Source organism: Shinella sp. S4-D37, from assembly GCF_040812195.1.
GTDB lineage: Bacteria > Pseudomonadota > Alphaproteobacteria > Rhizobiales > Rhizobiaceae > Shinella.
In genome coordinates this window covers 168,777-281,385 of record NZ_JBFNXL010000002.1, presented here as the reverse complement: position 1 = coordinate 281,385, position 112,609 = coordinate 168,777, and the positions used below count along the sequence as shown (strand labels likewise).

At 61.6% G+C, this 112,609-nt stretch carries 105 protein-coding genes, 12 pseudogenes and 1 other annotated feature (2 of these 118 only partly in view); of the genes and pseudogenes, 47 read left to right on the top strand and 70 right to left on the bottom strand.

Annotated elements, in window-relative coordinates; all coding sequences use genetic code 11:
* The 4 genes in view from nqrF to AB3G45_RS03295 are tightly spaced (at most 10 nt apart) and all read left to right on the top strand, a layout consistent with a single transcriptional unit that may run on beyond the window.
* Positions 1-981, top strand: partial view of an NADH:ubiquinone reductase (Na(+)-transporting) subunit F gene (gene nqrF / locus AB3G45_RS03310; RefSeq protein WP_367829214.1) — the 3' portion only. It extends 240 nt beyond the left edge of the window; the window shows 981 of its 1,221 coding nt (coding positions 241-1,221); the start codon falls outside the window, past its left edge; its stop codon occupies positions 979-981.
* Between the two features lie 4 nt (positions 982-985).
* Positions 986-1,978, top strand: coding sequence for an FAD:protein FMN transferase (locus AB3G45_RS03305; RefSeq protein ID WP_367829213.1), 993 nt, complete (start codon positions 986-988; stop codon positions 1,976-1,978).
* Between the two features lie 10 nt (positions 1,979-1,988).
* Positions 1,989-2,156: a (Na+)-NQR maturation NqrM gene (gene nqrM / locus AB3G45_RS03300; RefSeq protein WP_367829212.1), complete on the top strand. Its 168-nt coding sequence runs from the start codon at positions 1,989-1,991 to the stop codon at positions 2,154-2,156.
* On the top strand, positions 2,153-2,590 hold the full coding sequence (locus tag AB3G45_RS03295; RefSeq protein ID WP_367829211.1) for a CBS domain-containing protein: 438 nt from the start codon (positions 2,153-2,155) through the stop codon (positions 2,588-2,590). Before nqrM ends, AB3G45_RS03295 begins: the two co-directional genes overlap by 4 nt.
* A 10-nt stretch (positions 2,591-2,600) precedes the next feature.
* Here AB3G45_RS03295 and AB3G45_RS03290 read toward each other — a convergent pair whose 3' ends face one another.
* The 12 genes and pseudogenes from AB3G45_RS03290 to arcD form a co-directional block, all read right to left on the bottom strand.
* On the bottom strand, positions 2,601-3,713 hold the full coding sequence (locus tag AB3G45_RS03290; protein ID WP_367829210.1) for an ABC transporter permease: 1,113 nt from the start codon (positions 3,711-3,713) through the stop codon (positions 2,601-2,603).
* Between the two features lie 7 nt (positions 3,714-3,720).
* A complete protein-coding gene (gene rbbA / locus AB3G45_RS03285) occupies positions 3,721-6,459 on the bottom strand; it encodes a ribosome-associated ATPase/putative transporter RbbA (protein WP_367829209.1) in 2,739 nt (912 codons plus the stop codon).
* Positions 6,456-7,523: an HlyD family secretion protein gene (locus AB3G45_RS03280; RefSeq protein ID WP_367829346.1), complete on the bottom strand. Its 1,068-nt coding sequence runs from the start codon at positions 7,521-7,523 to the stop codon at positions 6,456-6,458. The genes rbbA and AB3G45_RS03280 overlap by 4 nt, the downstream gene beginning before the upstream one ends.
* A 130-nt stretch (positions 7,524-7,653) precedes the next feature.
* On the bottom strand, positions 7,654-7,893 hold the full coding sequence (locus AB3G45_RS03275; protein WP_367829208.1) for a YdcH family protein: 240 nt from the start codon (positions 7,891-7,893) through the stop codon (positions 7,654-7,656).
* 94 nt (positions 7,894-7,987) lie between these two features.
* On the bottom strand, positions 7,988-9,241 hold the full coding sequence (locus tag AB3G45_RS03270; protein ID WP_367829207.1) for an MgtC/SapB family protein: 1,254 nt from the start codon (positions 9,239-9,241) through the stop codon (positions 7,988-7,990).
* Positions 9,242-9,445: 204 nt separating this feature from the next.
* A pseudogene (locus tag AB3G45_RS03265) lies at positions 9,446-9,891 on the bottom strand (universal stress protein).
* Between the two features lie 184 nt (positions 9,892-10,075).
* The gene (locus AB3G45_RS03260) at positions 10,076-10,669 is read right to left on the bottom strand and encodes an NAD(P)H-dependent oxidoreductase (protein WP_367829206.1); all 594 of its coding nucleotides are present in this window, start codon (positions 10,667-10,669) and stop codon (positions 10,076-10,078) included.
* A gap of 240 nt (positions 10,670-10,909) precedes the next feature.
* Positions 10,910-11,731, bottom strand: a complete 822-nt coding sequence (locus AB3G45_RS03255; RefSeq protein ID WP_367829205.1) for a universal stress protein — start codon at positions 11,729-11,731, stop codon at positions 10,910-10,912.
* Positions 11,732-11,827: 96 nt separating this feature from the next.
* The gene (gene arcC / locus AB3G45_RS03250; RefSeq protein WP_367829203.1) at positions 11,828-12,739 is read right to left on the bottom strand and encodes a carbamate kinase; all 912 of its coding nucleotides are present in this window, start codon (positions 12,737-12,739) and stop codon (positions 11,828-11,830) included.
* A gap of 1 nt (position 12,740) precedes the next feature.
* Positions 12,741-13,742: an ornithine carbamoyltransferase gene (gene argF / locus AB3G45_RS03245; RefSeq protein WP_367829202.1), complete on the bottom strand. Its 1,002-nt coding sequence runs from the start codon at positions 13,740-13,742 to the stop codon at positions 12,741-12,743.
* A 25-nt stretch (positions 13,743-13,767) separates the two neighbouring features.
* Entirely contained in the window at positions 13,768-14,985 is a 1,218-nt protein-coding gene (locus AB3G45_RS03240) for an arginine deiminase (protein ID WP_367829201.1), read from the bottom strand.
* Between the two features lie 23 nt (positions 14,986-15,008).
* Positions 15,009-16,478, bottom strand: coding sequence for an arginine-ornithine antiporter (arcD, locus tag AB3G45_RS03235; RefSeq protein WP_367829200.1), 1,470 nt, complete (start codon positions 16,476-16,478; stop codon positions 15,009-15,011).
* Between the two features lie 201 nt (positions 16,479-16,679).
* Here arcD and AB3G45_RS03230 point away from each other — a divergent pair.
* Together AB3G45_RS03230 and AB3G45_RS03225 are read left to right on the top strand one after the other, a co-directional pair.
* Positions 16,680-17,711: pseudogene (locus AB3G45_RS03230) on the top strand (zinc-dependent alcohol dehydrogenase family protein); the annotation flags it as partial.
* A gap of 33 nt (positions 17,712-17,744) precedes the next feature.
* Positions 17,745-18,266 (top strand): N-acetyltransferase family protein, encoded by a 522-nt coding sequence (locus AB3G45_RS03225; RefSeq protein WP_367829345.1) that lies wholly within the window; start codon positions 17,745-17,747, stop codon positions 18,264-18,266.
* A 15-nt stretch (positions 18,267-18,281) separates the two neighbouring features.
* Here the strand turns inward: AB3G45_RS03225 and AB3G45_RS03220 are convergent, their stop codons facing one another.
* The 5 genes and pseudogenes from AB3G45_RS03220 to AB3G45_RS03200 form a co-directional block, all read right to left on the bottom strand.
* Positions 18,282-18,386 (bottom strand): hypothetical protein, encoded by a 105-nt coding sequence (locus AB3G45_RS03220; protein WP_367829344.1) that lies wholly within the window; start codon positions 18,384-18,386, stop codon positions 18,282-18,284.
* A gap of 85 nt (positions 18,387-18,471) precedes the next feature.
* Positions 18,472-18,939: pseudogene (locus AB3G45_RS03215) on the bottom strand (MBL fold metallo-hydrolase); the annotation flags it as partial.
* A gap of 384 nt (positions 18,940-19,323) precedes the next feature.
* Complete coding sequence (locus AB3G45_RS03210) at positions 19,324-19,800, bottom strand: NUDIX domain-containing protein (protein WP_367829199.1); 477 nt, start codon at positions 19,798-19,800, stop codon at positions 19,324-19,326.
* Between the two features lie 182 nt (positions 19,801-19,982).
* On the bottom strand, positions 19,983-21,602 hold the full coding sequence (groL, locus tag AB3G45_RS03205) for a chaperonin GroEL (protein ID WP_367829343.1): 1,620 nt from the start codon (positions 21,600-21,602) through the stop codon (positions 19,983-19,985).
* A 23-nt stretch (positions 21,603-21,625) separates the two neighbouring features.
* Positions 21,626-21,766, bottom strand: coding sequence for a hypothetical protein (locus AB3G45_RS03200; RefSeq protein ID WP_367829198.1), 141 nt, complete (start codon positions 21,764-21,766; stop codon positions 21,626-21,628).
* Between the two features lie 110 nt (positions 21,767-21,876).
* On the opposite strand from AB3G45_RS03200, the gene AB3G45_RS03195 reads away from it, so the two are divergent.
* Positions 21,877-22,701, top strand: a complete 825-nt coding sequence (locus tag AB3G45_RS03195) for a universal stress protein (RefSeq protein WP_367829197.1) — start codon at positions 21,877-21,879, stop codon at positions 22,699-22,701.
* A gap of 133 nt (positions 22,702-22,834) precedes the next feature.
* Positions 22,835-24,391: an AAA family ATPase gene (locus AB3G45_RS03190; RefSeq protein ID WP_367829342.1), complete on the top strand. Its 1,557-nt coding sequence runs from the start codon at positions 22,835-22,837 to the stop codon at positions 24,389-24,391.
* Positions 24,392-24,425: 34 nt separating this feature from the next.
* On the opposite strand, the gene AB3G45_RS03185 is transcribed toward AB3G45_RS03190, so the two are convergent.
* A complete protein-coding gene (locus AB3G45_RS03185) occupies positions 24,426-24,713 on the bottom strand; it encodes a host attachment protein (protein WP_367829341.1) in 288 nt (95 codons plus the stop codon).
* Between AB3G45_RS03185 and AB3G45_RS03180 the strand changes: the two genes are divergently transcribed.
* Positions 24,597-25,541 carry a tRNA-dihydrouridine synthase gene (locus AB3G45_RS03180; RefSeq protein ID WP_367829340.1) on the top strand — a complete coding sequence of 315 codons (945 nt, stop codon included), beginning with the start codon at positions 24,597-24,599 and terminating at the stop codon, positions 25,539-25,541. The two genes, AB3G45_RS03185 and AB3G45_RS03180, sit on opposite strands and share 117 nt — an antisense overlap.
* A 545-nt stretch (positions 25,542-26,086) precedes the next feature.
* On the opposite strand, the gene AB3G45_RS03175 is transcribed toward AB3G45_RS03180, so the two are convergent.
* A complete protein-coding gene (locus AB3G45_RS03175; protein ID WP_367829196.1) occupies positions 26,087-26,383 on the bottom strand; it encodes a hypothetical protein in 297 nt (98 codons plus the stop codon).
* A gap of 37 nt (positions 26,384-26,420) precedes the next feature.
* Here AB3G45_RS03175 and AB3G45_RS03170 point away from each other — a divergent pair.
* The 3 genes and pseudogenes from AB3G45_RS03170 to AB3G45_RS03160 all read left to right on the top strand — a co-directional run.
* Positions 26,421-26,579 (top strand): annotated as a pseudogene (locus AB3G45_RS03170) (IS6 family transposase); the annotation flags it as partial.
* A gap of 399 nt (positions 26,580-26,978) precedes the next feature.
* Positions 26,979-28,049: a GSU2403 family nucleotidyltransferase fold protein gene (locus tag AB3G45_RS03165; RefSeq protein ID WP_367829339.1), complete on the top strand. Its 1,071-nt coding sequence runs from the start codon at positions 26,979-26,981 to the stop codon at positions 28,047-28,049.
* Between the two features lie 193 nt (positions 28,050-28,242).
* A complete protein-coding gene (locus AB3G45_RS03160; RefSeq protein WP_367829195.1) occupies positions 28,243-29,013 on the top strand; it encodes a hypothetical protein in 771 nt (256 codons plus the stop codon).
* Positions 29,014-29,326: 313 nt separating this feature from the next.
* On the opposite strand, the pseudogene AB3G45_RS03155 reads toward AB3G45_RS03160, so the two are convergent.
* Positions 29,327-29,815, bottom strand: a pseudogene (locus AB3G45_RS03155) (IS110 family transposase); the annotation flags it as partial.
* Between the two features lie 169 nt (positions 29,816-29,984).
* On the opposite strand from AB3G45_RS03155, the pseudogene AB3G45_RS03150 reads away from it, so the two are divergent.
* A pseudogene (locus AB3G45_RS03150) lies at positions 29,985-30,299 on the top strand (transposase); the annotation flags it as partial.
* A gap of 302 nt (positions 30,300-30,601) precedes the next feature.
* On the opposite strand, the gene AB3G45_RS03145 reads toward AB3G45_RS03150, so the two are convergent.
* Positions 30,602-32,158, bottom strand: coding sequence for a glycosyl transferase family protein (locus AB3G45_RS03145; RefSeq protein WP_367829194.1), 1,557 nt, complete (start codon positions 32,156-32,158; stop codon positions 30,602-30,604).
* 118 nt (positions 32,159-32,276) lie between these two features.
* Here AB3G45_RS03145 and AB3G45_RS03140 point away from each other — a divergent pair, with 118 nt between their 5' ends.
* The 5 genes from AB3G45_RS03140 (at position 32,277) to AB3G45_RS03120 (ending at position 38,089) form a co-directional block, all read left to right on the top strand.
* The gene (locus tag AB3G45_RS03140; protein WP_367829338.1) at positions 32,277-34,364 is read left to right on the top strand and encodes a TonB-dependent receptor; all 2,088 of its coding nucleotides are present in this window, start codon (positions 32,277-32,279) and stop codon (positions 34,362-34,364) included.
* Between the two features lie 73 nt (positions 34,365-34,437).
* Positions 34,438-35,361 (top strand): siderophore ABC transporter substrate-binding protein, encoded by a 924-nt coding sequence (locus AB3G45_RS03135; protein ID WP_367829193.1) that lies wholly within the window; start codon positions 34,438-34,440, stop codon positions 35,359-35,361.
* 46 nt (positions 35,362-35,407) lie between these two features.
* Positions 35,408-36,373: an ABC transporter permease gene (locus tag AB3G45_RS03130; protein ID WP_367829192.1), complete on the top strand. Its 966-nt coding sequence runs from the start codon at positions 35,408-35,410 to the stop codon at positions 36,371-36,373.
* Positions 36,374-36,449: 76 nt separating this feature from the next.
* Positions 36,450-37,334 (top strand): iron chelate uptake ABC transporter family permease subunit, encoded by an 885-nt coding sequence (locus AB3G45_RS03125; protein WP_367829337.1) that lies wholly within the window; start codon positions 36,450-36,452, stop codon positions 37,332-37,334.
* Entirely contained in the window at positions 37,331-38,089 is a 759-nt protein-coding gene (locus tag AB3G45_RS03120; protein WP_367829191.1) for an ABC transporter ATP-binding protein, read from the top strand. The genes AB3G45_RS03125 and AB3G45_RS03120 overlap by 4 nt, the downstream gene beginning before the upstream one ends.
* 226 nt (positions 38,090-38,315) lie before the next feature.
* On the opposite strand, the gene AB3G45_RS03115 is transcribed toward AB3G45_RS03120, so the two are convergent.
* From AB3G45_RS03115 to AB3G45_RS03040, 16 genes are all read right to left on the bottom strand, one after another.
* On the bottom strand, positions 38,316-39,569 hold the full coding sequence (locus AB3G45_RS03115; RefSeq protein ID WP_367829190.1) for a type II toxin-antitoxin system HipA family toxin: 1,254 nt from the start codon (positions 39,567-39,569) through the stop codon (positions 38,316-38,318).
* Positions 39,562-39,876, bottom strand: coding sequence for a helix-turn-helix domain-containing protein (locus AB3G45_RS03110; RefSeq protein WP_184140528.1), 315 nt, complete (start codon positions 39,874-39,876; stop codon positions 39,562-39,564). The genes AB3G45_RS03115 and AB3G45_RS03110 overlap by 8 nt, the downstream gene beginning before the upstream one ends.
* Before the next feature lie 150 nt (positions 39,877-40,026).
* Positions 40,027-41,784 carry an ABC transporter ATP-binding protein gene (locus tag AB3G45_RS03105; RefSeq protein ID WP_367829189.1) on the bottom strand — a complete coding sequence of 586 codons (1,758 nt, stop codon included), beginning with the start codon at positions 41,782-41,784 and terminating at the stop codon, positions 40,027-40,029.
* Positions 41,777-42,664 carry an ABC transporter ATP-binding protein gene (locus tag AB3G45_RS03100; protein WP_367829188.1) on the bottom strand — a complete coding sequence of 296 codons (888 nt, stop codon included), beginning with the start codon at positions 42,662-42,664 and terminating at the stop codon, positions 41,777-41,779. The genes AB3G45_RS03105 and AB3G45_RS03100 overlap by 8 nt, the downstream gene beginning before the upstream one ends.
* Complete coding sequence (locus AB3G45_RS03095) at positions 42,661-43,722, bottom strand: FecCD family ABC transporter permease (RefSeq protein WP_367829187.1); 1,062 nt, start codon at positions 43,720-43,722, stop codon at positions 42,661-42,663. Before AB3G45_RS03095 ends, AB3G45_RS03100 begins: the two co-directional genes overlap by 4 nt.
* Positions 43,719-44,759 carry a FecCD family ABC transporter permease gene (locus AB3G45_RS03090; RefSeq protein WP_367829186.1) on the bottom strand — a complete coding sequence of 347 codons (1,041 nt, stop codon included), beginning with the start codon at positions 44,757-44,759 and terminating at the stop codon, positions 43,719-43,721. The genes AB3G45_RS03095 and AB3G45_RS03090 overlap by 4 nt, the downstream gene beginning before the upstream one ends.
* A gap of 5 nt (positions 44,760-44,764) precedes the next feature.
* Positions 44,765-45,595, bottom strand: a complete 831-nt coding sequence (locus AB3G45_RS03085; protein WP_367829185.1) for a siderophore-interacting protein — start codon at positions 45,593-45,595, stop codon at positions 44,765-44,767.
* Between the two features lies 1 nt (position 45,596).
* Complete coding sequence (locus tag AB3G45_RS03080) at positions 45,597-46,571, bottom strand: iron-siderophore ABC transporter substrate-binding protein (protein ID WP_367829184.1); 975 nt, start codon at positions 46,569-46,571, stop codon at positions 45,597-45,599.
* A 5-nt stretch (positions 46,572-46,576) separates the two neighbouring features.
* Positions 46,577-48,979 carry a TonB-dependent siderophore receptor gene (locus tag AB3G45_RS03075; RefSeq protein ID WP_367829183.1) on the bottom strand — a complete coding sequence of 801 codons (2,403 nt, stop codon included), beginning with the start codon at positions 48,977-48,979 and terminating at the stop codon, positions 46,577-46,579.
* 135 nt (positions 48,980-49,114) lie between these two features.
* On the bottom strand, positions 49,115-50,089 hold the full coding sequence (locus tag AB3G45_RS03070; RefSeq protein WP_367829182.1) for a FecR domain-containing protein: 975 nt from the start codon (positions 50,087-50,089) through the stop codon (positions 49,115-49,117).
* Between the two features lie 193 nt (positions 50,090-50,282).
* Positions 50,283-50,897 carry a dimethylsulfonioproprionate lyase family protein gene (locus AB3G45_RS03065; protein WP_367829181.1) on the bottom strand — a complete coding sequence of 205 codons (615 nt, stop codon included), beginning with the start codon at positions 50,895-50,897 and terminating at the stop codon, positions 50,283-50,285.
* 52 nt (positions 50,898-50,949) lie between these two features.
* The gene (locus AB3G45_RS03060; RefSeq protein WP_367829180.1) at positions 50,950-52,245 is read right to left on the bottom strand and encodes an NAD(P)/FAD-dependent oxidoreductase; all 1,296 of its coding nucleotides are present in this window, start codon (positions 52,243-52,245) and stop codon (positions 50,950-50,952) included.
* A 241-nt stretch (positions 52,246-52,486) separates the two neighbouring features.
* Positions 52,487-53,266 carry a transporter substrate-binding domain-containing protein gene (locus AB3G45_RS03055; RefSeq protein WP_367829179.1) on the bottom strand — a complete coding sequence of 260 codons (780 nt, stop codon included), beginning with the start codon at positions 53,264-53,266 and terminating at the stop codon, positions 52,487-52,489.
* Positions 53,267-53,312: 46 nt separating this feature from the next.
* Complete coding sequence (locus tag AB3G45_RS03050; RefSeq protein ID WP_367829178.1) at positions 53,313-54,047, bottom strand: ABC transporter permease; 735 nt, start codon at positions 54,045-54,047, stop codon at positions 53,313-53,315.
* A complete protein-coding gene (locus AB3G45_RS03045; RefSeq protein ID WP_367829177.1) occupies positions 54,044-54,760 on the bottom strand; it encodes an ABC transporter permease in 717 nt (238 codons plus the stop codon). Before AB3G45_RS03045 ends, AB3G45_RS03050 begins: the two co-directional genes overlap by 4 nt.
* Positions 54,757-55,563 carry an ATP-binding cassette domain-containing protein gene (locus AB3G45_RS03040; protein ID WP_367829336.1) on the bottom strand — a complete coding sequence of 269 codons (807 nt, stop codon included), beginning with the start codon at positions 55,561-55,563 and terminating at the stop codon, positions 54,757-54,759. Before AB3G45_RS03040 ends, AB3G45_RS03045 begins: the two co-directional genes overlap by 4 nt.
* Before the next feature lie 265 nt (positions 55,564-55,828).
* On the opposite strand from AB3G45_RS03040, the gene AB3G45_RS03035 reads away from it, so the two are divergent.
* Complete coding sequence (locus AB3G45_RS03035; protein WP_367829176.1) at positions 55,829-56,026, top strand: hypothetical protein; 198 nt, start codon at positions 55,829-55,831, stop codon at positions 56,024-56,026.
* Positions 56,027-56,050: 24 nt separating this feature from the next.
* Here AB3G45_RS03035 and AB3G45_RS03030 read toward each other — a convergent pair whose 3' ends face one another.
* Positions 56,051-56,809, bottom strand: a complete 759-nt coding sequence (locus AB3G45_RS03030; protein ID WP_367829175.1) for a TetR family transcriptional regulator C-terminal domain-containing protein — start codon at positions 56,807-56,809, stop codon at positions 56,051-56,053.
* A 775-nt stretch (positions 56,810-57,584) separates the two neighbouring features.
* On the opposite strand from AB3G45_RS03030, the gene AB3G45_RS03025 reads away from it, so the two are divergent.
* On the top strand, positions 57,585-57,926 hold the full coding sequence (locus tag AB3G45_RS03025; protein WP_367829174.1) for a hypothetical protein: 342 nt from the start codon (positions 57,585-57,587) through the stop codon (positions 57,924-57,926).
* A gap of 332 nt (positions 57,927-58,258) precedes the next feature.
* Here the strand turns inward: AB3G45_RS03025 and AB3G45_RS03020 are convergent, their stop codons facing one another.
* The 3 genes from AB3G45_RS03020 to AB3G45_RS03010 are packed head-to-tail and all read right to left on the bottom strand — an operon-like array spanning position 58,259 to position 62,702.
* Positions 58,259-59,410, bottom strand: a complete 1,152-nt coding sequence (locus tag AB3G45_RS03020) for an FAD-dependent monooxygenase (protein ID WP_367829173.1) — start codon at positions 59,408-59,410, stop codon at positions 58,259-58,261.
* 14 nt (positions 59,411-59,424) lie between these two features.
* A complete protein-coding gene (locus AB3G45_RS03015; RefSeq protein ID WP_367829172.1) occupies positions 59,425-60,648 on the bottom strand; it encodes an MFS transporter in 1,224 nt (407 codons plus the stop codon).
* Between the two features lie 5 nt (positions 60,649-60,653).
* Positions 60,654-62,702 (bottom strand): TonB-dependent receptor, encoded by a 2,049-nt coding sequence (locus AB3G45_RS03010; RefSeq protein ID WP_367829171.1) that lies wholly within the window; start codon positions 62,700-62,702, stop codon positions 60,654-60,656.
* Between the two features lie 271 nt (positions 62,703-62,973).
* Between AB3G45_RS03010 and AB3G45_RS03005 the strand changes: the two genes are divergently transcribed.
* From AB3G45_RS03005 to AB3G45_RS02980, 6 genes and pseudogenes are all read left to right on the top strand, one after another.
* Entirely contained in the window at positions 62,974-63,801 is an 828-nt protein-coding gene (locus AB3G45_RS03005; protein ID WP_367829170.1) for a helix-turn-helix transcriptional regulator, read from the top strand.
* 206 nt (positions 63,802-64,007) lie between these two features.
* Positions 64,008-64,298 (top strand): annotated as a pseudogene (locus AB3G45_RS03000) (Ku protein); the annotation flags it as partial.
* A 249-nt stretch (positions 64,299-64,547) separates the two neighbouring features.
* Positions 64,548-65,075: a DUF4142 domain-containing protein gene (locus AB3G45_RS02995; RefSeq protein ID WP_367829169.1), complete on the top strand. Its 528-nt coding sequence runs from the start codon at positions 64,548-64,550 to the stop codon at positions 65,073-65,075.
* 38 nt (positions 65,076-65,113) lie between these two features.
* A complete protein-coding gene (locus AB3G45_RS02990) occupies positions 65,114-65,338 on the top strand; it encodes a hypothetical protein (RefSeq protein ID WP_367829168.1) in 225 nt (74 codons plus the stop codon).
* 12 nt (positions 65,339-65,350) lie between these two features.
* Positions 65,351-65,536, top strand: a complete 186-nt coding sequence (locus AB3G45_RS02985) for a hypothetical protein (protein ID WP_367829167.1) — start codon at positions 65,351-65,353, stop codon at positions 65,534-65,536.
* Positions 65,533-65,907, top strand: coding sequence for a GFA family protein (locus tag AB3G45_RS02980; protein ID WP_367829166.1), 375 nt, complete (start codon positions 65,533-65,535; stop codon positions 65,905-65,907). Before AB3G45_RS02985 ends, AB3G45_RS02980 begins: the two co-directional genes overlap by 4 nt.
* Before the next feature lie 58 nt (positions 65,908-65,965).
* Here the strand turns inward: AB3G45_RS02980 and AB3G45_RS02975 are convergent, their stop codons facing one another.
* Positions 65,966-66,307 carry a divalent metal cation transporter gene (locus tag AB3G45_RS02975; protein ID WP_367829165.1) on the bottom strand — a complete coding sequence of 114 codons (342 nt, stop codon included), beginning with the start codon at positions 66,305-66,307 and terminating at the stop codon, positions 65,966-65,968.
* Positions 66,211-67,068: pseudogene (locus AB3G45_RS02970) on the bottom strand (divalent metal cation transporter). Before AB3G45_RS02970 ends, AB3G45_RS02975 begins: the two are co-directional and overlap by 97 nt.
* 82 nt (positions 67,069-67,150) lie before the next feature.
* Between AB3G45_RS02970 and AB3G45_RS02965 the strand changes: the two are divergent.
* From AB3G45_RS02965 to AB3G45_RS02955, 3 genes and pseudogenes are all read left to right on the top strand, one after another.
* Positions 67,151-67,657: a hypothetical protein gene (locus AB3G45_RS02965; protein ID WP_367829164.1), complete on the top strand. Its 507-nt coding sequence runs from the start codon at positions 67,151-67,153 to the stop codon at positions 67,655-67,657.
* A 113-nt stretch (positions 67,658-67,770) separates the two neighbouring features.
* Positions 67,771-68,244 (top strand): annotated as a pseudogene (locus AB3G45_RS02960) (ferritin-like domain-containing protein); the annotation flags it as partial.
* Between the two features lie 101 nt (positions 68,245-68,345).
* Complete coding sequence (locus AB3G45_RS02955; protein WP_367829163.1) at positions 68,346-68,933, top strand: cysteine hydrolase family protein; 588 nt, start codon at positions 68,346-68,348, stop codon at positions 68,931-68,933.
* Positions 68,934-68,953: 20 nt separating this feature from the next.
* Here AB3G45_RS02955 and AB3G45_RS02950 read toward each other — a convergent pair whose 3' ends face one another.
* The 5 genes from AB3G45_RS02950 to AB3G45_RS02930 are packed head-to-tail and all read right to left on the bottom strand — an operon-like array spanning position 68,954 to position 73,554.
* Positions 68,954-69,361 carry an HD domain-containing protein gene (locus AB3G45_RS02950; protein WP_367829162.1) on the bottom strand — a complete coding sequence of 136 codons (408 nt, stop codon included), beginning with the start codon at positions 69,359-69,361 and terminating at the stop codon, positions 68,954-68,956.
* Between the two features lie 4 nt (positions 69,362-69,365).
* Positions 69,366-69,599 carry a DUF2934 domain-containing protein gene (locus AB3G45_RS02945; RefSeq protein ID WP_367829161.1) on the bottom strand — a complete coding sequence of 78 codons (234 nt, stop codon included), beginning with the start codon at positions 69,597-69,599 and terminating at the stop codon, positions 69,366-69,368.
* 47 nt (positions 69,600-69,646) lie between these two features.
* On the bottom strand, positions 69,647-70,816 hold the full coding sequence (locus AB3G45_RS02940; protein ID WP_367829160.1) for a zinc-dependent alcohol dehydrogenase: 1,170 nt from the start codon (positions 70,814-70,816) through the stop codon (positions 69,647-69,649).
* Between the two features lie 13 nt (positions 70,817-70,829).
* Positions 70,830-72,632 (bottom strand): YbhB/YbcL family Raf kinase inhibitor-like protein, encoded by a 1,803-nt coding sequence (locus AB3G45_RS02935; protein WP_367829159.1) that lies wholly within the window; start codon positions 72,630-72,632, stop codon positions 70,830-70,832.
* A gap of 55 nt (positions 72,633-72,687) precedes the next feature.
* Positions 72,688-73,554, bottom strand: a complete 867-nt coding sequence (locus AB3G45_RS02930; RefSeq protein ID WP_367829335.1) for an SDR family oxidoreductase — start codon at positions 73,552-73,554, stop codon at positions 72,688-72,690.
* A gap of 469 nt (positions 73,555-74,023) precedes the next feature.
* Here AB3G45_RS02930 and AB3G45_RS02925 point away from each other — a divergent pair, with 469 nt between their 5' ends.
* The gene (locus AB3G45_RS02925; protein ID WP_367829158.1) at positions 74,024-74,683 is read left to right on the top strand and encodes a DUF6766 family protein; all 660 of its coding nucleotides are present in this window, start codon (positions 74,024-74,026) and stop codon (positions 74,681-74,683) included.
* A gap of 132 nt (positions 74,684-74,815) precedes the next feature.
* Here AB3G45_RS02925 and ligD read toward each other — a convergent pair.
* Positions 74,816-77,454 (bottom strand): annotated as a pseudogene (gene ligD, locus AB3G45_RS02920) (DNA ligase D).
* A 436-nt stretch (positions 77,455-77,890) separates the two neighbouring features.
* Positions 77,891-78,691 carry an alpha/beta hydrolase gene (locus AB3G45_RS02915; RefSeq protein WP_367829157.1) on the bottom strand — a complete coding sequence of 267 codons (801 nt, stop codon included), beginning with the start codon at positions 78,689-78,691 and terminating at the stop codon, positions 77,891-77,893.
* Between the two features lie 154 nt (positions 78,692-78,845).
* On the opposite strand from AB3G45_RS02915, the gene AB3G45_RS02910 reads away from it, so the two are divergent.
* Positions 78,846-79,049 (top strand): cold-shock protein, encoded by a 204-nt coding sequence (locus AB3G45_RS02910; protein WP_367829156.1) that lies wholly within the window; start codon positions 78,846-78,848, stop codon positions 79,047-79,049.
* 21 nt (positions 79,050-79,070) lie between these two features.
* Here the strand turns inward: AB3G45_RS02910 and AB3G45_RS02905 are convergent, their stop codons facing one another.
* The 4 genes from AB3G45_RS02905 to AB3G45_RS02890 form a co-directional block, all read right to left on the bottom strand.
* Positions 79,071-79,448 carry a hypothetical protein gene (locus AB3G45_RS02905; protein ID WP_367829155.1) on the bottom strand — a complete coding sequence of 126 codons (378 nt, stop codon included), beginning with the start codon at positions 79,446-79,448 and terminating at the stop codon, positions 79,071-79,073.
* A gap of 8 nt (positions 79,449-79,456) precedes the next feature.
* On the bottom strand, positions 79,457-80,437 hold the full coding sequence (locus AB3G45_RS02900) for an HWE histidine kinase domain-containing protein (protein ID WP_367829154.1): 981 nt from the start codon (positions 80,435-80,437) through the stop codon (positions 79,457-79,459).
* 69 nt (positions 80,438-80,506) lie between these two features.
* On the bottom strand, positions 80,507-80,719 hold the full coding sequence (locus tag AB3G45_RS02895; protein WP_367829153.1) for a hypothetical protein: 213 nt from the start codon (positions 80,717-80,719) through the stop codon (positions 80,507-80,509).
* A gap of 387 nt (positions 80,720-81,106) precedes the next feature.
* A complete protein-coding gene (locus tag AB3G45_RS02890; RefSeq protein WP_367829152.1) occupies positions 81,107-81,394 on the bottom strand; it encodes an HU family DNA-binding protein in 288 nt (95 codons plus the stop codon).
* Between the two features lie 268 nt (positions 81,395-81,662).
* Between AB3G45_RS02890 and AB3G45_RS02885 the strand changes: the two genes are divergently transcribed.
* The 3 genes from AB3G45_RS02885 to AB3G45_RS02875 all read left to right on the top strand — a co-directional run bounded on the left by AB3G45_RS02885 (position 81,663) and on the right by AB3G45_RS02875 (position 84,052).
* A complete protein-coding gene (locus AB3G45_RS02885; RefSeq protein ID WP_367829151.1) occupies positions 81,663-81,962 on the top strand; it encodes a hypothetical protein in 300 nt (99 codons plus the stop codon).
* Between the two features lie 242 nt (positions 81,963-82,204).
* Positions 82,205-83,767 carry a diguanylate cyclase gene (locus AB3G45_RS02880; RefSeq protein ID WP_367829150.1) on the top strand — a complete coding sequence of 521 codons (1,563 nt, stop codon included), beginning with the start codon at positions 82,205-82,207 and terminating at the stop codon, positions 83,765-83,767.
* 156 nt (positions 83,768-83,923) lie between these two features.
* Entirely contained in the window at positions 83,924-84,052 is a 129-nt protein-coding gene (locus AB3G45_RS02875) for a hypothetical protein (RefSeq protein WP_367829149.1), read from the top strand.
* Positions 84,053-84,082: 30 nt separating this feature from the next.
* On the opposite strand, the gene AB3G45_RS02870 is transcribed toward AB3G45_RS02875, so the two are convergent.
* The 3 genes and pseudogenes from AB3G45_RS02870 to AB3G45_RS02860 all read right to left on the bottom strand — a co-directional run bounded on the left by AB3G45_RS02870 (position 84,083) and on the right by AB3G45_RS02860 (position 86,510).
* Complete coding sequence (locus AB3G45_RS02870; RefSeq protein ID WP_367829148.1) at positions 84,083-84,961, bottom strand: SDR family NAD(P)-dependent oxidoreductase; 879 nt, start codon at positions 84,959-84,961, stop codon at positions 84,083-84,085.
* A 78-nt stretch (positions 84,962-85,039) separates the two neighbouring features.
* On the bottom strand, positions 85,040-86,005 hold the full coding sequence (locus tag AB3G45_RS02865; protein WP_367829147.1) for a YihY/virulence factor BrkB family protein: 966 nt from the start codon (positions 86,003-86,005) through the stop codon (positions 85,040-85,042).
* 128 nt (positions 86,006-86,133) lie between these two features.
* A pseudogene (locus AB3G45_RS02860) lies at positions 86,134-86,510 on the bottom strand (GFA family protein).
* A gap of 185 nt (positions 86,511-86,695) precedes the next feature.
* Here AB3G45_RS02860 and AB3G45_RS02855 point away from each other — a divergent pair.
* The 11 genes and pseudogenes from AB3G45_RS02855 to AB3G45_RS02805 form a co-directional block, all read left to right on the top strand.
* Positions 86,696-87,772 carry a sensor histidine kinase gene (locus AB3G45_RS02855; RefSeq protein WP_367829146.1) on the top strand — a complete coding sequence of 359 codons (1,077 nt, stop codon included), beginning with the start codon at positions 86,696-86,698 and terminating at the stop codon, positions 87,770-87,772.
* 350 nt (positions 87,773-88,122) lie between these two features.
* Positions 88,123-88,362: a response regulator transcription factor gene (locus AB3G45_RS02850; protein ID WP_367829145.1), complete on the top strand. Its 240-nt coding sequence runs from the start codon at positions 88,123-88,125 to the stop codon at positions 88,360-88,362.
* A 528-nt stretch (positions 88,363-88,890) separates the two neighbouring features.
* Entirely contained in the window at positions 88,891-90,549 is a 1,659-nt protein-coding gene (ccoN, locus tag AB3G45_RS02845) for a cytochrome-c oxidase, cbb3-type subunit I (RefSeq protein ID WP_367829144.1), read from the top strand.
* Between the two features lie 3 nt (positions 90,550-90,552).
* Positions 90,553-91,305, top strand: coding sequence for a cytochrome-c oxidase, cbb3-type subunit II (ccoO, locus tag AB3G45_RS02840; protein ID WP_312414977.1), 753 nt, complete (start codon positions 90,553-90,555; stop codon positions 91,303-91,305).
* 9 nt (positions 91,306-91,314) lie between these two features.
* Positions 91,315-91,485 carry a cbb3-type cytochrome c oxidase subunit 3 gene (locus AB3G45_RS02835; RefSeq protein WP_312414975.1) on the top strand — a complete coding sequence of 57 codons (171 nt, stop codon included), beginning with the start codon at positions 91,315-91,317 and terminating at the stop codon, positions 91,483-91,485.
* Positions 91,476-92,357, top strand: coding sequence for a cytochrome-c oxidase, cbb3-type subunit III (gene ccoP / locus AB3G45_RS02830; protein WP_367829143.1), 882 nt, complete (start codon positions 91,476-91,478; stop codon positions 92,355-92,357). Before AB3G45_RS02835 ends, ccoP begins: the two co-directional genes overlap by 10 nt.
* Positions 92,358-92,555: a hypothetical protein gene (locus AB3G45_RS02825; RefSeq protein ID WP_367829142.1), complete on the top strand. Its 198-nt coding sequence runs from the start codon at positions 92,358-92,360 to the stop codon at positions 92,553-92,555. It abuts the gene before it with no gap.
* A gap of 13 nt (positions 92,556-92,568) precedes the next feature.
* Complete coding sequence (locus AB3G45_RS02820; protein WP_367829141.1) at positions 92,569-93,375, top strand: DUF2189 domain-containing protein; 807 nt, start codon at positions 92,569-92,571, stop codon at positions 93,373-93,375.
* A 130-nt stretch (positions 93,376-93,505) separates the two neighbouring features.
* On the top strand, positions 93,506-93,700 hold the full coding sequence (gene ccoS, locus AB3G45_RS02815) for a cbb3-type cytochrome oxidase assembly protein CcoS (protein ID WP_367829140.1): 195 nt from the start codon (positions 93,506-93,508) through the stop codon (positions 93,698-93,700).
* A 1-nt stretch (position 93,701) separates the two neighbouring features.
* Positions 93,702-93,968: a hypothetical protein gene (locus AB3G45_RS02810; protein ID WP_367829139.1), complete on the top strand. Its 267-nt coding sequence runs from the start codon at positions 93,702-93,704 to the stop codon at positions 93,966-93,968.
* 157 nt (positions 93,969-94,125) lie between these two features.
* Positions 94,126-94,181, top strand: a sequence feature (sul1 is cis-regulatory element that is thought to sense ions involved in sulfur or methionine metabolism; They are found in Alphaproteobacteria).
* A gap of 45 nt (positions 94,182-94,226) precedes the next feature.
* Positions 94,227-95,036: pseudogene (locus tag AB3G45_RS02805) on the top strand (SulP family inorganic anion transporter); the annotation flags it as partial.
* Positions 95,037-95,099: 63 nt separating this feature from the next.
* Here the strand turns inward: AB3G45_RS02805 and AB3G45_RS02800 are convergent.
* Entirely contained in the window at positions 95,100-95,801 is a 702-nt protein-coding gene (locus AB3G45_RS02800; protein WP_367829138.1) for an IS6 family transposase, read from the bottom strand.
* A 503-nt stretch (positions 95,802-96,304) separates the two neighbouring features.
* Here AB3G45_RS02800 and AB3G45_RS02795 point away from each other — a divergent pair.
* Positions 96,305-96,577, top strand: a complete 273-nt coding sequence (locus AB3G45_RS02795) for a hypothetical protein (protein ID WP_367829137.1) — start codon at positions 96,305-96,307, stop codon at positions 96,575-96,577.
* A 421-nt stretch (positions 96,578-96,998) separates the two neighbouring features.
* Here AB3G45_RS02795 and AB3G45_RS02790 read toward each other — a convergent pair whose 3' ends face one another.
* The 9 genes from AB3G45_RS02790 to AB3G45_RS02750 form a co-directional block, all read right to left on the bottom strand.
* The gene (locus tag AB3G45_RS02790) at positions 96,999-97,253 is read right to left on the bottom strand and encodes a MurR/RpiR family transcriptional regulator (RefSeq protein ID WP_367829136.1); all 255 of its coding nucleotides are present in this window, start codon (positions 97,251-97,253) and stop codon (positions 96,999-97,001) included.
* Positions 97,254-97,365: 112 nt separating this feature from the next.
* Entirely contained in the window at positions 97,366-98,388 is a 1,023-nt protein-coding gene (locus tag AB3G45_RS02785; protein WP_367829135.1) for an ABC transporter permease, read from the bottom strand.
* Between the two features lie 29 nt (positions 98,389-98,417).
* Complete coding sequence (locus AB3G45_RS02780; RefSeq protein WP_367829134.1) at positions 98,418-99,959, bottom strand: sugar ABC transporter ATP-binding protein; 1,542 nt, start codon at positions 99,957-99,959, stop codon at positions 98,418-98,420.
* Positions 99,960-100,021: 62 nt separating this feature from the next.
* Positions 100,022-100,954, bottom strand: a complete 933-nt coding sequence (locus tag AB3G45_RS02775; protein ID WP_367829133.1) for a sugar ABC transporter substrate-binding protein — start codon at positions 100,952-100,954, stop codon at positions 100,022-100,024.
* Positions 100,955-101,123: 169 nt separating this feature from the next.
* A complete protein-coding gene (locus AB3G45_RS02770; RefSeq protein ID WP_367829334.1) occupies positions 101,124-102,257 on the bottom strand; it encodes a Gfo/Idh/MocA family protein in 1,134 nt (377 codons plus the stop codon).
* 54 nt (positions 102,258-102,311) lie between these two features.
* Complete coding sequence (locus AB3G45_RS02765) at positions 102,312-103,364, bottom strand: sugar phosphate isomerase/epimerase family protein (RefSeq protein WP_367829132.1); 1,053 nt, start codon at positions 103,362-103,364, stop codon at positions 102,312-102,314.
* Positions 103,365-103,383: 19 nt separating this feature from the next.
* Positions 103,384-104,193 (bottom strand): SDR family oxidoreductase, encoded by an 810-nt coding sequence (locus AB3G45_RS02760; RefSeq protein WP_367829131.1) that lies wholly within the window; start codon positions 104,191-104,193, stop codon positions 103,384-103,386.
* A gap of 14 nt (positions 104,194-104,207) precedes the next feature.
* Positions 104,208-106,049 carry a 3D-(3,5/4)-trihydroxycyclohexane-1,2-dione acylhydrolase (decyclizing) gene (iolD, locus tag AB3G45_RS02755; RefSeq protein ID WP_367829130.1) on the bottom strand — a complete coding sequence of 614 codons (1,842 nt, stop codon included), beginning with the start codon at positions 106,047-106,049 and terminating at the stop codon, positions 104,208-104,210.
* Positions 106,050-106,144: 95 nt separating this feature from the next.
* Complete coding sequence (locus AB3G45_RS02750) at positions 106,145-107,335, bottom strand: Gfo/Idh/MocA family protein (protein ID WP_367829129.1); 1,191 nt, start codon at positions 107,333-107,335, stop codon at positions 106,145-106,147.
* 115 nt (positions 107,336-107,450) lie between these two features.
* Between AB3G45_RS02750 and iolG the strand changes: the two genes are divergently transcribed.
* The gene (gene iolG, locus AB3G45_RS02745; RefSeq protein WP_367829128.1) at positions 107,451-108,452 is read left to right on the top strand and encodes an inositol 2-dehydrogenase; all 1,002 of its coding nucleotides are present in this window, start codon (positions 107,451-107,453) and stop codon (positions 108,450-108,452) included.
* Between the two features lie 43 nt (positions 108,453-108,495).
* Here the strand turns inward: iolG and AB3G45_RS02740 are convergent, their stop codons facing one another.
* From AB3G45_RS02740 to AB3G45_RS02730, 3 genes are all read right to left on the bottom strand, one after another.
* Positions 108,496-109,407 carry a MurR/RpiR family transcriptional regulator gene (locus tag AB3G45_RS02740; protein ID WP_367829127.1) on the bottom strand — a complete coding sequence of 304 codons (912 nt, stop codon included), beginning with the start codon at positions 109,405-109,407 and terminating at the stop codon, positions 108,496-108,498.
* A 157-nt stretch (positions 109,408-109,564) separates the two neighbouring features.
* Complete coding sequence (locus AB3G45_RS02735) at positions 109,565-112,090, bottom strand: methyl-accepting chemotaxis protein (RefSeq protein WP_367829126.1); 2,526 nt, start codon at positions 112,088-112,090, stop codon at positions 109,565-109,567.
* 111 nt (positions 112,091-112,201) lie between these two features.
* Positions 112,202-112,609: the 3' portion of a substrate-binding domain-containing protein gene (locus AB3G45_RS02730; RefSeq protein ID WP_367829125.1), read on the bottom strand. 540 nt of this gene lie beyond the right edge of the window; the window shows 408 of its 948 coding nt (coding positions 541-948); its start codon lies off the right edge, out of view; it ends in the stop codon at positions 112,202-112,204.

Here is a 112,609-nt window from a genome sequence, read left to right as displayed (position 1 = left end):
GTCGAGGGGGAAGGTGCCGGCGAACTGCAGGCGACCGAGCGCGGTATCCTCTCGCCCGCCGAGCGCCGCCAGCATGTCCGCCTCGCCTGCCAGGCGCGGTTGCGCGGCCCGGTCGAGGTGACGGTGGCGGCGGAGGTGCTGGCGGCGGAATCCTTCCCCTGCCGGGTCCTTTCCAACCGCATGCTGGCGCCGCTGATCCGCGAGCTGGTGCTGGAGCTTCCGCAAGGCCGCGACTTCCCGTTCCGCGCCGGCGGCTTCGCGCAGCTCACCGCCCCCGCCTACAGCCTCGATTTCGCATCGCTCGACATCGACCCCGCCCATGCGCGCGCATGGGAGATCGCCGGCTGGCCGGCGCTGAAATCCATGTCGGCCGGACCGGTGGTGCGTGCCTACTCCATCGCGAGCCGGCCGGAGGATGCCGGGCGCATCGTCTTTAACATCCGGCTTGCCGTGCCGCCCGCCGGCCACGAGCATAACATCCCGCCCGGCATCGTCTCGTCCTACCTGTTCTCGCTGAAGCCGGGCGATACGGTCGAGGCCGGTGGCCCCTTCGGCGAGTTCCACGTGCAGCCGACCGAGCGGGAAATGGTCTTCATCGGCGGCGGTGTCGGAATGGCCCCGCTCAGGGCCATGATCCACGAACAGATCGGGCTCGGCACCAAGCGCCGTATGTCCTACTTCTACGGTGCACGCACGGCGGCCGACCTGTTCTACGTGGAGGAGTTCCGGGAGATCGCGGAGAAACATCGAAACTTCACATGGACGCCAGCGCTTTCCGATCCCGCGCCGGGCGACCGGTGGACGGGCGCCACCGGCTTCATCCACGAGACGGTTCGCGCCGCGCTCGCCGCGCATCCCGCACCCGACGAATGCGAATACTATCTCTGCGGTCCGCCCGTCATGATCTCCGCCGTGCTCGCCATGCTCGATCGGCTGGGCGTCGAGCCGCATTCCATCCATAACGACGACTTCGGAGGCTGATCCCATGCATGTCAAATCGGAGCCGCTCGGCCGGCGCAGGTTCCTCGCCCTTGGCGGCGCAGCACTTCTCCTCGGAACGGCGCCGGCCCAGGCCCGCGAAGCCGCACCGGTGAAGGTGCTTTCCGGCGCCGCGTTCGCCACGGGGTGGCGCGTCGCGCTCCGGGACGATGCCAACATATCTGGCTTGCAGGCGCGGTTGGCCAATACGCTTCATACCATCGATCTCGCCTTCTCGCCCTGGCGCAGCGACAGCATGATCGGCCGCTTCAACCGGAGCCACGCCGACGAGGCGGTGGTGTCCGACGCGGTCGTCGGCGTTGCCCGCTCGGCATTGGGCATCGCCGAGGCGAGCGGCGGACGTTTCGATCCGACCGTCGGGCCGATGGTCGCGCGCTGGGGGTTCGGCCCGATCGAGAAGGGCGAAACGCTTCCCGACGGCTGGCGGAAGATCCGGGCCGGAAACGGCCATGTGGCGCGGACGGCGCGTGGCCTCACGCTTGACTTCTGCGGCATCGCGAAGGGATACGCGCTCGACAGGATGGCGGCGGACCTGCTCGACGCCGGCCATGAGGATTTCCTCGTCGATCTCGGCGGCGAGCTGGCCGCGCGCGGGCGGCATCCTTCGGGCCGCGCCTGGCATGTCGGCATAGAGAACCCGCTGCCGGACGCAGAAGGCCTGAACGGCGTGTTGCAGCTTGACGGCATGGCCGTGGCAACGTCCGGCGACCGCAGGAACGGATACGATGTCGGAGGCCGCCGCTACAGCCACATCATCGACCCTTCGACCCTTGAACCCGTCGCGGGCGCCCCCGCCTCTGTCTCCGTCCTCATGCCGGCCGCGCTCGACGCCGACGGCTGGGCAACCGCGCTGATGGCCGCAGGTAGCGCGGGACCGGACCTTGCCCGGGCCAGGGATATCGCCGCACTTTTCCTGTTCCGCCACCGTGACGCGCTCAGAAGCGTCGCGACAGGCGCATTCACCCGATATCTCGTCTAAGGGAAGCCTGATGGAAGCGCTCTTCGCAATCGTCATCGTCTGCCTTTCCACGGGAGGGCTTGCCGTCGGCCTTCTGCTGGGTCGCAAGCCGCTCGCCAGAAGCTGCGACGGGCTCGCCTGTATCGGAGGCACGCGCTGCGACGGCTGCCCGTATGATCCGTGTGAGGAAAAACGATGAACCACAACACCGTCGTCGCGCATATCATGCAGGCCGACTTCCCGCGGCTTTTGCCGACCATGCCGATCCGCGAGGCGGTCGCCACGCTGGCGCGCCGCCTGGTGCCCGCCGCGCCGGTGATCGACGACAGGGCCGGCCTCGTCGGCATCCTCACGGAAAAGGACTGCTTCCGCCCGATGCTCAATGCGAGCTACTACCAGCAGTGGAGCGGCAGCGTTGCCGACTACATGAGCCGTGAGGTGCAAACCCTGCCGCACGACCTCGATTTCGTCTCGGCGGCCGAGGCGTTCCTCGCCCGCTCGCATCGCGTCTACCCGGTCATGCGCGACAGCGAGGTCGTCGGCCTGCTCAACCGCTCCGACCTGCTGGTGGCTATCCTGTCGATGTCCGAACACGTGTCGGCCATGCCGCGATCCGGCAGGCCCGATAGGTGAGTGTCGTCGTCTACCGCAGGAACCGGCGGAAGCGCTGAAGCGCGAACCAGAACAGCATCGAGCCGATCGCCAGCAGGGCCAGCAGTTGCGGCCAGATGATCGCGAAGCCCGCGCCGCGGAAGAGGATCGCCTGGGACAGGATCACGAAATGCGTGTTCGGGGCCGCCAGCATAATGGTCTGGATGATCTCCGGCATGGATTCGCGCGGGGTCATCGCGCCGGACAGAACCTGCAGGGGAAGCAGGACGAGCATCAGCAGAAGCCCGAACTGCGGCATCGTTCCGGCCATCGTGGCAAGGAAGATGCCGAGCGATGTCGTCGCAAAGAGCATCAGCGCCGTCGCCATCATGAACAGAGCGACTGAACCATGGACAGGCACGCCGAGTATCATCTGCACCACGACCGTGAGCGCGAAACCGGAGGCAAGGAGAACCACCAGCCCCATCGACCAGATCTTGGAGATCATGATTTCAGAGGCGGTCACGGGCATGACGAGCAAGTGCTCGACCGTGCCATGCTCCTTCTCCCGGATCAGGGCGGCGCCCGTGAGCACGATCGAAAGCATGGTGATGATCTGGGTCACCTCGGTCAAGGCCCCGAACCACCCGGAATCGAGATCGGGATTGTATCTTGCCCGAAGCGCCAGTTCCGCCTGGGGGCGGCTTTGCGAGCGGTACCCCTCGATATATTCGGACACCTCGCTGTTGACGATCTGCTGCACGTAACCGGTGCCCGTGAAGGCCTGCGTCATGCGGGTGGCATCGACATTGAGCTGGATCGCCGGCGACCGGCCCGCCAGCACGTCGTGCTCGAAATCAGGCGGAATATTCAGAGCGAATGTATCTAGGCCCTCGTCCATGCGCCGATCCATCTCGGTGAGCGAGATCATCTTCGGCGCGACGAAGTAGGGCGGATAAAATGCCGATACTATCCGGGTCGACAACGTCGACTGATCCTCGTCGACAATGGCGATTGCGGCATTCGAAAGCGAATCCGGCATCGCTTTCGAGCTCGTATAGATCGACACCGAGAACGAATAGACGATCAGCGTCAGGAGAATGGGATCGCGCAGCAGGCCGCGCAACTCCTTTATGCCAAGATTGAAAACGGTCTTCAGGTTCATTGCGCTCTCACCTTGCCTGCTTCCTCAGGAACATTGCGGCAAGCGCAAGCAGGATCGGCGTCGCCAGCGCCAGCATGAGGAAAGCCGTGCCAAGATCCTGGAAGCCGAGCCCCTTGGAGAAGGTGCCGCGGGAGGCGATGATGAACCATGTCGTCGGATAAATCTCGCCGACCATCCGGCCAATACCCTGAAGAGACGAAACCGGGTCGATCATGCCCGAATACTGCGCGCCCGGGATGATTGTCAGCAGCGCCGTCGCAAACAGGGCGGCGACCTGACTGGAAATGAAGACGGAGATCAGCAAGCCCATCGCCGTGGTCGCCATCACATAAAGCAGCGCCGCGAGCGAGAAAGCCGGGAGACTGCCGGTCAGGGGAACCTGGAAGATGAAGACCGCGAAGGCGAGCAGCATGAAGAAGTTGAGCAAAGCCAAAGCGACGTAGGGCAACTGCTTGCCGACCAGGAATTCCAACTGCGTCACCGGCGTGACCCAGAAGTTGACGATCGAGCCCAGCTCCTTCTCCCGCACGACACTTAGCGTTGTCAGGATTGCCGGTATCAGCAGCAAGAGCAGCGGGATCACAGCCGGAACCATGGCAACGATGCTCTTCACGTCGGGATTATAGCGATAACGCGTAACGACATCGAAGCTGCCCTTTGTCGCCGCATCGCCATGGAGCATGCGGGCCTGCCGCATAAGCCAGTCTGCATGCATGCCCTGGACGTAGCCCCGCACGGATTCGGCGCGGCTCGGGTTTGCACCGTCGATCCAGGCGCCGATCTCCACCGTCTGGCCGCGCGCAAGGTCGCGAGCAAATCCCGACGGTATCTCGATTGCCAGATTGATCTCGCCGCGCCGCATGCGCTCGTCGATTTCCTCGTAGCTCGCAAGAGGCGCCATCTCTGTGAAGCAGCGCGATCCGGCAATATCCTGCACATAGTCGCGACTGGTCGCCGTCTGATCCCGATCCAGCACCGCGAAGGACAGGTCTTCGATGTCCATGCTCACGCCGTAGCCGATCACGAACATCAGGATGAGGCTGCCAAGCAGCGCCATCGTCAGCCGGATCGGATCCCGCCGCAGCTGCAGGCTTTCCAGCCGCGAATAGCTGAGAAGGCGACGCAGGCTGAAAGCAGCGACCGGTCCAGATGCCTCGTTCGCCGTCATTTCAGCCATGGCAAGGGTCTCGGTGGGCTTGCCGGTATCACCGATGGCCTCTTCCAGATAAGCGATGAAAGCGTCCTCAAGGGTATTTGCGCCCTTCGACTGAATGATCGCCTCGCTCGTGTCACTGACGAGAACCTTGCCGGCATGCATCAGCGAAATGCGGTCGCACAGTTCCGCCTCGTTCATGAAATGGGTCGAGATGAAGATGGTTACGCCATCCTTTCGCGACAAATCAGCGAGAATGCGCCAGAAGGCGTCACGGGCGACGGGATCGACGCCGGATGTCGGTTCGTCGAGGATCAGGATTTCCGGGTCGTGGATCAGCGCTACGGCAAGCGACAGTCTCTGCCGGATACCGAGCGGCAATGCTTCGGGAAGCGCGTCGGGAACGGATGCCAGGTCGAAATGCGCAATCATTTCCGCGACGCGCGCAGCGATCCTGTCCTGCGCCATGCCGAAGAGGCGGGCGTGCAGTTCTAGGTTCTGCCGCACCGTGAGTTCCGAATAGAGCGAGAAGGACTGGCTCATGAAACCGACGCGGCGGCGAACGGCCATGTCCTTGGGATCGACCTTGGCGCCGAACAGGCGCGCGTGCCCTTCGGTGGGCTCGAGGAGTCCCGTCAGCATCTTCATCGTCGTGGTCTTGCCGCAACCATTGGAACCGAGAAAGCCGAAGATCTCCCCCTTCGGAATGCGGAAGCTGACATGATCCACGGCGGTGAAGTCACCGAAGCGCTGCGTCAGTCCCTCGGCCTCAATGGCAATCTCACCATCGGCTCCGACCGTGCGTTTGGGGATGACCACCTTTTTGTGGTTGCGCCGCTCGTCTTCCGGCAGGAGCGCGATGAAGGCTTCGTCAAGGCTGGCTGTTCCGGTGCGCTCCAGCAGTTCGGCAGGCGTACCGGTTGCCAGCACCTCACCGGCATTCATGGCGACGAGCCAGTCAAAGCCGGCGGCCTCCTCCATATATGCCGTGGCCGTGATGACGCTCATCGCAGGGCGCGACCGGCGGATAAGGCCAATCAATTCCCAGAACTGGCGGCGCGACAGTGGATCGACACCCGTCGTCGGCTCGTCGAGAATGAGCAGGTCCGGATCATGGATCAGGGCGCAGCAGAGGCCGAGCTTCTGCTTCATGCCGCCCGAGAGCTTTGCCGCGGGCCGGTCGCGAAAAGCGGACATGCCCGTCGCTGCCAGAAGCATGCCTATCCTGCGTTCCCGCTCGGCCTTTTCGTGGCCGAACAGACGCCCGAAGAAATCGACGTTCTCGAAGACGGAGAGCGTGGGATAGAGGTTCTTGCCCAATCCCTGCGGCATATAGGCAATCCGCGGGCAGGTGCGTCGGCGGTGACCTGCATTACGCATGTCTCCTCCGAGAACCTCGACCTCCCCTTGCTGGATCAAGCGCGCGCCGGCGACAAGCGAGAGCAGGCTCGACTTGCCAACGCCATCAGGCCCGATCAGCCCGACCATCCGGCCCGCCGGAAAGTCCAGCGTCGTATCCTTCAGCGCAACTGTCGCGCCATAGGCCTGCGTCAGGTGAGCAACCCTCGCGACGATGGACGGAGGCTGCGTCATTGCACCAGATTGCCCAGTGTAGCGGGCCAATCAGCAGAGGAATCCGTCTTCACATAGGCGATGCCCGGCAGGCCGGTTTTGACGTATTCGATATATTTCTGCAGGATTTGCGGGTTGACGCGCGCCCGGACGCGAAACATCAGCTTTTCCCGCTCGTCCGCTGTTTCCACCGTCTTCGGCGTGAACTGCGCGACATCGGCGACATAGGACACCGAGGCAGGAATGACGACGTCAGGCGCCGCGTCCATCACGAGGCGGACTTCGGAGCCGGTGGCGATGCGGCCAACCTGCGAGGTCGGCAGGAAGAAGGTCATGTAGACGTCGGTCAGATCAACCATCTTGAGGATGCGCCCGCCGGCGGCAACGATCTCGCCCTCCTGAGCCACCCGGTACTGCACCCGCCCGTCCCGCGGAGCGGTAAGGACGGCGTCATCTATCAGGGCGGTGATGGAGTCGATCGCGGCTTTTGCCGCGTCGACCGCCGCTTCGGCGTCAACTACTTGTGCCTTTGCCGAACCTACACCGGCCTCGGCGGCTGCCTTGCCCGCCTCCGCGGATGCGAGCCCGGCACGGGCCTGCCGATCGCTGGCGCGATCCGTTTCGAGGGATTGCTGTGCGACAGCATTGGCTCGCGCCAATTGTTCGGAGCGGGCAAGCCTTGTCGCCGCAGCATCGGCCACGGCTGCGGCCTGCTCGATCTGGGCTATCGCGGCTGCCAGTTGCGCATCGGCCTGCTTGACCAGACTGCCGGCCGTCTCGACCCCGATCGTCGCGCGGCGCAGCTGCGCTTCCGCCTGGCGTTTCTGGGCTTCGAGCTGCACGGTATCCATCCGGACCAGAACATCTCCCTTTCGCACGCTATCACCCTCGGAGGCGGTGATTTCAGCGATGCGGCCACTGGAAAGGGCTGCAATATCCGTTTCCGTCGCCTCAATGCGGCCATTGCCCGTGGCGATACCGGCGGGAAGAGCCGGAGACGCTATCCGGTTCCACACAAGGTATGCACCGAGAGCGGCAACGGCAAGCGCCCCGACCAGTACGAATTTTCTGGATGTCTGTGCCATGCGTTGTTTGCCCCTCGGAACATCATCCAGTTGCGGCATCCGGATCATGGGCAGGCCGTTGGATGCCATATTGGTCCAAGCTCTTCCGATGACTTCGGATGGACCTGTCCTTTATCGAAAGCCATACGGCTCAGGCGTTTTTCAGGGCTGCGGCGATCCGGTCCTTTATCGAAAGACGTTGCTTGCGGAGCTTGGTCTCGTGATCCTCGCCCACGGGGGCGACGCTCGTTTCAGCGAGATGGATCGTATCGTTCACCTCGTCGTATTCCTGCAGCAGGGTGGCAAAGGCCGGGTCCACTGCCTTCAAGGCATGAATCTGGTCGAGTTGGCCAGGAAACTCTTCGCCAAGAGTGTGAGGGGTGTTCGACATGTATGTCTCCATCGTTGATTGCACGGGCAGAATACGGGGCGTCAGCCCGCAAACCTTGATCTCGGTCAATTGCAGACGTGAAGATGGCAGGCCCTCACAGGGGTGGAAAAATGGAAAACACGATCCCGCCGGCTGCGACCGACATCACGGTGGCAAGAAGCAAAGGAACCCAGAAGCGCATGGGGCCGGAGGCGACGGCAAGGACGACGCGGAAAAGCGCGTTGGACGTCATCGCGGCCAGAACGGCCTGACCGACAATCTCCGCTGTCGCTGCTGAACCCACAAGGCGCAGTGCGCCCAGTACCGCAACATCGACATCGACCGCGCCCGAAACGGCAGCCGCTGCAACGATCCCCTGCGAGCCACTATAACGCACAAGTGCCGCGTTCGCGGTCGCGGCGATCGCAAACAGGAGCGCAAACAGCAGGAGCGGACCAAGCTCGAAGGGGCTTCGTATCGTCGAAGCGACACCACCGGACCCGTGACCTCGCATCAGCAAAAGCGCGCCGCAGAGGCCGAAGACAAGCATGGCGGAAAAGGCCGCCGGTCCGATCACGAGGAGCACCTGGGGCTTGATCAGGCCGATGACGACACAGACGCGGCCAATCGAGACGATTGCAGCAAAGGTCGCCGCTCCGGCCAGGGGATATGGCGCCGCTCCGGAACTCGCGTTCCGCCCGAGCGCAAGCGTAACGGCGGTGGATGAAACAAGCGCGCCGCTCACCGCACTTACGATCAGGCCGCGTGTCGCCCCAAGCAGGCGCACCGCGATATAGCCAAGATACGAAATTGCCGCCGTCAGAACGGTGAAGAACCAGACCTCGTGCGGGTTCAGCCCGCCCCACGGATCGATGGTGCGACTTGGCAGGACCGGGAGGATAATCGCAGTCATCACCGCAAGTATAAGAGCCGACCGTACTTCCTCCCAGGTCAGCCGCTTCAAAAGCTCGTGCAAGACCTCGCGGCTTGCCAGGATGGCGGCAAGTGCGGCCCCTCCCCCCGCAGCAGCCTGTGTCTCTCCTGCCGCCGCCAGAGCCCCCAAAGCAAAGACACAGAGGCCGGCGACGACGCTTGTGACGCTGAAATCCTCATCATGCGCTGCCTCCCGCGCCTTATAGAACGCAAAGACCACAGCAAAACCGAGAAAACCGGCGACCATCAGGGAGGCAGCCTCCATAGACTGGGAAAGCGCCGAGAAAATACCTCCAAGGAGACCCGAAATGCCGTAGGTGCGGATGCCCGCCGTCCGGCTGCGTGCCGGTGCACCGCGTTCGCGCCATCCGCGTTCCAAGCCGACCAGCAGCCCGATCGCCAAGGCAAGACCTAGTCGGGCGAGCGTCGTCTCCATGTCATGTGCCAAGCGCCGGGCGAGGCCGATGCGCGCTGCATCCCCGTGCCAGCCGAAATGAGGCTCGTTGAACCCTGTCTATGGAACTCACTCCTTGTAAATCTCGCCACCGGCCCGAAACCGTTCCCATTCGTTCCACCCAAACTGCGCAGTTTTCAAACCGCATTTCGGATGGCGGCCTGACTTCATGCGGCGCGAGGCTGCTTATCGTACGACAAGTACGGGTACCGGGCTATGAGTCAGCACACTGTTGGTCTGGCTGCCCAGCAGCAGGCGGCCTACGCCCCGACGGCCATGCGACGACATGACAATCAAACTGCAGCCATTGGCGACGGCCGCTTCCACAATTGCATCTGCCGGATTGGCATTCTCAACGTGCAGTAGGTCTGCTGCAACGCCGATCTTGTCCGCGGCATCCTTCACCCGCTTCAAATGCCGATCCGCGAATTCCTTCTGCGTCGCGTCGTAACTTTCCACATCGATTGGCAGAGCAACCCATCCGAAGCCGCCACTCACATAGTAGGGAAAACGTTCGGTAACGACGATAATCGTTACCTTGGCCTGCAACGCTTTGGCGAGCGAAGAGCATGGTCGACGCCTTTTTGAGCGACATCTGATCCATCGGTTGGGACGAGGATGTGATTATACAATGTGGTGCTCCTGAAAACGACTTTGCGCGGTTGGGTTGGAGGTTGCAATGGGACACAGGAAGGCTGTTTGCCTACGATAACGGTCGCCTCAGTCAACATCTTGATCTACGTCAAAAAGCACGCACTCACGCTGATTTCTTGCTCCGGATTTCCAAGGCACCTTGTCATCGTTCGCGAACGCCAGTCAGGCGGCGCGGGCACCGAGCTTCTGCATTTTTCCAAGCCACTTTTTCCGCGTGGCGTCGCTCGCACCTTCCACCATGCCGAACAGCGTTTCTCGCACCGGGCTGATGCCGACGAAGTTCAGGATATTGCGGCGTATGCCGGCGATGCCGTGGCTGAGATACCAGAGCCGGTAGAAAAATGCGGGCATTCCCATGGTGACGACCACGCGGGCGGACCGGCCTTCGAGCAAGGTCCGGGCAAAGCCGCCCCTGCCCTGCTCGGGATATGCAAAAGCCACGCCCGGGCGCATCACCTGTTCGAAAAAAGCCTTCAGCAGCGCAGGCATGGTGCCCAGCCACAGCGGAAAGACAAACACGATATGCTCAGCATCCCTGATCGCCTGCGCCGCCTCTTCCAGCATCACCGGGACAGGTCGCCTTTTGAACTCCTCCGTCGTCTGCAGCAATGGGAAGTCGAGGGTCGCGATATCGATGAGCCACACCTCGTGGCCGGCAGAGCGGGCGCCATCTGCATAGCTGGCGGCAAGCGCCCTGCAGAACCGTTCAGGCCCCGGGTCGGGATGACCGACGATGATAAGGATACGACGCGGCATGACTATCTCCCTGGTCAAAAGCCATCAAACGCCTTTACCGCGCAGGTGCCTTGATGCCGATCAAACGACCCGCCCGTTCCTTGCATGTCGGCCTTCGCGGGCGAAGGACCAGCGTCAGCCAGAAAGTCAGGGCGCTCGGGTGACTCAGCCAGAAGGCTTTGGGGGTCCGCACGATGAGAACGATGGCGCGTACCGTGAGGAAGGTTTCGCGGCCGGCGCCGCCCGCTCGCGAAGATGTCCTCAGCTCGACATGAAGCGGTTGAGCCGGGTCTCGTCGAGCAGCGAACGGGTCATGCCACCGAAGGCCCATTCCCTCAGGCGGCTGTGCCCATAGGCGCCGGATACGACGAGATCCGCATCATGTCTGTCGATGAGTTCGATCAAGCTGGCGGTTTCGCGGCTACTTTCTACGGTTTCGCTGCGCGCCGTCACACCATGACGCGCCAGGAAGGAGACGACGTCGCCTATGCTCTCGCGCGCCCACTCGTCGATGACGGAAGCGACGGTAGCAACGATGACGTCACCTGCCGCCTGCAATAGCGGCATGGCGTCTGCGACCGCACGCCGCGCCTCGCGCGTGTCCTTCCAGGCAACGACGATCTTCCGGCCGACACGGTGCTCCGTATCGCTGCCGACGACCAGGATCGGCCGCCCCAGTTGCAGCACCGCGCTGCCCGGATCGACCCGGCGAGCCGTATCCTTCGTCGCCGCACCGTCGGTCGCCTGTGTGACGACGATGTCGGCGATCCTCGCCGCCTGCACGAGGGCGTATGTGGGCCTTTCCTGCGCAGCGCGCCAATCGGTCTCGACCGCGCCGGCGACCAGCGCCTCGAATTCCTTTCGCAGTTCCTTGAAACGGCGCTCGTCGTCGTCGCGCATCTGCCGCCACACCTGGGCAGCAAGCGTTGCGCCCTGCGGTCCGGTGACCGGCAAATACGTGTCTGCCGCGCAGAAGCCGATCAGCCTGGCATTCCAGCGCTGGGCCAGTTCGCTCGCGGTCTTCACGACCGGGACGATCGACCCTTCGATATTCAGGTTCACGAGAATGGATTTATAGCTCACTGGACTGTCCTCCGCCCGACCTGTCTACTCGTTGAAGGATAGCGCTTGGAACGAACGACACCTTGACGCGGATCAAGCCCGGTTGTGCTCGACGTTTCAGGCATCTACCGGCTCTATCCATGTTCCGCGAATGCCCGCAATGATCTCCACGGCGTCCTCAAGCCGACCGATTGCCGCCGGTTTGCCGACGGTACGGGCAAAGTCGATGCCCGCCTCGACCTTCGGCCGCATGGAGCCAGCGGGAAAATCGCCCGGTGTCAGATCCGATGCCCGCATGATGCCGAGCGGAATGGCAGCGTCCGTGCCCCAACCACTATAAACGGCGTCAACATCGGTCAACATGAGGAGAAAGTCCGCATGGAGTTGGCGCGCGAGAAGCGAGGAGGCGTAATCCTTGTCGATGACGGCTTCTATGCCACTGAGGCTGCCATCCTCCAGCTCCACGACAGGGATGCCACCACCGCCGGCGCAGATCACGATGACGCCGCGTTCGACGAGAAAACCCAGCACCTCGGCCTCCAGGATCGCGAGCGGCTTCGGCGAGGCGACGACGCGACGCCATTTGTCGTTGTCGGGGGCGACCTGCCAGCCCCGCTCCACCGCCAGGCGGCGGGCCGTCGCCTCGTTGTAGACAGGACCGATGGGCTTGGTGGGCGCCGCGAAGGCTGGATCGTGCGGATCGACCTTCACCTGCGTCAGAAGGGCGGCGAACAGCCTGTCCCTGATCGCGTTACCCAGTTCCTGCTGGAGGACATAGCCGATCATGCCGGCGCTTTCGGCATCGAGCACATCGAGCGGAAACGGCGAGCCGGGCGTCGCGGCCGCCTGGAGGGCGAGCAGGCCCACCTGCGGGCCGTTGCCATGGGTGATCACCAGCGAATGGCCGGCGGAGACAAGCGCGGCGAGCACCGCCGCCGCGCGCCGAATGTTGGCGCGCTGGTTCTCGGCGGTCATGGCCTCGCCGCGCCGCAAGAGGGCATTGCCACCAAGGGCGATAACGATCTTCATGTCAGCCACCGAGCGTGGCGACGAGGATTGCCTTGATCGTGTGCATGCGGTTCTCTGCCTGGTCGAACACGACGGAGGCTGCGGATTCGAAAACCTCGTCCGTGACTTCCATGCAGTCGATGCCGTAATTGCGCGCGATATCTTGTCCGACCTCGGTTTCCGCATCGTGGAAGGCCGGCAGGCAGTGCATGAACTTGGTATGGGGATTTCCCGTGGCGGCCATGAGCTGACGGGTCACGCGATAGGGCGTCAGCCACTCGATGCGCTCGCCCCAGGCGCTCTCGTTCTCGCCCATGGACAGCCAGACGTCGGTGTAGAGAAAGTCGGCGCCCTCCACGCAGGCACCCACATCCTCGTCCAGCCTGAAGCTGCCGCCGCTCGTCTCGGCCATCGCCCGGACATGATCGCAGAACGCATCGTCGGGCCAGAGGGACCGGGGCGAGGCAATGCGCATGTCCATGCCGACCTTCGCCGCGCCGACTGCAAGCGACGTCGCCACATTGTCCCGCCCCTCGCCGACGAAGACGAGCGTCATGTCCGACAGGTGCTTGTGCGAGAATTCGCGCATCGTCATGAAATCGGCGAGCACCTGGGTCGGATGGGCCTCGTCCGTCAGTCCGTTATAGACCGGCACCCCGGCATGGGCGGCCAATTCGTCCGCCTGATGCTGGCTGAAGCCGCGATATTCGATGGCGTCGTACATGCGTCCGAGCACACGCGCCGTATCCTTCATCGACTCCTTGTGCCCGATGTGGCTACCCGAAGGGCCGATATAGGTGACATGGGCGCCCTGATCATAGGCCGCGACCTCAAAACCAGATCGCGTGCGGGTAGAGTCCTTTTCGAAGATCAGGGCGATGTTCTTGCGGGCAAGGCGCGGCACCTCCGTGCCGGCCTGCTTGGCGGCCTTTAACTCGACGGCAAGACGCAGCAGGTAGCGGATCTCCGTGCCGGAGAAATCGTCCAGTGTCAGCACGTTGCGGCCATGCAGGTTGACGGGCATGTCGGTTCTCCTCGCTCGGTTTTGGTCAGATCGGATCGCGCGCGATCGGGCAGGTCATGCAATGACCGCCGCCGCGGCCGCGGCTGAGCTCGGCGCCTTCCACCGTGATGACCTCGATGCCGGCCCGGCGCAGCAGCGTGTTGGTGTAGACGTTGCGGTCGTAACCGATGACCACGCCGGGTTCCACGGCGACGACATTGTTGCCGTCGTCCCATTGCTCGCGCTCAGACTCGTAAGTATCGCCGCCCGTCGAGACGATGCGCAAGGTCTTCAGTCCCATCGCTTCCTTCACCACCTCGACGAAGGATTTGGTCTCCTCGACCACATCGACGGCGGCCTCGTCCTCGCCCGGCCGCAGCGAGAAGGTGCGCAGCCGCTCGACCACCGGTGGATACATCGTCGCCAGATCCCGGTCGCAGAAGGTGAAGATCGTATCGAGATGCATGAAGGAGCGGTCGCGCGGCATCAGGGCGGCGACGACACGCGTCGCCTCGCCAGCCGCAAACAGACTGCGCGCCAACCCGCCGACCGCCTGCGGCGTGGTGCGCTCGCCCATGCCGACCAGCACGACGCCGCCGCCGACCGGCATCACGTCGCCGCCCTCCAGGCTGATGCCGGGGCCGGGATTGTCGGGCGAGACGAAGGGAAGACCGGCATCACGGAAGCGTGGATGGAACCGATAGACGGCCTCCACATTCGCCGCCTCGGGCTTGCGCGCCGCCCAGTACATGGCGTTGACGGAGACCGAGCGGTAGATCCAGCAGGAACTGTCGCGCATGAAGAGCTGGTTCGGCAGCGGCGGCAGCACGAAATCCTGCGGCAGCAGCGTCCTGCCCGTCAGCCCGGCCGGCTGAAAAGGCAGTTCGGCGCGGGCGATGCCGCCCACCAGCAACGACGCCAATTGGTCGGCCGGCATCTCGTCCAGCCAGCCGCGCAACTCGCCCACCATGTCGTAGCCGACGACAGAGGCATCGACCCGCCGGTCGAGCAGCCAGTCGCGCCCCTCCGGCAGGGCCATGGTTTCCTCCAGCAACTCGCCGAACAGATGCACGGTGACGCTCCGCTCGCGCAGCGCATCGACGAAGACGTCATGCTCCTGCCGGGCGCGTTTGACCCACAGCACGTCGTCGAACAGCAGGGCCTTGCAGTTGTCCGGGGTGAGGCGGCGGAGGCTGAGGTCGGGCCGGTGCACGATTACCTCGTGCAGCCGGCCGACTTCGGAATGGGCGCCAAGAGCGGCCATGACGGATCCTTTCGACGAGCGGTTCAAAGGGCGCTGACGGCGCCGGTCCACATGGCGTAGGCGGCGTAGAATCCCACCGCGACCAGAGCGGCGGCCAGGACCGCTTCCACCGGGTGGAAGATACGCTGGCCGGTCTCGCGCCGTGCCCAGATGAAGAAAACGATGCCAGGCGCATAGAGGATGGCGCACATGAAAAGGTAAGAAAGGCCGGCCGCATAGACGAGCCAGAGGCCGTAGACCGTCGCCAGAAGGCCGATCAGCATGGGACCGTTGCGCCTCTCCCCGGCACCGTAGCCCTCACCGGTGATCGCAAGCTTGGCCGCGTAGGCTCCGGAGAAGATGTAGGGCACCAGGATAGCGGCGGACGCGATGGTGAACAGCGCCTGATAGGTGCTTTGCGCGAACAGCGTGATGACGAGGAACGCCTGCACCAGCAGATTGGTGATGAGAAGCGAGGTGGACGGCACGCCTCGCGCGTTCTCGTGTCCGAAGAACTTCGGCATGGTGCCGTCCCGGCCGGCGACGTGCGGGACCTCCGCGGCAAGCAGCGTCCAGCTCAGGAAGGCGCCGATGACGGAGACGACGAGCGCCAGGTTGATGAGCACAGCGCCCCACGACCCGACCACGGCTTCGAGCACGCCTGCCATGGACGGGTTCTTGAGTGCGGCAAGCTCCGGCTGGCTCAGGATCCCCACCGACAGCAGCGAGACCAGCGCGTAGAGCGCAAGGCAGGTGAAGAAGCCGAGTACGGTGGCCGTGGCGATATCCTTGCGCCGCTCGGCGCGGGCCGAAAAGACGCTTGCGCCCTCGATGCCGATGAACACCCAGAGCGTCACAAGCATCGTGCTCCTCACCTGGTCCATGATCGAACCAAGGCTGGCATTGCCAAGCCCGGTGAAGTCGAGTGACCAGACATCGATCTTGAAGGCGACCGTGACGATGCCGATAAACAGCACGATGGGCGCGATCTTGGCCACGGTGACGATCAGGTTGACGACCGCCGCCTGTCGCACGCCGGCCATGACGAGGAAGTGAATCACCCAGAGAAGCACGGAGGCGCCTAACACGGCCTGCCATGTGTTTCCATCACCGAAGGCGGGGACGAAATAGGACAGCGCGCTGAAGACGACCACCGCGTAGGAGACATTGCCGACCCAGGCGCTGATCCAGTACCCCCAGGCGCTGTTGAAGCCGATGAACGGCCCGAATCCCGCCTTGGCATAAGCGTAGGGACCGGCATCGAGGTCCGGCTTTCGCGTCGCCAATGACTGGTAGACGAAGACCAGTGCCAGCATGCCGACGGCGGTGATGACCCAGCCGATCATGATGGCGAGTGGCCCCGCGCCCGCGGCCATGTTCTGCGGCAGGCTGAAGACGCCCGACCCGATCATCGAACCGATAACGAGCGCGGTCAGCGCTCCCAAGCGCAGCTTGGTCTCTCTTGTCGTCGAAACGGACGTGACGGATGCGGAAGGAATATCTGTAGCAGCCATGGTTAGATCTCCCAGAGGTCAGGCCAGTGTGAAAAGAATGCGCCCTGCCCGCGGGTATTGCTTTGACCCGTGTCAAATGCCGCCCGGCAGAAACTCCCTGAAACGGCTCGGTGTTGACCGGCATCAAAGCCCAGCCGGGACGACTGGCGCACATTTCTCCGCATCCGCAACAAGGCGCGAACTGTGCGAAGGAGAAAACTGATGAAGGCTCTTGTGTATGAAGGACCGGGACGCAAATCCCTCACGGAACGACCGATGCCCACGATTGCCACCGCGACCGACGCCATCGTGAAGGTCACGAGGACCACGATCTGCGGCACCGACCTGCACATTCTCAAAGGCGATGTGCCAACCTGCACGCCGGGCCGCATCCTCGGCCACGAAGGCGTCGGCATCGTCGAGGAGGCAGGCGCCGGCGTGACCCGGTTCGCCAGGGGCGACCGGGTCCTGATTTCCTGCATATCCTCCTGCGGCAAGTGCGAATATTGCCGGTGCGGCATGTATTCCCACTGCACGACCGGCGGCTGGATCCTCGGCAACACGATCGACGGCACCCAAGCCGAATATGTCCGCATCCCGCATGCCGACACCAGCCTCTATCCAATCCCGCAAGGTTCGGACGAGGAGGCACTGGTCATGCTGAGCGATATCCTGCCCACAGGCTTCGAATGCGGCGTTTTGAACGGCAAGGTGCAGCCGGGCGGGACGGTCGCCATCGTCGGCTCCGGCCCGATCGGGCTGGCGGCGTTGCTGACGGCGCAGTTTTACTCCCCGGCCGAAATCATCATGATCGATCTCGACGAAAACCGGCTTGCCGTCGCCAAACACTTCGGCGCCACGAAAGCCGTTCAGGCAAGCGGTGCGGAGGCTGCACGCCAGGTTCTGGCTCTCACCGGGGGAAAGGGCGTCGATACCGCGATCGAGGCAGTTGGACTGCGCGTCACCTTCGAACTCTGCCAGGAAATCGTCGCACCCGGCGGGGTCATCGCCAATATCGGCGTACACGAGGTCAAGGCCGACCTTCATCTGGAAAAGCTGTGGTCGCAGAATATCGCCATCACGATACGACTGGTGGATACCGCCTCGACCCCGATGCTCCTGAAGATCGTGCAGGCGGGCAAGATCGATCCGAAGAAGCTGATCACACACCGTTTCGGCCTCGACCGGATCGTCGATGCCTACGAGACCTTCTCCCACGCGGCCGACACGAAAGCGCTCAAGGTGATTATCGAGACCGACGCCGTGCGGGCGATCTCCGCCGGGGCGATGGACGACGATCTGAGCACCGCCCTCGTGACCCATACGGGGCTCATGCTCCATGTGCGCACGGTCAAACCTGAGGACGAGCCGCTGCTGGCGGAATTCTTCCGGCATGTGACGCCGGAAGACCTGCGCTTCCGGTTCCTTGGTGGTGTCCGGGAGGTGAGCCACGAACGCCTGCTGGCCATGACGAAGGTCGATCATGTCGCGACCGAGCACTTCCTGGCCTTCGCCGGCGGCAGCGACGCCATTGTCGCGGCGGCGATGATTGCTTGCGACCCATCGATGACGAAGGCCGAGGTCGCGATCTCCGTACGCGCCGACGACAGGCACAAGGGTGTCGGCTGGGAGATGCTGCGCCACGCAGCCCATTATGCGCAAAGTCGCGACGTCAGCACTCTGGAATCGCTGGAAAGCCGGGAAAACCATGAGGCCATCGAACTCGAACGGGAACAGGGTTTCGTCGCCGTCCCCTACCCCGACGATCCGACGCTTGTCCTCATCCGCAAGGATCTTCGGTCCGCCTGAGCCCCGAGTTTCTACTTACAACGAGAATTCCTGGTCGAGGCGCGGTACGACGCTCTCCCAACCCAGCTCGCGTCCTATGCGCACGCGCAAGGCTTCCGAGGCTTCGGGTTCCCCATGCACGATGAAGACCTTGCGCGCCGTCCTGAAGCGAACGGCCTCTCGTTCCGGCGGCCTGGAAGCCGGCGAGCAGGATCGTGTTGCGTGGATCCGGCGCGAAGGCTTTCAGATGATGCAGGACACGGCCGCCCGTCGCCATGCCGGATGCGGAAATGACGATCTTCGGAACGCGGCTTGAACTGATCGCCTTCGAGGCCTCGACGTCGTCGGTGTAGCGCGCGATGCCGAACACCGTCTTGCAGCTTTCGAGATCGAGCCGGTGATCCCCGGGATGCCGGCCCATGAGCCCGGTCGCATCGATGGCCATGGGGCTGTCGAGGAACACGGGAACGTCTCCAAGCCCCCCTGCCTGTTTCAGCTTCCAGAAATAATAGAGCAGTTCCTGCGCGCGCCCGACAGCGAAGGCCGGGACGACGAGCGTCCCGCCACGCTTGATCGTGCGCTCCGCGACCGCCCTCAGGGCGTCTTCGGGGTCGGTCTTGTCGTGAATGCGGTTGCCGTAGGTGGATTCGATCACGACATAGTCCGCCTCGACCGGCCGGGCCGGGTCCGGCATCAGCGGATCGCCGTAGCGGCCGATATCGCCGGAAAAGACGATCCTCTGCCCACCCCAGGGCAACTCCACCCATGCCGCACCGAGAATATGACCCGCGCGGTGGAACCGGAACCATGCTCCATTGGAAAGCCGCACGGTCTGGTCGAATTCAACGGTCGAGAAGTGCTCCACGGCGTTCTGTGCGTCATGGACGGTGTAGAGGGGAAGAGCCGGCTGGTGGCGCGACAGCGTGTGCCGGTTGAGGAATTCCGCGTCCTTTTCCTGCAAATGGCCGCTGTCCATGAGGATCAGCTCGGCGACATCGCGGGTAGCGGGTGTCGCATAGATCTTGCCACGGTAGCCCTCGCGCACCAGGCGCGGCAGATATGGTAGTTATTGCGCAGATCACCTGGTGACAGTAGCCAATTGCTTTTCCAGCGCCAGCAGCATGGGGCGTTGCCCATGCTGCATCTTGACTTTCGCAACCGGTAGTTTGAGCCAAGCCGCCCGATCGACCTCAGGATAATACTGGCGACAACCGGATCTCGGCGGCCACTCCAGTTCGAAGTGATTGCTCTGAATATTGGAGATATCAAAAGAAGGATCGGCGTTTACTGACCAAACGACAATCGTTTTGCCACTTGGCTGCCGGAATTCACCCAGACGGCAGAAGTTGCCTTGGACATAAATACCGAGTTCTTCTTTTGCCTCTCGAAGCGCAGCGGCAAACTCATCCTCACCGTCGTCGAGGAGCCCTTTGGGGATCGACCAGGCCGCGTCATCTTTCCTCGCCCAGAACGGCCCTCCGGGATGCACGAGAAGAACCTCAAGTTCATCCGCAGTCCACCGGTAGATTAGGAGGCCAGCGCTACGGGCGGGCATGGTGGCATCCCTTTGTTCGAAATCAGCTCCGCTCGCGTGCCCTGCCGGTCGCCGTCGCCCGCGTTGGGCTCTGTGCCGCGTGCTAAGAACCAGCCATCCTGACTTTCGGTTTCAGTAAGGGGCGGCGCTTTTGGGACGTTCGTATGCTTCTCCATCAAGGCCAACATAGATCAACGTATCTGCTACAACCCGGCTTCTGGCATTGAAGGCTGCCCCGATTTTTCAGGGATTTCCGTCATTGTGGCCTCGGTCAACAACAGGGTGCTAGCCACAGAAACCGCGTTCTCCAACGCCACGCGAACGACCTTGGTCGGATCGATGATGCCGGCCTCGACAAGATCGACATATTGCTTGCTTCCAGCGTCGAAACCGAAGTTCTTCTTGCCCTCAAGCATTTTCGCAACGACGACGCCGCCATCGACCGCGGAATTCTCCGCGATCTGACGAACGGGTGTTTCGAGCGCCCGTTTCAGGATCTGAATTCCGGTGCGCTCGTCGCCTTCGGCGAACTTCTCCTCGTCCTCGATGGTCGGGACGCAGCGCAGGAGCGCCAACCCTCCTCCAGGCACGATCCCTTCCGAAATGGCCGCCTTTGTAGCGCTGATCGCATCGTCCAGCGCATCCTTGCGGGACTTCATCTCTGACTCGGTCGGCGCCCCCACCTTTATGACCGCCACACCTCCGGCCAGCTTGGCCAGCCGCTCTTGCAGCTTTTCGCGATCGTAGTCGCTGGTCGTGTTGTCGATCTCCCGCCGTATCTGCTCGATCCTTGCCCTTATCGCCTTGCTTTCTCCGCTGCCACCGACGATGGTCGTGGTCTCCTTGTCGCAGACGACACGTCGGGCGCGCCCGACTTGCGCAATCGTCACGTTCTCCAATTTGAGACCCAAATCCTCGGAAATCACCTGGCCGCCCGTCAAGATAGCGATATCCTGGAGCATGGCCTTGCGTCGGTCACCAAAGCCTGGGGCCTTGACCGCGCAACTCTTCAAAGTACCCCTTATATGATTGAGGATCAGCGTGGCGAGCGCATCTCCCTCCACCTCCTCCGCGACAACGAGCAGCGCGGAAGCAGACTTGGCAACCTCTTCTAGGAGCTTGACCAGATCGTTCAGTGAACCGATCTTGCGGTCGACGACCAGCACGAGCACATCCTCCAGCACCGCCTCCATCTTATCGGGATCGCTGGCGAAATAGGGCGACAAGAAGCCCCGATCGAACTGCATGCCTTCGACGACATCCAGCACCGTCTCCGTGGTCTTGGACTCCTCAACCGTAATGACGCCCTCATCACCGACTTTTTCAAGCGCCGCACCGATCAACTCGCCGATCGCCGCATCGTTGTGCACTGAGATCGCCGCAACCTGCTCCCTTTCCCGCCGTGTGCGAACGGGCTTGGAAACCGCCTTCAACGCTTCGATTGCGCGGCGCGTCGCCCGGTCGAGGCCTCGCTTTATGTCAATCGCGCTGGCGCCCGCTACGACATTGCGGATACCGTCGGCAAGGATCGCGTGGGCGAGGATGGTTGATGTGCTGGTGCCGTCGCCAACCATTTCCCCGGTTTTTTCCGCGGCCTGCCGCAACATGCGCGCGCCGAGATTTTCTTCGGCATCCTTCAGGTCGAACTCCTTTGCAATGGTGACGCCGTCATTGCAGACGACGGGCGCACCCCACTTCTTCTCGATGAGGACGGATTTGGAGCGTGGCCCGAGCGTAACCCGCACGGCGTCGGCAAGTTGCGTAGCGCCTCGTAAGATTTTGTCGCGAGCCTCAGAGCGAAAAAGCACCTGTTTGTGAGCCATCATCTTGACCCTCTCGAATGTCGTCAGCTTCCAGTTCCGGCAAAGGCCAGATGATCCATATGTGCCATCATCATGAAGGCTTCGGGTTGATACGGATCAAGATCAGCGTCCGGCGGACGAAAATCTTTGCCTCCAGATGATGTCACGCGCGGTTCGTTTGACATGCGTCAAAGCCGTGGATCGCATTCTCTCAGATGCTTCAAAGGCTCGGGCTGTCGAGCAGGCCGAGCCCAGATGGGGGACCCCGCAAATCTACGAATGGAGGATTAGACCCATGGCGTTCAAAACAGTACTTGTGGTGACTGGCTCGGATCTCGGCAACGGAGATTTGCGGATGGGGGCGGATCTTTGCGAGGCGATCGACGCACATCTGGCGGTGCTTGCAGTCGAAATCGCGCCTCCACCGCCGATCGGAGACTATGCGATCGCATGGTACGACGAAAGGCAAGCGGGTATGGAAAAGCTGTACCAGCGTTGCGCAGCAGTTAAAGACTTTCTCTCTTCTCGGAGAGCTTCTGTGGACATAGCGAGCGAGTACCAAGAAGAGGCATGGACAGACGATATGATCGGCCGCCGAGCGCGATACACCGACATCGTCTTGGTTGGACCGGATTTGCTTTCCCACCCGTTGCTCAAGCGCAAGGCTCTCGAGGGGGCGTTGTTTTCTTCCGGCAAGCCCGTCCTAGTCGTACCGCAGGGCTACAAGGCGGACCTGAAGCCTAAGCACGTGATGATAGCGTGGGATTCTCGCCTGGAGGCATCTAACGCGGTTTCGCGTGCCATGGACGTGTTGATAGCGGCAAAGGATGTTCATGTGGTGCTGATCGATCCCTTGGAAGGCGACGGCGGGCAAGGCGCTGAGCCGGGCGCGGATTTGGCCACCTATCTTACCCGACATGGCGTCAAGATCACGGTCGATCGTCTGCCAAGCCAAGGCGGAACTGTTGCGGAAACTTTGCGACGCCACGCGGTGGACACCGCGACGGATATGCTGGTGATGGGCGGCTATGGCCATTCCCGTCTCCGCGAACGGATTTTTGGCGGCGTGACGAGGTCGATCCTAGAAGAGCCGCCGTTGCCCGTCTTGATGGCGCATTGACCACCGGCGCGGCCGTTGCCCGGCCATGGTCTGTCTTGTGTGAAGCCGCCGGGAAAGTGCCAGTTCCTCTTACGTCCGGTGTCCTGATGAACGAACAGACGCAACCTCGAACGTGAACTCAGGAGACGTGTCGATGCTCCCTTGCGGCCAAGCAGATGCCATCGCATTTCTGGCGCGCGGCGGCGTTTCTGCCGCGCAGACAGAGATCCTCGAAACGCATATTTCTAGGATATTCCTCACCGGCGACCGTGCATTCAAGATGAAACGCGCGGTGAAGCTGCCCTATCTCGATTTCTCGACACCCGAACTGCGGCTCGCCGCCTGCCGGAAGGAGGTCGAATTCAACGAGCCGACCGCTCCGGGACTCTACATCGGCGTGCGGCGCATCACGCGCGGTACTGACGGTCAGATTGTCTTTGACGGTAGCGGGATGCTGGTCGATGCTGTCGTGGAGATGAAGTGTTTCGACCAGTCGCTTCTGCTCGATCGCATGGCGGAGGCGGGCGCGCTGACGTCCGAACTAATGGCGCGAACCGCGTGCATGATCGCCCATTTCCACAATCAGGCGCCCGTCGTACATGCCGGCGAGGGCGCGGCAAACCTCGCCGCCGTCCTGGACATCAACAAGGCCGGTTTCGCGACGAGCCATGTTTTCAGGCAGGAGGAGGTGAGTTCACTCGACGCTTCCTTCCGCCGGGCGCTGGCACGCCATGCCGAGACGTTGAACGAGCGCGAGACCATCGGCAAGATACGCCGCTGTCATGGCGACCTGCACTTGCGCAACATCTGCCTCTTCGACGGCCAGCCGCGGCTGTTCGACTGCATCGAGTTCAACGACCGGATCGCGACCGTGGACATGCTGTACGATCTGTCCTTCCTACTCATGGACTTATGGCATCGCGGCCTCCCGCACCTCGCCAATCTGGCGGCGAACCGGTATCTGGACGAGACGGAAAATGAGGATGGCTTCGTTCTGCTATCTTTCCTGATGGCCGTAAGGGCGGCTGTCCGGGCGCATGTGACCGCGACGCAAATCGAAGAAGACGGGGATCCGTCCGGCGACCTGTCGGCACAAGCCCGGTCTTATTTCGACCTCGCCAAGCAGTTGCTTCGCGAGCATCCTGCGCAGTTGATTGCCATCGGCGGGCTAAGTGGATCGGGCAAGACCACGATCGCGGAGGCACTCGCCGCCGGCATCGGCGGCGCGCCGGGCGCCCGCATCGTCGAAAGCGACCGCATTCGCAAGGCCATGCATGGTGTACCGGTCGAGACACGCCTGTGTGAGAAAGCCTATCGACCGGAAATTTCCGAGCTTGTCTACCGGGAGATCGCCTGGCGGAGCGGTCTCATTCTGGCCGAAGGCGGAGCGGTCATCGCCGATGCCGTGTTCGACCGTCCGGCGGATCGCCAACGCATCGAACAGGTTGCACACGAGCGCCACCGTCCCTTCCTCGGCATCTGGCTTGACGTCTCTCCCGATGTGCTGTGGCGACGTGTCGAACAACGCCATGGCGGTCCATCCGACGCCACCGTCGACATCCTGTCACGACAATTGCACAAGGATTTAGGCAAGATCGAGTGGCGCCGGATCGATGCCGCGCGCAAGCCGACGACAATTGTATCCGACATTCTCTCGTTGGCGGTCGACCGCGTCCGCACCGGGACGGGCGTATCGCCCATTCCAGGCTGAAGCGCCGGATGAACCGGGAAACGGCGGGGAATGCTCAGGCGGCACCGTGCCGACCGACATCGGCCTCGAGCGCTCGATACAAATCTTGAGGCGGCAGTTTCGTCAGATCCTTGGCGATCTCCTTGACGACAGCCCGACGGAGCGTCGGCGTAAGCCTGAGACGGATGGCGCCGAGCATGCGTGGCTCGGCCACGACAACGATACGATCGAATTCCTGCGCGGTATAGGCCCGTATCAACGTATCACCTATGGCGATCTCGGCCTGTGGGACGATCTGACCGAAGCGGCTCTGGCTAGGGTCATCCGCGCGGCGCGGATCCATTCCGGCATGCCGATCGGCATCCAGCTGTCACATGCCGGGCGCAAGGCGTCCGGCGGCTTCGGCAAAGGCGATCCCATCGCGCCGGATGACGTCAGAGGCTGGCGTACCGTCGCCCCCTCGGCCCTGCCACTGGTCGAGGGCGGGCCAATGCCCGAAGTTCTCGATCTCGCCGGCATCGATCGCATCGTGGCCGCCTTTGGCGACGCCGCAGCACGGGCGGCGGCGATGGGGCTGAACCTGATCGAGCTTCACGGCGCGCATGGCTTCCTGATTCACCAGTTCCTGTCGCCGATCACCAATCGCCGCACCGACGACTATGGCGGCAACCTGGAAAACCGGATGCGCCTGTCTCTGCGGGTTTTCGACGCGGTCAAGGCAGCAGTGCCCGCGAGCGTCGCCGTCGGTATCCGCATCTCCGCAACCGACTGGGTCGAGGGCGGCTGGGATCTCGACGACAGCATCGCACTGGCCAAGGCGCTCGATGCGCGCGATTGCACCTATATCCACGTATCGGCCGGTGGCCTCGATCCCGAACGCCAGCAACTGCCGCAACTGGTTCCCGGCTATCAGCTGCCCTTCGCGGAAGCGATCCGGCAACGCGTCAAGATGCCGGTCGTCGGCGTCGGGTTGATCACCGAACCGCGACAGGCCGAGGAGGCGCTGGCCACGGGCAAGGCGGATCTCATCGCGCTGGGCCGCGGAATGCTCTACAATCCCCGCTGGCCCTGGCATGCAGCAGTCGAACTGGGCGCAAGCGTGACCGCGCCCTGGCAATATCATGCCGCTGCCCCGCGGGCCAGCAAGGCGTTGTTCACACAGACTGGCTGAGTTCACGAAACCCTTCGTCTCTTCCGCCCAACCACCGGGTGATGGGACGAACCGATCCCGCCAAGCGACGTATGAATGGACAAAAAGGAAACGAGCCCATAACCCTCAGGGACAAGTCAGTGATCGTGATCGGCGCAACCTCCGGCTTCTGTCACAAGAACGCGCGTGTGACGTCCTAAGCCAAGAGGCGATGGCGTTTTCAATTGTCTCATCAGACCGCTTGAGAGACTGGCGGACAATTTTTTCCGCAGCGTGGAACCAGAATCGGACGGTGTCGTTACGGTTGCGTATTGCAACGGAGGAACTGCACCTGTGGAAAAAGAGCCTGAAGCTCATAAGCCTAGGTGTTCCTGGACGATGGCCACATCGATATCGACTCCAACCTCGTGGAAAACGCGATCCGCCGACCGGGCAGACCTGAGTCATTGTGCACTCCCTCTCTAAGTGTCTGTAAACATTGGGAGCGTCTCCGTGTCAGTGGTGCGACACGGGCGACCCTTTCGGGCTATCGCGGCCTGAACCGTCGCAGAGTAACGGCCCGATTGCTACCACGAGGAATATGTCTTGACGCGTGCGGCGATCTCTTCATCGAGGACAAAGCAATCGAGGAACTCCTGCCATTTTTCGGCTGACCGACGCGCTTCAGTCAGCATCTGCCTGAGTTCGTCAATGCCATCGTCTGTCAGAGCGGGTGTGCTCTCGTCATCTCCGGTCACGACGCTGATGATATTCCCATAGGTCAGGTTGTCATCATTGCTGATGATCTCCCGGAGGAGGTCGACGTCCTCATCGAGGATTTCGGCGACATAGTTGATGGTGAAGACGAAGCTGACCGTTGCCATCAGGCGGCCTCGGCGCAGATGATTGCCGCTGTCTGTTGGCTTCCAGTCCTTCAAAACGGCGCGCCGGACGATCGCCGGGTTCGAAGCGATGCTGTGGCTAAGGAAAGGCTTCGGCTTCACCGGCGACGGGACCGTCAACGATCAGAACGATCTGCTCGCGCGCCTCTTCGGACTTCAAAAGGTTAACAAAGCGTAAATACGCTGAAGATCACGGGGCAGCTTTGACCTTCTCAACGGTTTGCGACAAGCTCCCGATCGTGGTAACCACCTCCTTAATGCGATCCGGCTGCGTTGATTCAAAGTGAAACAACCGTAAAGATACCCGCGTTCTCAGAGTGTTGCGCGGAAAGAGCAAGAACGTTATAAGGGACTGCATATTTCCTTATAACTGCCTATTATAAGATATTGGACATTTCCTTATAACACGGATGGCTCGATGAAGCCTGAGGCCGAAATAGCAAGGGAACGCTTGGAGAAGGCGACGGCTGACATGGCCGCCGAACATCGCTTTGGCGGGCCGACGGCATGAACATCGGAGATCGAGATGATGGAAGAGGCGACGGCGCTAACCAAGGCCGCCCGGAGATCGCGACAGATGAAGCAAATCGACCTAGTGTATCGCACGGCTTTCGCGGAACTCGCGCAGCGGACATTCGACGCCCAATTCGAAGCGGACTTCCCGCTGGATGGTCGGTTCGTCTCCGTCCCCGTCAAGGCGCGCAATTACTGGTATTTCGAATACCCAACGGATGACGGCGACAAGCGGCGCTATGTCGGGCCGGAATCCGACGAAGAGATCACGGCGCGCGTAAAGCGGCATAAGGAAATCAAGGATGACATCCGGGAGCGTCGTCGTCTCGTCGGCATGCTCCAGCGCAGCGGCGGCATGGCCTCCCCTGATCGCTTCGCGGGCGAGGTGACGAAAGCCCTCGCGGACGCTGGCCTCTTCCGTCTCCGTGCGGTTCTGATCGGCTCCGTGGCCTTTGGCTGCTATTCGGGCCTTCTCGGCGTCCGTCTCCCTAATACCGCCATCCAGACTGGTGACGCGGACTTCGCGCAGGATTTCGCGATCTCTGCCGGGGTCGAGGACAGCCTGCCGCCGATCCTCGAAATCCTGCAATCCGTCGATCCGACATTCCGGGCGGTCCCGCATCAAGCCGACAAGACGAAGGTTGTGGCCTTCACGAACTCGGTGAATTACCGCGTCGAATTCCTTACGGGCAACCGGGGATCGGACGAATATACGGGCAAGCCCTCCCCCATGCCCGCCCTCGGCGGCGCGTCGGCCGAGAACCTACGGTTTCTCGATTACCTGATCTACGAGCCTGTGAGGACCGTGCTGCTGCACCGGGAGGGCGTGAGCGTGAACGTCCCCACCCCCGAGCGGTATGCCATCCATAAGCTGATCGTGTCGTCCAAGCGGCTCACGGATGCGCTCGGACGTGCGAAGCGGGACAAGGACCTCCTGCAAGCCTCGTTGCTGTCCGAGGCGCTCGTGGAGACGAAACAGGGCTATGTTCTGGCCGACGCGTATAGGGAGGCATGGGATCGCGGGCCGTCGTGGCAGGAGGGGATCGTGGCAGGCCTCGCCATGATGCCTGACGATGGCAAAACAGCTCTGGCAGCCGCCCTCGGGGTGAAGCCCGACGAACTCGGCAAGGCGTAGGGGATGATGGAGGGGGCAGCGGCTGTGGACGCAAGGAACAAGACGACATCTGACAAAATCCGAGCGCTCTCCTCGGAAGGGATGGAGACGGCTGAGCCTGCGCTATAGCGGCCCCGCGGGGAACTATCCCGTCTATACATGTCGCGCTGACCGCGGCCACGACGCAGGTCCTTTATGCCAGGAAATACGTGCATTGCCGGTTGACGCGCGTATTGACCGCATCCTGCTTGAGGCCCTGACGCCGGACAGGATCGCCATTGCCATTGCCGCGCTGGGCGAGATCGAAGAAGAAACCCGCCAGCTTGAGCGACAGTGGGCTCTACGGCGCGAACGGGCGCGCTATGAGGCTGAGCGGGCACGACGGCAATATGATGCGGTCGAACCGGAAAACCGTCTGGTGGCCCGCTCGCTGGAACGTGGATGGGAAGAGAAGCTGCGTGCGGCCGAGGCCATCGAGCAGGATTATGAACGGTGGCGACAAGACGAACCCCTGGTCCTCAGCGAGGCCGATCGCGAGAGTTTGCAGGCGCTCGGGGAAGATTTGCCCGGCCTCTGGCATGCCCTGTCGACTACGCCGGCCGAGCGGAAGAGCATCCTGCGTCTCATCATCTGTGAAGTCGTCCTCGACCAGAAGCGCCTGCACGGACAGGTCTGGTTCAAAATCCTGTGGCAAACGGGTGCGACAAGCGAACACTCGGTCCAGAGGCGCGTTCACACCTATGGCGAATACATCGATATCGACAAATTACGGGCACGCGTGAGGGAGCTGAACGCCGCGGGCAAAATGGACAAGGAAATCGCCTCGGCGTTCAACGCGGAAGGCTTCCTTGCGGCACGAAATTGCGCCTTCAAGGGTGAGAATGTCTGGCTCTTGCGCAAACGCTGGGGCATTCCAACCGTTAAGATCAACGGGAAAAGCTCCAATCCCCTCCAGTGGCCGGACGGAACCTACTCCGTTGTCTAATCGCATGCTCAGGGTCAAGCGGATTTTGAACGCGCTGCGTGGTTACCGTGTTGCAAGTGGTGTATTGCGGCATCTTTCTTACTTCTGTGGATTCTGCATCGCTATTTCGTCCGGTGCTGGGAGCAGTGTTGTCTCCGCGGTCGACACGTGGTCGCCGCACGATGGGTTTTCGCAGGGTGGGTCTTCCTATGTTCAAGACGCAGTCTCGAGCGAGCTGCGACGGAATCGACGGAATGACCCAACCAACGTCCACAGCAGGGACGCCCAGTTCTCAATCGGGTTGAGGCACTGAGGTAGGCAGGCCGGCTCTCGCTTATGCGGGATCGCCAGCCAATGGATTGAACACTTCCCCGGTTTTGAGCATGCTATGCATGATAACAGCAAGCTTTCGCGCGACAGCAACCGCGGCACGCTTGAAGCCCAGCCGCTCACGCAGCTTCAGTCCCCAGGTTTTGAGTCTGCATTCGGTTCTGGCAGTGGTTCTTGTTAACAGAACGGTTGCCGCCTCGTAGAGTAATCCCCGTAGCCGGCCGTCACCGCGTCGCGAGATGTGGCCATCATAGTCGATCTCGCCTGACTGATAACGTCGCGTCGTCAGCCCGAGCCAAGCGCCAACAGAGCGCGAGGTGGCGAAGTTTTCAGGATCTTCGATCGCGGCAATGTAAGAGACGGCCGTGACGGCACCAACACCCGGGATCGTCATCAGCAGCTTCGTAGACTGGCTCTGTCTGGAGACTGCAAGCAACTGATGATCAAGATTGGCCACGTGCTTACGTATGTCGCGCCACGCCTCGAGCAGGGGCTTCCCCTCTTTGCGCGTTCGAGCGCGTGTGTTTGATTGGGCGATCCAGCATTACGGAAATCATCATGGCCAGCGGTCGCGTGACCGCGCTGATAGGCCGGACATACGACCGCACCGCCCGACTTGGAAAATTACAGCAGCAGCGTCTTGCTAAACGGGCCGTTCCACATATGAGGGGGGCCGTGAGTTCGCAGCCTGGCTGGGCCTCGTCCCCAGACAGCACTCGACCGGCGGCAAACCAAGGCTGGGGCCATCTCGAAAATGGGCAATAGGCATCTGCGCAAGCTTCTCGTGGAAGGGGAGCAGTGACACACCCTTGGCGAATTGGGCGCGAGGCTTGCTGGCGAAGAAGCCGTTGAAGCTTGTAGCTGTCGCGCTCCCCAACAAGATCGCCCGCATCGCCTGGGTGATCATGGCGAGGAACATGGACTTCCAGCCGGGCAACTTCGCCGGCGGCAGCGCTGAGGTCGCAGCCTCGACCTGATCACGACAGTGCCCTTCGGGCAAAACAGTTGGCGGAGTGACGATGACATGATGTGACAGCGAAAGCGGAATGGACCGCACGAACCGAAGAACCCGTGGTGATGTCTTGCGCGTCAACGTGATAGGGATCGGTTCAGGCGGACAACATCAGGGCCAGCGGTCCATTGTGCAGCGCAAACAGGCCGGAGACATGACTGCACCCGACCCGCAAAGCTCAATCATCATCCAAAGCCACATTGCCAAACGGGCGCCATCCAGACATGACATCACCGCATTAACGGCCTTGAACGCCGTCGCGCCAAGTCATGCGGGCAGTTTTCTGATAGGTTGGATATCGCGGCCCTGCCAAAGGGCCGCCGCGTGATCTCTTGCAGCTTCCAGTGTCGGGTAGCGGCGGCCGCGGATTGTCAAGAGGGCTGCGGCCGCCGTATCGATGACAATGGCCTCGGCAACCTCGTCCCGTGCCGCACCGGTCCAGACGGCATGCCAGTATTCGCGGCTTGTGTAAGCGGCAGGCGGGGGCGTCGCGACGATGCGCTTGCGCGCGGCGACACGCGCATCCAGCGCCTCGCCATCGACAAGCCGGTAAAGCGGCGTCGCCCGCAACGGGGTGGATTCCGCAAAATCCCGGTTTCCCCCAAGGATCGACAAATCGCGCAAGCCGAGCAGCATTGCGGTGTCGCGAAGGAGGTCGCGGCGCGACGGCATCGCGACCCCCAGTAGGGTTGCCGAAGCGCCCAGCGGATTGAGGAGATGTACGACGGCGTTGAGCGGCAGGCGCATCTCCAAGAGGTTGTAGAGACCGAACAGGCGCTGGATCTGCGTTGAGGCCCCGCCGATGGGCAGATAGGCAATGGACCCGGTCGCAAGAGCCGCTCTCGCCTCGACAAGCGAAGCGCAGACGGGAATGCCGGCGGTCTTGGCGGCAAGCTCGAGCTTACCCGCTTCCGGCCCCTGCCCGTAATGGCCGTGCAGCATCACGCGGTAGCCGGCCTGCGCAACGAGCCGCGCCGCATGCAGGAACCAGGGCGGGCTTTTCAGTTTCGGCGAGACATAGGCCGGCCAGTCGAGATCGGCGAGCCCGTCCGGCACGTCATAGGCGCCGATATGCCGACGCAATGCCTTGATGAAGCCCGCCATTTCCGCCGCCGTGACGCCGCGATACTGCATGGTCGCCAGCAGCGCCCCGACCTGCACGGGATCGGCCTCACCGTCGAGAATGATGGCTAGCGCGTCATGGGCTTCTTCCAGCGCGAGTGGCCGGCAGCGGCCGATGCCGCTGCCTGACGTCGCTATATACTTTGCCAGCCGCTTCTGCGGTTCGGCGTTGTGACCGATACGGGCGAGCTTGCGGGCGAAATCATCGGGAGTCGGCTGGCCCTGCAAGAGCACGCTTGGACGAACGGCAAGCGGCGGGGCGGAGATCAGCGGCGGATGGGACCAGTCCGAGGGCGCCGCCGGGCTGGGCGGTGTCACAGGCTCCACCGGCGCCGCGATGATCTGCTCGGTCTCCGCCGCAAGCGCTCTCAGCCGCAGGCGCAAACCTTCGGCGAACGGTGTCGGCACGAGGCCCTTGGCGGTTCGGGTGAAAAGCGGGTCGAGATAGATCTCGCGCAACTGGCCGAGCATCCGGCTGACGGCCGAGCTTTGGAGACCGAGGCCGGCGGCGGCTTTGGCGACGCTCGCCTCGCGCAATAGGGCATCGAAAACAACAAGCAGACGCAACTGCCCAGGACGATCCAGTTTGACGACGGGATCGCTTGCGCCTTTGACCTCTGTTTTTGTCTGTCGGAGGCTACCGCCCATCTCAGTCAGTCCAGCAAATTGCGATAATTCGAATTTAGAATCATTCAAAATCACCGCCGTTGACCCTCCCCCTTCCGACTACATAAGTTGACCTGTCTCCTCAAGTTAATGCGGCGAGGGGTAACACAGATGTGAATGCAAGGGGGCATGCATGGCGAACGGTGCGGACAGGATGATGGATCGGAACAAGCGGCGGGCGCAGCGCTGGAGCGCAGCCCTTCTGGCCGGTACGGCGCTGATGGTGCCCGGCGCAGCCCTGGCACAGGAAGAGCAGGCGGAAGCGACGGTTCTCGACCAGGTGGTGGTGACGGCCACCGGTTTCGAGCAGAGCGTCAAGGACGCGCCGGCGAGCATCACCGTCGTGACGCGCGAAGAGCTGGAGAAAGGCTCGTTCCAAGATCTGACCGACGCCCTGCGCGAAGTTCAGGGCGTCTCGGTTACGGGCGTCGCGAACGAGAAGGACATCTTCATCCGCGGCCTTCCCGGCACCTACACGCTCATTCTCGTGGACGGCAAGCGCCAGAGCACGCGCGACGCGCGCCCCAACGGCAGCTCCGGCTACGAACAGAACTTCATTCCGCCGCTTTCGGCCATCGAGCGCATCGAAGTCGTGAAGGGGCCGATGTCGTCGCTTTATGGCTCGGATGCCATAGGCGGCGTGATCAACATCATCACCCGCAAGGTGGCCAACGTCTGGTCCGGCTCCGTCACGACGGAAGGCACGCTCCAGCAGCATTCGCGCTTCGGCAACAGCGGCAAGGCGTCCTGGTATCTCAACGGACCGCTGTTCGAGGAAACGCTCGGCATGCAGCTCTGGGGCAGCGGCTATCGCCGGGGCGAGGACGCGGTCACGGGCGGCACGCTCGGCGCCAAGGACATCGACCTCACGGCACGCCTCACCTTCACGCCGAACGAAGACCACGACATCATGCTGGAAGCCGGCCGTCAGCGGCTGAAGCGCGACGCGACGATTGGCGACACGCTCGTTGCCGGCGACAGCGAATCCTTCCGCCTGAACACGCGCGAACACTGGTCACTGTCGCATACCGGCCGCTGGGGACCGACAACGTCGGACTTCTCCATCCAGCAGGAATGGGGCCAGCGCAGCATCTACACCTATGATGCCGTCACGGAGCGCTATGCGCTCAATCCGCGCGAGCCGGAAATCCGCAACACCGTCATCAACGGCAAGTTCACGACCCCATTCGAGCTTCTGGGCCAGCATATGCTCGTCACGGGCGGCCAGTATTTCGAAGCGCGCCTCGCCGACCAGAATCCCGGCCGCCGCACGGGTCTCACCGAGACCTTCTCGGCCACGCAATGGGCGCTGTTCGCCGAAGACGAATGGCGCATGGTCGAAGACTTCGCGCTGACCAGCGGCCTGCGCATGGACCACCACGAGCAATACGGCGCGCATTTCAGCCCGCGCGTGTACGGCGTCTGGAAGGCGACGAGCGACCTGACCGTGAAAGGCGGCATCTCGACCGGTTTCCGCGCGCCTGAAATCCGCCAGATCGCGCCCGGTTATGCCATGACCACGGGCGGCGGCGGCTGCACCAACGGACCGGAGGGCACCTGCGGCGTCATCATCGGCGATCCCAATCTCAAGGCCGAAAGCAGCACGAGCTATGAATTCGGCGCGGTCTGGGACAATGGCGACGTCATCCTGAGCGGCACCTATTTCTACACCGACTTCAAGGACAAGATTTCCAACGCGCTCGTGCTCAATCCCGACGGCACGATCGCCCGCTGGGACGAGGATCCGAATTACCGCCTCTGGTACAACTACAATGTCGATGACGCGGTCATGCAGGGTGTCGAACTCGCCGCGACATGGCATGCCACGCCGGACCTGTCGCTGCGTGCGAGCTACACCTACACCAAGTCGGAACAGAAGACCGGCACCTTCGTCGGCTTCCCGCTCGCCCGCACGCCGGAGCACACGGGCAACATCCGCGCCGACTGGACGACCAGCGTGGAAGGCCTGACGACTTGGGCGAGCGCGAACTATCACGGTTCGGAAATCGCCGCCGGCGCCCGTATCGGCACCAACGGCTCGCCGGTCATGATCAACGGCCAGGAGGGACGCAAATACGATCCCTACGCCACGCTCGACCTAGGCCTGCAATATGTCGTCAACGACAATGTCACGCTGAACGCGGCCGTCTACAACGTCTTCGACAAGAAGGTGGAGCCCACCGATTTCAATGCGCTGGGCGAAGGCCGCCGGTTCTGGGCCAGCATGAAATCGCAATTCTGATCATTGCGCGGGGAGCAATCCCCGCGCCTTTCTCGATGGGCAGGGCCCGTTCGAAACTGCAGGAGCTGAAAACATGAAACTCTCCCGGTCCGCGTCGCTCTTCGCCGCGCTCGCCTTCATCGCAACGGCGCTCTTTGGCAGCGCCGCCTCGGCAGCCGACATCGTGATCAGGCACAAGCAGGGCGAGGCGACATTCGCGGCCAAGCCGGAAAAGGTGCTGGTCTTCGATCTTGCCTCGCTCGATACACTCACCGCCCTCGGCGTCGAAGTGGCCGGCGTCCCCGGCGGCGGCAAGCCCGATTATCTCAAGAGCTACAACGACGAGAAATATCTGAAGATCGGCACGCTGTTCGAGCCGGATTACGAGGCCGTCAATGCGGCCGAGCCGGACCTGATCATCGTCGCGGGCCGCTCGGCCGCCAAATACCCCGAGCTTGCCAAGATCGCCCCCACCATCGACCTCACCGTCGATGCCAAGAACTATATCGAGGAAGCGAAGAACAACGTCGCCACACTGGCCGGCCTGTTCGACAAAAAGGCCGAGGGCGACGCGCTTCTCGCCAGGCTTGACAGCGCCGTTGCCGACCTGAAGACGCTAGCGGCCGGCAAGGGCAAGGGCCTGCTGATCCTGACCACCGGAGGCAAGATGAGCGCCTACGGTCCCGGTTCGCGCTTCGGTATGCTGCACAGCGCCTACGGCGTTTTGCCAGCTGCAGAAACGCAAAATGTCGGCAACCACGGCCAGGCCATATCGTTCGAATATATCCTTGAAACCAATCCCGACTGGCTCTTCGTGATCGACCGCGATACCGCGATCGGCCGCGAGGGCACGGCTGCTGCCCAGTTCCTCGACAATGAGGTCGTCAGGCAGACGAAGGCCTGGCAGGGCGGAAACGTTGTCTATCTCGATGCGGCGGCCTGGTATCTCGTCGGCGGCGGTATTTCCTCGATGCAGCGGACGGTCGACCAGCTCGCCGCAGCCCTAGGAAAATCTTGAAACGACAGGCGGGGCACATAGCGACCCCGCCTGGCATGACCGGTGAATGCCTGACTTGAAGTATGTCCTTGCCCTTTCAGCCCTGCTGCTGCTTTCGGTCGTGAGCGTCCTCATCGGCGTGAGCGACCTTTCGCTTTCCGCCCTTCTTGCAGGCGAAAACGCAACGGCGCGGCTCGTGCTCATCGAGGTGCGCATTCCGCGCACGCTGGCGCTGCTCTTTGCCGGCGCCGGCATGGCCGTCTGCGGCACGATCATGCAGATGCTGGCACGCAACCGCTTCGTCGAGCCCTCGACTGCCGGAACCGTCGAATCCGCCGGCCTCGGCATTCTTGTGGTTCTGCTTCTGGCGCCGGACCTGTCGGTCTATCTGAAAATGCTCGTCGCGACGGCCTTCGCGCTTGCCGGCACCGGCCTCTTCCTACTGATCCTGACGCGCATTCCGCTGCGCTCGCCGCTGATGGTGCCGCTCGTCGGCATCATGCTCGGCGGCATCATCAGCGCGGTCACCACCTTCTTCGCCTATCGCTACGACATGCTGCAATCGCTCGGCGCTTGGACGACCGGAGACTTCTCCGCCGTGCTGCGCGGACGTTATGAATTGCTTTGGCTGTCGCTTGGCCTGACCGCCCTTGCCTATGCTGCCGCCGACCGGTTTACCGTGATCGGCATGGGCGAGGCCTTCGCCACCAATCTCGGCGTCCACTATGGCCGCGTCGTCACGCTCGGCCTCGTCATCGTCTCGATGGTCACGGCCGCCGTCGTCGTCACGGTCGGCATGATGCCGTTTCTCGGCCTCATCGTGCCCAACCTCGTCGCCATGGCGATGGGCGACCGGCTGCGCCGCTCCCTGCCCTGGGTCGCGATCATCGGTGCCGGCCTCGTCGTCGTCTGCGACATGATCGGCCGCCTCGTCATCGCGCCGTTCGAGGTACCCGTCGGCACAGTGCTCGGCATGCTCGGCAGCGCCTTCTTCCTCTATCTTGTCCTGAGGAGACGTTTGCGTGCAGCCTAGAGCCGTTCTCCTTGCGCGCTCCCGGCGCACGCTCATCCTGCTCGGCATTGCCGCTGCCGCCGTCTGTCTTCTCTTCATGACGCTCGGCGCCAAGGGAAGCTGGTCCTTCGTCTTGCCCTTCCGCGGCGTCAAGCTTGCCGGCATGCTGCTCGTCGCCTATGCGATCGCCCTGTCGACCGTGCTGTTCCAGACCATTACCAACAACCGCATCCTCACCCCGTCGATCATGGGTTTCGATGCGTTGTATGCGCTGATCCAGACGGTGATGATGTTCTTCCTCGGCGCACAGGTGACGAGCACCATCGATCCACGTCTGCTCTTCGTCGTCGAGTGCGGCGCCATGATGCTCTTCTCCTGCCTGCTCTATCGCTGGCTCTTTTCGGGCGCCGTGCGTAGCCTTCATGTGCTGATGCTGGTCGGCATCATCTTCGGCATCCTGTTCCGCAGCGTCTCAGGGTTTCTCCAGCGTGTGATCGACCCGAACGAATTCATCGTGCTGCAGGACCGGCTCTTTGCGAGCTTCAACAGCTTCGATACGGGTCTGCTCGCGCTCTCCGCGCTCATGATCGCCGGGGCGGGCATCGCGGCTTGGCATCTCTTCCCCACCTTCGACATCCTCGCCCTCGGCAGGGAGAGCGCCATCACGCTCGGCGTCGCGCATCGCCGTTTGACCACGCAGATCCTCGTGCTGATCGCCGTTCTAGTCTCGGTATCGACGGCGCTTGTCGGCCCGGTCACCTTTTTCGGTCTCTTAGTGGCGAGCCTCGCCTATCAGATAATGCCGCTTAACCTGCACCGCTTCACGCTGCCAGCCGCCGTGCTTGCTGCCGTCATCAGCCTTGTCGGTGGCCAGCTCGTGCTGGAGCGTATGCTGGCCTTCGACACCGCCGTCGGCATCGTTATCGAATTCGTCGGCGGGCTTGTCTTCCTAATCCTGCTCGTAAGGGGAAAAACCCGATGATCCGCGTGGAAAACGCTATAAAGCGCTATGGCGAAACCATCGTCGTGGATGGCGTGAGCCTTGAATTCGCTGGCGGCGGCGTGACGGCGATCATAGGCCCGAACGGTGCAGGAAAATCCACGCTCCTGTCAATGGTTAGCCGCCTCATAGCCCTTGATGCGGGAACGGTCAGCATTGATGGCCTGGATGTCACGAAGACCGCGAGCGACGTGCTAGCGCGGCGCCTGTCCATTCTCCGGCAGGACAACCAGATGGCCTCACGCCTGACCGTCGGTGATCTTGTCGCCTTCGGCCGCTATCCCTATTCGCGCGGCCGGCTGACTGTGGAGGACGCGCGCCATATTGAAGACGCGCTCGGCTATGTGGATCTTTCCGACCTGAGAGACCGCTTCCTCGACCAACTCTCGGGCGGTCAGCGGCAGCGCGCCTTCGTCGCCATGGTGCTCTGCCAGGATACCGACTACGTGCTCTTCGACGAGCCGCTCAACAATCTCGACATCCGCCATGCCGTCTCGATGATGCGCATGATCCGCCGCGCGGCCGACGAACTCGGGAAGACCGTCGTCGTCGTGCTGCACGATATCAACTTCGCCTCCTGCCATGCCGACCACATCATCGCTATGCGCGAGGGCCGGATTCTCAGGCAGGGGCCACCGGAGGAGATCATCGATCCAGTTGTGCTCGAAGCACTCTATGGAACTACATTCGAGGTGAAGGTATCAGCCGGTAAACGGCTCGCCAACTACTATTTTTGAATGGCTGGCCCCAAAAGACCCCCGGCGCAACGCACATAAGGAACATCTAAAACCAACAAAAGCAGCATCATTAAGCTCTTGAAGGGATGTGAACCTGAGACCTGCTATTTCGTTTTTTGCTCTGTGCCGGATTATCTAATAGCTGCGGGATCTTGATCCCTCCTAAGTTGGGGTCAGCGCCTTTATTTGGTGATGCCTGTTACGTGTCGTGAACTGACACATGGCTTCACTCCACGCACGTGCCAAGGATCGGCGTCATCAGCCTTACATGCGTATCGATACGCTCGAGAACCTTCGCCCGAGCGACACTACGTTCCGGCAGCGACCACCAAACTTCGTTGACGCGCTCGACCGTATCGACCACCGCTTTAAGCACGGCCGCTTCCGGCAAGCGCGCGCGATTGGCGAAGGCTTTCCATCGTTGCGCATTCAACGCCTTGAAGGGGCGCTCGCCGGCGAGCGACAGAGCCATGGCATCTGCAGGGATGTAAGGGATTATCGAGAGCACGTCGTAGACAGGCGCAAACTCCGGTTTATCGCCCGCTCCGCGATAGATCAGCGACCAGTTTTTCAGGTGCATGTCACCATTGCCGGTTATGGCAGCCAGAGCCAGTCGGCGGACGAACTCGAGCGCAGCGTCGGACGAAACGGCAACGTTCAAGGCTGCGGCAATATCATGATATGCAGCTCCTTCGTATTTCCGCGAAGGATAGACGCCGAATACCTGCGCGAAATCCTCGATATGGATCCGCTCGCCGTTTGCGCCACGATCGAAACGTTTGACGAGCAGGACTCTACCGTCCGACAGCGTCTCGAACTCCTTCGGGATACCTTCGAACTCTGATTGCTCGACGAGTTCACGCTCCGGAACCTCCATGCCGATCGCTTCAGCCAGTGCAAGATTGGCATATTCGTTTTCCGACACGCCGGGAAACGAGGTCGATGGAAACTTGGCAATGTAGGCCCCCTGCTCGTCGCCGATCGGCAACGTCAGTCCACCGCCCTTCCCCGTGTTCTTGATGACCGAAAGCTTCATCTGAACGCCGGCGAGCGAAAACCGGGCTTTCGGCTTGGTAGCGGGCAGATTGTCGAGACGGGCAATCGTCCCGTCGCTCGGCACGACGCGGACGGCGCCTGGCAGATCCGAACCCAGTGCGGCGAGCAGGTCGAAATCGTTTCCGGCGCGGACACTCCCCGCGTGGTGTTTTTCCATCGCTTCCCGCAGCTTGTCTTCGGGGAGCAGATTGGCGAAGAACGCCGGCAACGCTCTGGCAACGGGTTTCGGGTCCTTACGCAAGCCGCCACTGGCTGCGCGAAAAGACAGGCTGAGCACTGGGAAGCCGCCCGATGCGCGATAGCTGTCCTCGAAGCTGAAGGCGTTGAAATCGCCGGGCGTCCTGACGATCGTGCCGACCTTCATATCGTTCAGCAGCACGTCGAGCGACGAGATGGATCTCGGATCGGATGAAGCTTCAGGCATTCTCATCCCCGTCTGCATGAGCCATGAATGCCGGGAGATCGTCGAGATCGTCATGCGGTCGCAGCAGCGCGTCGACGGCCGGAACCATCGCCTGCGGTATAAGCATCAACTCAAGTCCGAGAGCACGGGCGATGTTGATCAGGGTCGTCGTGCGCGCAGCACTGCTTCCGGCTTCTATCTCGCGATAGCGGGGACGCGATATGCCCGCCATGTCGGCAACCTGCTCCTGGGTCAGTTGCCGGCCTTTGCGGGTAGCCTTTAGCAACCGCCCGACTTCCAGCAAGGCATCTGACTCAGACCGTGCCATCCGACCTACCCAACCGTTCTCCGTGGATTAGACAAGCTATCTCAAACATTCTAAGATCGGTCAACAAAAAAGATATAAATACGGATCATCCATTCAGAATTGATCTGTTTATATATCATTCACATTCTTTTCTGACTGGTGGTGCCAGAGTCAGCCAGTCGTGCCCACCTTACATGCTTTGCCTTTGCCTTTCTGAGCAACGTGGAGGCTTTGATACCGCCCGTTCTTGCGGGCGATGAGCCCGGCATGATTGCCGCTTTCGACGATGCGGCCGTCATCGACGACGAGGATTCGGTCGGCGTTCGCGATGGTCGCGAGACGGTGGGCGATGACGAGCGTCGTGCGGCCGGCCGAAAGTTCGGCAAGGGATTGCTGGATGGCGCGCTCCGTCTCCGTGTCGAGCGCCGAGGTCGCCTCGTCGAGGATGAGGATCGGCGGGTTCCTCAGGAAGATGCGGGCGATGGCGAGGCGCTGCTTCTGGCCACCGGAGAGTTTCACCCCGCGCTCGCCGATCAGGGTATCGAGGCCGTCGGGCAGGCCGGCGATCACGTCGTCGAGACGCGCGCGGCGGGCGGCCTCGACGATCTCCGCCTCGCTCGCCTCCAGCCGGCCATAGGCGATGTTCTCGCGGATCGTGCCGGCGAACAGGAAGACGTCCTGCTGGACGATGCCGATATTGGAGCGCAGCGATTTCAGCGTCATGTCGCGGATGTCGATGCCGTCGATGCTGATCGCCCCGCCCGTCACCTCGTAGAAGCGCGGCAGCAGCGAGCAGATCGTCGTCTTGCCGGCGCCCGACGGGCCGACGAAGGCGATCGTCTCGCCCGCCCGCACGGCAAGGTCCAGCCCGTCGAAGACCGACCGGTCGGAACGATAGCCGAAGCCGACGCCGCGGTATTCGATATCGCCGGCGAGCCGTCCGACCTCCCGGGCATCCTCGCGGTCCCTGATGTCGGGTTCGGTGTCGAGGAACTGCGTGTAGCGCGTGAAGCCGGCGATGCCCTTGGGATAGGTCTCGATGATCGAGTTGATCTTGTCGATCGGCCGGAAGAACACCCCGACCAGGAGCAGGAAGCCGACGAAGCCGCCGGCCGAAAGCTCGCCGCGCGTGACGAACCAGGCGCCCGCCAGCATCACCACCACCTGCACGAAGCGCATGGAAAGGTAGGAGAGCGACATGGAGGCGGCCATCACCTTGTAGGCCTGAAGCTTGGTGACGAGGTAGTTGCGGTTGCTCTCGGCAAAGAGCCGGCGTTCGTGATCCTCGTTGGCGAAGGCCTGCACGACGCGGATGCCGCCGACATTCTCCTCGATGCGGGCGTTGAAATCGGCGACGCGGCCGTAGATCGCGTGCCAGGTCGTGGTCATGCGCACGCCGTAATGGGTGGTGACGAAGGCCGTCAGCGGGACGATGATGGCGGTGATCAGCGCCAGCGGCACATGCACCCAGAGCATGAGGAGGAAGGCGCCGATCAGCGTCATGATGGCGATGAAGAGATCCTCCGGCCCGTGATGGGCCACCTCGCCGATCTCTTCCAGATCCTTGGTCAGGCGCGCCACGAGATGGCCCGTCTTCTGGTTGTCGAAGAAGCCGAAGGAGAGCTTCTGCAGATGGTCGAAGGCCTTGCGGCGCATCTCGGCCTCGATGCGGATGCCCAGCATGTGGCCCCAATAGGTGACGATGACCTGCAGGCCGGCATTGACGACATAGATCAGGAACAGGCCGACGGCGGCGAGCGCGATGAGATCGAGCCGGCCGGTCGGCAGCAGGCGGTCGATGAACAGCGTCACCGCCACGGGAAACGCCAGTTCCAAGAGGCCCGCGATCACCGCGGAGGAGAAATCCAGCGCGAAAAGCCCACAGTGCGGACGGTAATAGGACGCAAAACGCTTCAGAACACTAATCATCGGGCAGGCTTTCTTCGGTATCGGCAATGTCGGCCAAGGTGATCGAAGGCGTCGGTCCTCCCACCTCCGTTTGGTCTTTCTCCCAGCACACGCCTTTTCGTCGCCCTTTTGGCACGACCATGGGGGTTCCAGAGACGGGATCGTCCATGATGATAGAGGAGAGGCCAAAGACAGTTTGAACAAGGCGTTCCGTTACAATGTCGGTTGGTCGCCCTTGCGCAATAACGTTACCGTCCTTCATGGCGATGAGATGGGAGGCATAGCGGCAGGCATGATTGAGATCATGCAGGACCGCAACGACGGTGCGGCCTTCGGCATTGAGGTCGGAAAGGAGATCGAGCATTTCGATCTGGTGGGCGATGTCGAGGAAGGTCGTGGGCTCGTCGAGCAGCAGGATTGGCGTTTCCTGGGCGAGCACCATGGCGATCCACACGCGTTGGCGCTGGCCTCCAGAAAGTTCATCGACAAGACGACCGGAGAGATCGGCGACATGTGTCGCTTCCATCGCCGCAATGACGGCCGCCTCATCCGTCCGGGACCATTGCCGGAGGAAGGGTTGGTGCGGATAGCGTCCACGCGCCACGAGATCAGCGACGGTGATGCCCTCGGGGGCGACTGCGCTCTGCGGCAACAGGCCCAGCCGGCGGGCCACGTCCTTTGACGACAGCGCACCGATGGGTTTGCCATCGAGGATCACACTCCCGCTTGCGGGAGCGAGCAGCCGCGACAGGGCACGCAGCAAAGTTGACTTGCCGCAGGCATTCGACCCGACGACGACTGTGAAGGATCCGTCGGGGATGGTGACGGAGAGATCCTGCGAGATCGTGCGCTCCTCATAGCGGAGCGTGAGGTTTCGGGCGTGGAGACGGTCTGCCGTCATGTACGGCCCTCCCGGATGATGAGCCAGAGGAAATAGAGCCCGCCGATGCTGACGGTCATGACGCCGACGGGAAGCTGGGTAGTAAAGGCATGCTGGGCGACCCAGTCGGCGACGGCCAGCAACAGGCTGCCCATCAGCGCCGATGGCAAAAGCGCCACGCCCGCTGACCGCGTCAACCGTCGTGCAATCTGCGGAGCGGCGAGGGCAATGAAAGCGATGGGGCCAGCAGCGGCCGTGACAGTGGCCGTCAGCGCGACGCCGAGCACCATCAGGCAAAGACGGACCCGATTGGCATTCACGCCGGAGGCCATGGCCGCGTCGTCACCCATTTCGAGTTGGCGCATTGGCCGCGCAAGGAACAGCGTCGGTGGCACGATAAGACACAGGACCACCATGACAGGCATGAGCTGGTCGACACCGAGACCGTTCAGCGACCCCGCGCCCCAGACGGCGGCGCCGAGTGCCACCTTGAGGTCCGCCTGCCGGATCATCCAGGCATTGAACGCGCCGAGCATGGCCGAGACACCGATGCCGACGATGATCAGCCGGAACCCCTTCACGCCGCGACGCCAGGCAAGGAGATAGACCGTAAGCGCCGTGACGATACCGCCGACTAGCGCGCCTGCCGCCGTTTCGTAGTAGCCGCCCGACAGGAGGAGGATAACCACCAGCGCTCCGGAATAGGAACCGGCGGCAAAGCCGATGATATCCGGGCTACCGAGCGGATTGCGCGTCAGCGACTGGAAGATCGCGCCACTCATGCCGAGTGCCCCGCCAAGCAGCAGCGCAAGCAGCGCGCGCGGCAGGCGCCACTCGACAACGATCATGCGGGCCATCTCCTCGCCCTCTCCGAGGAGCGCCCGCGCCACGTCGGCGGGCGTGACGACATAGGTACCGCTCGCCAGCGTGATCGCGGCGACGGCAAGCGCCAGAAGGAAAAGCGTAAGGCCGATGGAAAGTGTGCGCACATCCAGGAGAAACGACAGCCGGTCGCCGAACGCCCTGGCGGCGAGCACGCGGCGACCGAAGACGCTGGAGGAGGAACGATCCCGCCTCATAGGCCGCGCGCCTCGGCGCGCCGTGCGAGCAGGATGAGGATCGGGGCACCGAGGAAAGCGGTGACGATGCCTGCCTCGATCTCGTCGGGATGGAGAACGAGACGACCGGTCATATCGGCGATAAGAAGCAGGACCGGCCCGAAGACCATGGTGAGCGGAAGGATACGCCGCTGGTCTGGCCCCGTGAACCAGCGCACGGCGTGCGGCACCATCAGCCCGATGAAGCCGATCGGACCTGCCGCGGCCGTGCCCGCGCCAGCAAGAAGCGTGACGGCGATCACGACGAGGATGCGGGCGCGTAGCACATCGGCGCCAAGAGCACGGGCGAGGCTATCGCCGAGCGCTACCGCATTGAGCGGGCGTGCGGCGGCAACCGCGATAACGAGCCCCAGCACAATGAAGGGCGCGACGGCGACAGCGACATGCATGTCGCGCCCGGCGACCGAGCCGATCGACCACATGCGCAGCGCATCGAAAGCCTGCGGGTCGAGCAGCGTCACCGCCGAACCGATACCGCCAAGCACCGCCGACAGCGCCACGCCGGAAAGCACCAGCCGCACGGGCGTCGCGCCATCGCGCCCGGCCGCGCCCAACGCGTAGACGGTGAGCGTCACGACAACAGCTCCAAGGAAGCCAGCCCACAAATAGGCATCAATCGACTGCCATCCGAGCAAGCCGACGGCAACGGTCACGAAGAAGGCCGCACCCGCATTGACACCCAGAATGCCAGGATCGGCCAGAGGGTTGCGCGTCGCCGCCTGGATCAACGCCCCGGATACGGCGAAAGCTGCACCGCAGAGGACCGCAAGCAGCGTGCGCGGAAGGCGGTAGTCCCTGACGATGATATGAAGCGGAGAAGATGCGTCATAGGAAAAGAACGCATCCAGTGCGACGGACGGAGCGATGGGACGCGCACCCACAAGGAGGCTTGCCAGAGCAAGGGCGGTAACGAACAGGAGGCCTATTCCAAGCCACAGACCGCAAGACGCAATGCATGGGTCCCTGCGCAAGGGCCTTTCCTCTACCAGCGTATGCAAGGCCCTCATATCCGAGCCTGCCCCTGGATCCAGTAACCGATGGCGTCGATGCGACCCTTCTCGAAACCGAGGCCGTCGCGAAAATGCGTACGGCACGCGGCGGCAGCCTTGGCCTCGCCGGCGATGTAGATATAGCCCGGTCCGTCCGGAAGGCTGCCGATCCCTGCAGCGATGCCCGGCAGGTCCGTATATCCGGGGCGATCCGCGCGCGGCCCGTGGCTGGCATGCCAGATGATCGTAACATCCGCCTGTGTGTCGATTTCCTGTCTGTCCGCTTCCGAGGGCACCTCGACATGCACGATCGCCCGGAAACCCGCCGGCAGGTCCTCCAGCACACGGCCGACGGCCGGGAGACCGGTAATGTCGGTGAGCATCATCAGCCAGCGGCTGCCCTTCGGCAGCCAGAATCGGCCCTCCGGGTTGCAGAGGCCGACGACATCGCCGACCTTCGCCGCCATCGCCCAGCCAGCGGCAACACCGCCCTCATGCACGACGATATCGATGACCATCTCACAGGTCGCAGAATCCCAGCGGCGGATCGTATAGGGCCGGTTCGGGCAGTGCTTAGAGCCATCCGGCCGGCCCCACTTGCCGTTCTCCATCAGGACCGGCAGCGTCACCGGCGTATCCGCATCGGGCGGGAGCGCCAGTCGCAGCCATTCGTCCGGGTGGCCACTCGGCACCAGCCGCTCGCCTCCCTCCACCTTCAGCACCACGCGGATCATAGAGGGCGTCAGGCGCTCCACCGACGCCGCCGTCGCCAGGAAGTAGTCTTCGACATAATGGTCGTGATCGTGATGATCAGCGCCCGAAAGGGCTTTGGCATTCACCGTCATGTCACTTCTCCCCTGCCCGCGCTGCCGCTCCCGCCAGCCTGGGCACGAAACGGGGAAAGCCATAGGGGACCGACAGAACGCTGAGCGCCGAGGTCGACCAAACATCGATCGGATCCTCCAGCGCGACATAGCTGCCGTGTCTGACAGCGCCGAGCGTGTTGAACAGCGGCTGCGCTTCCGCCGCCGCCCGTGCACCGGGACCGTACCACATGACCAGGATGTCCGCGTCGATCGTCGATATCTCCTCAAGGCTCACGGAGACGGAGAAATCACCGGGCGCGGATTTGCCGAGTGCTTCGATGCCGGGCGGCACCTTGAGACCCAGCTCCACCAGCGCTTCCACCCGCGGATCATCCGGCAGATAGACCACAATGCCGCTGCTGCCGGCGAAATAGGTGCCGAAGGCGAAGGTTTTACCCTTGAGATCGGGATGCTTCGACCCGAGATAGCGCAGGAACGTATTGGTCCCGTCGATCAGCCGGCGCACTTCCTCCGGGCGACCGAGCGCCGCCCCCGTCATCTCCGTCTGCTCGCGCCAGTTCGCCAGCCACGGCCCGGACCGGTACACCACCGTCGGTGCAATAGACGAAAGGCGCTTCCAGGCGACGTCGTCGACCCCTGAATAGACGCCGAGAATAAGGTCCGGTTTGAGCGCGGCGATCTGTTCCAAGTCCACTTCCCCCTGCGCCAGAAGTACCGGCTTTTGATCGCCGAGCTTCGGCTCGTTCCAGGGAAACACGCCGCGCTCGAAGAGGCTGTAGTTCGTCATAGCGACCGGCACCTTGCCGAAGGCGAGGACGGCATCCTCCCCACTCCAGCCGAGTGTCACGATCCTCTGGGGATCGGCGGGTACAACCGTGGTTCCCAGCGCGTGTTCCACCGTCGCCGGAAACGAGCCGCCTTCTGCCATGGCCGGGGCGGAGGAGGACAGGACGAGCACGGCAAGAACGTGAATGAAGGTTTTCAGGCGTCTCATGACGATCAGAACCGTTTCGTCAGCGTGAACGTCGCATTCAGTGGTTTCCCGTAGGGCGCGTTGTCGCCGCTGCGCAGGATGTAGTACTTTTCGTTGAAGACGTTGTTGACGTTCACCTGGCCGACAAGCGTCTCGGTGAAATCGTACTTCGCCATAAGGTCGACCGTTACGAACGCGTCCTGCTTGAAGCGTGTCGTGCCGCTTGCCGTGGTGACGCCGTCGATATCGACATAGGACGAACTGTTCCACTTGAGACCACCGCCGATGGTGAGCTTTTCCCATTCACCGGGCAGCTGGTAGGTGGTGAAGACCTTCACGCTGCTGCGCGGCAGGAAGCCATTGTGGTCGCTGCGGTCAGGCTGCTTACTGCGGAAGGTCGAGGCACCGAAGAACAGTTGCCAATCCGGAGCGATCTCACCGGAAAGTTCGAGTTCCACGCCTTCGGTCTTCACACCCTTGACGGGCCTGAACGCCATTTCGCCATCAGGCGTGAAGACGCCGGAAATCTCCTCGGCCACGTTATCCTTCTGCGTACGGTAGACGGAGAGCGAAGCATTCAGGCGATCATCAAAGAAGGATCCCTTGATCCCCGCTTCGTAGCCGGCACCCACCTCGGGGTCGAGATAATTCCCGGACGGATCCTTGTAGTCCTGCGGGTTGAAGATTTCCGTATAGCTTGCATAGGCCGAGAAGCTGTCGGTGAAATCATAGACGACGCCGGCATAGGGCGTCAGATTGTTGAATTCACGCGGCTCCTGCTCCCATCGATTGAAGCGCGCTCCGAGGATGAGATTGAGTTGGTCCGTGATGGAGAGCCGAGACGCCGTGTAAGCGGAATATTGGCGCACCACCTCGCTTTCAACAACGTTCGCTGCGCCCCAGGTCGGTTCTGGATAAGACCCATCCCAATTGAAAAGATCGATCGGAGCGAGCCCACTTCCATAAGCATTGGTGCCGTCAAAATGGGAGCGGCTTGCGGATACACCGAAACTCAGATCATGCGTCCGACCCATCGCTTCAATCTCGCCCGACACATCGACATTGCCGGCAGTGGCAACGCGTGTACGATCGAATTTTCCAGCGTAAGGCTGGACTCCGAGCCCCGTAACCGGATCTGGCAGATCATAAGTGTACAAGAGTTGTGAATCGTAGTGCTGGATCGTATGCGACAGGGCTGCCTGCGCCTTCCAGCCATTTTCGAACTCATGCTCTACACGACCAAAGACGGTTGTGCTGTCGGAATTCCAATAGGTCCAGTCCAACCCCGTCGAGAAGCCGCGGCGGAAATCGGTCGGCGTGCCGTCGCTGAAGACGAGCGGCCAACTTCCCCAGGTCGAGCCCTCCGGTGCGTGCCGGCTATGTTCGATGCCACCGATAACGGTGGTTGTGTCGGAAACATCCGCTTCCAACGTCCCGTAGTAGGCCTGGTTGAGATTGCTGTAGCGATCAAGGAACGAGTTTCCGCCGCTTACGTCAGCGACAAAACGCCCTCTCAGCGTTCCCGCCTCGTTCAGCGAGCCCTGGACGTCAGCCTCACCGCCGAAGTTTTCCCACGAGCCGGCGCGACCGCTTACATAACCTGTCAAGTCGGTGCTAGTGGCGCGCTTTCGCACCAGATTGACGGAGGCGGAAGGTTGACCGCTCGACTTCATGAGGCCGGCAGCGCCTCGTACGATTTCGATCCGGTCATAGATTGCGGAAGATTCGTATGTGCCACCGAACTCGTTCGTATCAGGCCGGGCCACACCATCAACGGTGTATTCCCCGATCGTAAATCCGCGCGCATAAACGGAGGTGCGGTCGGTTTCGCCGGGATCGAACATCACGCCAGTGGCATTGTCGAGAACGTCTGGTACTCGATCAAGCTTCTGGTCGCTGATGATCTGCCGGGTGACCACCGAGGTCGATTGCGGCGTTCCCTTTAAGGTCAATGGCAGGCGGGTTGCCGCGCTGGTTTCGCCGGTGGTGTAAGATCCGGTGCCTTCAGTTATGGCCGAACGTCCATCGACGGTGATCGTTTCCAGAACGGTACCATCACCTGCGGCTCCTGACGTGACGCCCGCCGCCGGATCGGTAATCGTCACCGTGCTGCCATTGGTAAAGCGCCAGGAAAGCCCACTTCCCGAAAGAGCACGACTGATCGCCTCGGATGTCGTCATCGAGCCCTGGACGGCTTTTCCACCGACCGATGCTGCTGCAGTCTCATCGAACACCACCGAGATGCCGGCGACGCGCGCGATATCATGCAGCGTCTGGCGGATGGGTTTTGCCGGGACGTTGAAGGCATGAACGGCATCGGATGCCGATTGCGCATAGGCGGGGCCAGCTACCAACACAGCCCCTCCCGGCGCCATGAGGACCGTCGTCGCTAGGAGCAGCGCCAGATTGCGTATCCTGTTGCCATTCATGAGGAAAGCCTTTCCATTTCACCGATCGCCGGTGCGCTCAGCGCACCCTCTCAATGGCCTAACGATCCCCGTGGAGAAGCACCCTCACAAAAAGTGGAATATTTTTGTCATCTTCTTTTAGAAACTATGAGCCTGCTACCGGATGATGACGAGGTGGCTACCGAGCTTCTGCATCCGGAAGCCGGCAATCGACTGCACTGCATCCAGCGCGGCATCGGTATCGGCAAGCAGAAGGCTGCCGCTGACCCGTCTTTCTGCGAGTGCATCGCCAATCACGACGATACGGCCGTCACGATTTCGCTCGATCTGCGCGAGGACGTCGGAAAGACGCATATTGTTGAACACCAGACGTCCCTCTCGCCATGCCATCGCCTCGGAGATTTCGACCGAGCCCGCCGCGCCAAGCCCTTTGTGGCCATAAGCGACGCTCTCGCCCGGCTTCAGGACCACATGTGTTGACGCATCGTCCAGCGAGACCTGCAGGCTGCCCCGTGCCAGCGTTACTTTGGCCCCTTCTTGCGTGATGGAGATGTCGAATGCTGTTCCGAGAACCCGTGAATGGCCGTTTGCGGCGTCAACGATGAAAGGAACCGACGACGGCTGCACTTCAAAGTAAGCCGTTCCGCGCAGAAGACCAATGCGTCGCTCTCTATCCGTCATGTCGACGGTTACAGCGCTATCGGCGTCAAGAAGCACGGTTGAACCGTCAGACAGGGTGATCGAACGTTGTTCACCGCGTTCGGCGACATAGTCGGCGCGGATATCCTGAAGAAAATGCGGCCTTTCCAGCCAGAGCCAACCAAAAGCGCCGAGCGCAAGCAGCACTGAGACCATGGAGGCCCCAGCCTTCTTCCCGCTTCGACGCCGGCGAAGCTCCTCGATACGTGTCAGATGGCCCCCGATCGCGCCCCTGTCCGCTTGCCCGAGGGAAGCTCCGAGGCCACCGGCCGACGACCACAGCGAAGACACGCGCTCATAGGCTGCCGCATGAACCGGTGTCTTGCGCCATTCCTCGAAATTCCGCCGATCAACGCGCGAAGGCCTCCCTTTCATACGCGTGAACCAGGCAATCGCCTCTCGTTCGGTTTGCTGGTATGGGATTTTGATCATTTAAAATTGGGGTTCGCGCCATCAGGACGTTCCGCGCACCTCCAGGCACTGTGCTCGCCCTGCGTCGGAATGCTGCACCGCTTCCCCTTCCCGGCTCCTGAAGCACTCCCTCCTTTTCGTAAATCGCAACTAACAATGAACCATGCAGTGCCCAGCGCGTCTGCGTTCATCGAAATCGCCACAGATAGGTTCATCACGTCGCTCTGGGGTCGAACAAGCACCAGACAGCCAAGAACGGAGAATGACCGGAGGAAGCCATCGCATGCACAATTCCGGGTTTGTTATGGAATGTGCCGCCGATCCCCGGTGTTTCCCAGTCATCATCCCCGTGGCGAAAGCGCCCATCGGTGAGAACGAGGTAAATCTCCTCAGGTGAATGATTGTGATCCGGATACCGCACATCCGGTGCCAGAAGCGAGAGACCCACCCAGACATCGCGACGATCCTCAATTCCCTCAGGACCGACAATCATGGTATTGGCGTGCCCGTCTCTGAAGGACTCGCTTGCCGTTGGCGCGGCACCTTCCCGCCTGTCCCATGACAGGAGAGGCGCCAGGCCAGCTATTCCAAGAGCTACTTGCTTTAGCGGGCCTCCTCGGCGAATTGCCGGCTCCAACGCGGCATCGAGAAAGTCGCACGCCGGCAGGCGGGCGCCATCGCCAATTGTTTCCGGTTTTGGCGTCGCAAGCGCTGCAAATATGCGCCTCAGGCAAGCTTGCGTCTCCGGACGCGGCGCACCCGTTTCAACGGCGTGTTTCACCGCGTCGAGAAAGCCTTGCAGTGCGGGGGATCGTTCGATTGTGCTCATGACGATGCTCCGGATCGGCGCTGCCGGGAATGTCGAAATCGTTCATAGTCCATCAGCGCTCCCTCCCCGCCTGCCACTGTTCGAAGGCTATCTGCAAGGTCGCCCCGATGCGTCTGAGCGGTTCCGGAGGAAGCCAGGTTGGCGTTCCGAGCTCAAGACGATCACTCAGGAGAGAAGAGCGCAAACCGCTGGCTTGTTCGGCCAGGAGCTTGCCTTGAATGGTCCCCTTGAGAACCCCCGCCCCTCCGCATCCGACGGATGCATACATCCCCGGTTTGACCTGTCCGAAGAAATAGTTGTCATTGTGGGTGATCGCCGTGACGCCGCCCCACACATGCTCGAATTCATGGCTGCGCATTCGCGGGAATCTGCGACGGTAGAGTTTCGCCAGCATCCTGCGAGCGTCTGCAGTGCCGAGCTCCTTCTCATAGGAATCACCACTTCGAATGAGGAGGCGCCGCTTCGTCTTCCGCATTGTGGTTCCCATGCGATGCCCCGGAAGGACACCCCATGAGTCCTCGGCGCCCAGCAATGCGAGTTGATCATCACCGAGTTGGGGCGTGAGTGCGCCGTAGGTGTAGATCCCGATCATCCGATTACGGGCGATTCCGAGAGATCTCGCATGCAGATTGTTGGTTACGAAAACCCGGTCTGCGACAAACTCGCCACGGTTCGTTTGGATACGAAAGGGAGCGTTGTCGCTTAAAGATTGGACGGTGGTGTTTTCTCTCAGCTTTACGGCCGCAGGCAACGCGTCCGCGAGGCCGCGATGCAGGGCCGCCGGCTGGACCAGGGCCCGGGTCAGGGACCGTATCGCGTATCTGTAATACTCGGTCCCAAGCATCCGGGAAAGCTCAGGCCGGGAGTACTCCTCGGGGTTCAGATCCCATGCGCGATAGGTCTCGCGCGTCTGGCGAACCGATTTTTCGACCGACGGCGTGGCCGCAGCGGTTATAGCGGGCGTGATTTCATCCCAGTCGCAATCTATGGAATGTTCGCTCACCAGCGAACGGAGCCAATCCAGGCCCGCTTGCGCCAGCCCCATCTGCCGCGTCGCCCACTCCTTTGCAAATCCGGCGGCATTGGCACTTGGTTCACCCGGATTGACAAGAAGAAATCCGGAGTTCCGTCCTGAAGCACCTTCACCTATAGTCGACGAATCCAGAAGGAGCACTTCCTCCCCGGGCGCAAGTTCGGCGAGACGACGTGCGGCCGCCAATCCGGTGTAACCCGCGCCGACGACGGCGGTGCGAAAACGTCGGGTTGTCGTCTCGTCCTCCCGGTTGCGACGCTGCGGCAGCAGCGCATTCCAGCCGGACTGTGACTTGTAAGAAGGGGCGTTTTGCATTTCATGTACTCGACGTTGATCGACAATCAGTCGCCCTGATCAGGCAGATATTTCCCGGAAATATTCGACGCCTCCCAGTTTCGGCGTCAAACCCTTGCCGGGGTTCGCCGCGGGAGCACGAACAGCTTGAAGCGGCGATGCCGCATTGTTGCGGGAGAGTTGGGGAAGCCACGTTTTCGCGGCGCATTTCGAGAGGATGTCCCAAGGCCGGATGGTACCGGCCTTGGGACGAACGTCCTCTTCATTCCCCATAGATATCAAACGGGAAATACTTGTCGTTTATCGTCTTGTATTCACCGCTCGCGCGCACCTTGTGAATGCCGGCGCTGATAGTGTCGCGCAAGAGGTTCTCACCCTTGCGAATGCCCATTCCGACACCGGGGCCGAAATATCTCGGATCGTCATATTCCGGACCTTTGAATTCGTAGTCCTTGCCCCGATTGGAGTTGAGGAAATCGAAAAGAAGGATCGTGTCGGAGAAAACCAGATCGACCCGGCCGGCCTCCATATCCAAATAGCCCTGTTCGAGCGTCTGGTAGGTTCTCATGACGGATTCCGGCAGTTCCCCCTTGACGTAGGCTTCCTGCCAGGCGCCCCCCTGAAGCCCGATCACGACATCCTTCAGCCCTTCGGGGGTATAGTCCCATTGCTTGCCTTTCCTGCCGACAAAACGGTTTTCTGTCGCCCAATACTTGTCGGTGAAATCGACGGCCTTCTTTCGCTCCTCCGTGATCCCGAGGCCGATGATGACGTCGTATTTTCCGACCTGGAGGCCCGGAATGATCCCGTCCCAGTCCTGTATCACGAATTCGCACCGGATCTTTTCCGCCGCGCAGATCGCATTCATGATATCGACGTCGAAGCCTTGGACCTTGCCGTTCGTATCGACGAAATTGAACGGCGGGTAAGCGCCTTCGATGCCGATCCGCACCGGGTCCGGCAACGTTTCCTGAGCCACAGCAGGAGTCAGGCCAAGCAGCGGCCCTATCAACGCCAGTGAAATAATCCAAGATCTTGCCATTTCTTTTATTCCCCTTCTTGTGCTGAGTTAAAGTTCGGTGTCCTGACTACGTCTCTTGTGCCGAGGACGCGCCGAATGCGCCGGGCATGGCGTTCGATGGTCGCCTCCGTTCAGGATGCAGCCATGCGTCGGCAAGATGCACAGCAACCACCGCGACCACGTTGATGAACAGGTAGATCACCCCCGCCGCGATAAAGACTTCGAAGACGGCATAGGTGCGGGAAATGATCTGCCTGGCGATCCCGGTTACCTCGATAAGCGTGACCGTGCTCGCGAGCGACGTCGCCTTGATCATGAGGATCAGCTCGTTCCCGTAGGCAGGCAGCGCCTGCCGCGCCGCCACCGGGATCACCACGCGTCGCATGATCGCCAGCCGCGACATTCCGATGGCGTGGGCAGCCTCGATGTGCCCCGACGGCACGGAAAGGACGCCGCCTCTCATTATTTCGCTCACATAGGCAGCCGTGTTGAGGGCCAGCGCTATCGTCGAGCACCAGAATGGATCCCGCAATACGACCCAGAAGATGCTTGTCCGGACCGCATCGAACTGGGAAAGCCCGTAATAGACCAGGAAGAGCTGCACCAGCAGCGGCGTGCCGCGGAAGACGAAGACATACCCCTTTGCCAGCAGTTGGAGTGCAACGAAGCGCGACTGGCGTGCGGCGGTCAGCCCGATTGCCAGCACCAGGCCGGTGGAGACGCTCAGCAACGCCAGTTCCAGCGTGAGCCGCACGCCTTCCAGAAGCGTCGGGAAGCTTTCCAGGATCATCTGGAAGTTCATGGCCGCGCCTCCTTCAGACCCCGTCCGGAGAAGATTTCGGCACGGGCGAAGAGACGCGCGGAGCCCCACGTGAATAGAAGATAAATCAGGGCTGCAGCAAAATAGAACGTGAATGGCTCATGCGTCACGCCCGCGGCCATGTTCGCGCTTCTCATGATTTCGGCCAGTCCTGTGACCGATATCAGAGAGGTATCCTTTAGCGTCGTCTGCCAGACGTTGTTCAGGCCAGGCAAAGCAACCCTTAGCGCCTGTGGAAACAGGATCCGTGAAACGATGACCCATCTCTTGAGTCCCAAAGCCATCGCCGCCTCTATCTGACCCTTTGGGACGCTCGCGATCGCGCCTCGGATCACCTCCGCGGAGTAAGCTCCTGAAATAAGGCCGACGGATAGAACGCCGATGGCGAACGCGTTGACCTCGATATAACCGCCATAGCCAAACGTCCGCCTGACGACCGCCATGATCATGGAACTGGTGCCGAAGAAGAAAAGGTAGATCACAAGCAGTTCCGGGATGCCGCGAACGAGCGTGGTGTAGACGAGAGCGAGTGCCCGCAGCGAAACGTGCCGCGATCTCGAAGCCATGGCGGTAAGCGCACCCGGGACGAGACCGAACGCAAATGAGCTCACAGCCACAGCGATGGTCATCAGCGCGCCGATCAGAAGCGTGCTGCCCCATCCTTCCGAGCCAAACGAGAGGAGTGTGAGCGTCATGGGGCTCGCTCCCCGCCACCGCTGAGGAAGTCCCGGAGACGTTGAGGCGCGCCGCCGCCGAACAGATCGTGCGGCGCACCTTGCGCGGCTATCCTCCCGCCCTGCAAAAAGACAAGCTGGCTGGCGACGTCCCTCGCGAAGGCCATCTCGTGCGTAACGATCACCATGGTGGTGCCTTCAGCCGCCAGCTGGCGCATCACCCTGAGAACCTCACCGACGAGCTCCGGATCAAGCGCCGATGTCGGCTCGTCAAACAGGATGGCATGCGGGTCCATCGCGAGCGCGCGAGCGATCGCGACACGCTGTTGCTGGCCGCCCGACAAATGCGCCGGATAGGCGTTCTCCTTTCCGGAAAGGCCGACCTTTGCGAGATATGCGCGCGCCCGATCGGCGGCCTCGCGCTTGGGCAGGCCGAGAACGAAACGGGGGCCTTCCATGAGGTTTTCGAGAACCGTCCGGTGATCCCAGAGATTGAACGCCTGGAAGACCATTCCGACCTGTGACCGCAGGCGCTCGACCTGCTTACGTCCGGCGCGTTCGTGCGGCGCGCCGTCGAAGGCTATCTGCTCTCCACGAAACCTGAGCGATCCGGCATCGGGCGTTTCGAGAAGGTTCATGCATCGCAGCAGCGTCGATTTTCCCGAGCCGCTTGATCCAACGATGGCAATGACATCCCCACGGCTTGCTGCGAGTGAGACGCCGTCGAGAACCTTGTGCTCGCCAAACCACTTTTCCAGATTGTCTGCTTCAATGATCGTCTCGCGACCGGCGGTCGCACCGGAAAGTCGATCTCCGGCCGTCATTTTGCAATCGATACGAGCAAGATCGAGACCTGATGTCGTCTCATCATCTGCGGCGGAGTAGCATCCGTCCATCACCATTGCGCAGCTTCTTCTCGCATGGTGGCGCGATCGCATTGCGGATGGGAAGGGCTACCGTCTTGGGCCTCGCCGTCTCCATGCTCGTAAGAAGCCATTACCCACCTCCCTCGACGGATTTTCCGCCTCGATAAGGGAAGCTATCTCTTATTGAAAATTCTTTCAACAAGAATTAAATTTCGGCGAGTGCATGAAAGAGGCCGCGCCTGTCGGCGGCGGCCGTTTCTGGAAACGTGCCGATGATTTGGAGATCGGGTCATGTCAAACGACGACGCCCGGATTCCTGGAAGTGAGTGACGATTTCGAGCGTTATCCTATCGACGAAACCAACAACTGCCGTCGCGATTATAGACCCTGCATCGATTGCCTTTTGACCAACGACTCTTGAGCGCCCGATGGCTTACTGGCCATGTCAGGGGAGTTGTGACTGCCGTTCGGTTGACGGACCGTAAGGAGTCCCGAGGATTTCGCCGTTCTGAGACCTTGAGCCGGCCGATTGCGGCGACCACCGATCCCGATTGAGTTCGAGACGGCTCAAGGGACCCAGTTGCACTTCCAAAAGCGCATAACATCCATCAACCGCGTCAGACTGAGATACCGCGGTCGGGTCGAGACACCACTCCAGCCACAGTCCGTCAAAAAGGGCGATGAAGTTCATCGCAAGCTGCCCTGAGTTGACGCCGCGCCCACGTTCATCTGCAAGCGCTGCTATTTCTAGCTGAAGCGCCTCGCGATATTCGCGCCAAAGCTGGCTGTGCTGAATTCTAAGGGCCTCGTTCTTGGCGATCTCGCCCCAGAGCGAAAGCCAGATATGGAGATTGGCCTTGGAGAAATGCTTTTCCGAGAACTGGGCCTGGATAAGGGCGCACAGCCGCTGTTCCGGAGTGCTTTCGTCAGCATTGGCGCGGTTCATGCGAGCCTCGACAATCTGTTGATGAATGTCATCGTAAAGGGAAGCCCGATAAACCTCGGCCAGTATTTCATCCTTGCCGGAGAAATGATGCGCAACGAGACCGATGGAGACCTTCGCCTCCTTGCGGATGTTGTCGGTCGTCAACGCCGTAATCCCGCCTCGCGAAAGGCATCGCGTTGCGGCTTCGATCAGCATCCGGCGGCGTACCGCCGGCAATTCGCGGCTGAATCTCGGTCGTCGCGGTTTGGTCTCCGTCATTTCTCAGGCCTTTGGTGACACGACAACTGCTGGCTGTGGCGCTCGGAAGAGAGCAGCTCGATCTGCTTATGTCAGATTGAGGAGTCCTCGTCATCCTTTTCAGAGTCATGCAACGCCCGGCACTTCGGAGCCATCGCAGCCGTGCTGACGGGCGCCAGCTACATCGACCGATGCGCGAACCTATATCGAGGGATTCCTGTAGACCCCGGTGCAGCCGCCCAAGGTGGCGGCCTGTCTTCCGCATACTCCGGCCGGACCGGCCGTGCTATCCAAACGACGCTCCGCGAACGGACCACGCAGGTCAGTCTGTAACTATAAGCACCGAAAGCACCAAGCGGAATGTCGATCACTGGCAGCAGCGAATTCATCGCGAGTACGAAGGCAATGATGAATACGATCTTCGCAGGCGCGTCTACTGAGAATACATGAATCGTTTTTAGGTGGAACCAAGCAGGCACAAAAATGAATTGATAGGCTCCATGAGCTTGTCCGCCATATCTTGGGCATCTCGGATACTCGCGTCGAAAGAGATCGACGCCAGCTCGGCATTCGGCATTACGCGGGCTAGATCCTCCGCAACCCGCCGCGGATGATGGAAGTCGGTGCCAGGAATGATGAGATCGGTGTCAGAACGTCGCGCAGTTCCTCCACGCGCTAAAACGACCGATCGTAGCCGATCGCGGCTGCGGCCGCGATGCTCTCGGGATCTGCTCTTGAATATGCCGTCGATTATCGCCGCAATAGCCAATCATTCTATCTACCCGATGGCGACAGCATGGTACTTGAGATGCAGCCCTCCGCCGGGAAGGTCCTTCCCGCTTTCGATGCAGGCGAGATCGAGCGTCTGGTATGGTGGGCACAGGGCAATCCCTTCGACTACAGTTATGTCGCCTTCTCGGAGAAGGTGAAGGCTGCTGGCTGCGCCGGCTATCTCGTGTCCTTTCTGAGCCGCCGGTCGTCTATTTCGGCCGCACCGCTGAAACTCATGTCGAGCACTTTCCGAGCTGACCGGCCGGGATACTTTTCGGCTCCTGGTCCGGCGTATTCATCCGAGGCGGCGGCATTCGGAACGCCTGCTTTCGGAGCCGTCGCTTCATACCATGAACGACCGCAATGAGGTCGAATCCTGACGGTTCACCGCCCGCGCCCGCCGCGCCCCGGAACGACTCGACATGGGGTGGGAGAACGAACCCGCTCGCGCGGGATGGGCGGCGGCTTGGCCGTCTGCGGAATGAGGTGATCGTCGTGTGCTGATGGAGCGTCGTCTGTCCTTGGCGGACGATCCTGGCCCCTTCACCTGAATGGAGCCTCCCCATGAGCACCCTTCCTGTTCCCGCCGCGTCGGTCACCCTATGCCACCGTTTCTATCCATGAGAAGGTACGATTCGGCCGACCACGACGGCAGACCGTCACCGAACAGAATTCCAGGGTCGGCACGCTTATTCAATCCTACCGCATTCGCACCAGCTCGATTTCCGCGCGAATGGCGCTGCTGAAGTAACGGCCAAGCCAGGCGCGTGGCATGTTGCGCATCACGAAATTGCGCAGGTGAAAGGCGAAGGGGCTTTGCGGAATGAAGATCGCCGCCATCTTGCGACTTCTCGCCTGAAGCCGGCCGATGATAGGCCGCAGACGTGCCTCGTGCCGCCCAAGCGCCGTCACCGGATCATCACTAACCCTCAATGCCTCGCCCAACATTTCCGCCGAGGCGAGCGCCATGCCGGCGCCTTGTCCCGATACAAGTGTGAGACAATGGGCGGCATCGCCCAGAAGCAGCACCCTGCCCTTCGACCATCGTGGCAGGTCGATCATGGTGAGGCTGTCCACGATGATGGGATCGCCCGCGCCATCGGCCTGATCAAGCAGCGCACGGACCTGCGGATGGCTGCCGACACTGATGCTTTTGAGAAGCGTCGCCTTGTCGTCAGACCGCTCCAGCCCGCTGCGTGGATCCCGCCAGACATGCATGGCGGCGAGACGCCCGTCATGCAGCGCATAATATTCCGCGAGATGCCCCGGCTCGGCATAGGATACGAAATCAGTCTCGAATTGCTTCGGGGCATCGACGTCATAGACCGAGAAATAGTAGCCCAGCGGCTGAAGACAATCGCCATCCGGCCCGAACAGCGTCTGCCTTGTGTACGAACGAAAGCCATCGGCACCGATCAGCAGATCGGCCTTCACCGTCTCACCGCATTCCAGGGCGACATCGACATGGGTGCCCTTGTCCTCGAAACCCGTGACCGTTTCGCCGAAACGGATTTCGGCGGTGTCGGACAGGCTTTCGGCCAGCGCCTGCACGAGGTCGTTCCTGCGAATGGCGAGATAGGGAAGATCGCGAATAAAATCGCGATAGCGCAGCCGCAGCAACTCGCGGCCGCTACTGTCCCTGTAGACGTTCTCGTCGATCCGATAGGAAGCGGCCTCAAGCTTGTCGAGCAGGCCCATCCGGCCGACAGTCTCGAAACCAGGGCCGGAAAGGCCGAGCATGTAGCCGTTCTGCCTGAGCCCTGGAGCGCGCTCGACAACCAGTGAGCGCCAGCCGACCTTGTCCAGCCACCAGGCAGCGGCAAGGCCGGCGACACCCGCGCCGACGATCACGGCAAGCGGTCTGGTCATGATGAAATCCCTTTCTTCAGGCGATGTTCGAACAGGAAAAGCAATGGCGGCACGAGGACGGTCAGCAATGCAGCCAGAGCGAAGGTCGCGGCATAGCCGGCCCGCGACGCCAGCATTGCGCCGCCCATGCCGCAGATCGCGGCGGCGATGGCGCTGGCGCACTGGAATAGCGTGAAATCGACACCCGGTTGCGATGGCGAGGCAAGGGCCATCAACCGTGCGTAGCTGGTGACGAACCCGGCTGCCATGACGGCACTTTCGATGACGAACAGGCCGACGAGAAGGGAAAGGTGATCGGACGCCAGCACAACCGCACTGGCCAGCGCGACGAGCGAAAGGACATGAAGGCAGGAGACGGCAAACATCGCGCGTTCCGCACCGAACCGATGGGCAAGCGCGCCGCCGAACGCGGTACCGGCAAGCCCGGCAGCCACGCCGCCGGCGCCGTTCAACAGGCCGAGCGTGGCGAGCGGCAGGCCGGCGTCGACGAGAAACGGCCCGGCCAGCGCCTGCGCCAGACGCCCGCCTAGTTCGAACGCAATCGTCATGGCGATACCGATGCGGATTTCGCGCCGGCGCAATCCGTTCAGCAGTCCGGGTGTAGGGGACGACGGTGCGAGCGGCATGACGTCAGCTTCACGGACCGTCGCCATGGGCACCGAAAACAGAAGAACGAGCACGGCGAGAAGGAAGGATGCAACCATCCAGCCAAACGCCGCATAGGCTGCAACGAACAGGCCGCTGCCGAAGATCATGCCGAGATAGCCGCCGCCCACCTGCGCAACATTGGCAAGCCCGCGCTTTTCGTCAGGAAACCGTTCGATCAGGAAGGCATCGCAGGCGATGTCCACCGTAGCCGATGCCAGCGCCATAAGGACCAGAAGGCCAAGGAGGATCGAAAAATCCATACCCACGGCCAAGCCGAAGGCGACAAGGGCCAGCACGACAACGGCCTCACCGGCAAGGATCAAGGCCCGCGAACGGCGCCTGCCGTCAATGCCCAGGCGCCAGCGTTCGACGGGCGCCGCCCAGAGAAATTTCAGGGCCCAGACCAGCATGGCGAGCGATACGAGACCGATCCGGTCGAGCGAGACGTTTTCGGCTCGCAACACGGCGGGAACGCCGAGGAACGTCAATCCGCCGACGAGGCTTTGCGCGGTGTAGATGCCGCCTGCCGCGAGCAGGAGGCGCGGCAGGGACGGGGCGTGAGGCGCGCTCATTTGGGTCAGAATTCCTTGCGCAGCGTCAGACCGAAGGTGCGGCCCTTGCCCAGCGTGCCGAGTTCATATGCACCGTTCACGTAGCCAGACGTCTTGTAGGACTTGTCGGCAATATTCTGGACGTAGAGCCTGGCAGAAAACCCGTCCGCCTTCGCAAAGTCGAGGCTGGCATCGAAGGTCGCGTAACCCGGCTGACCCGTGGTATTGGCCTCGTCGAACCACGTCTTCGAATAGACGTTGGCCGCCGCATTCGCCGTCAGCGTGCCGTCGAACAGGTTGTCGGTCAGCACATAGGCAACGTTCACATGCGCGGTGATGTCTGGCGCGTAGGGAATGCGGTTTCCGTCAAAGGAAGTGCCGGTATAGGGATCGGTAAAATCGGTGAACTTCGAGCGCCCGAAGGCGGCGTTGCCGGTCAGCGTCAGCTTTTCAGTGGCGCGCCATGCCGCCTCCAGTTCGATGCCGGTGCTGGTGGACTCGCCGACATTACGGATGAACTGCTGGCCGATCATACCGACATAAATCTGCTTGTCGGAAGAACGGATGTGATAGACGCTTGCCGAAAGATCCAGATCGCCGTCGAGAAGCGTGGACTTGAAGCCTGCCTCGAAGTTCCAGTTCGATTCCGGATCGTAGGATGCCGCATCGATGGACGAGGAAATGCTGTGGTTGAAGCCACCAGGCTTGTAGCCGCGCGAGATCACACCGAACACCCGCACATCGGGCGTCAACTGATAGCCGGCCGCGAATTTCGGCTGAAGGCTGGTGAAATCGGCATCGCGCTCGAAATCGAATCCCATCCCCATGCCATATGTGTCGGCGCGGAACGCATCGATACTCGAACGGTCGTAGGTGGCGCGCAATCCGCCGGTCAGGTCCAGCCGGTCGGTCGCGTGCCAGATAACCTCGCCGAACGCCGCTGCACTGTCAGTCGTGACATTGTTGGTCGACGCTCCGTAGTACGGCGCGATGGCGCTTTTCCAGCCCATGAAATCGTTGTGGCTGTACCACAGGCCAGCAACGCCGCTGAACAGGTCGCCTTCATAGCTCAGACGCAATTCCTGCGAGACCGTCTCATCATCCTGTGGCCACTGATAGCGGCTGCCGGCACCGGCGGAAAAGTCACGTTCCACATCGCTTTTCTGATAGCCGGTGATGCCGGACAGCGTGAAATCGCCGAAACGGTAATTCCACTGGCCGGAAAGGGTGGTCACATCGCGGCGAAGGTCGGGAATATCGCCATAGAGACCGCTGCGATAAATCCGGTCGTCCACATCGGCTTGGAAGGAATAGAGTTCCTCATGGGAGAGCAGCCTTTCCTTCGCATAGCTGATCGCCGCGTCGAAATCTCCGCCGGCCGGCGCATAGCGCAGCGTGGCTCTGCCATAACCGTTGTTGGACGTATTGATGTCACTCTTGCCGGTCGTCGCATTATCGATATCGCCGGAGAAGTGGCGGAAACTGCCGGCATAATCGAAATAGAGCGTTTCCGGCACGAGCACCGCCGTTCCGCCGATTTCAACCGATGGTTCGTCCAGCGAGACATTGGTTTCGACGTAGAAACGGTTGGCATCCTTCTTTCTGGTGATGATGTTGATCACACCGCCATAGGCATTTGCGCCGTAAAGCGTGCCCTGCGGCCCGCGCAGCAATTCGACGCGTTCCACATCGGTCAGCATCTGCGCGAAGGTCGAGGGCAATTGCGGCACACCATCGACATAGACCTGCACGGTCGGATTGAAATAGTCCGGCGAGGAAATACCGCGCACCGTCACGTTGGAATAGACGCGGTTGCCGCGATTGCCCATGCTGACGCCGGGAAAGACCTTCTGGAGATCATCGACCGTGCGGATGCCTCGCTCGGCAAGCTCGTCACCCGTGACGACCGTGATGGAGGCATCGACCTTGCCGATCTCCTGCTCGCGCTTGGTGGCCGTGACGGTGATCGTCTCCAGAACCGTCTCACCGCCTGCCTCCTGTGCAGGTGAATCCGTACAGGAAAACACCAGCAGGCATACCGACGCCGTCAAAGCCATTTTTCTGCCGCGCAACATATTGAATCCCCGATGCCTGCGAAATAAACTTGACTTCCCTATTCCAGTTAACAAATGCAAAGGCTAACGTTTTCCGGACGCGAATTGACGGAATCCGGACTAAAAAGCCTGCCCAAGGACGGGACCGATGAATCTCACGAAGACCTCGATGAACGGAACGGGAGAGATCGCCGCGGCAGAGAACCTGATCAACTGGAAGAATTGTGTTGATGCGGAAATCGACCAGCTCGGCTGGCGCGAGGCGACGCGGGTCGAGCAGCCCGGCGATGACGTGACCATCTACACGATCGACGTGACGCCGCCGGAAGATCTGGTTTTTCGGCCCGAAGGTCCGGCCACGTTCTCACTTTCCGTATTTCTCGATGGCGAGGGTACGCTGTCCGTCGATGGTGCCAAGCCCTTCCGTGTTCAGCCCGGGGCCGCCGTCTTCTTCGCCTGCGACCGCGTCACCCGTGGCGAGAACCATGTCGAAGGCGGCCGCCGCCTGAGCGTTGTGGACATCCGCTTGGAAAAACCCCTGCTCGAAAAGCTCGGCGGCATCTCGCTCGCTCGCCTCGGCGGTGCCGTGATCACTGAAAACAGCCTTCCTGACGAGGACATCTTTCTGATCGGCTTCAAGGCGCCGCCCGAACTCCTGAACGTAGCCGCAAGCGTGCTGCAATGCCGCTTCGGAGAAGGCTTGGCTCGCCGCGCCTATCTTTACAGCAAGGCGATCGAGGCCGTCGGCATCGGCCTCGATGCGGTGACACGCTGGACCGGCGACACCCCGCTCAAACCTCTCGGCGAAGAGGAACTGAAACGGCTTCATGCCGCCATCGCCCTAATCGAGCACCACTATAACGCCAACTGGACGATCGCGCGCCTTTCCCGCGAGGTGGGGTTGAACGAACGCCGCCTCAAGGAAGGCTTCCGCCTTGCGATCGGCACCTCAGTTCACGCCTACCTGCGAACGACGCGGCTTGACGCAGCCGCAACCCTGCTCTCGTCTGGTTCAAGCGTCACCGAAGCCGCCTATGCCGTCGGCTTCGACAATCTCAGCCATTTCAGCAAGGCCTTCCGCGAAGTGAAGGGCGTATTGCCGAGCCGTTACAAGGGCTGAGCATTTTGGCGATGGTTTAGCACGCTTTCGCGTGGATAGCGGGGCTAACATGTTGATTTTCGGCAGGGCTTGATCCGTGTTTCCACTTGGCGCCGCTCCATCTTATACCTCCTAAACGGTTGTACAGTATGCGTAATTTTAGCCCGATGGCGGATTAGGTGAATTGAAAATTTGGCTCAAACCATGCCGAAAATCAACACCGTACCCACGGCAAGGGCCTGATCGCCACGACCATGCAATATGACTATGAGGTCCGCTCCTCTGAAAAGGCGTTCGACGAGATACCGAAGCTGCGCATCAAGGGCGAAATGCTCAATCTTGCCAAGCATATCATCGCCACCAAGAAGGGGACCTTCGACCCGGCCGCGTTCGACGATCGCTATGAGACGGCGGTCGCTGAACTGGTGAAGGCGAAAATCGAAGGCAAGGCCCTGCCGAAGCGCAAGGAGGTCAAGGTCTCCAAACCAGACGATCTGCTGGCCGCGCTGCGCAAGAGCCTCGCCGACGGAAAAGGCAAGCGCGCCTCCTGATTTTTTCATGCCCACGTATGATGGACCTCATGGAGGTGAAGCGCCATCGGCCATCCCTTGCTCGACTCCGGCACGGCGCTGGTTCGGCGTGCCTTCGTCGCCCGCGCTTGGAGTAACCGCAGACGAGAGGCAGAGCAGCGAACAATAGGCTCCTTCTGGGGAGGCGCACGGGAACAACCGGCCTGCTGCGAGGTTCAGCACCAAAGGAGACCCGCCATGAAAACGATACCTGCTACTCTCGCCTTGTTCCTGATCTCGTCCGCCGCCTTCGCCCAGTCGACCGCCGAAACGACAGGCGTCAACTCCGCCTTGAGCATTCCTCCCAAAACAGAGGATTTCGTAAAGGAAGTCTCGATGAGCGATATCTTCGAGATCGAGTCGAGCAAGCTCGCGCTGCAGAAGGGTAACGCCGCGACGAAGGCCTTCGCGCAACAAATGATTGACGCTCATGAGAAGACGACGAGCGAACTGAAGGGCCTGATCGACGGCGGCAAGGTGACGGCGCCTGCTGCCACAGGAATGTCCGACGCGCAGAAGAAATCGTTTGACGAGCTCAAGGATGTCTCGGGCAAGGAGTTCGACGATGCTTATCAGGACGATCAGGAAGATGCCCATGAGGACGCCGGCGATGTCTTCAAGCGTTATGCTTCGGAAGGTGAAAACGCCGACCTGAAGGCATGGGCGGCAAAGACGCTTCCGGCCCTCGAACACCACCTGAAGATGGCCGAAGACCTGGACGACTAGCCAGCGCCATTCCCCGCTTGTTCATGGAGGAAATTCCAATGAAGTCGCACAGATCCGCAAAAGGGTCGACAGGCCCCAGGCGCGACGCCGCCGGCCAGTTCGCCCCTTCGCAAGCCGACCGGTCCGCAGATGGCGTCGCAAGCGCGAAGCCGACGGTCGTCACCGGCTCCGAGGATGCCACCGCGCACCCCGATCCCCCTGGCAAGAAGCACGAGAAGGACTGGGACGTCGGTTTCGACGAACGCCAACCCGACCGGTCGTGAAGGGAGACAACCATGACCAAGACGAGTAAAAATCCGGAGGTCGAACACCCAGGCCGTGAGCGGCCACGCCGAACAGGCGGCGAGGAGGTCTCAGACCCACATCCCGGCAACGTGTCGGACGGCACCCACCCGGAAGCCTCCGAGAAGAAGCTACCGCGCGGCACAGATGACCGCCACACAGATAGGCAACCGAAATGACGCTCCTCACTGGATCGTGTCTTTGCGGACAGGTACGGATAACAGTGTGGGGCGCTCCCGACCGGGTCGGCATCTGCCATTGCACCGATTGCCGGCAGGAGAGTGGCTCGGCCTTCACGTTTTTCGGGATCTGGCCTGCTGGAAAGTTCGAATATAAGGGAAAGACCGCCAGCTTTTCCGGCCGGTGCTTTTGCGCTCATTGCGGGGCGCGTGTCTTCTCCCTCGACACGCGCGAAGCAGAGGTCAAGCTCGGCATCCTGTCCGATGCGCCGACGCTCCTCACTCCCACGTACGAACTGTGGATCAAGCGCCGCGAACCCTGGCTTCGGCCTGTCGAAGGCGCCGAGCAATATCAAGAAGACAGGCCGTAGCCGCGGCCGGTTCTTTCAATTAGCCGGAGCCCATCCAACCCTCCCGGTCATTGTGGCGTTACCGATAGATTAGCATCGCCGCCGCCGCGACCGCCATCACAGCCGTCGCCATCCATCCCGTAAAGACAAGTACCGGGCGGGCGATGAACTGCCCCATGCGCGCGTGGCGGCTGACGACCATCATCATGCCGACCATGATCGGGACCGCGACGAAGCCATTGATGACAGCACTCCAGAAGAGTGCACGGATGGGATCAATGGGAAGGAACTCGATCGCTAGCCCGAGCACCGTGGCTATGGCGATCACGCCGTAGAAGCCGAATGCCTCTTTGGGCCGGCTTTCGAGGCTGCAGGCCCAGCCGAAGCACTCCGCGGCATAGGCGGCCGAGCCCGCGAGCACCGGAAAGGAAAGCAGCCGGTTCCGATGATTCCGATGCTGAACAGCGCGAAGGCGAAATTTCCGGCAACGGGCTTCAGGGCCTCAGCCACATCGGCAGCAGTCCCGATATGTGTCTTTCCGCTCGCGTGTAGGGTCGCCGCCGTGCTCATAATGATGGCAATGGCGACCAGGTTGGAAATCGCCATGCCGGCGAAGGTATCGATGCGGACGCGTTTCAACTCCCGCTTTGCCTGGCGCGGCGCCTGCCGCAGCGGCTGCGCCTCATACTTGCCGTCGATCTCCTCCACCTCCTGGCTGGTCTGCCAGAAAAACAGTTAGGGACTGATTGTCGTGCCGAGGATCGCGACGATAACCGTGAATGTCTCGCCGTTCAGCTCAAGCGAAGGCAAGACGAAGCCCTTGGCTGCCTCCAGCCAGTCTATCTCCACGACGAAGAGCACGGCGACATAGGAAAGCAGCACCATAGTGAGCCACTTCAGGTAGGAAGGACACGAACATCTGCAAAACGAGCGACACGATCGCAAAGAGGATCGTTACCGGCATGCTCGGAAGCCCCTCTCGAGTTCCGCCGACGCGCCCATCGCGGAAAGGTTGGCGCCGATATTGATCGCGTTGGCGACGAACAGCAGGCCGACAAGGAGGAGCAACATTGAGCGTGGCAAGATCGTCCGCAGGTTGGCGGCGAGCCCACAGCCGGTGACCCGGCCGATACGGCCGCTGATCATCTGGGTCGCCGACATCAGCGGATAGGTCAGCAGCATCAACCAGAACAGATTGAAGCCAAACTGCGCGCCAGCCTGCGAATAGGTCGCGATCCCCGAGGGATCGTCGTCCGCTGCGCCGGTGATAAGCCCCGGCCCGAGCTGTTTCAGGACGGTGGGTTCTGATCCGCCTTCGAACGGCGTCAATATCGAACTTCTGACCGGCCTCCAGGACGCCATCGCGGCGGAGAAGGCGGAGGTCGCCCTGATCGCTCCGAAAGTCGGCGGCGTGACGGCGTCCGACGGTTCATGGGTGCCGGTGCAGTTCATGATCGACGGCGGACCCTCCGTGCTTTTCGACGCGGTCGCGCTCCTGCCGGCCAAGGCGGCGATGGATGATCTTCTTCAAGAAGCGACCGCGCGGGACTTCGTCGCCGATGCCTTCCAGCACTGCAAGTTCATTGGCCACGTCGCCGATGCCCTCCCGCTCCTGCAGGTGGCCGGGATTGCTGACAGGCTCGATGAAGGCGTGATCGAACTGCCTGGCGAAAACGGCCTCTCGACCTTCGTCGCGGAACTCGGCGAGCTGCGCCTTTGGGCACGTGAGCCCGCCGTCAAGCTCGGCAAGGTATCCATTCCGCCCGCTTAGTCGGCGGCATTCTTTGCCGTATGCGCGGGGAACAAAGGTCAGAAAGGCTGGTTGAATCCCCGCGCGATCGCGCCCGCCACTCTGGCAAACATTCACGACAACAGGAGAGACCCATGCCAACCAAGACAATGGAAGACCTTTTCCTCGACGGTATCAAGGATATCTATTATGCCGAGCGCAAGATCATTGCCGGCCTCAAGAAGATGATCCGCGGCGCCGAGGCACAGGACCTGAAGGCCGCCTTCGACAAGCACCTCCAGGAAACCGAGGGCCAGGTCGAACGGCTCGTGCAGGTGTTCGAGCTTCTCGGCAAGCCGGCGCGCGGCAAGACCTGCCCGGCCATCGACAGCATTCTTGAAGAAGGCCAGGAAATCCTCGAGGAATTCAAGGATTCGCCCGCGCTCGATGCAGGCCTTCTCGCCGCCGCTCAGGCCGTCGAGCACTACGAAATCGCCCGCTACGGCACCTTGAAGTCGTGGGCCATGCAGCTTGGCAAGAACGACGTCGCCAAGCTTCTCGACCAGACGCTCGCCGAGGAAACCAAGACCGATCAGGCCCTGACGCAGCTTGCGGAGGCGAAGGTCAACCGCGAAGGCAAGACCCAAGGCCGCATGAGCCGGAACGGGCGGAGAACGGTTCTCCGCCCGTCTGCTGCGCGGCGAAAGACGCCCGGTGCGATGGGATGGGAGTGGAGATGTACGGCGAGTGGCGACATATCTGCGTGGACATGCAGCGCATGTTCGCCGAAGACACGCCATGGAGGGTATCGTGGATGGAGCGGGTCTCGTCGCAGGTGCAGGAGGTTTCAGGCCAGCATCCGGAGCGCACGATCTTCTCGCGTTTCCTGCCGCCGGCAAAACCCGCCGATGCGTCGGGGATGTGGCGCGCCTATTACGACAAGTGGTGGATGATGACGGCCGAGCACCTGCCGGCCGAGATGTATGGCCTGCTCCCGGAGCTCGCCGCATTCACGCCGCCCGCGATCGTCTTCGACAAGCGGACATATTCTCCCTGGATCGACGGACGGCTCAACGCATTTCTGAGGGGACAGGACGTCGAAACGCTGGTCGTCACCGGTGGTGAGACCGATGTCTGTGTTCTCGCCACGGCGCTGGGCGCCATCGATCTCGGCTACCGTACGATCATTCTGACCGATGCCGTCTGCAGCGGTACGGATGAAACCTACGACGCGTCAATGAAGCTGCTCGAAAGCCGGTTTACCGCCCAAATGGACTCCATGACGACGGAGGCATTTTTGTCGTCAGTTTCCGGGTAGCCGTCAGCACAACAAGGCTTTTACAGTTCCGCAACAATACGAAGGGCATTCAGGTATTTCTCACCATCCTCGCCGATCGTCTGCACCTGCGAAAGATTGTCCTCCAGATCCGCCCGTTTCACAGGGTTGGCGACAGGATTTGAAGCGGCCCGGCGAACAAATGTCTCCCACTCTTCGTCCCTTCTTCGGGTCATCGCGTCCACCGCGCCGACAATGTCGGGAGGAAAGCCCTCCTCCCGCAGCCGATCCAATGTCCATCCCTTACCCTTCTCGACCACGTCATGCAGATAGGCGACGACTTTACCAGTTTCGTCTGCAACGGCCGCGGCAACGCGACGGCAGTGCTCAAAATAGGATCGTCCGGTCTTATCGGACTGGCCTTCGTGTGCCGAATGGGCGATCAGGATCGCGTGATCGAGGTGGTTCACGGCTTCACGGTCCTTCAGTGCGTTTGACGTTCTTGCGCACTGGCTCAGTTCCGGTCGAAATCTCCACGATCGGTGTCTCCGCAGCGCCGTTCGCTCCGCCAGATTCCTCATTCGAGGCATCGAACTCCGCTTCCGCCATTGTCCAGTGGCGCAAGTCCTCACCTACGGGAGATCCCTCCTCTTCCCAGATCCAGTAGGCGCGCCGACGAATTTCTTCCTGTCGATCTATATCTGTCATCGGTCTTCTCCTCGCTTTGTTTTCGGCTGCTCGTCGCGTACTCGGCTCTACGGCTTGAGCACGACCTTGATGCAGCCATCCTTTTTGTCTCGGAATGTCTTATAGAGCTCGGGCCCATCCTCGAGACCGGCCCGGTGGGTGATAACGAAAGAAGGATCGATATCCCCACGCTCGATGCGTTCCAGAAGGATGGGAAGATAGTGCTGGACCGGGGTCTGAGCCATGCGGAACGTCAAGCCGCGGTTGATGGCCGAGCCCATCGGGATCTTGTCGACGAAACCGCCATAGACGCCGACGATCGAGACGATGCCGAAGTTGCGGCAACAATGAATGGCTTGGCGCAGCACATGCGGCCGGTCCGTCCCCATGAAGGTGGCGACTTTCACCCGGTCGACAATTGCGTCGAAGCCAGACATGGTGTCTGGCTCCGTGCCGACCGCATCGATACAGGCATCGGCTCCGCGGCCGGCGGTCAGGTCCATTATGCGGTCGTAGATGTCTTCATCGCGGAAATCGAGCACGAGCGCACCGCTCGCCTCGGCCAGTGCCTTGCGTTCCGGCACGGTGTCGATGGCGATTACCCGCTCGGCGCCTAGAAGTAAGGCGCTTTTGATCGCCATCTGTCCGACAGGGCCGCAGCCCCAGACCGCAATCGTATCGCCCGGTTTGATATCGCAAAATTCAGCGGCCATGTATCCGGTGGGAAAGATGTCGGAGAGGAAGAGAACCTGTTCGTCGGTCAGGCTGTCCGGCACCCTGATGGGACCGACGTCCGCATAGGGCACGCGCATATACTCCGCCTGTCCGCCGCTGAACCCGCCAAGAAGGTGAGAGTAGCCAAAAAGCCCCGCTGGGGAGTTGCCCCAGAGCTTCGCCGCCTTCTTGCGGTTTGGGTTCGAGCGCTCACAGCCGGAGAAATGTCCGCGCTTGCAGAAGAAGCATTCGCCGCAGGCGATGGTGAAAGGCACAACGACACGGTCGCCGACTTTGAGGGCCTTGTTGTCCGATCCGACTTCAACGACTTCGCCCATCGTTTCATGACCGACGATGTCGCCATGTTCCATGCCGGGGATGACGCCATCGAAGATGTGGAGATCAGACCCGCAGATCGCGCATGCCGTCACCTTTATGATGGCGTCACGCCCGTTCTCGATCTTCGGATCGGGAACGCTTTCACAGCGAACATCGCTTTTGCCGTGCCAGGTAAGTGCTTTCATCGCTCTATCCTTCCTAGTTCGCTGCTGCTTTGCGCTCGAAGGTACCGACGATCTCTCCTTTCGAGAGAACATGGCCACTCATTGCCTTGAGGACGTCCTCGCGCGCCGCGCCCGGGTCGATACCGAGCGTGTCGACATCGAGAGCGAATATCTGGAAATGGTAGTGATGCGCGGGATCGCCGGTCGGCGGCTTCGGGCCGGTATAACCAATCGACCCCATGCTGTTTGCGCCCTGCTTCATGCCTTTGGGGTACTGAAGGATAGGTGTCCCGGGCAGGCCTTCGTGAAGCTTCGTGGTGTCAGCAGGAATGTCATAGGCTAGCCAATGAGTGAACGGTTTTGGCTTGTCGGCATCGGGATCGTCGACGACGACGACGTAAGATTTCGTTTCCTTGGACCCCTCCCAGTCCAGCGCTGGCGAGGCATTGTCGCCGTCGGCTGCATACTGGAGCGGTATGGACTGGTTCGCTGGAAAGGCGCTCCGAACCGCAAGAACCTTCGAGGCCTTTGCCTCAACTAGCTCGATCGCTATTTTCGACGCCGGTTTTTCCGCAACGACGTTGGGAATGGCCTTGGTATCGTTTGCCGAGCCCTGCGGCTTGCCTTCGTAGCGCACGCGATAGACAATACCGTTGCTGTCATCGGCAACGAAAAGGGCTCCGTCCTTACTCACGGCGACGCCTGTCAAGCGGCCGAGATAACCGTATTTCCCACTTTCCTGCTGAAGGAGAAAGCCTTCGAGGAAGCGCTCGAAGGCGACAGGCTTGCCATTCTCGAAATTGATGCGGACCACCTCGTACCCACTCGGCGGTCGGCGGTTCCAGGAGCCGCGCATGGCCACAAAGGCATCACCACGATAATCGTCAGGGAAGGCATTGCCGTCGTAAAATGCCATCTGCATCGGCGCGCTGTGCGGCGTGTATCCGAGCAAGGGCTCGGTCGACTGCCTCGCCCAGTCTTCCAGAGAAATTCCTTCCGGCGGATCGATATGTGGATTGAGGCCGCTCTTGCCATAGACATAGGGCCACCCGTACTTTTTTCCCTGCTCGAGACCGTTGAGTTCCTCGATCTGCACCTCGTCGCCAAGCCAATCGATGCCATGGTCGACGCCATAAAGCGCGCCGGTGGTCGGCTCCCAGTCGAAGCCGATGGTGTTTCTCAGGCCGCTGGCGAAGATCGTGCGGCTCTTGCCGTCCTTGCTGGCGCGCAAGAGCGCGGCGTTCTCCGGGTTGTCCTCCTGGCATTCGTTGCAGGTGCTGCCCGAGGAGATGTAGAGCATGTCGTCCGGTCCGATGCCGAGCGTGCGGTTCGCATGTTGGCCGGCATCCGGGAGATCGTTGATGATGCGCGTAAGAGGGCCGAACGTGCCGTCGTCGTTGACATCGGCCGTATAGACATCGTGGATGGTGACGAGGAAGACCTTGTCTCCGTCGAAGGCGATACCGTGCATTCCCGGCCGACTGGAGACCGTTACAGCGCCGTCGGCTACGCCATCGCCATCGCCGTCTTTCAGCATGACGACATCGCCGACAGAGCGGCGGGTGGCGTAGAGCACACCGGCATCCGAAACGGCAAGCATACGCGGATTGATAAGGTCGCGCGCAAAAACCTCGACCTTGAAACCTTCCGGTGCCTTGATAAGGCCCGTAAGCTTGTCATCGTCTGTCATTTGAATTTTTTCAGGCTCAAGGATCGAGCCTTCGATGACGACGTCCGATGCGCGGCCAACCTCACCCTTGACCTGCGCAAGCGCGCCCGCCGGTGGAGTCAACAACAGAGCGCAGGCAGACAGGCGTAGTCCCGGGAAGGATTTCATGTGCAGGCTCCAGTTAGGTGGCGAGACGATGCGTATTCAGAGGTGGCAAGCCGGCTCAGATCATGATCTCGCCGCCCGTGACGGGGATCACCGCGCCCGTCATGTAGCTGCCGAGGTCGGAGGCGAGCAGGACGAAGGCCCCGGCGAGTTCGGCCGGCTGGCCGGCGCGACCAATGAGGGATTGCTTGCCGAAATCCTTCGTTTTCTCGGGCGACATGGTCGAGGGAATGAGCGGCGTCCAGATCGGTCCCGGCGCGACGGCGTTCACACGAATTCCCTTGTCGGCGACCATTTCGGCGAGCCCTGCCGTGAAGTTCGAGATTGCCCCTTTCGTCGCTGCGTAGGCGAGAAGATGGGACGAGGGCTGGCGAGACTGGATAGAGGTCGTGTTGATGATGGCGCTGCCGGGCTTCATGTGCGGAATGGCCGCGCGGGCCAGGAAGAACGGCGCATAGATATTGGTCCGGAACGTCCGGTCCCATTCCTCGGTGCTGATATCACCGATGTCCGCATAAGTCCGCTGAAAAGCGGCATTGTTCACGAGGATATCGAGCTGGCCGAAGGCTTCCAGACACTGACGCACGAGGTGACGGCAATGTTCCTCGCTTGTGATGTCCCCTGGAAGGACCATGGCTTTGCGTCCCGCGTCCTCGACCCAGCGCGCGGTCTCATTGGCGTCCTGCTCCTCGCTCAAATAGGAAATCACGATATCGGCGCCCTCGCGGGCGAAGGCGATGGCGACTGCCCGGCCGATACCAGAATCCGCGCCCGTGATCAGCGCCACTTTCCCAGTGAGGCGCCCTGCCCCGGCGTAACTCTTCTCGCCGTGGTCAGGAATCGGCTTCATCTCATGCGTCAGACCCGGCGGAGACTGCTGCTGCTCCGGTTGGGGAGGAAAGGGCCGGTGGTCATCGTCCGTCATGGTCATCTCCAGCCTATAAATCTAATGGGCGAACTCTCATGGAGATTAGATGTTCCGTACGCGTCAGGCCGACGGCCGTTTGGCAAGAGCCATACCGGCGCGCAATGGCCGACGGCGTCTTGCAGCCAGGAAACGGGCCAGCGCAACGGCGGTCGGCGCGACCAAGATTGTTCCGCTCGTTCGGTGACGCGAGCGACGTCCCCATCGATGCGCGCTCCGTCTGATGGCGAGCGATAAGAGTCGCCGTCGCTCTGGTCGACGCGCGGCGCCCAGCTTCTACGACCGCTGTGTCTATTCAAGAGAAGCAGGAACGCGAACGGCCGCGACGCGCAGGGACGCCCGATGCGGGGTGGGCAAATATTGGCGGGGGCTGCAATCCCTGCCCAGCGCCTTTTGACGGTGACAGCGTTGGAACATTGCCACTTGCTGATTGTTGTTGCCGCGCATCTATATTGCTCGGAGTTGCAACGTGAAACTTCTTAGAGACAACGGCTTAACGATCTTTCTGACGGTTGCGACCATAGGAACTATGCTGGGAATGGTGGCGTCAGGACTCTCCGTCTACAACGACGAACTGCTGCATCATCATCAGCCCACCGTATCGCTGGCCGCGTACCTGATCAGCGGACATTTCCTGTCCGCGCTCTTTGAGAACTGGGAGAGCGAATTTCTGCAGATGTCGGCCTATGTCGTGCTGACGGCCTTCCTTTTTCAGCGCGGTTCGGCCGAATCGAAGGATCCGGACGACGGCGCAGAGCAGGACGAGGACCCCGCAAGACATGCTGGAGACCCAAATGCGCCGCTGCCCGTCCGGCTTGGCGGCCTGTCCGCCAGCCTTTATGCCTATTCGCTGGGAATCGCGCTTTTTGCCCTTTTCCTCCTGAGCTTTGCGCTCCACCTTCAGCACAGCGCCGCCGCCGAGGCGGTCGAGGCGCTGAGCCACGGCGAGCCTCCGCGGACGATCTGGCAGCATGCCGGTAGTGCGCAATTCTGGTTCGAGTCCTTCCAGAACTGGCAATCGGAGTTCCTGTCCACAGCCGTTCTCGTTGTCCTCTCGATTTTTCTACGCTTTCGCGGCTCGCCGGAGTCGAAGCCGGTTGCCGCGCCTCATTCCAAAACGGGAGCATAGGCGTGTCCGCACAGGCTCCACGGAGCGGTAGGAAGTGATAGAGCAGTTAGCCATCATCAAGCCGCTCGGGGTTCGACGCGATTGTACTTCTTCATTCTTCCTATGTGGCCCTAGCGCTCGGCCCTTCAAAGGTCATGCCGCAGCCTTGTTTTTGCCGAGCCGCTTGATCGCCTGCTCCAGCGGGCGCTGGCCATCGCAGTAGTCCTCCCATGCGCTCGTCTTCGCCAGGAGCGCCGGCACGGTGCGGATCGTGAACCGCTTCGGATCGAGATCGGATTTGACCTGTGTCCAGGTGAGCGGCATCGACACGGTGGCGCCAGGCCTTGCCCGCGGTGACAAGGGGGCGACTGCGGTCGCCATGCGGTCGTTGCGCAGATAGTCCAGGAAGATTCGTCCTCCCCGCAGGCTCTTGGTCATCTTGATGAGGTAGGCGTCGGGATTGTCGCGCGCCATTTCCTGGCAAACGTCGTGGGCGAAACCCTTGGCCTCAGCCCACGAGAGCGGCTTGCGGGCATTGACGGCAAGCGGTGTCACGACGTGCAGCCCCTTGCCGCCGGTCGTCTTGCAGAAACTGATGAGCCCGAGATCATCCAGCCGGTCTCGCATCTCGCGGGCGGCCGCAACCAAAGCTGAGAACGGAACATCCGGCCCGGGGTCGAGGTCGAAGACCAGCCGGCCCGGTACTTCGGGTTTTCCCGGTTCGCAGTTCCACGGATGCAGTTCGACACCACCAATCTGCGCGATGGCGATGAGGCCTTCGATTCGATCGACCTGAAGATACGCCTTCTTGTCACCGAAGACCTTGACCAGTTCCAGAAGGTTCGACGTACCGGGCATGGCGTGGCGCTGGAAGAATTGTTCACCGCCGATCCCATCCGGCGCCCGGATGATCGAACAGGGTCGGCCCTTCACATGCTCGATGAGCCAGGAACCAACGGCTTCGTGATATCGGGCTAGCTCTTCCTTGGTCACGGGCTTGCCGTCACCGGCGTCCGGCCACAGCGGCTTGTCCGGATTGGAGACGAAAACGCCCATGACCTCGGCCTTCACGCCTTTGCGGCGCGGCGTGCTAGGCACGGTCGGAGCGGGCTCGGGCGTCTCCGTCTTCGCTGGCGGGGCAGGCTTCTCGGCTTCGACTTCCGCGGCCGGCTTGTCTTCCCGCAGGCCTTTGAAGGCGGCCTGGCGAACCAGACCGTCGGCGGTCCAGCCAGCGAATTCGATCTCGGCCACCAGCTCGGGCTTCAGCCAGAAGACTTCCTTCTCTTTTTTCGGCGCCCCGATCCCGGTGAAGGGCGATTTTGTGGTTTCGAGCGCCTTCAATTTGGGGAGAAGCGTTTCGACCTTCTTGGCGCCATAGCCCGTGCCGACCCGGCCGACATAGACGAAGTGGTCGCCACGATTGACGCCGACCAGCAGCGATCGGAACTTTCCGTTCGTCCTGGCATAGGCGCCGATGACAACCTCATGCCCGGCCCGGCATTTCGACTTCGCCCACGTGTCGGCGCGGCCGGATTGATAGGGCGCATCCGCCTGTTTCGAGACGATGCCTTCGAGCGAGAGCTTGCAAGCCGAGCGTAGAACCGCATCGCCGCCCGTCTCGAAATGCTCGACGAAACGCAGATGCGAATCCTTGGGAGCGTCCACAAGCAGCTCCTGCAGCCGAGCTTTCCGGTCGACCAGGTGCTTTTCGCGAAGGTCTTCCCCCCCCCATCGAAGAGGAGGTCGAATGCAAAATAGACGAGATTGCCGGTGTTGCGCTCCGACAGCGCTGCCTGCAATGCTGCGAAATCCGGGGCGCCGTTATCGTCGAGCGCGGAGATCTCGCCGTCGATGATGCAATCCGGAAGTGATGCGGCGGCGTCGGCGATCTCCGGATACTTGGCGGTCCAATCCAAGCCCTTACGGGTTTTGAGCGTCACATCGCCATTCGCGACCCGCATCTGAATTCGATAGCCGTCGAACTTGATCTCATGCAGCCACTTATCGCCGGCGGGCGGGCGTTCGAGCGTTTCGCAGAGCTGCGGAGGAATGAAGTCCGGCAGATCGGCCGCCGTAGATGTCGCGATTTCCTTGCGCGTCTTCTTTTTGCGCTCGTCGGCCGCGAGGCCGTGCTTGCTGTCCCAGACCGCGTCCGCCTCGACGTCGCCGCTGGCCGTCATGAACGGTTTCGGCTTCCGCCCCTTGCCGCCGACGATCTGCTCCATCGTCCGGCCGGACGCGACCGACGTCATGTTCTCGTCCAGGATGGCTGCGCCCTTCTCTTCGACGGAATGCTCGTCGTGGTGCTTGATCAGCAACCAGTTTGTCCGTTTGCCGCCATCGCGATCGTTGCGCATCCTGACGAGCACGAAGCTACCATGCAGGCGCTTGCCATGAAGCACGAACTTGAAGTCACCCTTCTTCAAGGCCTCTTCCGGCGACTTATTGCCTTCGGGTTCCCAATAGCCACGATCCCAGAGCATGACCGTACCACCGCCATATTGCCCCTTCGGGATTGTGCCTTCGAAGTCGCCATAGTCGAGCGGGTGATCCTCGACTTCGACGGCTAGCCGCTTGTCATGCGGATCGAGCGACGGCCCCCTGGTCACGGCCCAGGATTTGAACACGCCGCCAAGCTCGAGGCGCAGATCGTAGTGAAGGCGCGTGGCATTGTGTTTCTGGATGATAAAGCGCATCCGGCTCGAGGATTTGACGGCCGTCGAGCCACTCGGTTCCTGGGTCTGCTTGAAATCCCGCTTCTTCTTGTAGGTTGGGAGCTTGTCATCCGACATGTCGACCTCGATCCGTTTCGCCTCGCCGCGCAACCTCGCCCACTCACCAGATGTTTCGGTCGAGCTGCGACGCGATCATCGGCACGGCAGCCGCGCCCGGGGCGCCGAGGCGCCGAGGCGCCGAGGCGCAGCCGTTGCACGAGCCGGCCGAGAAGGTACGTCGTTGCAGCGGTCGCCGCGACCCGGAGCCAGGGGTGGATCTCGCCGCGGGACGGCGGCGCATCCATCCCGTTCGTCTGCTCGCGGATGGTGGCAAGCCGGGCACGAAGATCGGCGACCTCCCGGCGAAGGGCTGCAAGCTGCTGGTGGGCTGAAGGTACGTCCACCCCGCCCGGATCCTCAGCCGGGCTCTCCTCTTCAAGCTCGGCGAGGTGCTCCCGCAGTTGAGCCGGGCTATCGAATCCCTTTGTGCGGATATCCGTCATCGGTATGTCTCCTAACGCAGGGTCGACGCTTGTGGTGCCGGTGAGATCTCGCGTCCGTTCTGCTCGAGCCACTCGGCGACGAAGGTCGCGACCTCTTCCCAGCCGGGTTCGCCGCAGATGAAGTGGCTTCGCCCCACGAACCTCCTGAAGTCGGTGATGCTGTCGGCATCTTCGTACGCGTTAAAATTCTTCTCGCAGAGGTCGGCCGGGATGATCTCGTCCTCCTCGGCCGCGATCAAGAGAAGCGGGGCGTGTGGCCGCTCGAGATCGATCCGGCCGGATGCTCCCATGCAGTCGCGCAGGACGTTGCGGCTGTCATGCGTCGCGGTCTGCTCGAAGGCCGCGGCAGCTGCTTCTTCCGACAGCGTGTTGGCGAAGGCGCCATGAAAGGTTTTGGCGTCCATATAGACCGGTTCGTCGCCCTTGAACGGATTGGTGATGATCGCGCTGTTCTTGATGAAGCCCCAGTCGAAGTCGAGCATGGCGTTCGGCGCGACCGACGCGATCCCGACAGCGCCGGATACGACACCGGGCGCTAGCAGCTTCTGGGCGATAAGGCCCCCGACCGAATGGCCGATGACGATCGGCCGGTCGAGCGTGGTGACAGCCGCTTCGATGCTGTTGTAGATCTCGTCGAGGCTGAGTTCGCCGAGGCCGGCCGGTGGGTTATGCCGCAGCCCCTCCGGCGCGCCATCATGGAGCGGCCAGGCAGGCGCTTTGCAATCGTAGCCGCGCTCCGCGAAAAAGCGGACCCAGTTTTCCCAGCTCTTCGGGTTCTGGAACATGCCATGCACGAATACGATCGTCTTCATCGGGAAATCCTTTGTTGGAGTCGGGATGAAGAACCCGTGCGCACGACGCTTGTTCCCTTGCGGCCGCGCCGGCGCGGACAAATGGTTGCGAGAAGGCCAGACGATCAATAAGGTCTGCCGGCGGCGCCTGTGCCGTGGAGTTTACGAGGTTCACATGGCAACCGGTACGGTCAAGTTTTTCAATCAGGACAAGGGCTTCGGGTTCATCACGCCTGACGATGGCGGACAGGATGTGTTTGTCCACGTCTCAGGAGTTCTGTCGGGCGGGCCGCTGCGAGACGGCGCGAAGGTTAGCTACGACCTCGGCCAGGACCGCAAGACCGGAAAGTCGAAAGCGGAAGACGTTCGCGCGACCTAATCCGGGCAGCATCAGGCCGTCTCAGCTTAGCAAGCGCCGGATTTCTCCAATCATCCGGGGCATGTCGGTCGGCTTGCCGAGATTGGTAACGCCTTGGAAGAAGCCGGATTCGGTAAGCTCGCGTCCCTCGGCGGACGCCAGCACAAACGGAACTCCCTGCGATCTGAGCAGCACGGCCACGGGCGTCACCTTTCCGTCCCTCAAAGTCACGTCGAGAACCGCGGCGTGCGGCTGCTCCCGGTGGAGGAGCCGCAAGGCATCCTCGATGCTTCCGACCGGTCCCAGAACCTCGAAACCGCTGCTCATGAGCGCTCGCTCGATCTCCATGGCGATGAAGATTTCATCCTCGACAACAAGGATGCGCACTGCGGTCTGATCGTGGCCATCGTCGGGAGGCATGCGTGTCCCTATATCGGAAGTTTGACTGTAGCGATCAAACCGTGCGGATCGAACCTTTGTTCCGCCGAACCGCCGAGATGTTTGGCAGTCGCAGTTATCAGCTCCGTTCCATATCCACGTCTCGTCGGCGGTCGAACCGTCGGCCCGTTTTCCTCCCGCCACTCACTGATCAACATGGGTTGCCCACCATCGGCCTCTTCGATCCGCCAGGACAGCCGCACACGCCCATCGGGGACCGAAAGCGCGCCGTATTTGAGCGCGTTCGTTGTCAGTTCGTGAAAAATCATGCTAACCGGGACTACTTTCATCGACGACAGAGTAGCAGGCGGGCCTTCTTCGATGAGAATGCGATTGCCACCGGTGGCGGTGATGGCAGCGTCGAGAAGCGCGCCGAACTCGGCGCTCGTGTCTCCCGGCGCGATCTCCTGCGCTCGCGCTGCGACATCGATACGCCCCAGAAAGGCGTCGCGATATTCCCGCGCCGTGCTGCCTTCCGTTTGCGTCTGCATGGCAAGTGCACGGATGACGGAAAACAGGTTCTTTATGCGATGGCGGGTTTCGGCAAGGATGATATCGCTCTCCGCCCGCTCCCGATTGCTGTCTGTGACGTCCTGAAACACGACGAGGATGCTGGTGCTGTTGTTGTCGGGATGGACAAGACGCCTGGCATCGACAAGGAATGTGCGCTCTCCGATGATTGGAAAATCGTGCGTGACCTCGTAGCCGACGACGGCAGCCGTCTTCGGAATGATTTCCGCGATCAGCTTGCGCAGGTCGACGATGTCCCACTGGCCGTTGCCGAGAGAAAACAGGCTGTGACCCAGGATATCGTCTCGCTCCACTTTGAACGCATCGATAAAAGCGTTGTTGACGTTGGTGACGCAAAAGCCCTGGTCGAGCACGACGAGGGGCTGTGTCAGCGTGTCAACAATCCCTTGCGCCTGGACGTGACCAGCGCGGAGCAGGCGGTATAAATCTTCAAGGACCATCTTTCGCCTTCCTGCGACCGGTTCATGGGACCGCCGACTGCACCAGCCGTCCGACGGAAACATCGAGTTCTACAGTTCCGTATTCTCCCAGCCGAGCGCGGTCGCGAGATAGCCCAGGGCGAAGGCAGCGCCTATGCTATAACTGAACAGCAAGGCTTCCAAGGGACTGAGCGCCGCACCGAATGCCGGTGGTTCGACTTGGAGGATGGCGACGGCGCTGCCGACGCCAAGCACAAAGCCGATCAAAAGGCGGCTCAGCATGTAGCGGACGAGCGCTGGCATTGGTCGGGCTCCGGGTTGAGAATGCTGAACGGCTCCAACCCCGGCGAAGTTCCGCCATAGCCGCACTTCCCCTCGGTTTATCTCGGATATCGGGAACTCCGTAGAGTGCAGCAACCTCGTGCCCGGTGAAGGCAAGGGCGGTCTATGCCTGGACAGACTACATCGACCGCATCGGTAACCTCGATCAAGTGCAGTCGGTGAGTTCTCTGTCATGCCGCCTGCAAGATCAGGAACACCTTTACCCGTCACGTTCCCAGTAGCATCGCATACGCATGAAGCGCCCGCCCGAGCGTCGTCACATCGGAATGGACCTCCATCCAGAAGCCCGCAACCTTCCCCACAACCACCTGGATCAACGCGTCAAGAACAGCCGCGCCGAGCGCTTTGCTATGTCCGCTCTTTGTTGAGCGCGTCCTTGAGGGATTTCGCCGGTGTGAACGTCACCTTCTTCGCCGCCGCGACGTTGATCATAGCGCCGGTTGCCGGATTGCGCGCCTCGCGTGCCGGTGTATCCTTCACCTTGAATTTGCCGAAGCCCGGAAGCGACATTTCCACGCCGGTGACGGCCGCTGCGGTAATCTGCGCGAACACCGCCTCCACGATCACCTTGCTCTGTGCCTTGCTCAATCCATGATCGCCAGCGATCTTGTCGGCAATCTCGTTGGTCGTTGTCATCGTCACTCTCCTCGTTGAATGATCGATAGTCTCTCCGCTTCTCACGGCTGTCATCTGGTGAGTGCGCCGGAAATACAAGCAGCGGCGCTTGTCCACAGAGTAGAGCGACCAAACCGCCATAGGGACCGGCGAGGACATCGAAATGATTGACTTCGGCCCTTGCCGCCCCAGATCAACTGCGTTCTTCCGACTCAAGCGGATGAACCGGGGAGACCTTTGCAGCCCCCGCTGTTTTGGGTCTCCCCATAGAATTCAGGCAGGAAACGAAATGCCCCTCATCAGCAAATCAGGTGCCTCGGCGCCGAGGGAACTCGGACTGTTCTGGCCGATGGAGACACCCGAGGGAATGACGCTCGACGTCTATATCTATGCCAGTACATTGCAAACGTTCGATACCGAACCCATTGGTCCTGTTGGATTGCTCAAGCGTCATCGTTCCCTACTGGAAGCCATCGCAAGCGATAAATACGATAGGGAGGGCACGACCAGCGATGGCACGCTCCATATCACCGCCGCTGACCTGACGACCCATCACGAAAGTCTCGAGATGACAACCAATCAGACGTAAGAACGGCCCCGCGCCGTTCATCTGACGTCATCCATCGACCCTTCGTCGCTGGCGCAGTCCTCGGCTTGCCAGGTCCATGGCAGCTTCGCCCTATCCAGTCTGCTAGATCAGCATTTTCGCAAGGCTCCGCCCAAAGCACCGCGCCAGGAACGATACAACGCTCAGTAGAACGTCTTCTTTACCATCGAAGGCTAATGTTTCGCAGTTGTGTCCCGCGAAAGACTGTCTGGTTTGGAGCAAGAATGCTTGGTGCAGAGTTAAGAGCATCTCTTGAAGCATGTCCGACCACGGCCTTTGTCGTCGATGCCACCGGAACGATTGTGTTCGCCAATGCCGCAGCCTATCGGCTGTTTCACCCCCAGCGCGATTTTCAGGGTCTGACGATCAAGCGATTTCTCCCTGACTGGCCTCTGCCGCCCCATGGGTCGCCATCGCGCATTGCCGATGGCCTCGGCAACGAAAAGCTGGCGCATGTGAATGTCGCAAGTTGGCCTGCAGTTTCGGGCACGATGACGACGGTCTTCGTCTACGTAGAACCGGAGCAGAACCGGCCGGATACCAACGAAGCCGAGAACCGCCTGCGCCATATCATCGAGATATTGCCGCAAGCCGTATGCGTCTTCGACGCCGAGGACCGGTTCGTGCTTTGGAACCGGAAGTATGCTGAGCTTTATAGCGACATCGCCGATCACCTCCAGCCAGGGATTCCGTTCGAAGAGATCTTGAGGATCAGCCTGGCCGGCGACGACATGCAGGAGCTCATCGAGGACAAGGAGACATGGCTTCGCGAACGAATGGAGAAATTTCGGCAGCCTGTCTCGCAGGAGGAGCAGCAGCTTCGCGACGGGCGATGGCTTCGGCATGACGACCGCCGTACGCCGGACGGTGACGCCATCGGCATGCGCATCGATATCACCGGATTGAAGCAGCGCGAGGAATGGCTTCGCCAACTGTTCGACGCCAACCCGATGCCGATGATGCTGTGCGACGGCGAAAGCCTCGCTATCCTGCAGGCCAATCAAGCCGCTTGCGATTTCTATGGGTATGATGAAGGGGAGCTGCTTTCAAAGGAAGCCGGCGAAATGCATGCGCAAGAGGAGGGGAAACGGTTCACCGCGACGCTTCATGATCTCAGCAAGGACTGCGATGCGTGCACCGTCTGGCGCCAATACGCGGCCAACGGCAGCGAGCGCCATGTTCTGATCTATGTCCGGCTTCTGCACGAAGGCTCCAGGCGCCGACTTCTCCTGACCATCGCGGATGTCAGCGATCGAGTTGTTGCGGAGGCTGAAGCCAATCGTCTTGCCCACCACGATGTTCTGACGGGCCTGCCCAACCGGATGCAGTTCTACAAGGCACTGAGCACAGCCCTCAAATCAAATGACGGGAAAAGTCTTTTCGTTCTTTGCCTTGATCTCGATGGGTTCAAGCCGGTCAACGACACCTTCGGCCACGCGGCAGGTGATGCTGTCCTCAAGATGACGTCCGATCGGCTGCGAGCCGAAGCACAAGGTCACATAATCGCACGACTGGGTGGCGACGAATTCGCCATTCTGATGATCGGGGACCATGCACAGGCTGTCGATCTGGCGAGACGCTGTGTTGCGGCCTTCGACGCTCCCTTCCCTGTTCGGGGCATGGCCATCAGGATTGGCGTGAGCATCGGTCTCGCGGAAACCGCTGCCGGCGGCATGGACGCCGACAAGCTTGTTCAAAAAGCCGACCGAGCGCTCTATCGCGCCAAGGCGAATGGCCGGAACACATGGACGATCGCCACGACACGACGTTCGCGGAAGGCTGGCTAAGATTCTTGGTGTCTTTTGCACCTCTGCTTTGTGCACTTCCAACTGCATCATGACGCGGTCGCTGCCTCCAGATGGGCGCGCCGCGCAGGTAGCGAGAAATAGACCATGGACTCTCGGCGGCGCGAATGCTTCATTCCTCGTCCCGGAGGATAAAGTATGGCGTATGAATGGGATGCGGGCCGTGCCCGGCGGACGCAATTGATCAAGATGGCATCAATGCTGGCATTAACCGCATCGGCGGTCAGCCTGCCGATCGCGCTGTTGCTCACGGCATCGCCGCTCTGAAAATCTGAAACCGCGGCCTAGCGCGGCTCGTCAACTTTGGATGTTAGCGCTGTCCCCGCCAGTAATCGAATATGTGCCGCCGGACGCCATGCGCGCTTCGTCGGAGGCGAGGAACACCACCATTGGCGCGACGTCGCGCGGGTGGATCATCGGCGTGCCAAGCGGCGATTTTTTGGCCAGCCCCTCCATTGCGGTCCTCTCGTCCTTCGCCTCATCGCCGGTCGGTTCACCGCCGGCGACATCGATCGCCTGGGCGTAGCGATCTTCATGGCGGGTCAGCACGGTGTCGATCAGGCCGGGAATGAGGGCATTGACGGTGATTCCATATTCGCCGAGCTCCATGGCGGCCGACTTCATCAGGCCGATAATTCCCCATTTCGATGCCGAATAGGCAGCGCCGTTCTTGGTGCCATGCTGGCCTTGCGTCGAGGACGTCACGATGATCGACCCGCCGCCGCGCCGTGCCATTGCCGGTGCGAAAGCCCGGATCGCATTCGCCGTGCCCGTCAGGTTGACGTCGATCTGGTCGTGCCAGTCGGCATCTTCCATGTCGAGGATCGGCTTGAACGCCTGGATGCCAGCATTGGCGAACAAAATGTCGATGCGGCCGAATTCCTGCTCGCTGTCCGCGGCGGCATCGCGCAACCCGGCGAGATCGCGCTGATCCAAGCGGTAGGCCGTCCATCGACTGCCGAGCGCAATGACCTCCCGACCGGTCTGCTCAAGGTCGGCCTCGCTCGCCGGCGCATAGTCCAGCGTCGCGCTCACCGGTCCGGTAATGTCGATGCCGACGATATCTGCGCCGGCAGCAGCCAGCGCTGTGGCAGCGGCACGCCCGATGCCCCGCGCCGCGCCTGTCACAACCGCCACCTTGCCCGTCAAATCGAAGGGTCGCTTTCTGTCGGTCATCCGAAGTTCTCCTCTGCTGCCTGCCTTCGCCCGTCATGCATCCTTGCGCTTCACCGCTGGTGAACGCGGGTGCGGACGTCACGCATCTGCACCGATCGTGTCGGCCATGTAGGCTCCCCTGCGGCCTATCTTTTCCGGTGGCCCGGTCGTGCTGTCGCGCGCTGTCTGATGTTCGAGTTCAGCGTTCAGTTCCGCGCCGAGGATGACGATGATGACAGAGACCCAGACCCACACCATGAAGCCGATCGATGCGCCGAGCGCGCCGTAGGTCGCGTTGTAGTCCGCGATGTGACCGAGATAGAAGGTGATCGCCAGCGCCGCGACAAGCCACGCGCCGGTTGAGAAGACCGCACCCCAGCTGAGCCAGCGTAGCTTCGCCGGTTCCCGGCTTGGCCCTAACCGGTAGAGCGACATGATCGCCACAGCGATCAGCGCCAGCAGCAGTGGCCAGCGCGCCAGGCGGATGATCAGCTCCGTCCACCGGCCGAGCCAGAGATAATCGAGGATTGCCGGAACGATCCCTGCTAGCGTGATGATCAGCACCACCAGCACCAGACCGGCGAAGGTGAACGAGAGGGACGTCAGGTTCAGCCGGATAAAGCCGCGTTTCTCGGTCTCGCCATAGGCGACGTTCATCGCCTCGAACAGCGCCTTCATGCCGGCATTGGCCGACCAGAGCGCGATCGCCAGACTGCCGAGCAAAGTCAGAGAAAGATTTGCTTGCGGCGCGGATATGAGGCTGCGCAACTGGCCAAGGATCAGTTCGAATGCCTGCTCCGGCATCGCCGCACCGAAGAAGGAGAGACGGTCGACGACCGAGGTCGGATCGGCGACAAGTCCGTAGAGCGACACGAATACGCTGATCGCCGGGAAAATCGACAGGAGCAGATAGAAGGTGACGCCCGCCGCGATGAGCAGTATCCGATCGGACGTCAGGCTGTCATAGAGGCGCCACGCCACATCCCGTAGCCCGAGAGCCGGGATTTCGCCTGGCGAGTCCGCGCGGCGGCCTTTTGGATCCGAAGTCGCAGCAAATCCCCCCATGCCTTTTGCCTCTCCTTGTCGCCACGCAGCAACAATGCACGGGAGCGAAAGGAGTTCAGCCTGTTTCGCGAAAGATGCCGCGCCAGCCGTTTCGCGCACAGGTGACCACCGCGGCCTATGCGCCCCGCCTAAGGTGCTTGAACCAAGACCCACGGATGGCGATGGACGTCATAGACGCTTTGCGTGGGCTCAAGCCCCACCTTGTCCTCGAGGCATTCTAAGGCGATTGCCGTCATACCCGGCCGGAACGCAGGCTTCCAGAAGACTGTCGATCCGCGGGCCGGGCAGAAGTGGAATTCGACGGATTGCCCGCTGTCGCCTATTCGGAGAACAGGGCCGAGGGCCCGGCGATCTCGGTCACCTCCGATGCAAAGAAGACCGCGATGCCGAAAGCGGAGCCGGTGCGCCGCTGGCATTGCTGGCAGTGGCAGACGGAAATCTTTCCGGGCTCGCCGCGCGCGACGATGATCAGCGCGCCGCAGGAACACATGGCTTTGCGTTCCATCATGATCTTCTCCAGATGTTCATCGTGATTGAATGATCGCAGTTGCAAAGGCCTTGGAAAACCCCATGTTATCGAATGCTTGTTGAAGAAGATTGCCGTAGCACGGAGTGGCATCAATATCCGTGAATACACAAAGGGGTGTCGAATTGCTTGAGTCCGTGCATTTCCTCGATGGCGGGGGAAGGATGGCCGACGCCATCCAGGCATACGACTGGTCTTCGACCGCCCTTGGCCCCCTCGAACACTGGCCTTCCTCACTCAAGATCGCGGTCGGCATGATGCTGAGTTCGAAGTTTCCCAAGTGCATCGTTTGGGGACCGGACCTCATTACTATCCAAAACGACGCGTTCCTTCCCATCCTTGGCGAGAAACCGCCCGCGCTCGGCAGGCCGTTCAGCGAGGTGTGGCATGAGGCTTGGGACGAAATCGGATCGATTGCCGAGCGAGCGTTCGCTGGCGAGGCGACGTTCGTCGAGGACTTCCCACTCGTGATCAATAGGCACGGCTATCCCGAGAAGGCCCATTTTACCTTTTGCTATAGCCCGATCCGCGACGAAACTGGCGTCGTGCGCGGGATGATCGACACAGTAATCGAGACGACGGGCACGGTCGAAGCTCGACGGCAGGCGAGCCTGCTCAACGGCGAGCTCGAACATCGTATCAAAAACACGCTCGCGGTGGTCGCAGCGATCATCAGCCAGACCCTGCGAGGAGGCGAGACCGATCCGGCGGCACGCTCGATTCTCCTTGAACGGATTCAGGCGCTGGCCCAGGCGCAATCCTTGCTCACCCGCGCCAGCGCCACCGAAGCCAGTGTTGTCGATATCGTGCTAGAGGCCACCGCGCCATTCCGGACGTCGGAGGGGCGGTTTCACATCGGCGGACCTCCGATCATGCTATCGTCCAAACAGTCGTTGAGCCTCAGCCTGGCGCTGCACGAACTGGCGACGAACGCAGTGAAGTATGGGGCCCTTTCGAACGCGGCGGGAAAAGTGCGCATCGAATGGGTGGCGGGCCGGCCGGACACCGAAGATGCGTTCGTGTTTCGCTGGATCGAAGAGGATGGACCGGAGGTTCGAAGCCCTGCCCATACTGGGTTCGGTTCACGGATAATTCAGACGGTTACGCCGCACGAATTCGGTGGTGAGGCTGTGCTTTCACACGATCCGCTGGGCATTGGGTTCGAGTTGCGAACCTCGATGCGGCAAATCGGTGGGAGTTTGTCGAGCGATCTGCCTGCGCATTCAGCGGCTGAGCACTAGACGAGGCGTGCGTATCCTTTCTGCCCGGCATTCGTGGCCGTTTGGATTGGCCGGGCAGTAGGGTCGAACTCGTCGGAGCGGCACCAAGCCGCTCGGTAGCTTGATCCGGTTCCACTATATCGCCGCGCCAACGGGAACATTCTCGATATCGACCTCAATCATCGTCTGATCGGTTAGCATCCGAAATCTTGAAAGTGAGGGACCGGAAGTTCGAGCAAGTCATCCATGAGATCGAATTCGGGCAGAACGGTCTCTTCGTAGCGGCTCCTTTGGAAGCAGTTTCTGGTGCCACGACCGGACTTGCCAGCCCGAACGAGCGGACCGTCCAATCGGAAAGTTGAGTTCGGCAGATGCCTTTGATCGTGATAGCCGAGGATGAACTTCTGCTCGCCGACATGCTCGCGGCGATGTTGGAAGACGCGGGCTATGAAGTTGCGGCAGCCGCACATGGGAGAGGAGCCCTTACTCTCGTGCGAGAAAGACGGCCGCAATTGGTGATCACCGACTTCATGATGCCGCTCATGACGGTCTTGAACTTGCCCAAGCGATGCGATCCGAGAACGAGCTTTCGACGATACCAATCATGTTAGTAAGCGGCGCCCAAGGCAGCATCGGACGTGCCAACCCAGGTATGTTCGATCTCGTTTTAGACAAGCCCTATACTGAGAAAAATCTCATTGCCGCTGTCCAAAATTTGATACCTCCTAATTCTGTTTAGCCGGTGTGGCGGAGTTTAGCGGCTCCGAACCCATCTTTTTTTTGAGCTTTTGCTTCATAGAGCTACGTGTCTGCTGCAGATATCAAACGGTCCAGATCTGCATGTTGGTTGCACCAAATGCCGCCAGCGCTGGCGCGAACCTCGGCGTAGCCGCGTTCCAATACGATGGGAGCACGCATCTTTTCAATCACCCGTTGCGCGACCGCTCTTCCGGTGCCTTCTGTGCCTGCAACCACGAGGACGAATTCGTCTCGCGCAAATTTACCGTGTATCAAGTTCGTCGATCGTTTAGCGCCTGGTCGAGATTTTTTGCTGCTTTCACCCTTGAATTTGGAACATCGCGCGCAAGTTCCCAGACAGGAGACTGAGCCAGGCGCTGGTGCATGGGGAGAAACCAACAATGGGGCAACTTACGACGGGGGAACGGGATTTCGCTGCGATCATCCTGATCGTCCTGGCGATCGTCGGCATCGCGATGGCGGCTCTCGGACGATACGACGTCCTCGGCATTCACGGCGCGATGGTGCTTCTCTACAGCCTCGCCTTGCTCTTCGTGCTCTTCTCCGGCGCGTTCGGCGCGCCGCCGTCACCGGCCCGCCTCATCCGCTACTATGACGATCCCATCAAGGTGGGGGTGGGACTGACGCTGTTCTGGGCGATCTTCGGCATGTTCATCGGCGTGTGGGCTGCCGCGCAGCTCGCCTGGCCAAGCCTCAACTTCGATACGTCCTGGGCGAGCTTCGGCCGAATCCGCCCGGCGCACACGTCAGGCGTCATTTTCGGGTTCGGCGGCAATGCGCTGATCACCACCTCGTTCCATGTCGTGCAGCGCACCTCTCGCGCCCGCCTTGCCGACCAGCTTTCGCCCTGGATCGTGCTGTTCGGCTTCAACCTTTTCTGTCTCATCGCGATTTCCGGCTATTTCCTCGGCGTCACCCAGTCCAAGGAATATGCCGAGGCCGAATGGTATGCCGATATCTGGCTGGTCATCGTCTGGGTGACCTATTTCGTGCTCTACGTGCGCACGCTTGCCCGGCGCAAAGAGCCGCACATCTATGTGGCCAATTGGTACTACTTGGCCTTCATCCTCGTCGTGGCCATCCTGCACATCGTCAACAACCTCGCAGTTCCCCTCTCCTTCGCCCACGCCAAAAGTTACACGGTCTGGGCGGGCGTGCAGGATTCAATGGTGCAATGGTGGTACGGGCATAACGCCGTCGCCTTCTTCCTCACCGCCGGCTTCCTGGCCATGCTCTACTACTACCTGCCCAAGCGTGCGGAGCGGCCGATCTTCTCCTACCGGCTGTCGATCCTTAGCTTCTGGGGCATTACCTTCTTCTATATGTGGGCAGGCTCTCACCACCTGCACTACACCGCCCTGCCCCACTGGGTGCAGAATCTCGGCATGACCTTTTCCGTGATGTTGCTCGTGCCCTCCTGGGCATCTGCCGGCAACGCGCTGCTGACCCTCAACGGGGCCTGGCACAAGGTGCGCGACGACGCGACATTGCGCTTCATCATGATGGCGGCGTTCTTCTATGGGCTGTCGACCTTCGAAGGCTCGTTCCTCGCGATCCGCCCGGTCAACGCGCTCTCTCATTATACGGATTGGACTGTGGGCCACGTCCATGCCGGCGCGCTCGGTTGGGTCGCGATGATCACCTTCGGCTCGCTCTATACGCTGGTGCCGGCAATCTGGAAGCGCGAGCGGATGTATTCGGCGGTTTTGGTCGAGGTGCACTTCTGGCTCGCACTTGCCGGAACGCTCATCTACGTCTTCGCGATGTGGAATTCCGGCATCATCCAGGGCCTCATGTGGCGGACCTACTCCCCTGACAACACGCTCGTCTATTCCTTTGTGGATACGCTGCTGGCAATGTATCCCTACTATATCGCGCGCGCCTTCGGCGGCCTTCTCTTCCTCATCGGAGCGATCGTCGCGGCCTATAACATCTGGATGACCGTGCGTAGCTCCGCCACCGCGACGCTTCCCCTCGATGAGGATCTGCCTGTCGACGAGAAGCCGATCGGTGGTCCAACCCCCACGCCTGCGGAGTAGCCTATGCCGGAACTGATGCACAGGAAACTGGAACGCTCCGCAACGGGCTTTATGCTGGCCATCATCGCCGCCGCCAGCGTCGGCGGCATCGTCGAGATCGCTCCGCTCTTCACCATCGACGATACGGTCGAGACCGTTTCCGACATGCGGCTCTATACGCCGCTGGAACTGGCCGGGCGGGACATCTACGTGCGCGAGGGCTGTTACGCCTGCCATTCTCAGATGATCCGCACCCTGCGCGACGAGGTGGAGCGTTACGGCCCCTATTCGCTGGCCGTCGAATCCCAATACGACCATCCGATGCTGTGGGGATCGAAGCGCACTGGCCCTGACCTTGCCCGCATCGGCGGCAAATATTCGGATTTCTGGCACGTCGCCCATCTGAACAATCCGCGCGACGTGGTGCCGGAATCCAACATGCCCTCCTATCGCTGGCTGGGGACGACCCGGCTAAAGCTTGCCGATTTGCCGCTCGCGCTTCGCGCACAGCGGTCCGTCGGCGTGCCCTATACCGACGAGATGATCGAGAACGCCGCACGCGACGCCTATGGCCAGGCCATACCTGACAGCGAACAGGCCTCGGGCGTGACGGAGCGATATGGCGAGGCGACACAGGTCTCGGCGTTCGATGGCGTGACGACCAACGTGACGGAGATGGACGCGCTCGTCGCCTATCTCCAGGTGCTCGGCCAACTCACCCGCGCGGCGTACGAGAACACCGCCGCACCCGAACAGATGCCCGATCCGGACAATTGAGGTGACGAGATGGCGTTGACCCATGAGACACTGCTCGAAGGCTCGAAGATGTGGGGCCTGTTCTACCTGATCGGCTTTTCGATCTGCGTGCTGATCTACACCTTCCTGCCCTCCAACCGGGAGCGCTTCGAGCGGGCGGAGCGGGATATCTTCGACGAGGACGATGCTCCATGGAAGTAAAAGAGGTCGATCCCGTCAGCGGCCGCAAGACGACGGGCCATATCTGGAACGGCATTCGCGAACTCGACACGCCCATTCCGCGCGGCGTGCTGCTCTTCCTGATCGTCACGCACATCTTCGCTGTGCTCTGGTGGGTACTGATGCCCACCTGGCCGCTCGGCAGAACCTACACCAAGGGCGTGCTCGGCGAGAACCAGAAGACCACCGTTGAAGCGTCGATCAAGGAAGGTGTAGGCGCGCGGGCGTCCTGGACCTCGCGCATTGAGACCCTGTCCTACGATGAGATTCGCGCCGACGAACGGCTGATGGAGACGGTGCGCGCCAACGGCCACCAGCTCTTCGGCGACAACTGCGCCGCCTGCCACGGTCGCGACGGCAAGGGCCGCGAGAACTATCCCGACCTCACCGACGACGACTGGATCTGGGGCGGCGGGCCGGAAGCGATTGCACAGACGCTGACCGTGGGCGTCAATTCCCGCCATGCGGAAAGCCGTGTCGGGCAGATGCCGGCCTTCGGGCGCGACGAGATGCTCGATGCCACGCAGGTGTTGGACGTCGCCACCTATGTCAGTTCGCTGAGCGACCCTACCGTTTCCACCGCCGGGAACGTCGAGCAGATCGACCGCGGACGCGAGGTCTTCCAGACGACGTGCATCGCCTGCCACGGCGAGGATGCCAAGGGCAATCCGGAACTGGGGGCACCCAACCTCGCGGACAACAGGTGGATCTATGGCGGCAGCCTGCAACGAATAATCGCGACCATCCACGGCGGCCGGCAGGGCCATATGCCGACCTGGGACGAGCGGCTGGCGTCGGTCGAGATCAAGGTTCTGGCGCTCTATGTCGACGATCTCGGAAAGAGGAAACCCTAGATGACGCGCACCGCGCCCGCCCGCTCGCAATGGGTTCACCGCCTCTGGGTCCTGGCGGCGGTGGCGATGGTCGTGTTCGTGGGCGCCAACGCCCATCTCGTCTACGTCGCCGTCTCCAGCGAGCCGGGCTGCGTGGCGCATCTGAAGGACAAGAGCGGAACGCCCGGCGGATATCGCGCGGCCAAGTCCGCATGCTGACGGGGAGACGGTGATGGTCGCCAAGCAACAGACGCCCGAACTCGTATCCGAGGTCTCGGATATCGAGGAGACGCGCAACGAGCGATGGAAGCGCCACCTCTCTTCGCGGGCGCCCGCCCGGTGGCTTGCGAGCGGCTGGCGAGACCTCTGGACCGATCCGGTGCCCAGTCTCCTCTACGGGGTGGCGGTCTTTATCGCCTCAATCGTCTTCATCGTCTACATGGTTGATACGGGACGCGACTACTTCCTGTTCCCGGCCCTGGCGGGATTTCTGATCGTCGGTCCGCTGGTCGCCGCCGGCCTCTATCTCAAGAGCCGCGACCTGGAGGCCGGGGTGCGGCCGACGCTGCGCTCCATGCTCGCCGTGCAGCCGATGGCGGGCGCGCAGGTGTTTTTTACCGGCATGCTGCTGGCCATGCTGATGCTCCTGTGGATGCGCGCGGCCGTTCTGGTCTATGCGCTGTTCTTCGGCGTGCGCCCCTTCCCCGGGCTCGACCACATCGCCGGCATGCTCTTTACCACGCCGACCGGCTGGGCCATGCTGGTGGTCGGCAGCCTAGTCGGAGCGCTCTTTGCCGGTTTTGCCTTCGCCGTCAGCGTCTTTTCCATTCCCATGCTGCTCGACCGGCGCGTCGACGCCTTCACGGCCATGGGTGTCAGCACGGCGCTGGTGTGGAACAATCTCACCCCGATGTTGACCTGGGGCGCGATCGTGCTCGGCCTGTTTCTCCTTTCCGTCACCACCGGGCTTCTCGGCCTGATCGTGGTCTTCCCTTGGCTCGGGCATGCGACCTGGCACGCCTATAAAGAGATGCGGTAGCGGCGATGTCCTGCTGTTCGTCCGAGATCGGACCCTGTGTCCTGTCCCTAAGGGGCGGCCCCTCGGTCGGGGAATTGTCGGCGGCCAGCGAGGTTAGCTTCCGCCCCATGGCCATCTTAAAGGCGAGCGCATGACCGCCCTCACCGTCCTCGTCCCACTTTCGATCATTATGGGGACCGCCGGGCTTGCCGCGTTTTTATGGTCCCTGCGCACTCGACAATACGAGGATCTCGACGGCGCCGCGGTAAGAATTCTGCTTGAAAATGACGATGACGACGCACCCGTCGACGACAGGCGCCAGCACGTATCCAAGAATGGAGGATGAGATGATCGATGACGATCCGCATACGGTCGAAGAGAACAACCGGCAGGTTGTTGTCGATCCCTCGGACGCCGTGACCGGTCTCAGCTTCGTGCTCGGCCTGATAGGTGCGGCAGTCGGCGTCGTGGCCGCAGTCGTGTTGGCTCCGCAGTTCGCGGCCTCGACGATCTTCTATTGCCTGATCGGCGGCCTTGCCGGCGGTTCGGCCGGAGTGGTCACGGGCGGCATGATCGGGGCGATCTTCTCTGTCGCCCGCGGCACGCCACGATGAGAGCCTTTTTGAGCTTCTACCTCGATCGTCTCATCACCGTTTGAATCGGCTGCCGACAATCGGCGCAGGACATCCGAGCAGCGCCAAGCAGCCGCTTAACGATGGTCGAAGGGTCGATTGACTGAGGCTCAGCTTCTTATATAACGCCCCTATTCACCCCGGACCCGGTGAAACTCCGGGTGGCTCTTCTGGCCGCCGATCCGCCAGACAACGCAAAGCATCAGACCTGTTCATAAGGCTGGATGCCGTCCGGTCTGGATGCGCTTCTTTGCGGACTTTTCCATATTCAATCTGACGACCTACAAGCGCGAGGGGTTTTCGAACATTCGTGCCGATATTCTCTCCGGCATAGTTGTCGCGCTCGCCCTCATTCCCGAAGCCATCGGCTTTTCCGTCATTGCCGGCATCGATCCGAAGGTCGGACTTTTCGCCTCCTTCGCCATTGCCTGCGTCTCCGCCTTCGTCGGCGGCCGGCCCGGCATGATCTCGGCCGCAACGGCGGCAACCGCCGTGCTGGTGGTCACGCTCGTGAAGGAGCATGGCCTCGAATACCTCTTCGCCGCCACGCTGCTGATGGGCCTGATCCAGATCTGTGCCGGCTTCCTGAAGCTCGGCCGCGTCATGCGCTTCGTCTCGCGCTCGGTCATCACCGGCTTCGTCAACGCGCTGGCGATCCTGATCTTCATGGCGCAGCTGCCCGAGCTCATCGGCGTGCCGGGATTGACCTATGCCATAATCGCAGCCGGCCTCGCGATCATCTATCTCTTCCCCTATGTCACCAGGGCCATCCCCTCGCCGCTGGTCGCCATCCTCGTTCTGACCGGCATCGCCTGGTGGGGCGGTCTGGACCTGCGCACGGTCGGCGATCTCGGCGAACTGCCGTCGGCGCTGCCGATCTTCGCGCTGCCGCAGGTGCCGGTAACCTTCGAGACGCTGCAGATCATTTTCCCCTATTCCATGGCGCTTGCCGCGGTCGGCCTGCTGGAATCATTGCTGACGGCGCAGATCGTCGACGACATGACGGACACGCCGAGTTCGAAGAGCCAGGAATGCATCGGTCAGGGCGCCAGCAGGCATCGTAAACTTAACGGCAAAGGAGTCACAGACCATGACGCCGGCTTATTTTGTCGGTCATGCCTGAGCGATTTTCTTCCACAGGTCCATCGCTGCTGCACGCAGTTCGCGATGATGGTTGGAGGTGATGTCGTGGCGAGGGATGTGGAACAGGTTGGCAATCGGAGCATGGATCGAGACAAAGCGTTGTAGATGTCGCTGTGACTTGAACCGCTTCATGATGCGCTCTCGCCGCCGCACTGGCTGGTGGGAATTCTCCGCCCGATTGTTCAGGCCTTTGTGGGAGCGATGCTCGACACCGGGCATAACCTCACGTTTTGCAGCATCGTAGGACCGAAGCTTGTCGGTGATCATCACCCTGGGCACCCGGCCCTGACGCTTCAAAAGCTTGCGCATGAGGCGCTTGGCCGCCTTAGCATTGCGGCGGCTTTGCACGAGAACGTCCAGAACAAACCCGTCCTGGTCGACGGCACGCCAGAGCCAATGCTTCTTGCCACGGATCGAAATGACTACCTCGTCGAGATACCATTTGTCGCCGAGTTGACTGGATGAGCGACGACGGATGTCGCTGGCGAAGGTTCGCCCGAATTTCTCCGCCCACAGCCGGACTGTCTGATGCGAGACAATGATCCCACGCGAAGCCAGCATGTCCCCAACCATCCGCAGGCTGAGAGGGAAGCGGAAATAAAGCCAAACGGCGTGGGAAATGACTTCAGCGGGAAAGCGATGGCGGCGATAAAGTGGATCACGGTTCGTCATGGCCCGTCATCGCACATCGAATTCCACGTTTCGTTAAGTTGACGATTCCCTTACAACCCATGTTTCGAGCGCATGATGCGGAGTTAGTTCGTCGTCGAGATCCACCAAATCAAGAATAGTCAAACATTTAGCGGCTATTGGCAGACAACCATGCGCTTTGCCGGCGCCAAGGCGCTCAAGGACGCCAAACATCGGAATGTCTTCGATGGCCTTAATATCACCAGGCTATTTCAGAAGAGGTTGTAAGCCAGATCGCTATTGCAGGAGGTCAACGCTAACCAAGCGGTCAGAGGATTCCTAATGATTGGAGACATCTACGGCCTAGTACGGCCCGGCCAAAGGCGACGACCCGGATGCAAGACGCTCTCGGTACGCCTCGCCGCACGCTAGGCAAAGCCGGAGTACATCCAAGCCAACCGTCAGCTGGGTGTCCTTCTCCCAGCGGATGGAAAACTGATCATCGGCTCAACAGCGACGTTGCAAATCGTCTAGGAAAGCACAAAATGTACACGAATGGCCTGGATCTTTTGTTGGGGTTGGAGATGGGCAGTTTTTCCTCCAAAGGGGCATTCGAGCCCGCTGAGCTTGAAGCTCTGAAAGACATCTTCGATGAACTAACGACGCAGCCATGGTTCGATCCGTCAGATGAGGCAAAAGAGAGTTTTGCGAAATATCTCTTTGAAACCTTTCCGGCCGTAACGTTCGATCCCCGCAAACATAGGTCGGTGATCGAAACCTCAGCACGTATGTTTTACACGCGCGACGATGCACGATGAGGTTTACTGGCTTTCTTCGCGATAATGGGAGAACAGCGACTGGCAAGACTGGCTACCCAGTCTGCATGAGGCCGAGGGAAGCCATTGCGAATTCGCCAATGATTCGTCTACTGCATCCATCTCGGCATAAATGGGTGGCGTTATAGGCCCGTGAACGCCGTTTCATAAGCTAAAAGCAGCCGCCGGATGAGCCTTCCGTGTTGAGGAATGCGTTTGCCACCGGTCACGTCGTAGATTTCGCCATTGATGAAGCTCGCATCGGTGGATGATAGAACTACGTAGGCAGGCACAAGCTCCACCGGTTGCCCGGTCATCCGACGTCGCGGTCCTTGCCGCGGATTCCCTTCTCGATAAGTTGGCTCGCGAGTGCATCGATATAACCGAAACCGCTTGCACTGGTCCACGGCGCTCGGGGTAGTGATCAGGACGATGACCGCTCAAGAAGGTGACGCTGAAATGCCGCGCGCATTTCCTTGAACCCGAGAAATCCGGCTTTCTTTGCCAAGTGCACAATAGTCGTTTGGGAGACGCCGCAACGGCTTGCCACGGATGACAGTCGTCCGAAGGCGGCTATGTCAGGGTGATCGAACAAATGCCGAAGCGCTCGTTGCTGCTCGACGCCGAACGAGCGCTCTCCACGGGCAATCTGTTCCTTCAGCTTTTGAATGGTCGTCAAGCAAGGCCTTCCCAGCGGGAGTGATTTCGGGATTTTAGGGATGTGCAGCCGTGCGGCGGTAGAGCCGCACCGCTGCACATCATCAGGCCTGGCGGGCCGATATGTGCCTGCGTCAGACCTTGCGCTTCTTCTGCCGGTAAACGTCGGTCACGACGGCCGCCACGATGATCGCACCCTTGATGATCTCCTGGTAGTACGCGTCAACACGCAGGAAGGTGAAACCCGATGTCATGACGCCGAGGATGACGGTGCCGATGACCGTGCCGGTGATCCGGCCGACGCCGCCCGCCAGAGACGTTCCGCCGATCACCGCGGCGGCGATCGCGTCGAGTTCGTACATGACGCCCATGCCGGCCTGCGCCGTTTGTGCACGCGCCGCGGTGACGATACCCGCCAACCCCGCAAGCATGCCGGCGACGACGTAGACCTTGACGAGGTGTCTTTCGACATTGATGCCGGAGACGCGTGCCGCCTGGACATTCGCACCGATCGCATACGTGAACTTGCCGTAGCGCGTGTAGCGCAGCGCGACGTGGAACACCGCCGCCACGGCCAGGAAGACGACGACGGGCCAAATACCCGAACCGATGAAGCTGAACTGGTCCGTCAGGCCCGAAACCGGCTGTCCCTTCGTGTACCATTTGGAAACGCCGCGCGCCGAGACCATCATGCCGAGCGTCGCGATGAATGGAGGAATCCGCGTGTACGCGATCAACGCTCCATTGATCAATCCGGCCAGAATGCCGATGAGAAGGCCCACACCGATGGGAACAATTGCCGGCAGGTCGGTCAGGGAGGGGTACATGACCCGGCCCCAGGTCGATGATTGCGCAAAGCCGGCGGCAATCATCGCGGTCATCCCGACCACGGAACCGGACGAGAGGTCGATGCCGCCGGTGATGATCACCTGGGTCACGCCGATGGCAATGATGCCGATGACCGAGACCTGAAGGATCATGATCGTGAGGCGCTGCTTGTTCATCAGAAAGCTTTGGCCGGCGAAAATCCAGCCGAGTACCTCGAAGACAAGGGCGATTCCGATCAGGACGAGAAAGATGTTCAGCTCCGGCGGCAACCGCCGGCGCGTATTGCTCATCCCTGCCGGCGTGTCACCGGCCGTCACATTGGTGTTCATTCTTCTTCTCCCTTTGTCGAGTGTCGCGCCTAGCGTGCCGCCAGTTCCATGACCTTCACCTGCGTCGCCTCGGCACGATCGAGGAAGCCAGTGGCGCGCCCTTCGTGCATGACCATGATCCTGTCGCTCATGCCGAGCACCTCGGGCAGTTCCGACGAGATCATGATGACAGCGACACCGTCGCGGGCGAGCTCGGTGACGAACCGATGAATTTCCGCCTTGGCGCCGACGTCGATGCCGCGCGTCGGCTCATCGAGGATCAGGATACGGGGGTTGGTCAGCAGCCAGCGGCCGATCAGGACCTTCTGCTGGTTGCCGCCGGAAAGATTTTCGATGCGTTCGTACATGTTGGGCGTCTTGACCCGCAGCTTGCGGCTCATTTCCTCGCAGACGCGGCTCAATTCCCGTTCCTGGACGAAACCCGACTTCACGAACTTGTCCTGGAGAACGGCGATCTGCATGTTTTCCAGCACGTCGAGGATCAGCAGGCAGCCGGTGTCCTTGCGGTCTTCCGTGAGGAACGCCATGCGGTTGCGGATCGCGGTGTTGGGGCTGTCGATATTGACCGGCTTGCCGTTGATCTCGATCGTCCCGGAGCTTGCCGGCGTCACGCCGAAGATCGTTTCGGCGACATTGGAGCGGCCCGAGCCGACGAGGCCGGCGAGGCCGAGGATTTCGCCGGCGCGCACGTCGAAGGACACGTCGTGAAAGACGCCCTTGAGGGTGAGGTTCTTCACCGACAGCACGACATCGCCGATCGGCACCTCTTCCTTCGGGAACATCTGGGTGATCTCGCGGCCGACCATCATGCGGATGATGTCGTCGCGCGTCACGTCGGTGGAGGCATGCGTGCCGATATACTTGCCGTCGCGGAACACCGAGAACTCGTCGGCGATCTCGAACAGCTCGTTCATCTTGTGGGTAATGTAGACGATGCCGATGCCGTGATTGCGCAAGTCCCGGATGATCTCGAACAGATGCGAGACCTCGCGCTCCGTCAGCGTCGACGTCGGCTCGTCCATGATCAGGACGTCGGATTCATAGGAGACGGCCTTGGCGATCTCGACCATCTGCCGGCTGGCGACCGAGAGGTGGCGCACTTCCGTTTCCGGGTCGATGTCGATCTTCAGCCGTTTGAACAGTTCAGCGGTCATCCGCCTCATCTTGCCGTGATCGACGAAGCCGAACCTGTTCTTCGGCTCGCGGCGGATCCAGATGTTTTCCGCAACGGTCATGAAGGGCATCAGGTTGAGTTCCTGATGGATCATGGCGATGCCGTTCTCTAAGGCATCGAGCGGCGACTTGAGCTCGATGTCGTGTCCACGCAGCCGGATTTCACCGTGGTCGGGCGTGTAGATGCCGGCAAGGATCTTCATCAACGTCGATTTGCCGGCGCCGTTTTCGCCCATCAGGGCATGCACGGTGCCGCGCTTCAGCTTGAACTGCACATCGTCGAGCGCCACGACTCCGGGGAATGCCTTGCGGACCCCCTCTGCCTCCAAGAGAAACTCCGAATTCGGAACGGCCCCGCTGGCACGAACCGCCGCCATTGTACCCGGACTTATCATCACTTCCTCCTCCCATCCTGCCGCCTTGAGCGGGAGCGCCGTGAACGGCGCCCCCGAGGATCGGATCAGTTCTTCGTCGCGTAGTCGGCGACGTTCTCCGGCGTGACGAGTTCGAAGGGAATGTAGGTCTTCTTTTCGACCGTCTCGCCCTTGGCGATCTTCAGCGCTGCATCGATGGCGCCCTTCCCCTGCCCGACGGCGTTCTGGAAGACGGTGACGTCGAGATCGCCCGCCTGCATGGCGGTCAGCGCGTCCTGGGTCGCATCAACGCCCGCCACGACGACGCTGTCCATCGACTTGCCGGAGGCCTTCAACGCCTGCACGGCGCCGAGTGCCATTTCGTCGTTGTTTGCAATCACAGCATCGAACTCTAGACCGGCGGAAAGCCAGTTGCTGACCAGATCGAGGGCCGGTGTGCGCATCCAGTTGGCCGTCTGCTCGTCGAGGACCTTGATATCCTTGCATTCGGGCCGGGCAAGCACGTCGTGCGTCGCCTTTGTGCGGCCACGCTGGCCGGTCGTGCCGAGCTGGCCCTGGAGAATGACCACGCTGCCCTTGCCGCCGAGGAGCTTGCAGACGGTTTCCGTTTCGAGCGTGCCGGCCTGCTCTTCATCCGAGCCGACGAATGCCTGCTTCTCCGGCAGGTCATCGATATTGCCCGGCGCATTGTTGACGAAGATCAGCGGAACGCCGGCCGCCGCGGCCGTCTTGGAAATGGCAACGCCGGCATCGGCGTCAACAAGCATGATGACGATGGCATCGACGCCGGATGCGATGAAGTTCTCCACCTGGCTCTGCTGCTTGGCGATATCGCCCTGCCCGTCTTCCATCTGGATTTCCACGCCGTCGAGCGTCTTGCCGTAGTCCTCCATGCCGTGCCGGAGAACGGTCAGCCAGTTGTCGTCAAACAGGGACATCGCGACGCCGATGGTTTCGGCACGCGCCGTGCCGGACATCAGCGCGAGAGCCGCGACGGCACCCATAAGATATTTCTTCATTGCACTTCCTCCTCTTGGATAGGTCGACCCCTTGCCGCCCTTGTTAAAGATCAAAGCTCCGCCGGTGCCGGGAGAGGCTGTCTCCCGGATCAAACGGCCTTTCGGCCCGATCCATCTCTCGTGTTCCGTGACACTCCCAGGGAGTGCCGAATGTCAGCTGCGCGCTACCTCAGGCAAAGCGCGGTGCAAGCCATCCTCCATTGTGCTTTTCATGGCTGTCGACGACGGCGTCGACGAAAGCCACACCCTTGAGACCGTCATACGAAGCCGGGACGCCCTCCCCCATCGGTCCTGCCGCTCTTCCCTCGGCATTGGCGCGAATGATGGCGGCGAAGCCGGAATAGAGGTTGGTGAAAGCCTCGATGTAGCCTTCAGGATGGCCCGGCGGGGTGCGCGTGCGGGCACGCGCGTCTTCCGAAAGGTCGTCGCGGCCCCGCTTGATCGTCTCGGGCGCGCCGAAAAGCTTCGTGAAGACCAGCTCGTTCGGGTGCTCCTGATGCCAGACGAGGCTGCCCGTTTCGCCGAAGACGCGCAGGCGAAGTCCGTTCGACTGGCCGATCGCCACCTGCGAGGACCAGAGCAGCCCCCGCGCGCCGCTCTCGTAGCGGATCATTACATGGGCGTTGTCGTCCAGCGCCCGGCCCTCGACGAAGGTGGCAAGGTCCGCGGCGATGGCTTCGGCCTTCAAGCCGGTGACGAAGCCGGCGAGATGATAGGCGTGGGTGCCGATGTCGCCGATGGAGCCGCCGCGGCCGTTCTTCTGCGGATCGGTGCGCCAGGCCGCCTGCTGGTTGCCCTGAAGCTCGATGCCGGTCGCCATCCATTCCAGCGGATATTCGACCTGCACGACCCGTACCTTGCCGATATCGCCGCGCGCCACCATGGCGCGCGCCTCGTGCACCATCGGATAGCCGCTATAGGTATAGGTGACGCCGAGGAAGCGGCCGGTCTGCTGCGCCAGCTCGTGCAGCGCGATCGCATCTTCCAGCGTCGTCGTCATCGGCTTTTCGCAGATCACGTCGATGCCGGCTTCGAGAAAGGCCTTGGCGATGGGATAGTGCGTGTGGTTCGGCGTGCAGATCGCGACGACGTCGATCCGGTCGTCCCGGCCGCGTTCCCCCTCGACCATCGCGGCATAGTCGCCGTGGGAGCGATCCGGCGCGATGAAGTTCTTGGCCGCAAAGGCGTGGCCGCGCGCCGCGTCGACGTCGAACGCGCCTGCGACGAGGTCGAAATGGTTGTCGAGGCGGGCGGCGAAGCGGTGGATGCCGCCGATATAGGCGCCTTCACCGCCGCCCACCATGCCGAGGCGCAATCTACGATTGGACAGGTTTGAATTCGACACGTCCGATGTTCCTCAGATACCCAGGATTTCATGATTGACGGAGCGGTCGGCGCCGGACTTGACGAAGTCGTCGAAGGCGCGTTCCGACACGCGGATGATGTGGTCGCTGATGAAGCGCGCCCCCTCGGCGGCGCCGTCTTCCGAGTTCTTCAGGCAGCATTCCCATTCGAGCACGGCCCAGCCGTCGAAATCGTAGCCGGTCAGCTTGGCGAAGATCGCGCCGAAATCCACCTGGCCGTCGCCCGGCGAACGGAAGCGCCCGGCCCGGCTCACCCAGGGCTGGTAACCGCCATAGGCACCCGTCTTGCCCGTCGGGCGGAACTCGGCGTCCTTGACGTGGAAGGTTTTGATCCGCTCGTGATAGTGGTCGATATAGGTGAGGTAATCGATCGACTGCAGCACGAGATGGCTCGGGTCGTACATGATGTTGCAGCGGGAATGGTTGCCGACCCGCTCCAGGAACATCTCGAAGGTCAGCCCGTCGTGCAGGTCCTCGGTCGGATGGATCTCGTAGCAGACGTCGACACCCTCGGCGTCGAAGGCATCGAGGATCGGCCGCCAGCGGCGGGCGAGTTCGTCGAAACCGTCGGAGATCAGGCCATCCGGCCATTGCGGATAGGGATAGAGATACGGCCAGAGCAGCGTGCCGCTGAAGGTAGTGTGGCGGTCGAGGCCGAACCGGCGGGAAGCCTTGGCGGCCGCAAGGAGCTGGCGAACCGCCCATTCCTGCCGCGCCTTCGCATTGCGGTGAACGGCCTTCGGCGCGAAGGAATCGGCCGGCAGGTCGAAGGAGGGATGAAGCGCGACGAGTTGGCCCTGGAGGTGCGAGGCAAGGTCGGTGACGACCAGACCGTGCTCGGCGAGGGTTCCCTTGAACTCATCGACATAATCCTGGCTTTCAGCCGCGCGCTCGAGATCGATGATGCGGGTATCCCACGTCGGGATCTGCACGCCCTTGAACCCTTTGTCGGCGGCCCAGCCGGCAAGCCCCTTGAGCGTGTTGAAGGGCGCTTCGTCCGCAGCGAACTGTGCGAGAAAGACACCTGGCCCCTTGATGGTTTTCATGTCCGTTTCCAATCGAAATTCAAAGCGGTGCAGCGGGATGGGGCACGCCGTCGTAGGCGCCCCAGATGCCCTGGTCGAAATTGACGATCGCGCCGGTCATCAGCCCGGATTCCGCCGAGGCGAGGAAGGCGATGGCGCGGGCGACCTCGTCGGGATCGATGAGGCGGCCGTTCGGCTGGGCGCTAGCGGCCTTCTCCAGCCAGTCGTCCGGCTGGCCGTCCAGCAGGCGCTGCGTCTTGTCCTCGCCTTCCGAGGCCATCCAGCCGATATTGAGGCTGTTGACGCGGATGCGATTGCGCAGCACGGCATAGGCGGTGTTGCGCGTCAGCGTGTCGAGGGCGCCCTTGGAGGCGCAATAGGCGGCGAGGAACGGCTGGCCGCCCATCGACGACATGGAGGAGATATTGACGATCGTGCCGGCCACATCCTCGCGACGGAAGAGGCGGATCGCCTCCTGCATGAGGAAGAAGGGCGCGCGCGTATTGACCGCAAACAGCATGTCGAACAGTTCGGGCGTCGTTTCGAGGATGTTGCCCCGGTTGGTGGCGCCGGCGACATTGACGAGGATATCGAGCCGGCCGAACGCCCGGTCGGCGGCAGCGATGACGGCCCGGCAATCCTCGACCTTGCCGAGATCGGCGGCGACGAACACAGCCTTGGCCCCAAGCTTTTCCAGCGCGGCCACCTGTGCCGCGCCCTTTTCGGCCGAACGGCCGCAGATGACGATGCCTTCGGCACCCCGCTCGGCGAAGAGCCCTGCGGTGGCCGCACCCAGACCCTGGGTGCCTCCGGTGATGACGGCGATTTTTCCTGCAAGTTGCGCTGTCATGGACCCGCTCCCCCTCAGACGCCGACGCGCTGCTTCTTGCGACCGGCCTGTTGATCGGCCGCCGCAGCGTTGACTTCGCTGCGCGCACTCACCTGCGGCACGCCGACATCCCACCAGGCGTCGCCCGGCGTCCAGGTGAAGGCGTCGGAGACGATGGTGAGGACCGTGGTGCGGTCGGTGGTCTGCGCCCATTCGACGGCGTCGCCGAGGTCGGCGAGGCTTTCGACGCGGCGGGTGAGAGCACCCATTGCCTCGGCATGCTTGATGAAATCGACGGGGAACGGCTCCTTGACCCGGCAATCCCTCAGCAGGTTGTTGAAGCCGGGTGTGCCTTTGGCGTTCTGCAGGCGGTTGATGACGGCATAGCCGCCGTTGTCGCAGACGATGAGGATCATCTTGTGACCGGAAAGCACGGTCGAATAGATGTCCGAGTTCATCATCATGTAGGTGCCGTCGCCGATCATGACGATCGGCGTGCGGCTGGGATCGGCCATGGCCGCGCCCCAGCCGGCGGCGATCTCGTAGCCCATGCAGGAGAAGCCGAATTCGCAGTCGAAAGTGTGCGGAGCCTTCACGCGCCAGTTCTTCATCACCTCGCCCGGCAGGCCGCCGGCGGCGGTGATGAGGAGATCGCGATCCCCGGCCTTCGCATTGACGATGCCGACGACCTGGGCATAGGTCGGCACGGGCGCATTGGTCGGCTTCTGGTAGCCGTCGAGCGCCTCGTTCCACTTGGCGAATTCCAGTTCGCCCTTCTTCGTCCAGGCGCTGTCTGCCTTGTAGTCGCCGATGGCGGCTTCCAGTTCGTTCACCGTTTCCAGTGCATCGCCGACGACGGCAACTGCGCGGTGCTTGTTGGCATCCCAGCGCGCCGCGTTGATCGAGACGAAGCGGGCATCCGGCGAGAAGGCCGTCCAGGAGCCGGTGGTGAAGTCCATGAGGCGCGTGCCAACCGCCAGGATCACGTCAGCCTCGCCGGCCAGCGCATTGGCGGAGGTCGAGCCGACGATGCCGATGGGGCCGACATGGGCCGGGTGGTCATGGGTGACAGTGCCCTTGCCGGCGATGGTCTCGCAGAGCGGGATGCCGTGCTTCTCGGCGAAATCGGCAAGAGCCGCCTCCGCGCCGGAATAACGCACGCCGCCGCCGGAAATGATCAGCGGACGCTTCGCCGCCTTCAGCTCGCGGACGGCTTCCGCGAGGCTGTCGCGGTCCGGGCGCGGGCGCGGGATCTTGTGGACGGTCGGGGCGAAGAAGCTTTCCGGATAGTCCCAGGCGATCTCCTGCACATCCTGCGGCAGGCCGATGAAAGCCGGGCCGCAATCGGCCGGGTCCAGCATGACGGCGACGGCCTGCGGCAGCGAGGCGATGATCTGTTCGGGATGGGTGATGCGGTCCCAGTAGCGCGTCACGGCCTTGAAGGCGTCGTTGACGGTGATCGTCGGATTGCCGAAATGCTCGACCTGCTGCATCACCGGGTCGGGACGGCGGTTGACGAAGCTGTCGCCGGCAAGCAGCAGGATAGGCAGGCGGTTGGTGTGCGCCACGCCCGCGGCCGTCACCATGTTGAGCGCACCAGGGCCGATGGAGCTGGTCGCCACCATGATCTGGCGACGGCGCGTCGCCTTGGCGAAACCGATGGCGGCGAGCGCCATGGACTGCTCGTTCTGGCCGCGCCAGGTCGGCAGCGTATCTTGGACCGCCTCCAGCGCCTCCGACAGGCAGGTCACGTTGCCATGGCCGAAAATGGCGAAGACGCCAGGGAAAAGCGGCTCGCGCTTGCCGTCGATCTCGGTGAACTGATTGCACAGATAGCGCACCAGGGCTTGCGCCATGGTCAGGCGGATGGTGGACATAATGAACCTCCCTTGATCAGCGCAACGGGTGCCGATCGAACTGCGGAACTTTTATTGCATGAATTCGATTATTGCAAGAGTGCTTGTGAAATGAGTCACGCAAGCCTGCAATCCGTCCACGCCCCGCCCGCGCTGCTGGACGCCGCCGCAGCCTCCACGAACCGCACGCCCAAGGCACCGTCGAGCACGGTCGGATATTCCAGAAGCCCCTCCTGAACAGCGCGGCCCGCCCGACGCGCCTCGACGGCGATGGCGAACTCCTCGTAGAGATTGCCCCAGGCATCGCTCAGCGCTTCGGGGTGACCGCGCGGCATGTGGACGAAGCGGGCGGCATGCATGCCGATGTCGGCGCCCTCGCCGCGCGTCAGGATGCGCGCGGGCTCGGCGAAGGGGCGGAAATGCAGAAGTTCCGGTTCCTCCTGGTTCCATTCGAGGCTTGCCTTTTCCCCGAACACCCGGAGCCGGATGCCGCAATGCGTTCCCGCCGCCACCTGCGAGATCATGATGGTGCCGGGAATGTCGCCCTCGTAGCGGACATGCATGAAGGCAGTGTCCTCCAGCGGCTTTTCCGGGCCAAGTGTGTGGAATTCCGCTCTCAGGCGCGTCACGGGGCGGCCGCAAACGAAGGCGCCCAGATGATGGCAATGGGTGCCGATGTCCCCGGTCGTGAAGGCCGGGCCGACGACGGCCGGATCGATGCGCCATTGCGCACCGGCGCTCGCATCCCTCGGCGGCGTCAGCGCCCATTCCTGGAAATATTCGACATGCACCTGCTGCAGTGCGCCGAGCGCGCCGCTACGCACCATCTCCCGCGCCTGCCGTACCATGGCATAAGCGGCATAGGCATAGGTCACGCCAAAGACGAGGCCCGTCTCCTGCTGCCGGCGCACGAGGTCGAGCGCATCCGGAAGGTTGGTTGTCAGCGGCTTGTCGCTGATGATGTCGATACCCTTTTCCATGAAGGCGACGGCGATGGCGTGGTGCGAGTTGTTGGGCGTCGTGATCGCGACGGCGTCGATACCGTCGGGACGCGCCGCCTCGCGCTCCGCCATCTCGCGATAATCCGAGTAGATGCGATCCTCCGCAAGCAACCATTCGCGCCCCGAGGCGCGGGCCACATCGGGACGCGACGACAGGGCTCCGGCAACCACATCCCAGCGGTTCGAAAGGCGTGCGCCGCGCGCATGCACCTTGCCGATGAAACTGCCCTGCCCGCCCCCGACGACACCGAGGCGGAGCCTTCTTTCCGGCTGCGGAAAATGCTCGTCCTGACCTTGCTGCGTCATGTTCGTCTCCTCCTTCAATCTTGCGACAGATCGCTCTTGCAGAATTATTATTGACGGATTATCACAAGCGCAACAAATTTTGCAAAACCTTTAACCGGCCTTCTGGAGGAACCCGATGATCAAGATCGCACTGCTCGGCTGCGGGCGAATTGGAAAAATGCATGCTGCCACCGTTGCTCGCGCACCGAATGCTGAACTCGCCGTCGTATATGATCCGATCGGCGCCGCGGCGGATGAGGTCGGACGTCACTACGGCTGCGCGGTGGCTGCGAGTGCCGAGGATGCCATTGCCCAGGCAGACGCCGTTCTGATCGCGACGTCCACCCCCACCCATGCGGATCTCATCGAAGCCTCTGCGAGGGCCGGAAAGGCGATCTTCTGTGAAAAGCCGATCGACCTGTCGCTGTCCCGGGTGGCCGCCTGCCGCAAAGCCATCAGCGGTTTCGACAGGCCGATCCAGATCGGCTTCAACCGCCGCTTCGATCCGGGGCATCGAGCGGCACGCGATGCGGCCCGCGCCGGCGAGATCGGCGAATTGCAGCAGGTCGTCATCACCTCCCGCGATCCCGGCCTCGCGTCCCGCGACTACCTCAAGGCGTCGGGCGGCATCTTCAAGGACATGACCATCCACGACTTCGACCTTGCCCGCTTCATGCTGGACGAGGAGCCGGTGGAAGTGTTCGCCACGGGCAGCACTCTCATCGACCCGACGCTTCGCGAGCTGAACGACGTGGATTCCACCATGGTGATCATGCGCACCGCAAGCGGCAAGCTGTGCCACATCAACAATTCGCGCGCCGCCGTCTACGGCTACGACCAGCGCGTCGAGCTCTTCGGCTCGAAGGGAATGGTCATCTCCGGGAACCGCAAGGCGCACGAACTGGAGCGGTTCACCGCCACGACGACCAATGTCGGCGAGCCCTATCTCAACTTCTTCATCGAACGGTACGAGGAAGCCTTTGCGCTCGGCCTCAACTCCTTCCTGAAATGCGTCGCGGAAAACGCGACACCGGACGCGACCTTCGAGGACGGCGAAAAGTCGCTCGCCCTCGCGGAAGCCGCTAACCTCTCACTCGCCGAGGGTCGCTTCGTGAACGTCGCGGAAGTGAACGCCTGACCTCGATGACCGCCGGCTCGGTTGACCCGGCGGTCGCCCATTCTTACGGTTTGCGGCGCTGGTTGCCCGTAACCGTCGGGATCTTCGGCAACCCCTTCTTGTCGTCCTGAAGCAGCGCGGCAAGCGCCACCGCGATCGCCTGCGTCAGGCACATCGGCGCCGCAAGCGAACGCGAGAACGAATACTCATCCTCCGGAATGGTGAAAAGCACGCTGGCATTCTTGGCGAGCGGCGAAAGCTGGCTGTCGGTGATCGCCACCATGGGGGTCCCGTTCTGCGCGGCGACGTCGGCGATCGCCACCACCTCCTTGGCGTAGTGCCTGAATGCGATGGCAACGAGCACGTCCTTCTTGTTCATGACCTGCGCCATTTCCGGCGCAAGGCCGCCGGCGGGGTCGAGAAGAATGACCCGACATTGCAGCATCGACAGAACGTAGCGCAGGAATTTCGCGATCGGCTCCGAACGCAACTGGCCTGCGATGAAGATCGTGTTGGCGTTCTTGAGCGCCCGGGCGGCCTGTGCGAGGCTTTCCTCCGTCGTTACGTTCAGCAGCTCCTGCAAGGTCGCAATGTCCCGCACGACCAGATCGTGAAGGAAGCCGAGATTACCCTTGCGCTTGTTCTTTTCCAGGTCGACGTCAAGCGCGCTGATCCGCTCCCGGTAACCTGGTGCAGCCGTCGACAGACGGCTCTGGAAAACCGTCTGAAGCTGCTTGAAACCCGAAAAACCAAAATGCTGGGCAAATCGCACAAGGATCGAAGGGTGCGCACCGCACTCATCCGCAATGAAGTTGATCGATTGCATCGCCACGACATTCGGATTCTGCGTGATATAGCGAGCGACCTGCTGGAATCGATCACTCAACTCCGGATAGGCTTCCGTTACGATATTCACGAATGTTTCGTAGTTTGCTGTTCGCGGCGGCGGCTGATCCGATCGCTTCACTCGTGGCATCAGTCACAACTCCCAGGGATTGATTTACGCAAGGGCGGCGCGTAACCAGCACGGTCCGACTTCACAGGCAATCGCAGTATTGCAAAAACACGAAACCTGCAATGGCTCTTGAGGAGACGCGGAATCCTCCGATAGGCTGCGCGGGATCCAAGACTGTTCAAGCTGCAGACACAGTGACGTCATCACTTGCCTCAGGCAAGTTGAACTGCGCCACCAACGACATCAATGCCTTGGTTTGCATGGCAAGGTGGCTTGTTGCAGTGTTCGTTTCCTCCACCATGGCCGCATTTTGCTGCGTCATCTGATCCATGGTGTTGATCGACGCATTCACCTCATCAAGCGCCGTCGATTGCTCTCGGCTGGCTCGGGCGATTACCGCCATCTGCTGGGAAACGGTCACGACTTTCGACGAGATCTCACCGAGTACCGAACTGGTTTCCTGGACGACGCGCGCTCCGGAGACGATTTCCGCATTTGATCTCGCAATCAGTTCCTTGATTTCCTGCGCGGCATCCGCGGATCGCTGGGCAAGCTCGCGCACTTCCTGCGCGACGACAGCAAAGCCCTTGCCCGCCTCGCCGGCGCGCGCAGCCTCGATACCGGCATTCAGCGCGAGTAGATTCGTTTGGAAAGCGATTTCATCGATCGCAGCGATGATCTGAACGATCTGCGTCGATGCTTCCTCGATTTTCGCCATCGCGTCGATCGCGCTGACGACGACTTCCGAGGAGGCATCCGCCGTGCGTTTCGTTTCCGAGATGATCTGGTTGGCTTCCTCCGCCTGCACGGCGGACGCCCTGACCGTCGCGGTGATTTGCTCGACGGCGGCGGCGACCTCCTCCAGCGCGACGGCCTGCTGTTCGGTCCGCCTTGCGAGATCGACGGCCGACAGGCTCATTTCGCCGGCATTGCCTTCGATCATCTGCGTGTTCGAGCGGATCTGGGTCACTGTGTCCTGAAGCCGAAGCAGGGACGAATTGAAGTCGGTTCGCAACTGTTCGAGGCGGCCGAAGAACGGTGTTTCGATAGTATGGGAAATATCGCCATGCGCCAGGCGCTCCAGTCCCGCCGCAAGTGCACTGACCGCAAAATCGATCTGACGTTCCACTTCTTGCTTGTCGGCATCGTTCCGGAGACGCTCCTCTTCGGCCTGCGCCCTCTCGGCCTTGCTTCGTTCCTCGATCTCCACCTTTGCAAGCGCATTGTTCTTGAAGACGCCCAGCGCGCGGGCCATGTCGCCGATCTCATCGACGCGGTTGTCGCCGACGATTGCGGTTTCGAGCTTGCCCTCCGCCAGACGGCGCATGGCTCCGGTGATCTGGCTGATCGGCCCCTTGAACGTCAGGGTCAATCCGATACCGGCGAGAACCGAGATGGCTATACCAAGGCTTATCGCCCCCGCGGAGATGGAATTCGCACCGCGCCGCTCGGCCGCCGCGGTCTGCCGCTGAAGCTCCGCATATGCGGTCAATTGCTGCCATGTCTGATCCAGGTCGACGGCGGAGGCTGTGAACTCATTGAGACGCAGTTCATTCGCCTTGACGAGGCCGGCGCCGGCCTTTTCGATGGCCTCAAGTGCCGGCAGCATCTTGCTTTTCAGGCCACCGAATTGCTGAAGCTCGCCCCCCGTCGTCTCCAGGGTATCGAGATCGCGACGGACGCCGGCGAACTCCTGAAGGAGCCGCTGCAGATTATGCTCGCTCGGCGCCAGGGTAAAACGCGCCATCAGGATCTGGATGGCGTAGGCGGAATTGATCAGCTTCTGTCCATCCCGTTGAGCCGTTCGCGCTTTTTCGACCGGCTCGACGCTCTCTGCGAATTTCTTCGTCGCCTGCTTGATTTTCTGGTCTTCCGCGGAGTCGAGTGCGCCCCTGATGGCAATCAGGGACCCCAGAGCGTCCTCCAGGCCGGCAGCGCGTTCCATCGATATGTCGTTTGCCTCCACGGTCGATTTCAACCTCGTGGCAGCATCGGCGACCACCTGTCGAATCGTCGTTTCGTCGGAGGGCAGCGACATGCCGAGCATTCGCTGGTGGCGGATCAGTTCCTTCATGCTGGCCGACACGGCGGCGAATTTGGCTTCAGGATCAGCGGCTTTGGTCACCTGTTCGCGCAAGTGCGTCGCGAAAGCTGCAATTTCAGTGATACGGTCGGCATCGCGGAGAAGATTGCGCGCGACCGTCTCCTCCTCGTCCGCCATGCGCTGAACGACCTTCATTCCCTCAGCAATATCGACCTGAGCCGAAACGATTGCGCTCTGGGCTCGTTGGAGATCGTTCGCCAGGGCAGTTGTTTTGACATGCAGATCCCAAAGCGATCCCATCCGCGCCGAGATCCCGTCGATGGACGTCACGGCGCGTTCAAGATCGTCACGCCCCTCGGCGGTCGGATCGAGCTGCTGAAGCCCTTCCCGCAACAGGGATTGCTGCGACGCCAGCTTCTCCGCGACCTGATCGCGGCTTTCCTCTGACGCTACTTCCAGGAACTTTGTCATTGCCGCCGAGAGGTCACGAAAGCCGCTCAACGCCTGGAGAACGGAGTTGGATATCTCCATGCGCGCTTGCAGCAGGCCGGACGTGTAGAAGCCCGTGATGCCGACGGCGGCAATGCTCAGGATGAAAGGTATGACGAAGATGAAGACCTTCGTCTGGATGCGAACCCGCGACAACAGCTTTTCGAACATGAGCTCCCCCGTCTTTGCTCAATTTATCTGCGCAAACAACGGGCGTGATGACCGTTGTCGTCGTTACCGCAAGAAGGGTGCGCCCTTTCGGGCGCACCAAGGCGGACACCCTCAATACGGAGCGTCAGGGAAGTAGTATTCCGCGGCGTTGTCCTTGGTGATCAGCGGGCTGCCGAGCACGTAGCGGCCATTGATCGGGGCTTGCGTGGCGAACTTCATGGTGACGAGCTCGATGGCCGGGATGATCAGTGTCGGCGGATAGAAGATGTCGGCATCGACCATGTCATGGCCGTCCATGACAAGCTTGATGACCTTGTTCATGCCCGAGCCACCGAGAACAGTCACGTTCTTGCGGTCGGCCTGCTTGATCGCCTCGATGGCGCCGAGCGCCGCATCGTCGTCGCCGGCCCACACGCCGTCGATCTGCGGGAAGCGCTGCAGGTAATCCTGCATGACCTCGAAGCCCTTGTCCGGGTTCCAGTTGGCATATTGCATGTCGAGGACTTCGATCTTGGTATC

What these genes read in the sequence shown, in the direction of transcription:
- AB3G45_RS03035 (WP_367829176.1), top strand. Translation starts at nt 55,829, where the DNA reads ATGAAAGAGGCCGCGCCTGTCGGCGGCGGCCGTTTCTGGAAACGTGCC.
- AB3G45_RS02905 (WP_367829155.1), bottom strand. Translation starts at nt 79,448, where the DNA reads ATGCCTCCCGACGATGGCCACGATCAGACCGCAGTGCGCATCCTTGTT.
- AB3G45_RS03105 (WP_367829189.1), bottom strand. Translation starts at nt 41,784, where the DNA reads ATGATTAGTGTTCTGAAGCGTTTTGCGTCCTATTACCGTCCGCACTGT.
- AB3G45_RS03125 (WP_367829337.1), top strand. Translation starts at nt 36,450, where the DNA reads ATGACGCTCGGCGCCAAGGGAAGCTGGTCCTTCGTCTTGCCCTTCCGC.
- AB3G45_RS03225 (WP_367829345.1), top strand. Translation starts at nt 17,745, where the DNA reads ATGGACGACGATCTGAGCACCGCCCTCGTGACCCATACGGGGCTCATG.
- ccoO (WP_312414977.1), top strand. Translation starts at nt 90,553, where the DNA reads ATGCCGGAACTGATGCACAGGAAACTGGAACGCTCCGCAACGGGCTTT.
- AB3G45_RS02775 (WP_367829133.1), bottom strand. Translation starts at nt 100,954, where the DNA reads ATGAAGAAATATCTTATGGGTGCCGTCGCGGCTCTCGCGCTGATGTCC.
- AB3G45_RS03200 (WP_367829198.1), bottom strand. Translation starts at nt 21,766, where the DNA reads ATGTCAAACGAACCGCGCGTGACATCATCTGGAGGCAAAGATTTTCGT.
- AB3G45_RS02765 (WP_367829132.1), bottom strand. Translation starts at nt 103,364, where the DNA reads ATGAAAACCATCAAGGGGCCAGGTGTCTTTCTCGCACAGTTCGCTGCG.
- AB3G45_RS03175 (WP_367829196.1), bottom strand. Translation starts at nt 26,383, where the DNA reads ATGGCAACGGTCAGCTTCGTCTTCACCATCAACTATGTCGCCGAAATC.
- AB3G45_RS02810 (WP_367829139.1), top strand. Translation starts at nt 93,702, where the DNA reads ATGATCGATGACGATCCGCATACGGTCGAAGAGAACAACCGGCAGGTT.
- AB3G45_RS02825 (WP_367829142.1), top strand. Translation starts at nt 92,358, where the DNA reads ATGACGCGCACCGCGCCCGCCCGCTCGCAATGGGTTCACCGCCTCTGG.
- AB3G45_RS02930 (WP_367829335.1), bottom strand. Translation starts at nt 73,554, where the DNA reads ATGACGGACGATGACCACCGGCCCTTTCCTCCCCAACCGGAGCAGCAG.
- AB3G45_RS02945 (WP_367829161.1), bottom strand. Translation starts at nt 69,599, where the DNA reads ATGACAGATATAGATCGACAGGAAGAAATTCGTCGGCGCGCCTACTGG.
- AB3G45_RS02800 (WP_367829138.1), bottom strand. Translation starts at nt 95,801, where the DNA reads ATGACGAACCGTGATCCACTTTATCGCCGCCATCGCTTTCCCGCTGAA.
- AB3G45_RS03100 (WP_367829188.1), bottom strand. Translation starts at nt 42,664, where the DNA reads ATGACGGCAGACCGTCTCCACGCCCGAAACCTCACGCTCCGCTATGAG.
- iolG (WP_367829128.1), top strand. Translation starts at nt 107,451, where the DNA reads ATGATCAAGATCGCACTGCTCGGCTGCGGGCGAATTGGAAAAATGCAT.
- AB3G45_RS03275 (WP_367829208.1), bottom strand. Translation starts at nt 7,893, where the DNA reads ATGTCGAACACCCCTCACACTCTTGGCGAAGAGTTTCCTGGCCAACTC.
- ccoN (WP_367829144.1), top strand. Translation starts at nt 88,891, where the DNA reads ATGGGGCAACTTACGACGGGGGAACGGGATTTCGCTGCGATCATCCTG.
- AB3G45_RS02880 (WP_367829150.1), top strand. Translation starts at nt 82,205, where the DNA reads ATGCTTGGTGCAGAGTTAAGAGCATCTCTTGAAGCATGTCCGACCACG.
- AB3G45_RS02915 (WP_367829157.1), bottom strand. Translation starts at nt 78,691, where the DNA reads ATGAAGACGATCGTATTCGTGCATGGCATGTTCCAGAACCCGAAGAGC.
- AB3G45_RS02760 (WP_367829131.1), bottom strand. Translation starts at nt 104,193, where the DNA reads ATGACAGCGCAACTTGCAGGAAAAATCGCCGTCATCACCGGAGGCACC.
- AB3G45_RS03260 (WP_367829206.1), bottom strand. Translation starts at nt 10,669, where the DNA reads ATGCCGCGTCGTATCCTTATCATCGTCGGTCATCCCGACCCGGGGCCT.
- AB3G45_RS03110 (WP_184140528.1), bottom strand. Translation starts at nt 39,876, where the DNA reads ATGGCACGGTCTGAGTCAGATGCCTTGCTGGAAGTCGGGCGGTTGCTA.
- AB3G45_RS03025 (WP_367829174.1), top strand. Translation starts at nt 57,585, where the DNA reads ATGGTACTTGAGATGCAGCCCTCCGCCGGGAAGGTCCTTCCCGCTTTC.
- AB3G45_RS03280 (WP_367829346.1), bottom strand. Translation starts at nt 7,523, where the DNA reads ATGGCACAGACATCCAGAAAATTCGTACTGGTCGGGGCGCTTGCCGTT.
- AB3G45_RS03085 (WP_367829185.1), bottom strand. Translation starts at nt 45,595, where the DNA reads ATGACGGTGAATGCCAAAGCCCTTTCGGGCGCTGATCATCACGATCAC.
- AB3G45_RS03165 (WP_367829339.1), top strand. Translation starts at nt 26,979, where the DNA reads ATGAAGCAAATCGACCTAGTGTATCGCACGGCTTTCGCGGAACTCGCG.
- AB3G45_RS02900 (WP_367829154.1), bottom strand. Translation starts at nt 80,437, where the DNA reads ATGGTCCTTGAAGATTTATACCGCCTGCTCCGCGCTGGTCACGTCCAG.
- AB3G45_RS03070 (WP_367829182.1), bottom strand. Translation starts at nt 50,089, where the DNA reads ATGATCAAAATCCCATACCAGCAAACCGAACGAGAGGCGATTGCCTGG.
- AB3G45_RS02750 (WP_367829129.1), bottom strand. Translation starts at nt 107,335, where the DNA reads ATGACGCAGCAAGGTCAGGACGAGCATTTTCCGCAGCCGGAAAGAAGG.
- arcC (WP_367829203.1), bottom strand. Translation starts at nt 12,739, where the DNA reads ATGAAGATCGTTATCGCCCTTGGTGGCAATGCCCTCTTGCGGCGCGGC.
- AB3G45_RS02980 (WP_367829166.1), top strand. Translation starts at nt 65,533, where the DNA reads ATGACGCTCCTCACTGGATCGTGTCTTTGCGGACAGGTACGGATAACA.
- AB3G45_RS03305 (WP_367829213.1), top strand. Translation starts at nt 986, where the DNA reads ATGCATGTCAAATCGGAGCCGCTCGGCCGGCGCAGGTTCCTCGCCCTT.
- nqrM (WP_367829212.1), top strand. Translation starts at nt 1,989, where the DNA reads ATGGAAGCGCTCTTCGCAATCGTCATCGTCTGCCTTTCCACGGGAGGG.
- AB3G45_RS03080 (WP_367829184.1), bottom strand. Translation starts at nt 46,571, where the DNA reads ATGAGACGCCTGAAAACCTTCATTCACGTTCTTGCCGTGCTCGTCCTG.
- AB3G45_RS02995 (WP_367829169.1), top strand. Translation starts at nt 64,548, where the DNA reads ATGAAAACGATACCTGCTACTCTCGCCTTGTTCCTGATCTCGTCCGCC.
- AB3G45_RS02850 (WP_367829145.1), top strand. Translation starts at nt 88,123, where the DNA reads ATGCCTTTGATCGTGATAGCCGAGGATGAACTTCTGCTCGCCGACATG.
- AB3G45_RS02895 (WP_367829153.1), bottom strand. Translation starts at nt 80,719, where the DNA reads ATGCCAGCGCTCGTCCGCTACATGCTGAGCCGCCTTTTGATCGGCTTT.
- AB3G45_RS02875 (WP_367829149.1), top strand. Translation starts at nt 83,924, where the DNA reads ATGGCGTATGAATGGGATGCGGGCCGTGCCCGGCGGACGCAATTGATC.
- AB3G45_RS03055 (WP_367829179.1), bottom strand. Translation starts at nt 53,266, where the DNA reads ATGGCAAGATCTTGGATTATTTCACTGGCGTTGATAGGGCCGCTGCTT.
- AB3G45_RS02785 (WP_367829135.1), bottom strand. Translation starts at nt 98,388, where the DNA reads ATGAACACCAATGTGACGGCCGGTGACACGCCGGCAGGGATGAGCAAT.
- AB3G45_RS03190 (WP_367829342.1), top strand. Translation starts at nt 22,835, where the DNA reads ATGCTCCCTTGCGGCCAAGCAGATGCCATCGCATTTCTGGCGCGCGGC.
- AB3G45_RS03015 (WP_367829172.1), bottom strand. Translation starts at nt 60,648, where the DNA reads ATGAGCGCGCCTCACGCCCCGTCCCTGCCGCGCCTCCTGCTCGCGGCA.
- rbbA (WP_367829209.1), bottom strand. Translation starts at nt 6,459, where the DNA reads ATGACGCAGCCTCCGTCCATCGTCGCGAGGGTTGCTCACCTGACGCAG.
- AB3G45_RS03130 (WP_367829192.1), top strand. Translation starts at nt 35,408, where the DNA reads ATGCCTGACTTGAAGTATGTCCTTGCCCTTTCAGCCCTGCTGCTGCTT.
- AB3G45_RS03115 (WP_367829190.1), bottom strand. Translation starts at nt 39,569, where the DNA reads ATGCCTGAAGCTTCATCCGATCCGAGATCCATCTCGTCGCTCGACGTG.
- ccoP (WP_367829143.1), top strand. Translation starts at nt 91,476, where the DNA reads ATGGAAGTAAAAGAGGTCGATCCCGTCAGCGGCCGCAAGACGACGGGC.
- AB3G45_RS03270 (WP_367829207.1), bottom strand. Translation starts at nt 9,241, where the DNA reads ATGGAGACGACGCTCGCCCGACTAGGTCTTGCCTTGGCGATCGGGCTG.
- AB3G45_RS02985 (WP_367829167.1), top strand. Translation starts at nt 65,351, where the DNA reads ATGACCAAGACGAGTAAAAATCCGGAGGTCGAACACCCAGGCCGTGAG.
- ccoS (WP_367829140.1), top strand. Translation starts at nt 93,506, where the DNA reads ATGACCGCCCTCACCGTCCTCGTCCCACTTTCGATCATTATGGGGACC.
- arcD (WP_367829200.1), bottom strand. Translation starts at nt 16,478, where the DNA reads ATGGCTGCTACAGATATTCCTTCCGCATCCGTCACGTCCGTTTCGACG.
- AB3G45_RS02820 (WP_367829141.1), top strand. Translation starts at nt 92,569, where the DNA reads ATGGTCGCCAAGCAACAGACGCCCGAACTCGTATCCGAGGTCTCGGAT.
- argF (WP_367829202.1), bottom strand. Translation starts at nt 13,742, where the DNA reads ATGCCCGTCAACCTGCATGGCCGCAACGTGCTGACACTGGACGATTTC.
- AB3G45_RS03290 (WP_367829210.1), bottom strand. Translation starts at nt 3,713, where the DNA reads ATGAACCTGAAGACCGTTTTCAATCTTGGCATAAAGGAGTTGCGCGGC.
- AB3G45_RS02855 (WP_367829146.1), top strand. Translation starts at nt 86,696, where the DNA reads ATGGCCGACGCCATCCAGGCATACGACTGGTCTTCGACCGCCCTTGGC.
- AB3G45_RS03010 (WP_367829171.1), bottom strand. Translation starts at nt 62,702, where the DNA reads ATGTTGCGCGGCAGAAAAATGGCTTTGACGGCGTCGGTATGCCTGCTG.
- AB3G45_RS03135 (WP_367829193.1), top strand. Translation starts at nt 34,438, where the DNA reads ATGAAACTCTCCCGGTCCGCGTCGCTCTTCGCCGCGCTCGCCTTCATC.
- AB3G45_RS03195 (WP_367829197.1), top strand. Translation starts at nt 21,877, where the DNA reads ATGGCGTTCAAAACAGTACTTGTGGTGACTGGCTCGGATCTCGGCAAC.
- AB3G45_RS03295 (WP_367829211.1), top strand. Translation starts at nt 2,153, where the DNA reads ATGAACCACAACACCGTCGTCGCGCATATCATGCAGGCCGACTTCCCG.
- AB3G45_RS03075 (WP_367829183.1), bottom strand. Translation starts at nt 48,979, where the DNA reads ATGAATGGCAACAGGATACGCAATCTGGCGCTGCTCCTAGCGACGACG.
- AB3G45_RS02770 (WP_367829334.1), bottom strand. Translation starts at nt 102,257, where the DNA reads ATGGTGGGCGGCGGTGAAGGCGCCTATATCGGCGGCATCCACCGCTTC.
- AB3G45_RS02910 (WP_367829156.1), top strand. Translation starts at nt 78,846, where the DNA reads ATGGCAACCGGTACGGTCAAGTTTTTCAATCAGGACAAGGGCTTCGGG.
- AB3G45_RS02890 (WP_367829152.1), bottom strand. Translation starts at nt 81,394, where the DNA reads ATGACAACGACCAACGAGATTGCCGACAAGATCGCTGGCGATCATGGA.
- AB3G45_RS02795 (WP_367829137.1), top strand. Translation starts at nt 96,305, where the DNA reads ATGTACACGAATGGCCTGGATCTTTTGTTGGGGTTGGAGATGGGCAGT.
- AB3G45_RS02940 (WP_367829160.1), bottom strand. Translation starts at nt 70,816, where the DNA reads ATGAAAGCACTTACCTGGCACGGCAAAAGCGATGTTCGCTGTGAAAGC.
- AB3G45_RS02935 (WP_367829159.1), bottom strand. Translation starts at nt 72,632, where the DNA reads ATGAAATCCTTCCCGGGACTACGCCTGTCTGCCTGCGCTCTGTTGTTG.
- AB3G45_RS03140 (WP_367829338.1), top strand. Translation starts at nt 32,277, where the DNA reads ATGATGGATCGGAACAAGCGGCGGGCGCAGCGCTGGAGCGCAGCCCTT.
- AB3G45_RS03240 (WP_367829201.1), bottom strand. Translation starts at nt 14,985, where the DNA reads ATGGCCGCTCTTGGCGCCCATTCCGAAGTCGGCCGGCTGCACGAGGTA.
- AB3G45_RS02870 (WP_367829148.1), bottom strand. Translation starts at nt 84,961, where the DNA reads ATGACCGACAGAAAGCGACCCTTCGATTTGACGGGCAAGGTGGCGGTT.
- AB3G45_RS02740 (WP_367829127.1), bottom strand. Translation starts at nt 109,407, where the DNA reads ATGCCACGAGTGAAGCGATCGGATCAGCCGCCGCCGCGAACAGCAAAC.
- AB3G45_RS03095 (WP_367829187.1), bottom strand. Translation starts at nt 43,722, where the DNA reads ATGAGGCGGGATCGTTCCTCCTCCAGCGTCTTCGGTCGCCGCGTGCTC.
- AB3G45_RS03065 (WP_367829181.1), bottom strand. Translation starts at nt 50,897, where the DNA reads ATGAGCACAATCGAACGATCCCCCGCACTGCAAGGCTTTCTCGACGCG.
- AB3G45_RS03120 (WP_367829191.1), top strand. Translation starts at nt 37,331, where the DNA reads ATGATCCGCGTGGAAAACGCTATAAAGCGCTATGGCGAAACCATCGTC.
- iolD (WP_367829130.1), bottom strand. Translation starts at nt 106,049, where the DNA reads ATGTCCACCATCCGCCTGACCATGGCGCAAGCCCTGGTGCGCTATCTG.
- AB3G45_RS02735 (WP_367829126.1), bottom strand. Translation starts at nt 112,090, where the DNA reads ATGTTCGAAAAGCTGTTGTCGCGGGTTCGCATCCAGACGAAGGTCTTC.
- AB3G45_RS02885 (WP_367829151.1), top strand. Translation starts at nt 81,663, where the DNA reads ATGCCCCTCATCAGCAAATCAGGTGCCTCGGCGCCGAGGGAACTCGGA.
- AB3G45_RS03185 (WP_367829341.1), bottom strand. Translation starts at nt 24,713, where the DNA reads ATGGATCCGCGCCGCGCGGATGACCCTAGCCAGAGCCGCTTCGGTCAG.
- AB3G45_RS03210 (WP_367829199.1), bottom strand. Translation starts at nt 19,800, where the DNA reads ATGCCCGCCCGTAGCGCTGGCCTCCTAATCTACCGGTGGACTGCGGAT.
- AB3G45_RS02990 (WP_367829168.1), top strand. Translation starts at nt 65,114, where the DNA reads ATGAAGTCGCACAGATCCGCAAAAGGGTCGACAGGCCCCAGGCGCGAC.
- AB3G45_RS02865 (WP_367829147.1), bottom strand. Translation starts at nt 86,005, where the DNA reads ATGGGGGGATTTGCTGCGACTTCGGATCCAAAAGGCCGCCGCGCGGAC.
- AB3G45_RS02835 (WP_312414975.1), top strand. Translation starts at nt 91,315, where the DNA reads ATGGCGTTGACCCATGAGACACTGCTCGAAGGCTCGAAGATGTGGGGC.
- AB3G45_RS03060 (WP_367829180.1), bottom strand. Translation starts at nt 52,245, where the DNA reads ATGCAAAACGCCCCTTCTTACAAGTCACAGTCCGGCTGGAATGCGCTG.
- AB3G45_RS03030 (WP_367829175.1), bottom strand. Translation starts at nt 56,809, where the DNA reads ATGACGGAGACCAAACCGCGACGACCGAGATTCAGCCGCGAATTGCCG.
- groL (WP_367829343.1), bottom strand. Translation starts at nt 21,602, where the DNA reads ATGGCTCACAAACAGGTGCTTTTTCGCTCTGAGGCTCGCGACAAAATC.
- AB3G45_RS03040 (WP_367829336.1), bottom strand. Translation starts at nt 55,563, where the DNA reads ATGACGGCCGGAGATCGACTTTCCGGTGCGACCGCCGGTCGCGAGACG.
- AB3G45_RS03045 (WP_367829177.1), bottom strand. Translation starts at nt 54,760, where the DNA reads ATGACGCTCACACTCCTCTCGTTTGGCTCGGAAGGATGGGGCAGCACG.
- AB3G45_RS03050 (WP_367829178.1), bottom strand. Translation starts at nt 54,047, where the DNA reads ATGAACTTCCAGATGATCCTGGAAAGCTTCCCGACGCTTCTGGAAGGC.